This window comes from Streptomyces sp. NPDC003036 (assembly GCF_040611175.1).
Classification (GTDB): domain Bacteria; phylum Actinomycetota; class Actinomycetes; order Streptomycetales; family Streptomycetaceae; genus Streptomyces.
In genome coordinates, this window is record NZ_JBEXNO010000006.1 from 55,727 (window position 1) to 166,688 (window position 110,962).

108 protein-coding genes and 1 riboswitch (1 of these 109 only partly in view) are annotated in these 110,962 nt (G+C 71.4%); of the genes, 58 read left to right on the top strand and 50 right to left on the bottom strand.

The window, feature by feature from the left end:
• The 4 genes from ABZX67_RS06335 to ABZX67_RS06350 form a co-directional block, all read left to right on the top strand.
• Positions 1–287: the 3' end of a cytochrome P450 gene (locus ABZX67_RS06335; RefSeq protein WP_355355415.1), read on the top strand. Its footprint begins 958 nt before the window's first position; the window shows 287 of its 1,245 coding nt (coding positions 959–1,245); the start codon falls outside the window, past its left edge; its stop codon occupies positions 285–287.
• Positions 284–1,513, top strand: a complete 1,230-nt coding sequence (locus ABZX67_RS06340) for a cytochrome P450 (RefSeq protein ID WP_355355417.1) — start codon at positions 284–286, stop codon at positions 1,511–1,513. Before ABZX67_RS06335 ends, ABZX67_RS06340 begins: the two co-directional genes overlap by 4 nt.
• Positions 1,514–1,603: 90 nt before the next feature.
• Positions 1,604–2,722: a phosphoserine transaminase gene (serC, locus tag ABZX67_RS06345; protein WP_355355419.1), complete on the top strand. Its 1,119-nt coding sequence runs from the start codon at positions 1,604–1,606 to the stop codon at positions 2,720–2,722.
• Between the two features lie 191 nt (positions 2,723–2,913).
• Entirely contained in the window at positions 2,914–3,582 is a 669-nt protein-coding gene (locus tag ABZX67_RS06350) for a DUF4360 domain-containing protein (RefSeq protein ID WP_355355421.1), read from the top strand.
• Between the two features lie 50 nt (positions 3,583–3,632).
• Here the strand turns inward: ABZX67_RS06350 and ABZX67_RS06355 are convergent, their stop codons facing one another.
• Together ABZX67_RS06355 and ABZX67_RS06360 are read right to left on the bottom strand one after the other, a co-directional pair.
• Positions 3,633–4,463, bottom strand: a complete 831-nt coding sequence (locus ABZX67_RS06355; protein ID WP_355355423.1) for an ABC transporter permease — start codon at positions 4,461–4,463, stop codon at positions 3,633–3,635.
• A gap of 8 nt (positions 4,464–4,471) precedes the next feature.
• Positions 4,472–5,419: an ATP-binding cassette domain-containing protein gene (locus ABZX67_RS06360; protein ID WP_355355425.1), complete on the bottom strand. Its 948-nt coding sequence runs from the start codon at positions 5,417–5,419 to the stop codon at positions 4,472–4,474.
• A gap of 115 nt (positions 5,420–5,534) precedes the next feature.
• Between ABZX67_RS06360 and ABZX67_RS06365 the strand changes: the two genes are divergently transcribed.
• A complete protein-coding gene (locus ABZX67_RS06365; protein WP_355355427.1) occupies positions 5,535–6,332 on the top strand; it encodes a TetR/AcrR family transcriptional regulator in 798 nt (265 codons plus the stop codon).
• Positions 6,333–6,397: 65 nt separating this feature from the next.
• Positions 6,398–7,159 (top strand): hypothetical protein, encoded by a 762-nt coding sequence (locus tag ABZX67_RS06370; RefSeq protein ID WP_355355429.1) that lies wholly within the window; start codon positions 6,398–6,400, stop codon positions 7,157–7,159.
• A gap of 15 nt (positions 7,160–7,174) precedes the next feature.
• Here ABZX67_RS06370 and ABZX67_RS06375 read toward each other — a convergent pair whose 3' ends face one another.
• Positions 7,175–7,852, bottom strand: coding sequence for a macro domain-containing protein (locus ABZX67_RS06375; protein WP_355355431.1), 678 nt, complete (start codon positions 7,850–7,852; stop codon positions 7,175–7,177).
• A gap of 174 nt (positions 7,853–8,026) precedes the next feature.
• Between ABZX67_RS06375 and ABZX67_RS06380 the strand changes: the two genes are divergently transcribed.
• The gene (locus ABZX67_RS06380) at positions 8,027–9,661 is read left to right on the top strand and encodes an ADP-ribosyltransferase domain-containing protein (protein ID WP_355355433.1); all 1,635 of its coding nucleotides are present in this window, start codon (positions 8,027–8,029) and stop codon (positions 9,659–9,661) included.
• Between the two features lie 24 nt (positions 9,662–9,685).
• On the opposite strand, the gene ABZX67_RS06385 is transcribed toward ABZX67_RS06380, so the two are convergent.
• Positions 9,686–10,702, bottom strand: a complete 1,017-nt coding sequence (locus tag ABZX67_RS06385) for a WD40 repeat domain-containing protein (RefSeq protein WP_355355667.1) — start codon at positions 10,700–10,702, stop codon at positions 9,686–9,688.
• 80 nt (positions 10,703–10,782) lie between these two features.
• On the opposite strand from ABZX67_RS06385, the gene ABZX67_RS06390 reads away from it, so the two are divergent.
• The 4 genes from ABZX67_RS06390 (at position 10,783) to ABZX67_RS06405 (ending at position 15,320) form a co-directional block, all read left to right on the top strand.
• Entirely contained in the window at positions 10,783–11,472 is a 690-nt protein-coding gene (locus tag ABZX67_RS06390; RefSeq protein WP_355355435.1) for a GDSL-type esterase/lipase family protein, read from the top strand.
• A gap of 101 nt (positions 11,473–11,573) precedes the next feature.
• The gene (locus tag ABZX67_RS06395) at positions 11,574–12,533 is read left to right on the top strand and encodes a hypothetical protein (RefSeq protein WP_355355437.1); all 960 of its coding nucleotides are present in this window, start codon (positions 11,574–11,576) and stop codon (positions 12,531–12,533) included.
• A gap of 13 nt (positions 12,534–12,546) precedes the next feature.
• Positions 12,547–14,340, top strand: a complete 1,794-nt coding sequence (locus ABZX67_RS06400; protein WP_355355439.1) for an insulinase family protein — start codon at positions 12,547–12,549, stop codon at positions 14,338–14,340.
• Positions 14,341–14,426: 86 nt separating this feature from the next.
• On the top strand, positions 14,427–15,320 hold the full coding sequence (locus ABZX67_RS06405) for a TIGR04222 domain-containing membrane protein (RefSeq protein WP_355355441.1): 894 nt from the start codon (positions 14,427–14,429) through the stop codon (positions 15,318–15,320).
• On the opposite strand, the gene ABZX67_RS06410 is transcribed toward ABZX67_RS06405, so the two are convergent.
• The 4 genes from ABZX67_RS06410 to ABZX67_RS06425 all read right to left on the bottom strand — a co-directional run bounded on the left by ABZX67_RS06410 (position 15,258) and on the right by ABZX67_RS06425 (position 19,427).
• Positions 15,258–16,490 (bottom strand): FAD-dependent oxidoreductase, encoded by a 1,233-nt coding sequence (locus tag ABZX67_RS06410; RefSeq protein WP_355355443.1) that lies wholly within the window; start codon positions 16,488–16,490, stop codon positions 15,258–15,260. The genes ABZX67_RS06405 and ABZX67_RS06410 overlap by 63 nt on opposite strands.
• A 122-nt stretch (positions 16,491–16,612) precedes the next feature.
• Positions 16,613–17,557, bottom strand: a complete 945-nt coding sequence (sigJ, locus tag ABZX67_RS06415; RefSeq protein ID WP_355355444.1) for an RNA polymerase sigma factor SigJ — start codon at positions 17,555–17,557, stop codon at positions 16,613–16,615.
• Positions 17,558–17,624: 67 nt separating this feature from the next.
• Positions 17,625–18,878: a PQQ-binding-like beta-propeller repeat protein gene (locus tag ABZX67_RS06420; protein ID WP_355355446.1), complete on the bottom strand. Its 1,254-nt coding sequence runs from the start codon at positions 18,876–18,878 to the stop codon at positions 17,625–17,627.
• Between the two features lie 75 nt (positions 18,879–18,953).
• On the bottom strand, positions 18,954–19,427 hold the full coding sequence (locus tag ABZX67_RS06425) for a carboxymuconolactone decarboxylase family protein (RefSeq protein ID WP_355355448.1): 474 nt from the start codon (positions 19,425–19,427) through the stop codon (positions 18,954–18,956).
• 178 nt (positions 19,428–19,605) lie between these two features.
• Between ABZX67_RS06425 and ABZX67_RS06430 the strand changes: the two genes are divergently transcribed.
• Positions 19,606–20,181 carry a dihydrofolate reductase family protein gene (locus ABZX67_RS06430; protein ID WP_355355450.1) on the top strand — a complete coding sequence of 192 codons (576 nt, stop codon included), beginning with the start codon at positions 19,606–19,608 and terminating at the stop codon, positions 20,179–20,181.
• A gap of 12 nt (positions 20,182–20,193) precedes the next feature.
• On the opposite strand, the gene ABZX67_RS06435 is transcribed toward ABZX67_RS06430, so the two are convergent.
• From ABZX67_RS06435 to ABZX67_RS06450, 4 genes are all read right to left on the bottom strand, one after another.
• Positions 20,194–20,859, bottom strand: coding sequence for a DUF5701 family protein (locus tag ABZX67_RS06435; RefSeq protein WP_355355452.1), 666 nt, complete (start codon positions 20,857–20,859; stop codon positions 20,194–20,196).
• 40 nt (positions 20,860–20,899) lie between these two features.
• Complete coding sequence (locus ABZX67_RS06440) at positions 20,900–22,174, bottom strand: DUF6596 domain-containing protein (RefSeq protein WP_355355454.1); 1,275 nt, start codon at positions 22,172–22,174, stop codon at positions 20,900–20,902.
• Positions 22,171–22,542, bottom strand: coding sequence for a YciI family protein (locus ABZX67_RS06445; protein WP_355355456.1), 372 nt, complete (start codon positions 22,540–22,542; stop codon positions 22,171–22,173). The genes ABZX67_RS06440 and ABZX67_RS06445 overlap by 4 nt, the downstream gene beginning before the upstream one ends.
• 134 nt (positions 22,543–22,676) lie before the next feature.
• Complete coding sequence (locus tag ABZX67_RS06450; protein ID WP_355355458.1) at positions 22,677–23,219, bottom strand: GNAT family protein; 543 nt, start codon at positions 23,217–23,219, stop codon at positions 22,677–22,679.
• Positions 23,220–23,342: 123 nt separating this feature from the next.
• Between ABZX67_RS06450 and ABZX67_RS06455 the strand changes: the two genes are divergently transcribed.
• Complete coding sequence (locus ABZX67_RS06455) at positions 23,343–23,870, top strand: hypothetical protein (protein WP_355355460.1); 528 nt, start codon at positions 23,343–23,345, stop codon at positions 23,868–23,870.
• A 54-nt stretch (positions 23,871–23,924) separates the two neighbouring features.
• The gene (locus tag ABZX67_RS06460) at positions 23,925–24,524 is read left to right on the top strand and encodes a hypothetical protein (RefSeq protein WP_355355462.1); all 600 of its coding nucleotides are present in this window, start codon (positions 23,925–23,927) and stop codon (positions 24,522–24,524) included.
• On the opposite strand, the gene ABZX67_RS06465 is transcribed toward ABZX67_RS06460, so the two are convergent.
• Entirely contained in the window at positions 24,521–24,943 is a 423-nt protein-coding gene (locus ABZX67_RS06465; RefSeq protein ID WP_355355464.1) for a hypothetical protein, read from the bottom strand. The two genes, ABZX67_RS06460 and ABZX67_RS06465, sit on opposite strands and share 4 nt — an antisense overlap.
• 82 nt (positions 24,944–25,025) lie before the next feature.
• Between ABZX67_RS06465 and ABZX67_RS06470 the strand changes: the two genes are divergently transcribed.
• The 4 genes from ABZX67_RS06470 (at position 25,026) to ABZX67_RS06485 (ending at position 27,281) form a co-directional block, all read left to right on the top strand.
• Positions 25,026–25,844 carry a helix-turn-helix transcriptional regulator gene (locus ABZX67_RS06470; protein ID WP_355355466.1) on the top strand — a complete coding sequence of 273 codons (819 nt, stop codon included), beginning with the start codon at positions 25,026–25,028 and terminating at the stop codon, positions 25,842–25,844.
• Positions 25,841–26,083, top strand: coding sequence for a DUF397 domain-containing protein (locus ABZX67_RS06475; protein WP_355355468.1), 243 nt, complete (start codon positions 25,841–25,843; stop codon positions 26,081–26,083). Before ABZX67_RS06470 ends, ABZX67_RS06475 begins: the two co-directional genes overlap by 4 nt.
• A 163-nt stretch (positions 26,084–26,246) precedes the next feature.
• Complete coding sequence (locus ABZX67_RS06480) at positions 26,247–26,747, top strand: hypothetical protein (RefSeq protein WP_355355470.1); 501 nt, start codon at positions 26,247–26,249, stop codon at positions 26,745–26,747.
• A 75-nt stretch (positions 26,748–26,822) separates the two neighbouring features.
• Positions 26,823–27,281, top strand: a complete 459-nt coding sequence (locus ABZX67_RS06485) for a MarR family winged helix-turn-helix transcriptional regulator (protein WP_355355472.1) — start codon at positions 26,823–26,825, stop codon at positions 27,279–27,281.
• A gap of 93 nt (positions 27,282–27,374) precedes the next feature.
• Here ABZX67_RS06485 and ABZX67_RS06490 read toward each other — a convergent pair whose 3' ends face one another.
• Positions 27,375–27,923, bottom strand: coding sequence for a hypothetical protein (locus tag ABZX67_RS06490; protein ID WP_355355474.1), 549 nt, complete (start codon positions 27,921–27,923; stop codon positions 27,375–27,377).
• A gap of 2 nt (positions 27,924–27,925) precedes the next feature.
• Positions 27,926–34,180, bottom strand: coding sequence for an RHS repeat-associated core domain-containing protein (locus ABZX67_RS06495; RefSeq protein ID WP_355355476.1), 6,255 nt, complete (start codon positions 34,178–34,180; stop codon positions 27,926–27,928).
• A gap of 327 nt (positions 34,181–34,507) precedes the next feature.
• Between ABZX67_RS06495 and ABZX67_RS06500 the strand changes: the two genes are divergently transcribed.
• A complete protein-coding gene (locus ABZX67_RS06500; RefSeq protein ID WP_355355478.1) occupies positions 34,508–38,836 on the top strand; it encodes an FG-GAP-like repeat-containing protein in 4,329 nt (1,442 codons plus the stop codon).
• A gap of 74 nt (positions 38,837–38,910) precedes the next feature.
• Here ABZX67_RS06500 and ABZX67_RS06505 read toward each other — a convergent pair whose 3' ends face one another.
• Positions 38,911–40,428: a N,N-dimethylformamidase beta subunit family domain-containing protein gene (locus tag ABZX67_RS06505; protein WP_355355480.1), complete on the bottom strand. Its 1,518-nt coding sequence runs from the start codon at positions 40,426–40,428 to the stop codon at positions 38,911–38,913.
• Positions 40,429–40,695: 267 nt separating this feature from the next.
• Between ABZX67_RS06505 and ABZX67_RS06510 the strand changes: the two genes are divergently transcribed.
• On the top strand, positions 40,696–41,688 hold the full coding sequence (locus ABZX67_RS06510) for an aldo/keto reductase (protein ID WP_355355482.1): 993 nt from the start codon (positions 40,696–40,698) through the stop codon (positions 41,686–41,688).
• Positions 41,689–41,846: 158 nt separating this feature from the next.
• Here ABZX67_RS06510 and thpR read toward each other — a convergent pair whose 3' ends face one another.
• The gene (gene thpR, locus ABZX67_RS06515; protein ID WP_355355484.1) at positions 41,847–42,413 is read right to left on the bottom strand and encodes an RNA 2',3'-cyclic phosphodiesterase; all 567 of its coding nucleotides are present in this window, start codon (positions 42,411–42,413) and stop codon (positions 41,847–41,849) included.
• A 47-nt stretch (positions 42,414–42,460) separates the two neighbouring features.
• Here thpR and ABZX67_RS06520 point away from each other — a divergent pair, with 47 nt between their 5' ends.
• Entirely contained in the window at positions 42,461–42,967 is a 507-nt protein-coding gene (locus ABZX67_RS06520; protein ID WP_355355669.1) for a GNAT family N-acetyltransferase, read from the top strand.
• A gap of 54 nt (positions 42,968–43,021) precedes the next feature.
• On the opposite strand, the gene ABZX67_RS06525 is transcribed toward ABZX67_RS06520, so the two are convergent.
• On the bottom strand, positions 43,022–44,353 hold the full coding sequence (locus tag ABZX67_RS06525; RefSeq protein ID WP_355355486.1) for an MFS transporter: 1,332 nt from the start codon (positions 44,351–44,353) through the stop codon (positions 43,022–43,024).
• A gap of 26 nt (positions 44,354–44,379) precedes the next feature.
• Complete coding sequence (locus ABZX67_RS06530; protein ID WP_355355488.1) at positions 44,380–44,823, bottom strand: MarR family transcriptional regulator; 444 nt, start codon at positions 44,821–44,823, stop codon at positions 44,380–44,382.
• Between the two features lie 112 nt (positions 44,824–44,935).
• On the opposite strand from ABZX67_RS06530, the gene ABZX67_RS06535 reads away from it, so the two are divergent.
• Positions 44,936–45,118 carry a ribbon-helix-helix protein, CopG family gene (locus tag ABZX67_RS06535; RefSeq protein WP_355355490.1) on the top strand — a complete coding sequence of 61 codons (183 nt, stop codon included), beginning with the start codon at positions 44,936–44,938 and terminating at the stop codon, positions 45,116–45,118.
• A 10-nt stretch (positions 45,119–45,128) separates the two neighbouring features.
• Here ABZX67_RS06535 and ABZX67_RS06540 read toward each other — a convergent pair whose 3' ends face one another.
• Entirely contained in the window at positions 45,129–46,583 is a 1,455-nt protein-coding gene (locus ABZX67_RS06540; protein ID WP_355355491.1) for an NCS2 family permease, read from the bottom strand.
• A 202-nt stretch (positions 46,584–46,785) separates the two neighbouring features.
• Here ABZX67_RS06540 and ABZX67_RS06545 point away from each other — a divergent pair, with 202 nt between their 5' ends.
• A complete protein-coding gene (locus tag ABZX67_RS06545) occupies positions 46,786–47,064 on the top strand; it encodes a DUF2530 domain-containing protein (protein WP_355355493.1) in 279 nt (92 codons plus the stop codon).
• 47 nt (positions 47,065–47,111) lie between these two features.
• Positions 47,112–49,574, top strand: coding sequence for an HAD-IC family P-type ATPase (locus ABZX67_RS06550; protein WP_355355495.1), 2,463 nt, complete (start codon positions 47,112–47,114; stop codon positions 49,572–49,574).
• Positions 49,575–49,596: 22 nt separating this feature from the next.
• On the opposite strand, the gene ABZX67_RS06555 is transcribed toward ABZX67_RS06550, so the two are convergent.
• Together ABZX67_RS06555 and ABZX67_RS06560 are read right to left on the bottom strand one after the other, a co-directional pair.
• Entirely contained in the window at positions 49,597–52,701 is a 3,105-nt protein-coding gene (locus ABZX67_RS06555) for a molecular chaperone Hsp90 (RefSeq protein WP_355355497.1), read from the bottom strand.
• A 99-nt stretch (positions 52,702–52,800) separates the two neighbouring features.
• Complete coding sequence (locus tag ABZX67_RS06560) at positions 52,801–53,724, bottom strand: DUF3027 domain-containing protein (protein ID WP_355355499.1); 924 nt, start codon at positions 53,722–53,724, stop codon at positions 52,801–52,803.
• A gap of 264 nt (positions 53,725–53,988) precedes the next feature.
• On the opposite strand from ABZX67_RS06560, the gene ABZX67_RS06565 reads away from it, so the two are divergent.
• From ABZX67_RS06565 to ABZX67_RS06580, 4 genes are read left to right on the top strand one after another with little or no spacing between them, the layout of a single operon-like run.
• Positions 53,989–55,377 (top strand): MFS transporter, encoded by a 1,389-nt coding sequence (locus ABZX67_RS06565; protein ID WP_355355501.1) that lies wholly within the window; start codon positions 53,989–53,991, stop codon positions 55,375–55,377.
• 27 nt (positions 55,378–55,404) lie between these two features.
• Positions 55,405–55,890, top strand: a complete 486-nt coding sequence (locus ABZX67_RS06570; RefSeq protein ID WP_355355503.1) for a DUF2771 domain-containing protein — start codon at positions 55,405–55,407, stop codon at positions 55,888–55,890.
• A gap of 2 nt (positions 55,891–55,892) precedes the next feature.
• Positions 55,893–56,666, top strand: a complete 774-nt coding sequence (locus ABZX67_RS06575) for a futalosine hydrolase (protein WP_355355505.1) — start codon at positions 55,893–55,895, stop codon at positions 56,664–56,666.
• Positions 56,667–56,668: 2 nt separating this feature from the next.
• Positions 56,669–57,496, top strand: coding sequence for a 1,4-dihydroxy-6-naphthoate synthase (locus ABZX67_RS06580; protein WP_355355671.1), 828 nt, complete (start codon positions 56,669–56,671; stop codon positions 57,494–57,496).
• A 78-nt stretch (positions 57,497–57,574) separates the two neighbouring features.
• On the opposite strand, the gene ABZX67_RS06585 is transcribed toward ABZX67_RS06580, so the two are convergent.
• Complete coding sequence (locus tag ABZX67_RS06585) at positions 57,575–57,958, bottom strand: cold-shock protein (RefSeq protein WP_355355507.1); 384 nt, start codon at positions 57,956–57,958, stop codon at positions 57,575–57,577.
• A gap of 160 nt (positions 57,959–58,118) precedes the next feature.
• Here ABZX67_RS06585 and ABZX67_RS06590 point away from each other — a divergent pair, with 160 nt between their 5' ends.
• Positions 58,119–58,391 (top strand): hypothetical protein, encoded by a 273-nt coding sequence (locus ABZX67_RS06590; protein WP_355355509.1) that lies wholly within the window; start codon positions 58,119–58,121, stop codon positions 58,389–58,391.
• Here the strand turns inward: ABZX67_RS06590 and ABZX67_RS06595 are convergent.
• Positions 58,346–59,011 carry a haloacid dehalogenase-like hydrolase gene (locus ABZX67_RS06595; protein ID WP_355355511.1) on the bottom strand — a complete coding sequence of 222 codons (666 nt, stop codon included), beginning with the start codon at positions 59,009–59,011 and terminating at the stop codon, positions 58,346–58,348. The genes ABZX67_RS06590 and ABZX67_RS06595 overlap by 46 nt on opposite strands.
• Positions 59,012–59,055: 44 nt before the next feature.
• On the bottom strand, positions 59,056–59,961 hold the full coding sequence (locus ABZX67_RS06600; protein ID WP_355355513.1) for a hypothetical protein: 906 nt from the start codon (positions 59,959–59,961) through the stop codon (positions 59,056–59,058).
• A gap of 41 nt (positions 59,962–60,002) precedes the next feature.
• Here ABZX67_RS06600 and ABZX67_RS06605 point away from each other — a divergent pair, with 41 nt between their 5' ends.
• The gene (locus tag ABZX67_RS06605; RefSeq protein WP_355355515.1) at positions 60,003–62,525 is read left to right on the top strand and encodes a helicase C-terminal domain-containing protein; all 2,523 of its coding nucleotides are present in this window, start codon (positions 60,003–60,005) and stop codon (positions 62,523–62,525) included.
• Positions 62,526–62,928: 403 nt separating this feature from the next.
• On the top strand, positions 62,929–63,075 hold the full coding sequence (locus ABZX67_RS06610) for a hypothetical protein (protein WP_355355517.1): 147 nt from the start codon (positions 62,929–62,931) through the stop codon (positions 63,073–63,075).
• A 48-nt stretch (positions 63,076–63,123) separates the two neighbouring features.
• Here ABZX67_RS06610 and ABZX67_RS06615 read toward each other — a convergent pair whose 3' ends face one another.
• Positions 63,124–63,357, bottom strand: coding sequence for a hypothetical protein (locus tag ABZX67_RS06615; protein ID WP_355355519.1), 234 nt, complete (start codon positions 63,355–63,357; stop codon positions 63,124–63,126).
• Between the two features lie 165 nt (positions 63,358–63,522).
• Between ABZX67_RS06615 and ABZX67_RS06620 the strand changes: the two genes are divergently transcribed.
• Positions 63,523–65,193: a DNA repair helicase XPB gene (locus ABZX67_RS06620; protein WP_355355521.1), complete on the top strand. Its 1,671-nt coding sequence runs from the start codon at positions 63,523–63,525 to the stop codon at positions 65,191–65,193.
• Here the strand turns inward: ABZX67_RS06620 and ABZX67_RS06625 are convergent.
• On the bottom strand, positions 65,180–65,329 hold the full coding sequence (locus tag ABZX67_RS06625; protein ID WP_355355523.1) for a hypothetical protein: 150 nt from the start codon (positions 65,327–65,329) through the stop codon (positions 65,180–65,182). The genes ABZX67_RS06620 and ABZX67_RS06625 overlap by 14 nt on opposite strands.
• 260 nt (positions 65,330–65,589) lie before the next feature.
• Between ABZX67_RS06625 and ABZX67_RS06630 the strand changes: the two genes are divergently transcribed.
• On the top strand, positions 65,590–67,608 hold the full coding sequence (locus ABZX67_RS06630) for a UvrD-helicase domain-containing protein (protein ID WP_355355525.1): 2,019 nt from the start codon (positions 65,590–65,592) through the stop codon (positions 67,606–67,608).
• A 60-nt stretch (positions 67,609–67,668) separates the two neighbouring features.
• Here ABZX67_RS06630 and ABZX67_RS06635 read toward each other — a convergent pair whose 3' ends face one another.
• Positions 67,669–68,370 (bottom strand): copper homeostasis protein CutC, encoded by a 702-nt coding sequence (locus ABZX67_RS06635; protein ID WP_355355527.1) that lies wholly within the window; start codon positions 68,368–68,370, stop codon positions 67,669–67,671.
• A 58-nt stretch (positions 68,371–68,428) separates the two neighbouring features.
• Positions 68,429–69,295: a hypothetical protein gene (locus ABZX67_RS06640; RefSeq protein ID WP_355355529.1), complete on the bottom strand. Its 867-nt coding sequence runs from the start codon at positions 69,293–69,295 to the stop codon at positions 68,429–68,431.
• A 191-nt stretch (positions 69,296–69,486) separates the two neighbouring features.
• On the opposite strand from ABZX67_RS06640, the gene ABZX67_RS06645 reads away from it, so the two are divergent.
• On the top strand, positions 69,487–71,793 hold the full coding sequence (locus ABZX67_RS06645; protein WP_355355531.1) for a heavy metal translocating P-type ATPase: 2,307 nt from the start codon (positions 69,487–69,489) through the stop codon (positions 71,791–71,793).
• 141 nt (positions 71,794–71,934) lie between these two features.
• Positions 71,935–73,194 carry a hypothetical protein gene (locus ABZX67_RS06650; protein WP_355355533.1) on the top strand — a complete coding sequence of 420 codons (1,260 nt, stop codon included), beginning with the start codon at positions 71,935–71,937 and terminating at the stop codon, positions 73,192–73,194.
• Positions 73,195–73,203: 9 nt separating this feature from the next.
• Here the strand turns inward: ABZX67_RS06650 and ABZX67_RS06655 are convergent, their stop codons facing one another.
• On the bottom strand, positions 73,204–73,863 hold the full coding sequence (locus tag ABZX67_RS06655; protein WP_355355535.1) for a maleylpyruvate isomerase family mycothiol-dependent enzyme: 660 nt from the start codon (positions 73,861–73,863) through the stop codon (positions 73,204–73,206).
• Positions 73,864–73,929: 66 nt separating this feature from the next.
• Between ABZX67_RS06655 and ABZX67_RS06660 the strand changes: the two genes are divergently transcribed.
• The 4 genes from ABZX67_RS06660 to ABZX67_RS06675 all read left to right on the top strand — a co-directional run bounded on the left by ABZX67_RS06660 (position 73,930) and on the right by ABZX67_RS06675 (position 76,694).
• Positions 73,930–74,607, top strand: coding sequence for a hypothetical protein (locus ABZX67_RS06660; protein WP_355355537.1), 678 nt, complete (start codon positions 73,930–73,932; stop codon positions 74,605–74,607).
• Positions 74,608–74,682: 75 nt separating this feature from the next.
• Positions 74,683–75,894, top strand: a complete 1,212-nt coding sequence (locus tag ABZX67_RS06665) for a Cmx/CmrA family chloramphenicol efflux MFS transporter (protein ID WP_355355673.1) — start codon at positions 74,683–74,685, stop codon at positions 75,892–75,894.
• Between the two features lie 201 nt (positions 75,895–76,095).
• Positions 76,096–76,392: a hypothetical protein gene (locus ABZX67_RS06670; protein WP_355355539.1), complete on the top strand. Its 297-nt coding sequence runs from the start codon at positions 76,096–76,098 to the stop codon at positions 76,390–76,392.
• The gene (locus ABZX67_RS06675; RefSeq protein WP_355355541.1) at positions 76,389–76,694 is read left to right on the top strand and encodes a hypothetical protein; all 306 of its coding nucleotides are present in this window, start codon (positions 76,389–76,391) and stop codon (positions 76,692–76,694) included. Before ABZX67_RS06670 ends, ABZX67_RS06675 begins: the two co-directional genes overlap by 4 nt.
• Before the next feature lie 35 nt (positions 76,695–76,729).
• On the opposite strand, the gene ABZX67_RS06680 is transcribed toward ABZX67_RS06675, so the two are convergent.
• Together ABZX67_RS06680 and ABZX67_RS06685 are read right to left on the bottom strand one after the other, a co-directional pair.
• Positions 76,730–77,002, bottom strand: coding sequence for a DUF4031 domain-containing protein (locus ABZX67_RS06680; RefSeq protein WP_355355543.1), 273 nt, complete (start codon positions 77,000–77,002; stop codon positions 76,730–76,732).
• On the bottom strand, positions 76,999–77,355 hold the full coding sequence (locus ABZX67_RS06685) for a hypothetical protein (protein ID WP_355355545.1): 357 nt from the start codon (positions 77,353–77,355) through the stop codon (positions 76,999–77,001). The genes ABZX67_RS06680 and ABZX67_RS06685 overlap by 4 nt, the downstream gene beginning before the upstream one ends.
• Positions 77,356–77,453: 98 nt before the next feature.
• Here ABZX67_RS06685 and ABZX67_RS06690 point away from each other — a divergent pair, with 98 nt between their 5' ends.
• From ABZX67_RS06690 to ABZX67_RS06700, 3 genes are all read left to right on the top strand, one after another.
• The gene (locus ABZX67_RS06690) at positions 77,454–78,389 is read left to right on the top strand and encodes a MurR/RpiR family transcriptional regulator (protein WP_355355675.1); all 936 of its coding nucleotides are present in this window, start codon (positions 77,454–77,456) and stop codon (positions 78,387–78,389) included.
• 19 nt (positions 78,390–78,408) lie between these two features.
• Positions 78,409–79,317, top strand: a complete 909-nt coding sequence (gene murQ / locus ABZX67_RS06695; protein ID WP_355355547.1) for an N-acetylmuramic acid 6-phosphate etherase — start codon at positions 78,409–78,411, stop codon at positions 79,315–79,317.
• 78 nt (positions 79,318–79,395) lie between these two features.
• Positions 79,396–80,796 carry a PTS transporter subunit EIIC gene (locus ABZX67_RS06700; RefSeq protein WP_355355549.1) on the top strand — a complete coding sequence of 467 codons (1,401 nt, stop codon included), beginning with the start codon at positions 79,396–79,398 and terminating at the stop codon, positions 80,794–80,796.
• On the opposite strand, the gene ABZX67_RS06705 is transcribed toward ABZX67_RS06700, so the two are convergent.
• Together ABZX67_RS06705 and ABZX67_RS06710 are read right to left on the bottom strand one after the other, a co-directional pair.
• Entirely contained in the window at positions 80,771–81,460 is a 690-nt protein-coding gene (locus ABZX67_RS06705; RefSeq protein WP_355355551.1) for an ABC transporter ATP-binding protein, read from the bottom strand. The genes ABZX67_RS06700 and ABZX67_RS06705 overlap by 26 nt on opposite strands.
• Before the next feature lie 37 nt (positions 81,461–81,497).
• Positions 81,498–82,925: an ABC transporter permease gene (locus ABZX67_RS06710; protein WP_355355553.1), complete on the bottom strand. Its 1,428-nt coding sequence runs from the start codon at positions 82,923–82,925 to the stop codon at positions 81,498–81,500.
• Positions 82,926–83,097: 172 nt separating this feature from the next.
• Between ABZX67_RS06710 and ABZX67_RS06715 the strand changes: the two genes are divergently transcribed.
• Positions 83,098–83,361 (top strand): WhiB family transcriptional regulator, encoded by a 264-nt coding sequence (locus ABZX67_RS06715; protein WP_355355555.1) that lies wholly within the window; start codon positions 83,098–83,100, stop codon positions 83,359–83,361.
• Positions 83,362–83,567: 206 nt separating this feature from the next.
• Here ABZX67_RS06715 and ABZX67_RS06720 read toward each other — a convergent pair whose 3' ends face one another.
• Positions 83,568–83,783 (bottom strand): hypothetical protein, encoded by a 216-nt coding sequence (locus tag ABZX67_RS06720; protein ID WP_355355557.1) that lies wholly within the window; start codon positions 83,781–83,783, stop codon positions 83,568–83,570.
• A gap of 115 nt (positions 83,784–83,898) precedes the next feature.
• Between ABZX67_RS06720 and ABZX67_RS06725 the strand changes: the two genes are divergently transcribed.
• Entirely contained in the window at positions 83,899–84,741 is an 843-nt protein-coding gene (locus tag ABZX67_RS06725) for a helix-turn-helix transcriptional regulator (protein WP_355355559.1), read from the top strand.
• Positions 84,722–84,964, top strand: a complete 243-nt coding sequence (locus tag ABZX67_RS06730; RefSeq protein ID WP_355355561.1) for a DUF397 domain-containing protein — start codon at positions 84,722–84,724, stop codon at positions 84,962–84,964. The genes ABZX67_RS06725 and ABZX67_RS06730 overlap by 20 nt, the downstream gene beginning before the upstream one ends.
• Positions 84,965–84,987: 23 nt before the next feature.
• On the opposite strand, the gene ABZX67_RS06735 is transcribed toward ABZX67_RS06730, so the two are convergent.
• Positions 84,988–85,440 carry an SRPBCC family protein gene (locus ABZX67_RS06735; RefSeq protein ID WP_355355563.1) on the bottom strand — a complete coding sequence of 151 codons (453 nt, stop codon included), beginning with the start codon at positions 85,438–85,440 and terminating at the stop codon, positions 84,988–84,990.
• A 230-nt stretch (positions 85,441–85,670) separates the two neighbouring features.
• Here ABZX67_RS06735 and ABZX67_RS06740 point away from each other — a divergent pair, with 230 nt between their 5' ends.
• Positions 85,671–86,516, top strand: a complete 846-nt coding sequence (locus ABZX67_RS06740; protein WP_355355565.1) for a hypothetical protein — start codon at positions 85,671–85,673, stop codon at positions 86,514–86,516.
• 401 nt (positions 86,517–86,917) lie between these two features.
• Here ABZX67_RS06740 and ABZX67_RS06745 read toward each other — a convergent pair whose 3' ends face one another.
• Positions 86,918–87,454, bottom strand: coding sequence for a hypothetical protein (locus ABZX67_RS06745; protein WP_355355567.1), 537 nt, complete (start codon positions 87,452–87,454; stop codon positions 86,918–86,920).
• An 89-nt stretch (positions 87,455–87,543) separates the two neighbouring features.
• Entirely contained in the window at positions 87,544–87,921 is a 378-nt protein-coding gene (locus ABZX67_RS06750) for a helix-turn-helix domain-containing protein (protein WP_355355569.1), read from the bottom strand.
• 102 nt (positions 87,922–88,023) lie between these two features.
• Between ABZX67_RS06750 and ABZX67_RS06755 the strand changes: the two genes are divergently transcribed.
• From ABZX67_RS06755 to ABZX67_RS06765, 3 genes are all read left to right on the top strand, one after another.
• Positions 88,024–88,671, top strand: a complete 648-nt coding sequence (locus ABZX67_RS06755; protein ID WP_355355571.1) for an NAD(P)H-binding protein — start codon at positions 88,024–88,026, stop codon at positions 88,669–88,671.
• Complete coding sequence (locus ABZX67_RS06760) at positions 88,671–89,102, top strand: nitroreductase family deazaflavin-dependent oxidoreductase (RefSeq protein WP_355355573.1); 432 nt, start codon at positions 88,671–88,673, stop codon at positions 89,100–89,102. The genes ABZX67_RS06755 and ABZX67_RS06760 overlap by 1 nt, the downstream gene beginning before the upstream one ends.
• A 143-nt stretch (positions 89,103–89,245) precedes the next feature.
• A complete protein-coding gene (locus tag ABZX67_RS06765) occupies positions 89,246–90,505 on the top strand; it encodes a PQQ-binding-like beta-propeller repeat protein (protein WP_355355575.1) in 1,260 nt (419 codons plus the stop codon).
• Positions 90,506–90,693: 188 nt separating this feature from the next.
• Here the strand turns inward: ABZX67_RS06765 and ABZX67_RS06770 are convergent, their stop codons facing one another.
• The 6 genes from ABZX67_RS06770 to thrC all read right to left on the bottom strand — a co-directional run bounded on the left by ABZX67_RS06770 (position 90,694) and on the right by thrC (position 95,717).
• Positions 90,694–91,113, bottom strand: a complete 420-nt coding sequence (locus ABZX67_RS06770) for a PIN domain nuclease (RefSeq protein WP_355355577.1) — start codon at positions 91,111–91,113, stop codon at positions 90,694–90,696.
• Complete coding sequence (locus tag ABZX67_RS06775; RefSeq protein WP_355355579.1) at positions 91,104–91,310, bottom strand: type II toxin-antitoxin system VapB family antitoxin; 207 nt, start codon at positions 91,308–91,310, stop codon at positions 91,104–91,106. The genes ABZX67_RS06770 and ABZX67_RS06775 overlap by 10 nt, the downstream gene beginning before the upstream one ends.
• Before the next feature lie 132 nt (positions 91,311–91,442).
• Positions 91,443–93,065, bottom strand: a complete 1,623-nt coding sequence (groL, locus tag ABZX67_RS06780) for a chaperonin GroEL (protein WP_355355581.1) — start codon at positions 93,063–93,065, stop codon at positions 91,443–91,445.
• Between the two features lie 382 nt (positions 93,066–93,447).
• A complete protein-coding gene (locus tag ABZX67_RS06785; protein WP_031073244.1) occupies positions 93,448–93,651 on the bottom strand; it encodes a cold-shock protein in 204 nt (67 codons plus the stop codon).
• Positions 93,652–94,063: 412 nt separating this feature from the next.
• The gene (locus ABZX67_RS06790; protein WP_355355584.1) at positions 94,064–94,342 is read right to left on the bottom strand and encodes a ubiquitin-like small modifier protein 1; all 279 of its coding nucleotides are present in this window, start codon (positions 94,340–94,342) and stop codon (positions 94,064–94,066) included.
• Between the two features lie 34 nt (positions 94,343–94,376).
• Positions 94,377–95,717 (bottom strand): threonine synthase, encoded by a 1,341-nt coding sequence (thrC, locus tag ABZX67_RS06795; protein WP_355355677.1) that lies wholly within the window; start codon positions 95,715–95,717, stop codon positions 94,377–94,379.
• Positions 95,711–95,858, bottom strand: a riboswitch (SAM riboswitch). (Overlaps the previous gene by 7 nt.)
• Positions 95,859–95,974: 116 nt before the next feature.
• On the opposite strand from thrC, the gene ABZX67_RS06800 reads away from it, so the two are divergent.
• Together ABZX67_RS06800 and ABZX67_RS06805 are read left to right on the top strand one after the other, a co-directional pair.
• Positions 95,975–96,934, top strand: coding sequence for a glucosyl-3-phosphoglycerate synthase (locus ABZX67_RS06800; protein WP_355355586.1), 960 nt, complete (start codon positions 95,975–95,977; stop codon positions 96,932–96,934).
• A gap of 45 nt (positions 96,935–96,979) precedes the next feature.
• On the top strand, positions 96,980–98,428 hold the full coding sequence (locus ABZX67_RS06805) for a trehalose-6-phosphate synthase (protein WP_355355588.1): 1,449 nt from the start codon (positions 96,980–96,982) through the stop codon (positions 98,426–98,428).
• Between the two features lie 32 nt (positions 98,429–98,460).
• On the opposite strand, the gene otsB is transcribed toward ABZX67_RS06805, so the two are convergent.
• The 3 genes from otsB to ABZX67_RS06820 are packed head-to-tail and all read right to left on the bottom strand — an operon-like array spanning position 98,461 to position 100,822.
• Positions 98,461–99,315 carry a trehalose-phosphatase gene (gene otsB, locus ABZX67_RS06810; protein WP_355355590.1) on the bottom strand — a complete coding sequence of 285 codons (855 nt, stop codon included), beginning with the start codon at positions 99,313–99,315 and terminating at the stop codon, positions 98,461–98,463.
• A gap of 36 nt (positions 99,316–99,351) precedes the next feature.
• Complete coding sequence (locus ABZX67_RS06815; RefSeq protein WP_355355592.1) at positions 99,352–99,582, bottom strand: DUF3263 domain-containing protein; 231 nt, start codon at positions 99,580–99,582, stop codon at positions 99,352–99,354.
• Positions 99,583–99,604: 22 nt separating this feature from the next.
• Positions 99,605–100,822 carry an extracellular solute-binding protein gene (locus ABZX67_RS06820; RefSeq protein WP_355355679.1) on the bottom strand — a complete coding sequence of 406 codons (1,218 nt, stop codon included), beginning with the start codon at positions 100,820–100,822 and terminating at the stop codon, positions 99,605–99,607.
• A 178-nt stretch (positions 100,823–101,000) separates the two neighbouring features.
• On the opposite strand from ABZX67_RS06820, the gene ABZX67_RS06825 reads away from it, so the two are divergent.
• The 5 genes from ABZX67_RS06825 (at position 101,001) to ABZX67_RS06845 (ending at position 106,015) form a co-directional block, all read left to right on the top strand.
• Entirely contained in the window at positions 101,001–101,915 is a 915-nt protein-coding gene (locus tag ABZX67_RS06825; protein ID WP_355355595.1) for an SIS domain-containing protein, read from the top strand.
• A 75-nt stretch (positions 101,916–101,990) separates the two neighbouring features.
• The gene (locus tag ABZX67_RS06830) at positions 101,991–102,953 is read left to right on the top strand and encodes an ROK family protein (protein ID WP_355355681.1); all 963 of its coding nucleotides are present in this window, start codon (positions 101,991–101,993) and stop codon (positions 102,951–102,953) included.
• Positions 102,953–104,104 (top strand): N-acetylglucosamine-6-phosphate deacetylase, encoded by a 1,152-nt coding sequence (nagA, locus tag ABZX67_RS06835; RefSeq protein ID WP_355355597.1) that lies wholly within the window; start codon positions 102,953–102,955, stop codon positions 104,102–104,104. Before ABZX67_RS06830 ends, nagA begins: the two co-directional genes overlap by 1 nt.
• 113 nt (positions 104,105–104,217) lie before the next feature.
• Positions 104,218–105,147 (top strand): 1-phosphofructokinase family hexose kinase, encoded by a 930-nt coding sequence (locus ABZX67_RS06840; RefSeq protein ID WP_355355683.1) that lies wholly within the window; start codon positions 104,218–104,220, stop codon positions 105,145–105,147.
• Between the two features lie 16 nt (positions 105,148–105,163).
• Positions 105,164–106,015: a class II fructose-bisphosphate aldolase gene (locus tag ABZX67_RS06845; RefSeq protein WP_355355599.1), complete on the top strand. Its 852-nt coding sequence runs from the start codon at positions 105,164–105,166 to the stop codon at positions 106,013–106,015.
• Here ABZX67_RS06845 and ABZX67_RS06850 read toward each other — a convergent pair.
• Both ABZX67_RS06850 and cdgB read right to left on the bottom strand, forming a co-directional pair.
• Complete coding sequence (locus ABZX67_RS06850; protein ID WP_355355601.1) at positions 106,005–106,958, bottom strand: carbohydrate-binding protein; 954 nt, start codon at positions 106,956–106,958, stop codon at positions 106,005–106,007. The genes ABZX67_RS06845 and ABZX67_RS06850 overlap by 11 nt on opposite strands.
• Before the next feature lie 185 nt (positions 106,959–107,143).
• On the bottom strand, positions 107,144–108,862 hold the full coding sequence (cdgB, locus tag ABZX67_RS06855; protein WP_355355603.1) for a diguanylate cyclase CdgB: 1,719 nt from the start codon (positions 108,860–108,862) through the stop codon (positions 107,144–107,146).
• 294 nt (positions 108,863–109,156) lie between these two features.
• Between cdgB and ABZX67_RS06860 the strand changes: the two genes are divergently transcribed.
• Positions 109,157–109,699 (top strand): flavin reductase family protein, encoded by a 543-nt coding sequence (locus tag ABZX67_RS06860; protein WP_355355605.1) that lies wholly within the window; start codon positions 109,157–109,159, stop codon positions 109,697–109,699.
• A 25-nt stretch (positions 109,700–109,724) separates the two neighbouring features.
• Here ABZX67_RS06860 and arfB read toward each other — a convergent pair whose 3' ends face one another.
• Complete coding sequence (arfB, locus tag ABZX67_RS06865; RefSeq protein WP_355355607.1) at positions 109,725–110,162, bottom strand: alternative ribosome rescue aminoacyl-tRNA hydrolase ArfB; 438 nt, start codon at positions 110,160–110,162, stop codon at positions 109,725–109,727.
• A 118-nt stretch (positions 110,163–110,280) separates the two neighbouring features.
• Between arfB and ABZX67_RS06870 the strand changes: the two genes are divergently transcribed.
• Positions 110,281–110,856 (top strand): TerD family protein, encoded by a 576-nt coding sequence (locus ABZX67_RS06870; protein WP_355355609.1) that lies wholly within the window; start codon positions 110,281–110,283, stop codon positions 110,854–110,856.
• Positions 110,857–110,962: the final 106 nt, after the last annotated feature.

The window sequence follows — 110,962 nt, forward strand, 5'->3', positions numbered from 1 at the left end:
ACCCGCAGGTGCACATCGACAACTCCGCCCTCACCGGCGGCAACGGCGCGCACTTCTCCTTCGGGCACGGCGAGCACCGCTGCCCCTTCCCGGCGCAGGAGATCGCCGAGGTCATCGCCCGTACCGCGATCGAGGTGCTGCTGGACCGGCTGCCCGACCTCGACCTCGCCGTACCGGCCGAGTCGCTCACCCGCCGGCCCTCGCCCTGGCTGCGCGGCCTGACCGAGCTGCCCGTGACCTTCACCCCGACCCCCGCCCTCGTCCCCGCCCCCGGAGGCACTCCGTGACCGCTGGCCCCCTCCACTTGGACCCCTTCGTCACCGACCTCGACGGCGAGAGCGCCCTGCTGCGCGCCGCCGGTCCGCTGGCCCGGGTCGTCCTGCCGGGCGGCGTGCCCGTGTGGGCGGTCACGCACCACGCGGAGGCGCGCGAGCTCCTCACCGACAAGCGGCTCGTCAAGGACATCAACGTCTGGGGCGCCTGGCAGCGCGGCGAGATACCGCCGGACTGGCCGCTGATCGGTCTGGCCAACCCCGGCCGCTCGATGCTCACCGTCGACGGCGAGGACCACCGGCGGCTGCGCGCCCTGGTCGCGCAGGCGCTCACCCCGCGCCGGGTGGAGCGGATGCGGGAGCGCATCACCGAGCTGACGAACGGCCTGCTGGACGAGCTCGCGGCCCACGGGAAGCCGGGCGAGACGGTGGACCTCAAGGCGGCGTTCGCGTACCCGCTGCCCATGTACGTCATCAGCGACCTGATGGGCATCGACCCGGCGGACCATCCGCGGCTGAAGGTCCTCTTCGAGAAGTTCTTCTCGACGCAGACGCCGCCGGAGGAGGTCGTGGCGACCCTCGGCGAGCTGGCCGGGATGATGGCGAAGGTGGTGGCCGCGCGCCGCGCCGAGCCGGGCGACGACCTCACGAGCGCGCTGATCGCCGCCTCCGAGGACGGCGACCACCTCACCGACGAGGAGATCGTCTCCACACTCCAGCTGATGGTGGCGGCCGGTCACGAGACGACGATCTCGCTCATCGTCAACGCCGTGGTGAACCTCTCCACCCACCCGGAGCAGCTCGAACTCGTCCGTTCCGGTCAGGTCGGCTGGGACGCCGTCATCGAGGAGACCCTGCGCTTCTCCACCCCCACCTCGCACGTCCTGATCCGGTTCGCGACGGAGGACGTCGAGGTCGGCACCGGGGCCGACGTGCGGACCCTGCCCGCCGGTGAGGCGCTGATCGTGTCGTACGGGGCCATCGGCCGCGACGAGAAGCAGCACGGCCCCACGGCGGGCGTCTTCGACGTCACCCGCTCCCCCATCCGGCACATCTCCTTCGGGCACGGCCCGCACGTCTGCCCCGGCGCCGCCCTGTCGCGCCTGGAGGCGGGGGTGGCGCTGCCCGCGCTGTACGCGCGCTTCCCGGGGCTGACGCTCGCCGTGCCGGCGTCCGACCTGCGCAACAAGCCGGTGGTCACGCAGAACGATCTCTTCGAGCTGCCGGTGCGGCTCGCCTGAGGCACCGCCTCCCGTCCAGGCGTCTCATTTTTGTGTCTCATCGGACGGACACGGCGTTCCGCCGTGTCCGTCAGCGGTTAGGCTCCGGCCGTGGCTGAGATCCAGATTCCCACCGACATCAAGCCCGCCGACGGCCGTTTCGGCGCGGGCCCCTCCAAGGTGCGTACGGAGGCGCTGGACGCCCTGGCCGCCACCGGCACGTCCCTCCTCGGTACGTCGCACCGCCAGGCCCCGGTCAAGAACCTGGTCGGCGAGGTCCGCGAGGGCGTACGCGCGCTCTTCTCGCTGCCCGACGGTTACGAGGTGATCCTCGGCAACGGCGGCTCCACCGCCTTCTGGGACATCGCGACCCACGGGCTCATCGAGTCGAAGTCGCAGCACCTCTCCTTCGGCGAGTTCTCCTCCAAGTTCGCGAAGGCGGCCAAGCTGGCGCCGTGGCTGGAGGAGCCGACCGTGATCTCCTCCGACCCGGGCACGCACCCCGAGCCGCGGGCCGAGGCGGGCGTCGACGTGTACGCGTTCACGCACAACGAGACCTCCACCGGTGTCGCCGCCCCCATCAAGCGGGTCCAGGGCGCCGACGAGGGCGCGCTGGTCCTCGTCGACGCGACCTCCGGCGCGGGCGGCCTGCCGGTCGACATCACCGAGTCGGACGTCTACTACTTCGCGCCGCAGAAGTCCTTCGCCTCCGACGGCGGCCTGTGGATCGGCGTGTTCTCCCCGGCCGCGCTGGAGCGCGCGCAGCGGGTGCACGCGTCGGGCCGCCACGTGCCGGAGTTCTTCTCGCTGCCGACGGCGATCGACAACTCGCTGAAGAACCAGACGTACAACACCCCCGCCCTCGCCACCCTCTTCCTGCTCAACGAGCAGCTGAAGTGGATCAACGGCCAGGGCGGCCTGGAGTGGTCGACGGGCCGCACCGCCGCCTCCGCGCGCACGCTCTACGGCTGGGCGGAGGAGTCCAAGTACGCGGCTCCGTTCGTCTCCGACCCGGCGAAGCGCTCGCAGGTCATCGGCACCATCGACTTCTCCGACGAGGTCGACGCGGCGGCGGTCGCCAAGGCGCTGCGCGCCAACGGCATCGTCGACACCGAGCCGTACCGGAAGCTGGGGCGCAACCAGCTGCGCATCGCGATGTTCCCGGCCGTCGAGCCGTCGGACGTCGAGGCGCTGACGAAGTGCGTCGACTACGTCATCGAGAAGCTCTGATCCTCCGGTAGGACGTACGACGAGAGGGCCCGGCGCGGGAACGCGCCGGGCCCTTCCGCGTGTGCTGCCGCGTGGGCACGCGGCCGATAACCGCTCTATCGGCCCCAGGGGCCCATCCCTACCATCCGAACCGCGTACACCATCCACGGTTGGACCCCCCACTTCGACCGAAGGCAACCGATCGGAGAACCATGTCCAGAGCAGCACGGGCGACCGCCGTCGGCGGCACGACCGCGGCCTTACTGGCCGCGACAGCCCTCTCCCCCGGCGCCTCCGCCGCCACGACGCGGGCCATCGTCGCCCCGCCCGACAAGATCGTGATCGAGGTCGCGACCGTCAACGGCTCCGGCTGCCCGCTGGGCACCGCCGCCGTCGCCGTCGCGCCCGACAACACCGCCTTCACCGTCACGTACAGCGACTACCTCGCCCAGGTGGGCGTGGGCGCCGAGCCGACCGACTTCCGCAAGAACTGCCAGCTCAACCTGGTCGTGCACGTCCCGCAGGGCTTCACCTACGCCGTCGCCAGCGCGGACTACCGCGGCTACGCCAGCCTCGCGGCGGGCGCCTCGGCGGTCCAGAAGGCGTCGTACTACTTCCAGGGCTCGCCCAGCACCGTCGCCAGGTCCCACCCGTACAAGGGCCCGTACGCCGACAACTGGCAGGCGACCGACTCCACCGACTGGGCGCAACTGGTCTGGGCGCCCTGCGGCGAGAAGCGCAACTTCAACATCAACACCGAGCTGCGGGTGAGCGCGGGCACCTCGGACCCGACGAAGACCAACAGCTTCATCGCGATGGACTCGACGGACGGCGACATCAAGACGGTCTACCACCTGGCCTGGAAGGAGTGCCCGAGGTAGACCGCCCACCGGCCGGGCGGGTCCGCGCCCCCTCCGCGGGCCCGCCCTCGTCACTTCGAGAGCCGTTGGAACCGCCGTACCGCCAGCGGCAGGAAGACCGCCGTGATCACCAGCGGCCACACCACCGCCATGAGTGCCGCGTTCTCCTGGATCCAACTCCCGTCGCCGCCCACCGGGTTGCCGAACAGCTCCCGCGTGGCCGCCGCCGTCGAGGAGAGCGGGTTCCACGCGGCGAGCGTGCCCAGCCAGTCGGGCATGGTCCCGGGCTGGACGAACACACTGGAGATCATGGTCAGCGGGAACGCCACCGCGAACAGCCCGCCGGCCGCCTCCGGGTTGGGCACCAGCAGCCCCAGCCAGATGCCGACCCACGTCAGGCAGTAGCGCAGGAGCAGCAGCAGCGCGAAGCCGCCCACCGTCCCGAGGAACCCGCCGTCCGAGCGCCAGCCCATCGCGAACGCCGTCGCCGCCAGGATGGCCAACTCGGCGCACGCCACGATCAGATCGGTCACGGCGCGCCCGGTGACCACCGCCGACGGGGCCATGGGCATGGAGCGGAACCGGTCGATGACGCCCTTGTTGGCGTCGGTGACCACGGCCGTCGCGGTGTTGATGAAGCCGAAGGCCATCGTCATCACGAACATGCCCGGCATCAGGAAGTCCCGGTAGTCCGCGGCCCCGCCGCCGCCCGGCGGCTTCATCGCGCCGCCGAAGACGTACCCGTACAGCAGGACGGACAGGATCGGGAAACCGAGCTGCCAGGCGATGTAGACGGGTTTGCGCTGATAGTGGGTCAGCTGGCGGCGTACGACGTTCCAGCAGTCGGCGACCGCCCAGAAGGCGCGCCCGCGCCCGGCGATCGGCTCCAGTGTGCTGCTCATGTCGGTGCTCATGCGGCCACCGCCTCTCCGGTCAGGCGCAGGAACACGTCGTCCAGGCTCGGCCTGCGCAGCCCGATGTCCTCGACCGCGACCGCCTCGTCCTGCAGCGTCCTCGCCACCTCGGTGAGCGCCGCGACCCCGTCGGCGACGGGCGCGTGGACGCGCCGCTCCAGGTCGTCGACGCGGGGCTCGCCCGCGCAGACCCGGGCGACCGTCTTGGCGACCCGCGGCAGGTCGGCCACGTCCACGGCCACCACCTCGATGCGGTCGCCGCCGACCTGGCGCTTGAGCGCCTCGGGGGTGTCGTCGGCGATGGCGCGGCCCCGGTCGATGACGGTGATCCGCGAGGCGAGCTTGTCGGCCTCCTCCAGGTACTGCGTGGTCAGCAGGACGGTCGTGCCGCCCGCGACCAGGTCGCGTACCGCCTCCCACACCTCGCCGCGCCCGCGCGGGTCGAGCCCGGTCGTCGGCTCGTCCAGGAACAGCACGCGCGGCGCCAGGATCATCGAGGCCGCCAGGTCCAGGCGCCTGCGCATGCCGCCGCTGTAGCCCTCGACGCCCTTGTCGGCGGCCTCGGTCAGGCCGAACCGCTCCAGCAGCTCCGCGGCGCGCTGCCGGGCCCGCCGCCCGCCCAGGTGGAACAGGCGCCCGAACATCTCCAGGTTCTGCCGTCCCGTGAGGACCTCGTCCACGGCGGCGTACTGGCCGGTGAGCCCGATCAGGCTGCGTACGCGCCGGGGGTCGCGGCCCACGTCGACCCCGGCGACCTCGGCGCGCCCGCCGTCGAAGCGGCGCAGCGTGGCCAGCACCCGTACCGCCGTGGTCTTGCCCGCGCCGTTCGGTCCCAGGAGGCCGTGCACGGTGCCGGGGCGGACGGCGAGGTCGAAGCCGTCCAGTGCCCTCTTCTCCCCGTACCGCTTCTCCAGGCCCTCGGCCCGTACCGCCCAGTCGTCCATGAAACCCTCCCCGTCCGAGAAACTGAGTACACCGTACCCAACTTGCGCGTACAGCGTACCCAGTTTTTGTCGAGCGGGAAGAACAGGGGTATCGGGGGGGAATTACGCTGACCCCATGAGCAGCGACAAGACCACCGGCGGCGGCGCCACGGCGACGACCGGCAGCGGCGACATCACCCGCAGCCTGGAGCTGCTCTGGGGCACCGGCGAGCCGCCCGTGCGGGGCGCGCGGGGGCCGAAGCGGGGCCTGACCCTCGACCGGATCGTCACCGCCGCGGTCGAGGTCGCCGACGCGGAGGGCCTCGACGCCGTCTCGATGCGCCGCCTCTCCACGGAGCTCGGCGTGGGCACGATGTCGCTGTACCGGTACGTCCCCGGCAAGGCGGAGCTGCTCGACCTGATGCTCGACCACGTCCAGGGCGCCCTGCTCGACCCCTCCGCGCCGCCGCCGCGCGACTGGCGCGCCGCCGTGGAGGCCCTGGCCCGGGCCCAGACCGACCTCTACCGCCGCCACCCGTGGCTGCTGAAGGTCAACCAGGCCCGGACGGTCCTCGGCCCGAGTGCGCTCCGGGGCTTCGAACTGGCGCTGAGGGGGCTGAACGGCATGGGGCTGAGCGACCCCGAGATCCTCTCGGTGATCATCACCGTGCAGAGCTTCGCCTCCGGTATCGCGCGCATGGAGGCCCAGGCCGTCGAGGCCGCCAAGGAAACCGGCGTCAGTGACGAGGAATTCTGGACGCGCCAGGGCCCCTTCCTGGAGCGCGCCATGGAGAGCGGTGACTACCCGCTGATCGCCGGCCTCGCCGAGGGCACCTTCTCGCCCGACGTCGACCACTTCGGCTTCGGGCTGCGCGCCCTGCTGGCGGGCTTCGAGGCCCTGGTGACCGCTCGCACCAGCCGGCAGGGCAGTTGAGGCCCAGGAACGGGTGAGTACGCGTACTCATGCCCTGAGACGACCGGCATCCCCATGATGCCTGCATGCGATCGATATCCCTCCCGAAGTCCGTGCTGGTGGCCGCGCTGGGCTGCCTCGTCCTGTCCGCCTGCGGCACCCAGAAGGCCGCCCCCGACCACGCAGCCCCCGCGGGCAGCGCCGTGTCGGCGGCGGCCACCCCGCCTGCCCCGCCGAGCGCGGAGGACCAGGAGATGCGGTTCATCGAGCTGGTGGGCCAGGCGATCGGCGCCTGCTCCCCGGACGCCCCCAGCGGCAAGGGGGACAAGAGCGGCGAAGGGGCGCCCGTGCCCGATGGTCTGGTGCTCGAGGAGGAGCCCACCCGGATATACGGGCCGGGTGAGACCCCGCCGGCCGTTCCGGGTGACGAGACGGAGGCGCCCGTTCCCCTCCCCTCGGACGCTCCCGAGCCGCCGAGCACCGCCCCTGGCTCCGCCAAGCCCAAGCAGCCGGTCGAAGTCCCGCTCCCCGGCACCGAGAAGTGCTTCGCCGACTGGCACGCGGACCGCGTCACCAAGGGCTTCAAGAACACGAAGGCGACCGACTACGCGGCGATGCGCACGAAGCTGACGGCCCTCGATTACCCGGCCGCACGGGTCCACCGGATGCCGGACCACGGGGGCGCGCCCCGGGCGCGAGTCGACCTGCGCTTCATGGGTGGCCACGCGGCGCTGGAGGTCACCGGCACCTCCAGCGGGGTGATCGTCGAGGTGTTCGGGGCTCCGGAGACGGAGGACGTGAAGCTGACCGACGTGAAGCGGAAGCCACGGCTGGACTCCACCATGTAGGAGGAGGGTTGGCGGTCAGCGACGGGACGCCGAGCGCTGGGGCGGCGCGATGCGCACCCGCTTGTCGACGGGCGCCTTCTCTATGTCGTCGAGCTGCGCGGTGATCGTGGCGCGCAGGTCGTCGTCGTCCTCGAACCGGTAGTCGTTGAAGAGCGTGTAGCCCGTCCACATCAGGTTGGCGCACACCCGCGCCGGCACCCCGCCGGTCCGGGCGCCCATGCCGACCAGCGCCACGGACCCGATGCTGCCCGGCGCCTCCGCGTTCTGCCGGTGGATCGCCTGGAACGCGGCGGCGCACGCGAGCGCCACGTTCAGGGTCTCGCTCACGTTCTGCGCGGACCTCTCCATCGTGGGCGTCGAGATCAGGAACTTCGGGTTCACCGCCCCGGACGGAACGCACACCGCGCTGCCCACCGGCAGCCGGCCGGCGAACCGGTCGCGGATCGCCCGCTGCACCCGCAGCTGGATGCCCGCTCCGAGGTACCGCTTGATGACGGCGTCCACGCCGCCGTCCATCCGCCCCCGGGAGTTGGTCGGGCTCACCCACGCGTCGACCTGCTCGTCGAGGATCGAGCCCCTGCGGATCTCGACCTCGGGGGTGTCGGCGAACGCCGCCCTCCACGCCTCCACCACATCGGCGTTGACGTCGGTCAGCACGACCCTGAGCGGCGCCTGCACTCGGTTCACGGTCATTTCCACTCCCCCATCGAGCAACGGTTCTTCCAGTGCTCACGACGCTAACGCCCGCCACTGACAACGGGTCCGTATGCGCACCCTGATGACGGTTCGTCACGAACGTCCCACTGTCACTGGCCGCTGCTAGCGTCCCGCTCCAGTTCCGCGATCCGACGATGGGAGCCCTTCGCCATGGCCGATGCCCACACCCCCGACCCGAACGACCCGCTGGCCCTCACCGAGCTGTTCAAGGGCGGCGGTGAGCCATGGCTCCCGCTGCTGAAGCCCGTCATCGAGGCACAGCAGGACGCGTCCGCCTTCATCGGCCCCGACCGCAGCCCCGAGGTCGTTCCCGTACGCGAACTGACCTTCCAGGCGCTCAAGCCCCACCCGCCGCACAAGTGGAAGGTCGTCGTCTTCGGCCAGAACCCGTACCCGCGGCCGGAGAGCGCGACCGGCATCGCCATGTTCGACAACACCTTCCACGACTGGGCGGACAGTCAGTTCGGCAGGGTCGTCAGCATCCGCTGCATCATCAAGGCGGCCGCGATGTGGAAGTACGGCATCCCCAAGAAGACGCCGATCGCCGACGTCCGCGCGCTGCTGAAGAAGCAGGACACCGTCCAGCCGCCGGAGTGGTTCCAGGCCATGCTCACGCAGGGCGTCCTGCTGCTGAACGCCGCGCTCACCGCCAGCGGCGACCGGTCGACGGGGCCCGACCGGCACACGGCGTTCTGGCGGCCGGTCGCGGAGCGGATCGTCGAGGAGATCCTCAAGGCCAAGCAGGACGCCGACGAAGAGGACCGCGGTGTCGTCTTCGCCTGGTGGGGCGCTCACGCGCGCAACCTGAAGAAGATCGTCCTCCGCCTCCAGGAGAAGTACCCCGACGTCGACGTCCGCCACATCGACCACGCCAACCCGGCGGCGCAGGGCGACCTCTTCTGCGAAGGCGACCACTTCGCGACCGTGAATGACGCCCTGGCCTCACTCGGCGCCGACACAATCGACTGGCTGCCGAGCACGGGCTGGAACAAGCCCGCGGCGGGGGAGGCCGGCGGGACGGCCGACGGGGACGACGGCGACTCCACCGACGACGTCTCCGCGCGCATGGGCGCGTTCATCGCCTCCACCATGGAGCTGCACCAGCTCTATCTGGACCGCCTCACCAGCGTGAAGGACGAGGGTCTCGTCCTCCCCGCCATCACCGGCGTGTTCGACACCCCGCTCATGGACTTCCGCGACGCCGTCGCCCCGGTCGCCCGGCTGCTGTCCGGCCTGGACCGGCACGTCCGGCTGTCCCACGAATTCGGCAAGCGGCGGGCGGACGAAGCGGACGGGGGCCTCTCCGCCGACGCCATCGCCGCCCTCTACCTCTACACCTGCGAGTCGGCGTTCTACCGCGAGATCAACGCCATCCTGCGCACCCCCGACCGGTCCAAGCTCGTCCCGTACCTCCCGTACCTGCGTCTGCTGTTCTCGGCGGTGTCGGGGCTTCCGACCCGCACCGAGCCGCTGTGGCGCGGCGTGGCCCTGGATCTGCGGGCGCAGTACCCGCTCGGGCGGACCGTGACCTGGTGGGGCGTGTCCTCGTGCACGTCCGAGCTGGGCGTGGCCCGGTCGTTCCTCGGCAACCGCGGCAAGCGGACGCTCTTCGAGGTGCGGCCCGTCCGGGCCGTGGGCATCCGCAGCTTCTCGGCCTTCACCGGGGAGGAGGAGTACATCCTCGCGCCCGGCACCCAGCTCAAGGTCACCGACGTGAAGACCGAGCGCGGGGGCCTGTGCACCGTGAAGCTGACCGAGCTGGAGGAGCAGCCTCTCGTGTCCTGACCGGGCCGCGGCGGGCGGGCGGCCCTACCCGCGCGGACGCCGCCCGCGAGCGCGCCTCAGCCAGAAGGCGCCCACCGCGACCGCGCCCAGCACGAGCGCGCCCAAGGTGGCGTTCCCGCCCTCTCCGGACGCGCCGCCGCCCGAGCCGCCGTCCGCCGAGCTCCCGCCGTCCGAAGGGGAGCCGGGAGCCGGCGTCCGCGTCTGTCCGGAACCGGCACCTGCCCCCCGTTCCACCGGCACCCGGACGACCTCGCTCCCCTTCCCCTCCGAGCCGATCATCAGCGCCGTGCCGTCCAGCGTGTACGTCACCGACTCCGACTGCCGCTGCAGCGGCGCGGACACCCGCCTCTCCTCCCCCAGCCGGCCCCCGCCCTCCCACGCGTACGCCCGCGCGCTGAAGTAGCTCCGCAGCACCAGCTCCGTCCCGTCCGGCGAGAAGGCGCCGTCCGTCACCCACGGCACCTCGCCGACGCGCCGGAAGACGTTGGCGCCGTCCGCGGAGAGCCGCGCGGGCCCTTCGTACAGGCCGCCGCCGTCCTCGTTCTTCGACGCGATGTACACGCGGCCCGTCTTCGGGTGCACCATCAGCGCCTCGGCGTCGCGCGGCCCGTCGGCGTACCGGACGGTGTACTGAGTGGCGTCGACCGTCCGGTCGCCGAGCTCCTTCGGCTCGGGGAAGCGGTAGATCCACACGTGGTCCCAGGTGCCGTTGAGGTTGTCCCCGATGTCCCCGACGTACACGGCTCCGTCCGGGCCGACCGAGACGGCCTCCATGTCGCGCGGGGTGCCGATCCCGCGCAGCGTGACCGTGGCGACCGTCCGGCCGGTGCGCCCGTCGACGGCGAAGACGCGCGGCCCGTCCTGGTCGTTGTGCGTCCAGTAGACGCCCGGGTGGGCGCGGCTGGCCGCGAGTCCGCTGGACTCGGTGATCCGCGGGTCCTCGAGGGTGAACCCGCCGTCGTCCGCCACCGCCGGACCGGCGGCGGCCCCCAGGGCACCCGCCAGCAGGAAACCCGCCACTGCCGTACGCAACAAAGCCATCGCAGCCATACGCCCCAGTGTCCACGGTCACATCGCCCCCGCGCTCCCCGGCCGGGGGCCCGGTCGGGGATGATGGCCGTATGCGTTTCATGTTCGTCGGCGACAGCCAAACCATCGGACGCGCCGGCGACTACACCTGGCGCTACCGCATGTGGCAGCACCTCAACGCCACCTTCGGCGGCCCTTACGCCATCGTCGGCCCGCGCACCGAGCTGTACGACACCTCCGCCGACGCGCCCGTCTCGCACGCGTACGCCGACCCCGACTTCCCCGCCAGGGCCCGGCGGCACCTGGCCGGCTGGGGCGAGGGCTGGCTCCACATGGCGCCCCTCATCCGCCAGGCCGTCGCCTCCACCAAGGCGGACGTCCTGCTCGTCGCCCTCGGCCTGATCGACCTCGGCTTCTACACCAACAGCGACCAGACCGCCGAGAACACCCGCGTCTTCCTCCAGGAGGCCCGCGCCGCGAACCCCCGCGTCCGCGCCGTGCTCCTCCCCGTCATACCGAACGTCCGCGCCCGCGACGAACCCGACTTCGCCGCCGAGTGCGCCCGCTTCAACGAGCTGCTCGCGAAGGCGGTCGCCGACCTCGACCAGCCGGGCTCGCCCCTGCTCCTGGCGACGCCCCCGGAGGCGTACGACCTCCACTACGACACGTACGACGGCACCCACCCCGGCCCCTCCGGCGAGCACAAGCTGGCGGCGGCCTTCGCGACGGCGATGTACCAGGCGTGGGACATCGGCGGCCCGTACGCGTCCAAGGGCAGGTAGCGGCAGCACCGGGTAGGGCCACCGCAGAAGCGGACTGCTACCCTCCGGGACCACTGTGCGCACCACCCCGTGTGCGCGTTCCTTGGGGGGAACAGATCTCCGTGCTCAACTCCGCGTCATCGGTCTTCTCGGCGCGCCCATGCTTCGACGCCCACGTCACCATGCCCGTCCTCGTCACCCTCCGCACCGCCGTGGCGGAGCGCGACTGGCCGGCCGTCGCCCGCTTCTTCGCCGGCCTCACCCACGAGGACGAGCGCGCCTACGCCTGCTCGTACGTCGGCGGCCTCGACGGCTGTGAGGCGTTCCTGGAGCAGGCCGTCGCCGACCACCCCGGCGACCCGCTCGCCCGCTGCCTCCTCGCCGACCGCCGCATCCGCGTCGGCTGGGGCATCCGCTCCAGCGCCCGCGCCCAGCACGTCTCGCGCGAGCAGTTCGACCAGTTCCACGCCTGGCTGCGCCGCGCCGAGGGGCTGCTCATCGAGGTCTGCGCCGAGTACCCCGACTACGCCCTCGGCTGGTACCTGCGCCTGATCACCGCCCGGGGCCTGGAACTCGGCCACAGCGAGACCCGCCGCCGCTACGACCGGCTCGCCGAGCACCACCCCCACCACTACCCGGCGCAGACGCAGCTGCTCCAGCTGCTGTGCCCGAAGTGGGGCGGCTCCTGGGAGGCCGCCTTCGGCTTCGCCGAGGAGTGCGCGGCCGCCGTCCCGCCGGGCGGGCACAGCGCCACCCTGGTCGCCGAGGCGCACCTGGAGAAGTGGCTCGACCTCTCGCCCCGCGAGGGCGGGCGCTGGATGGCCCAGCCCGCGGTCCGCGACGAGCTGACGGCCGCGGCCGCCCACTCCGTACTGCACCCGCACTACCGCCCGGGCTTCCACTGGATCTCCGCCCACGGCTTCTTCGCCGCCGCCCTCTCCCTGGGCGGCCACTACGCGGAGGCCGCCCCGCACTTCCGCGCCCTCGGCGACGCCGCGACCCGGCACCCGTGGGACTACCTCGACGACGACCCGGCGGCCGCGTTCCTCCGGCACCGCAAGCACGCACTGGCAAAGGGCTGATCCGATGAATCCGATGAGCCCGATGGGTCCGACGAGCCAGGGCAGCCAGGGCACCGGCAGCCCCGTCGCCGGCATACGCGAGACCGTGATCGACGGCGTACGCACCGTCTTCGCGCACCGCCCCGGCCCGGCCTCCGCCGGTCTGCTCTTCCGCGTCGGCAGCGCCGACGAGACGCTCGCCACGCGCGGCATCACGCACCTCGTCGAGCACCTGGCCCTGCACCGCCACGGCATCGACGGCGCCGGCCCGCACCACTACAACGGCACCACCGACGCCACCCACACCCACTTCCACGTCACCGGCGACCGCTCCGAGATCGTCGCGTACCTCAACGACGTCTGCGCGGCCCTGCGCGACCTGCCCGTGGAGCGGATGGAGACGGAGAAGGAGATCCTCCGCACCGAGGCCGCCGGGCGCGGCACCGGCCCGCACTCCGACCTCCCCCTGTGGCGTTACGGCGCCCAGGGCCATGGCCTCACCTCGTACCGGGAACTGGGCCTGCCCCGGCTCGACGCCTCCGCGATACGCCACTGGGCGGCCACCCGCTTCACCCGCGAGAACGCCGTCCTCTGGATCGCGTGCGACAACCCGTCCGGGGACCTGCCCGAGGGCCTGGACGTGGAGCTGGACCTGCGCCTGCCGTCCGGCCCCCGCCACCCCATGCCGACCGTGACGTCCGCCCTCCCCCACACCCCCGCCTACTTCCACGGCGACGACGGTGTCGTCGTCCTCGACGCCGTGGTCCGCCGCTCGACCGCCGCCGCCGTCTTCTCGGACGTACTCGGCAAGGCGCTCTTCCGCGAGCTGCGCCAGAAGGGCGGCCTGTCGTACACCGCCGACAGCGACTACACGCACCGGGACGCCGACTTCGCGACGATCACGGCGCTCGCGGACGCGCTCCCGCAGAAGCAGGACGCGGTCATCGGCGGCTTCATCGACGTCCTCGCCGCCCTGCGCGCCGGGCGCGTCGACGAGACCGACTTCGCCGCCGTACGCGCCGCCCGCCGCAAGATGTACGAGGTCCCCGACCTCGCCGCCGCGCAGCTGCCCGCGTACGCCCTCGGGCTGCTGACCGGCCACCCGCTGCCCGGCGACGACGCGTACCTCGCCGAGCTGGACGCCCTCACCCCCGCCGACCTGCACGCCGTCGCCCAGGAGGTGTGGGCGAACGCCCTGCTGAAGGTGCCCGGCGACCGGGGCGCCGACTGGGCCGGGTTCCACGAGGCGCCATCGCAGTCGGCCGAGGTGCTCCCGGGCCGCCGCCACGCCTACCGCACCGACTCCCGCGCGGCGCTGATCGTCGGCGCCGAGGGCGTCAGCCTGGTCTCGCCCGGAAACCGGGCCAGCGTGCGCTACGACCAGTGCGCGGCCATGCTCGTCTACGCCGACGGCGGCCGGAGCCTCATCGGCCTCGACGGCATGAGCGTTCCCGTCGAGCCGACGCTGTACGAGCTGACGCCCGACGCGCTCGCCCCGATCGACGCGGCGGTCCCGCAGCACGTGGTCGTCCCGATGCCGGCGCGCTCCCCCGACCGCATCCCGCAGCCCCAGCCGCGCCGCCCGGAACCGGCCGCCGCCGGTGAGCGGGGCTCGACGTCCAAGCTGTGGCTGTTCGGCGTGCTGTCGGTGCTGTGGGGGCTGGTCACGCTGACGGGTACGGCCGACGAGTTCGCCTCGTCGCAAACGGCGGACCCGGACTGGGGCTTCCTCTTCACGCTGTGGCTGATCCAGGCGGCGATCGCCGTCCCGCTGGCTGCCACCGCCCGCCGCCGCTGGCAGTTCCGCAGGGCGGCCCGCAGCCGCTGAGCCCGCAGCTGCTGAGCCCGCCGTCGCTGAGCTTGCCGATCTCCCGTCCCGGGGACAACTCCCGTACGGGGAACGGGGGAACGGCGATGTTCTATGTGCTGGCACTGATCGTCGTGGGCACGGCGGTCGGCTACCGCCTTGCCGTCGCGGCGAGGATCGCGAGGGCGATGGACGGCGGCGGGCGGGTCCGCGAGGACCTGTCCGCCGAGGAGCTCGCCTTCCTGGCGGGCGGGCCGCGCCGGGTGGTGACGACGCTGCTGTTCCGCATGAAGCGGGAGGGCCGGCTGTCCGTCTCCGACGACGGCACGGTCACCGTCCACGACGACGTGTACGCGGCTGATTCCCTCGAAAAGGCCCTGGTGCAGGCGGCGGGAGTGGCCCGCACCGAGCGCCTCGGCAAGCTGGTGGCCCGCGCGTCCACGAGCCGTGCGGTGCAGTCCATCGGCGACCGCCTGGAAGCGGAGGGCCTGGTACTGGGTCCCGCCCTGCACCGGTCCCAGCGCCGGTCGCGCGGCCTGCTGTGGTGGTCGGCACCCCTGGCGGGCGCCCTGTCCGCCGTCGACGTCGCCACCGGCCCGTCCGCCTTCTGGTGGGCGGGCTTCGCGCTGTCCGCCGCGGCCGTCGTCACCTTCCGGCTGCTCAAGCCGGTGGCGGCGCGGGTGCCGTACCGCGTCCAGTGGACACTCAACACCCTGCGCGCCACGTGCGACCGCCCGTCCACCGTCGCCGTCGCCCTCGACGGCCTCGCCGCCTCCCAGGAGCCCGAACTGCTGGCCCTGGTCACGCCCGAGACCTGGAAGGCCCGCCAGAGCCCCTACGGCAGCGGCTCCGGCGCCGCCGTCAGCGGCACCCTCGCCCCCTGGTGCGGCGCCGCCGCCGACTGGGGCTCGCCGGGCGACGGCGCCGCGGGGGCGGCCTCAAGCTGCGGTGGTGGGGGCGGCGGCAGTGGCTGCGGAAGCGGGTGCGGCAGCAGCGGCTGAACCGGGAGTCCGCACGACCCGGCGGCGCCGGGACGGCATGCCCAGCGTCGGGTGGGCGACACCCCAGGCGGCTCCCTTGCAGATCAGCTCCTTGTAGAGCGCGGCCAGGCGGCCCGTCAGGGCGCCGTCCTTCGCCTGGTCGTCGGCGGTGACGAACTGGATCAGGCCCTCCGTGCGGCCGAGCGAGACGCACTGCTGGAAGTAGCGGATGGGGACGCGGGGCACCTTGACCCCGGCCAGCCGGGCGGCGATGGCGTCGGCGGCCTGCCAGGCCATGGGAACGCCCGAGGCGCACGACATGCGCAGCGGCTTGTCGTTGGGCCCGATGGCCATCGCCGCGTCGCCCACGGCGTACACGTCCGGGTGGGAGACCGAGCGCATCGTGGCGTCGACGACGATCTGGCCCCGGTCGGCGAGCTCCAGGGCGGTGGCCTGGGCGATCGGGTGGACGGCGAAACCGGTGGTCCAGACGGTGACCTCGGCGGGGATGGTCCGGCCGTCGGCCGTCGTCACCCGGTCCGCCTCCACGGCGTCGACCGCCGCGTACTCGTGGACCGTGATGCCGAGCTGGTCCGCCACCTTCCGCAGGTGGGCGCGGCCCTTCTCGGAGAGCCAGTCGCCGAGGGCGCCGTGGGTGGCCAGCGCCACGTCGAGGTCCGGGCGGGCCTCGGCGATCTCGGTCGCGGCCTCCAGGCCGGTCAGTCCGCCGCCGACCACGACCACGGGCCGTCCGGCGCCCAGGGCGGCCAGGCGGTCGCGCAGGCGCAGGGCGCCGGGGCGGCTGGAGACCTCGTACGCGTGGGTGACGGCGCCGGGCACGCCGCCGTCGTTCCAGCCGCTGCCGAGGGCGTAGACCAGCGTGTCGTACGCCAGGTCCTCGCGCTCGGGGCCGTTCGCGCCGGTGACCGTCACCGTCCTGCGGTCGACGTCCACGGCGGTGACCTTCGCGAGCTTCAGCTCCACACCCGTACCCGCGAACATCTCGCTCAGCGGGCGGGGCTTGAGGTCCTGCCCGACGGCGAGCTGGTGCAGCCGGACGCGCTCGACGAAGTCGGGCTCGGGGTTGACGAGGGTGATGGTGACGTCCGCGCGGTGCAGTCGCCGGGCGAGGCGGCCGGCGGCGACGGCTCCGGTGTAGCCGGCTCCGAGGACGACAATGCGGTGCTGCATGGGCCTGCTCCTGTCTGCGAGGTTCCGCCGCTGTCTGGCGCGGTTTCGCCCCTTGAACCGGACAGCCCGGAGTTTCCTGACAGGTTCAGGATGTGAAGCACGTCACATCCGGCTGGAGGTGGTCAGAGCGTGTAGAGCGGGGGCTCTCCCTGATGCGCGGCGGCCCACCGCTCGGTCGCGCGCACGAGCTTGTCGGGGTTGGCCTGGCTGAGGATCGCGACGATGCCCTCCGCCGTGACCTCCAGGCAGGTGACCGCGACGACCCGGCCGTCCACGACCGCCACGATGGCGGGCTCGCCGTTGGCGGTCGTGGCGTAGATGTCGGGCGCGCCGCCGACGTAGGCGCGCTTGGCGGCGCTGGGCTTGAACAGGCCGCGCATGAACTTCGCGACCGCGAGGGCGCCCTCGAACGCCTTCGCGCGCGCCGGGACCTTCCCGCCGCCGTCACCGGCCGCGATCGCGTCCTGGGTGAGCAGGCGTACGAGGGGTTCGGTACGGCCGCTGGTCGCCGCGGCCAGGAACTCCTCGATGATCCTGCGGGCGGCGGCCTCGTCGATCTCGGTACGCGCCCTGCCGTCCGCGACGTGCTTCTTGGCCCGGTGGTAGGTCTGCTGGCTGGCCGCCTCGGTGATGTCGAGGATCGCGGCGATCTCCCGGTGCGGGTAGTCGAAGGCCTCCCGCAGCACGTACACCGCCCGCTCGCCCGGCGACAGGCGCTCCAGCAGGACGAGGACGGCGTACGACACCGACTCGCGCTGCTCGGCGGTGTCGGCCGGGCCGAGCATCGGGTCCCCGGCGAGCAGCGGCTCGGGAAGCCACTGCCCCACGTACGTCTCGCGCCGGGCGCGCGCCGAACTGAGCAGGTTGAGGCAGAGGTTGGTGAGGACCTTCGTCAGCCAGGCCTCCGGCACCTCGATCCGCTCGACGTCGGCCGCCTGCCAGCGCAGGAACGTTTCCTGCACGGCGTCCTCCGCCTCGCTCGCCGACCCGAGCAGCCGGTAGGCGATGGCCTCCAGCCGGGGCCTGGCAGCCTCGAACCGCTCGACGTCACTCGTGATCAGGGCCATGCGCGCGATCCTAGTCAGCCGCGGGGCGGAGCGGCCCGAGGTTGACGGTTTCGGCTGATCGGACCCGTCACCAGGTCGCGTACCCCGAGAAGGGCCGTACGTCCTTACCCCGGCGGACGGCGATCAACAGGTCCTTGTGCCTCAGGAGGCCCGCCAGCTCCGCGTTCCCGTCGTCCGCGTCGCGGTTGAAGGTGCGGTGGTCCTTCCGCTCGCCGGTGGCTGCGTCGTGGACGTACAACTGGTCGAGGCCCTTCCTTTCGCGGGTCAGGACCGTCACCCGGCCGCCGCCCGCGTGCAGTGCCGTGATCCCGCCGGACACGGACTCCCGCCACACCGCGTCCCCGCTCGCCAGGTCGTAGGCGACCACCTTCCCACCGACGTCGGCGAAGAGCTTCCCGCCGTCGACGGCCACACGTCCCTGGAGGCCCACCGGGATGCCGGCGTTGTCGCCGACGGACTCGATCAGCGCCCGGCGGCGGCCGTCCGGCCCGAACGAGACGAAGGAGTTGGTCCCGGTCCCGTACGACTCCGGCATCCTGACGCCGAGCACCGCCGGTTCGGCGGCCAGGAAGCCCACCGTCGCGTCCGTACCGATGGGGCGCCGGTCGCCGAGGGGGACCGTCCACCGTGCCTTCCCGTCGGCCGGGTCGTACGCGGCGAGCTTCATCTCGTCGCAGACGAGGATCGCGAGGACCTGCTCCGCCGAGGCGTCGACCCCGCCCGGAGCGCAGCCCTTCGGTACGGCGGCCTTCCATCGCGGGGCGCCGGTACGCAGGTCGTAGGCGCTCACGGTCCGGTCCCCGGGGAGGCCCACGGCGAGGCCGCCGCCGACCGCGAGGAGGTCCTCCCCACCGCCCAGCCGACCGTCGGCCGGCCCGCGGGCGGTCCGCCACAGCTCGCGGCCGTTCCCCAGGTCGATCGCGGCGACGGTGGCACAGCCCTTGTCATCGTCACCGAGCCCGATCAGTGCGACGGAGCCCGCCGCGGCGCGACTGGTCGCGCAGATGTCCGCCGTCCTGGGCGGGTTGTACTCCCAGCGCCGCTTCCCCGAGCCGGCGTCGAAGGCGGTGACGGCGTCGTAGCGGCTGCGGACGACGGTGTCCCCGACGAGCCAGGCGGCGTTGCCGTGCGTGTCGGCCGGGCGGTCGTACGGGGTGTTCCAGACGCGTTCCATGGAGTCGCCGGGCATGTAGCCCAGCGAGGAGGCGATCCAGGAGGCGAGACCCCCCAGGAGCCCGAGCGGCACGGCGATCACCGCCACGAGCGCGATCACCCGCGCCCACCCCCCTGGTACCGAGTCCTCGGTCGTGCGCGTCGCCATACGGATCCCCACCCCTGGTCCAGCAGTTCGAAGGCCTCAGGGTAGGGGAGGACGGCCCGCCAGGAGCCGGGCCGACTACCCGAACTGCCCGGGCTGGTAGTCACCGGCGGGGTTCCGGACGATGACGTTCAGGCGGTTGAAGGCGTTGATGAGGGCGATGGTCGACACCAGCGCGGCGAGCTGCTCCTCGTCGTAGTGCTTCGCGGCGTTCACCCATGCCTCGTCCGTGACGCCACCGGCCGCGTCCGCGATGCGCGTGCCCTGCTCGACGAGCTCCAGCGCGGCGCGCTCGGCGTCGGTGAAGACCGTGGCCTCCCGCCAGGCCGCGACCAGGTTGAGGCGCAGCGGGTCCTCCCCGGCGTGGACGGCGTCCTTGGTGTGCATGTCGACGCAGAAGCCGCAGCCGTTGATCTGGCTCGCACGGAGGGTTACCAGCTGCTGGGTCGCGACGGGCACGGTCGAGTCCTCCAGGACCTTGCCCGCCGTGGCGAGGTGCTTGACGAACGTGGCGGCGACCGGGCTCGAGAAGAGTGTCAGGCGGGCTTCCATGGTGCGCTCCTTGGCCGTTGCTGGCGGATACCCCTCTGTGACGAGACGGACGGGGCAGGTTGTGACATGAAGGAATGTGACGCGCGTCTCCCCGCGCCGGGGCCCCACCACCGATGACTTCCGCCGTGAGCGACGGTCGAATAGCCGAGACCAACACGGAACACCGGAGGATCCCGCCATGCCCCGCACCCTGATCAGCACCGCCTTCATCTCCCTCGACGGCGTCGTGGAAGCTCCGGGCGGCGAGCCCGGATACCGGAACTCCGGATGGACCTTCAAGCACGTCGAGTTCCTCCCCGAGGCCTTCGAGATCAAGGGCCGGGAGCAGAAGGAGGCCTCCGCGATGCTGATGGGCCGGACCAGCTACGAGGCGTTCAGCGCGGTGTGGCCCGACATGGAGGACTTCGCCGACTACAAGTCGATGCCGAAGTACGTCGTCTCCACCACCCTCACCGAGGACGCCCTGGTCTCCCACTGGTGCGAGACGACGATCCTGCGCTCCGTCGACGACGTCGCCGCCCTCAAGCAGACCGAGGGCGGCCCGATCATCGTCCACGGCAGCGCGACCCTGAACCACGCCCTGTCGGACGCGGGCCTGATCGACCGCTACCACCTGCTCGTCTTCCCGCTCCTCCTCGGCGCGGGCAAGCGCCTCTTCAGCGCCACGGACAAGGACGTCCAGAAGCTGAAGCTGGTCGAGCACGCGGCGTACGCCAACGGCCTGCAGAAGCAGGTCTTCGACGTCGTCCGCTGACCGTCCCTAGGCCTAGGACGCGCGGCGCCCGGTGGCCGAGCCGAAGCCCAGCCAGGTGTGGCGGTTGCCCCACCAGCACCAGCCCACCTTCGGGGCGTCGCGCCGCTCGCGCCCGTCGCGGCCGGTGCCGTTGCTGATCCAGATGGCCGGGGTGCGGGCGTCGAAGGTGCCGTTGGCCTTGCGCAGCCGCGAACCGATGGTCATGAAGCAGTGGTTGCGCTCCAGGGCCTCGGGCTGCTGGAGCACCCAGTGGATGCCCTCGGTGAGGACCAGCGGGGTGCGGTCCTTCGCGGTGAGGGCGGGGAGCGCCTCCTCCGGAGTCCAGTTGGCCATGTCGTCGCCGCGGTCGAGGCCGGTGACGACGTAGAGAGGGGTGTCGGGCAGCTCCATGGGGCCGACGGGGGCGAAGTCGTCGACGTCGTGCATGTCGGCGACGACGAAACCGGGCTTGCCCGCGCGGCGGAGCAGTGATGCGAGGGCCGAGGCGGGGACACGGTCCGGGTGGACGGCGAGCAGGACGTCACCGTCGACGCCCACACGGTGGGCGCCTTCGGCGTAGGCGCGCACCTCCTCGGCGGACAGCCCCGCGAGCTCGTGCACCCCGAGCTCGATGAGGCGCTCCGCCTGGGCGCTGAGCGTCGGAAGGGTGGTCACAGCGGTGGACACGGATTCGGGCACAGCACTCCCCCGGTTGGCTGTTCGAAGCGGTGGCCCCGGGTCAACGAGGCGGCCCGCCGGAATGTTCCCGCTCGGCCCGCTGCGCCCGGCCCGTGAGGTGCCGCCGCTCCTGGCCGCTCGTCGTACGGCGCGCGGCCTCGCGGTACGCGGCCGCCGCGGACTCCTGGTCGCCGAGCAGCTCCAGCAGGTGCGCCCGCGTCGCGTACAGCCGGTGGTGGCGGGCCAGGCGGCCGTCGGCCTCCAACTCCGCGAGCAGGTCGAGCCCGGCGGCCGGGCCGTGCACCATGGCGACGGCGACCGCGCGATTCAGCGTCACCACCGGGTTGGGCCCGAACCGCTCCAGCAGCTCGTACAGCGCGAGGATCTGCGGCCAGTCGGTCGCGTCGGTGTCCCGCGCCTCGTCGTGCACCGCCGCGATGGCGGCTTGTAGTTGGTACGGGCCCACCCGCCCGCGCGGCAGGGTCCGGCTGATCAGGTCGACGCCCTCCTCGATGAGCCGACCGTCCCACCGGTCCCGGTCCTGTTCCCCCAGCGGCACCAGCTCCCCGGACGGCCCGGTACGGGCGGGGCGCCGCGCGTCCGTCAGCAGCATCAGCGCCAGCAGCCCGGCCGTCTCGGCGTCCTCGGGCACCAGCCGGTGCAGCAGCCGGGTGAGCCGGATCGCCTCCGTGGACAGCTCGGGCGCCGTCAGGTCGGCGCCGCCGGTGGCGGTGTAGCCCTCGTTGAAGACGAGGTACAGCACGTGCCGCACCTCGCCCAGCCGAGCGGCGAACTCGGCCCCCTCCGGCATCACGAGCGAGGCGGCCCCGGCCGCCTTGACGGCCTGCTTGGCGCGGCTGACGCGCTGCGCCATCGTCGCCTCGGGAACCAGGAACGCCGCCGCGATCTGCGCCGTGGTCAGCCCGCCGACCGCGCGCAGCGTCAGCGCGATGCGGCTGGCCGACGACAGCGCCGGATGGCAGCACAGGAACAGCAGCGCCAGCGAATCGTCCCGGTCCCCGGCCGGTACGTCGTCGGCGGTACGGCTCAGCAGCTCCGCCTGCGGCGTGGCCAGCGCGAGGGTCTCCTCGCGGCGCCGCCGGGCGCTCTCGCTGCGTACCTGGTCGACCAGCTTCCGCGAGGCGACGGTCACCAGCCAGCCGCGCGGACTGTCCGGCACCCCCGCCTCCGGCCACTGCACCGCCGCGGCCAGCAGCGCCTCCTGCACGGCGTCCTCGCACGCGTCGAAGACGCCGTACCGCCGTACGAGCACGCCGAAGACCTGCGGCGCCAGCTCGCGCAGCAGGTCCTCGACCCCGTGGTGCGTGGTGCTCACACGTCCGCCGAAACCGTGGACTCGTGCAGCACCGGCCACAGCTCCACCGGCTCCACGTCCGCGAACGGCATGTCCGCCGCGATCTCCTGCGCCCGCTCCAGGCTGTCGCAGTCCAGCATGTAGAAGCTGGCGAGGTACTCCTTCGTCTCCAGGTACGGCCCGTCCGTGACCGCCGGAACCCCGCCCTCACCACGCCGCACCAGCTGCGCGTTGGCCGCGTCCGCCAGCCCGTACGCCCCCAGCAGCTCCCCGCTCGCGCGGTACTTCGCGTTGAACGCCTCCTGCTTGGCGATCGCCTCGGGCCACGCCTCGGCGGGGAAGGAGTCCCACTTGGCCTGGTTGCCGTAGATCATCGCGACGTACTTCATCTCGGGTGTCCTCCCCGTCCCGCGCGCCCCGTCGGCGCGCTGTCACCCCTTGGTCGGAGCGGGGAACGGGTCCTCGACATCCGACGACGAACTTTTCCCAAGATCTTTTACACGGGTGACCGGGCGAGCGGAACCTAGCCCTTCGCGTCCGGCTTCCACTCCTCGGCGAGGAGTCCGAGCACCACCTCGTCCAGGAACTCGCCCATCGCCCAGTGCGAGGAGCGCAGCACACCCTCGCGGACGAAGCCGTTGCGCTCGGCGGAGCGCAGCATCGCGGCGTTGTCCGCCAGCGTCTCGATCTGCAGCCGCCGCAGGCCGCGCACGACGAACCCGTAGTGGCACAGCACCGCGACCACGTCGGTGCCGTATCCCTTGCCGCGGCAGGACGGCAGCATCCCCAGCCCGATGTGCGCAGACCGGTGGTGGTTGTCGATGCCCCACAGCGTCGCGGTGCCGACCAGCGTGCCGCCGTCCAGCTCCACCACGGAGAACGGGACGCTTCCCTGCTGTTTGTCGTCCACCACGAGCCGCGGATCGCTCGAACCGGGCGTGATCGGCCGCCACGGCACGCCTTCGGCGCGCGAGGCGCCGACCACGTCGTCGTAGAGCTCTGTCCGCAGGACCGGGATGTCTTCCTCGTACCGGGCCCTGAGCCCGACTTTGCTGCCTCGAAGCATGCGAGGTTCCTATCCGGCCGGGCCGGACGGCGGCAAACAAATAATCGGTCACCGCGCAAGCAGCGTGCCACACTTCGCCGTCGACGAAGGGGGGTGCAGAGGTTCAGCAGGGCGGGAAGTGTCATGGCGGCGGCGACCGTACTGATGGTCGCGGGCTGTGGGGTCGGCGACACCGACAAGGCCGCGCCACCGGCCCCGAAGCCGAAGCAGTCGGCCTCCGCCACCGCGCCGCCCCAGGCAGAGGAGAAGACCAGGGACGACGTGGTGGAGGACTTCAGGTACGCCACCAAGGATCTCGCACAGGACTTCCGGGACGGGCCGGTAGAGCCGCAGAACCGTCACTGTGTCACCAACCTCGCCGTCCTGACCCGTACCGCTCCGGAGCGGTCGGACCTCGTGAAGGTCGTCCACAGTCTCGAAGAGCGCGGGTGGAAACTGTTGATGCCCGAGAGCGAGATCCGCCCCGGGGACGGTAGCGGGATCCACCTCTCGTCGGGCCCCTGGCGGATCACCATCGGTGGAGGGCCCGTACCGCCGGAGCTCAAGGGTCAGGCGGCCGACAACCTCGGCGGGATCGCCCTGACGGGCAACCGTAGGTGCCAGCCCCCTAGCCCGCTCCTTCAACCTCCAACCAAACCAAGCCACATGTAGGCATGTCATGGGAAGGTTCGGCTCGGCGCGGTTCGGTCTACAGGGGTGAAATGCATGGGGCTCGACTACAGCTACGAGATCATCACTCCCGCCCGGAACGTCGCCCGCGCACTCTCCCAGCTCGCCGACTTGGCACCGCGCACCCGCCGCGTGCCGCCGCTCACGGTCACTCTGCCCGGCGGTGAGCAGGTCAACGTCCCGTTCACCTCCCGCTTCAGAAGCGACCCGGTCGACTGCTCCACAAGCCGCACGCTGTCACTCGACACCTCGATCATGGTCGACGTCGACGACTCGGTGCGCGGGTTCTCCGAGGTCCGGGACTCGGAACTCGACGAGCTCGGGAGAATCGCGATCGGGTACGTCTACCTCACGGTCGAGTTCGCGCCCCCGCTCCACCCTCACTACGCGTCACTGCAGTTCACTGCGGCCACGTCGGGGATGAGCCGGATGTTCGAGCGTTCCTCAAGCGTCAGAGCGGTGTTCACCGACCTTACTGCCGCCAGCGGCGGAGTGTGCTGCGCGCTCGACACCGAGAGCGACACCTTGCACATCTGCTGGCTGAACGGCCAGCCGATCCAGGAGACGGTGCCCGGCCCCCGCTTCGCGGGCTACCGCGACCTCGTGGCCACTTGGACCGGTCAAGACCGGCTTTAGGCGACCGTGCCCGTCACCACCCGGACCACCGTCTCGTGCAACAGGTCCGGCTCCACGAACGGAGCCTCCGCCGTGGGCCGCGACCGCCAGTCCAGCGGCCACGTCAGCCCGTCGAGCGCGGGCACCCCGACGAACGCCGCCCCGCGCCCGTCCCGGCTCAGCGCCCTCACCCCCGCCGGCCAGGCGTACGCGCGTGCCGTCTGCGGCGGCAGGAGGAAGTAGAGGTTCTGCTCCCCGGCCAGCTCCCGGACGATGGGGCCCGCCGCGAAGCCGGTGAACTGCATGAGCTCGTACGCGACCTCCTCGCCGAGCATCCCGCCGATGCGTACGGCGTCGAAGTGGATGCCCGCGTGCCGCAGGGCGTGCCCGGAGGCAGGTACCCAAGAAGGCGCCCTGTCAAGCGAATTGCGCTGATTCATGCGGCCAGCTTGGCCCTCCGGTTCTACTGTGACCAGCGCCACAGGCGGTCTGTGAGCGGCTGTGTGATCAGGGAGGACGTGCGTGAAAGTCGGGAACAACGGCACCCCGGGCGCCGCGAAGGCGTTCGGCAGGCTGCTCCGCTTCTACCGGGAGCGGGCGAAGGTCTCCCAGGAGGCGTTGGGCCGCCACACCGGTTACTCCAAGTCCCAGGTGGCCATGATCGAGCGCGGGGAGCGGCGCCCGAGGGGCAACTTCGTGGAGCTGGCGGACGAGTTTCTCGGTGCACAAGGTGCACTGATCGAGGTGGCGAAGGAGCTGAAGGCGAGCGGTGTGGCGGCGTGGTTCGAGGACTACTTGGAGGAGGAGGCGAAGGCGGCGGGCGTCCACAAGTACGAGAACCAGGTGATCCCGGGGCTGCTTCAGACCGAGCCCTACGCTCGCGCGGTCTTCGGCTGCGCGTGCCCACCGCTGGACGACGAAGAGATCGAGGCGGGCGTCGCAGCGCGGTTGGCGCGTCAGGCGCTGTTCCACCGCAAGCCCACGCCGCTCATCAGCTTCGTCCTGGAGAAAGCGGCACTGACCAAACCACTCGGCGGATCGGCCGTCCTGAGAGACAACCTGCTGCACATCCTGAAAGTCGGCCAGCTACGGAATGTGCAGATCCAAGTGATGCCGGAAAACCGGCAGACCCATGCCGGCCTCAATGGCCCCTTCACGTTGCTGGATACAGCCGAGCGGCGCGGACAACTGGTCTATGTCGAAGGACAGGGCGGACGATACTTTCTCAGCGAACAGCCGGACCTGGGGGACGTGTTCGCTCGGTACAGCTCCCTGCGGGCACAAGCCCTCAACCCGGAAGACTCGGCAGAACTCATCGAACAGGCGGCACGAACGCTATGAACAGCGACCTCAACTGGGTCAAGAGCAGCTACAGCGGCCCGCACGGCGGCGACTGCGTCGAGGTCGCCGTCGCCTGGGTTAAGTCCTCGTACAGCGGCGACCAGGGCGGCGACTGCGTCGAGGTCGCCGCCTGCCCCCACACCGTCCACGTCCGCGACTCCAAGGACACCACCCTCACCGCCCTCAGCCTCTCCCCCACCGCCTGGTCCGCGTTCCTCGTCGCCGCCCAGAACGGCTGAGCCGAAGGCGCTCCTGACAGGGGCCGGGGCACCCACATGATGCGGGCATGACCGACATCGGAGAAGCGCTCTGGAACGCCACCGTCCGTCCCGCCGCGTACGCCCCCGGATACGAGCCCGGGGGCGATCAGTACCGGGCCGCCGTCCTGGAGCAGTACAAGCTGTGCGTGGAGATGGCCGACCGCACCAGCTCTCGCCGGTCACCGCCGCGCCCCGGCTGCGCCGTCTGCACCTCAACCGCTCCACCACCGGTGACCTAACGCCCCTACGGGACCTGCCCGTCGAGTCCCTGCACGTCACGCTGGCGCAGGGCGATCTGGCGCCGCTCGCCGGGCACGCCCACCTGACGTCGCTCGACCTGACCACCACCGCCCCGACGGACCTCACCCCGCTGCATTCCGTGCCCCACCTGCGCGGCCTCGACCTTTCCGGGGCCGACGCCCCCGACCTGACCGTCCTGGCCGACCTGCCGGAGCTGCGCTACCTCGCGCTCACCGGCCGCCAGCGGACTGCCTTGCTGGCCGGGGACGCGGTGCCTCGCCACCTCGCCGCCGCCCGCCTCGCCGACGAGGACGCCACGCTCGATGACGCTCTCGCCTGGGCGGCCCGCCTGGGGCTGGACACCGCGAACACACTCCGCACCACCGGCATGATCACGCCTTGACCTCAAGTCAACTTGAGTTTCTACGGTGTTTCCCACCGAACGCGAACCACCCGCGCACGACCGGAGGGACCAGCCATGGAGTACACCCACAGCGACGCCGAACTGATCAAGCAGCCCATCGGCTATTGGAGTTGGGCCGCCTATAAGGCCGTCGTCACCCGCACCCGCGCCGCCCTCGACGAGATCGGCACCACGCAGCCCCAGTGGTGGGTCCTCGCCCAGGTCGCCCGCGCCGAGACCCCCAAGACCCGCGCCGAGGTCTCCCGCCTCCTCCGGGACTACCTCGACACGGGCGAGGTGACCATGGAGGCGGAGATCGACACGACCATCACCCAGGGCTGGATCACCGAGGACCCCGAGGGCCGCCTCGCCCTCACCCCGGAAGGCAGCGCCTTCTACGCCAAGGCGGTGGCCCTCCAGGACGAGCTGTGGGCCGAACGGCACGCGGACATCTCGGACCAGGAGTACCTGACCACGATGAAGGTGCTCCAGCGCTTCATCCACAACACGGGCGGACGCTTCTGGCACCACTAGCGGCACAAGCGCTGAAGGGTGGTCGACGGAGGTACACGCGACGATGCCCCGGCGTGGCCCGCCGGGGCATCGGTCTTTCTTCACGGGGCTCCGTCAGAGGGACTGGACAGGCTCCCCCAGCACATGGAGACCGACTTGTTCGGCAAGCCACTGCGCTCGTTCGCGGTCACTCTTGCCCACGCAGACGTACAGCATGTGCTGCCCGGCCCCCATCGGTGGCGGCTCGAAGGACAGCTCCCGGGAGTTGAGAGCGAGCTGCACTCCGCTGTACTCGGTGTCCCGGTAGCCGAAGGGCCCGGCCGGCCAGGCACCGACATCCCATCGGAGCCAAGCCGCCACCCCCTGGGCCGCTTGGACGAACTCTTCCTCAAAGGTGCCCGCACGCGTCTCCTCGGGCACCTCCAGCGTGAGAGGCGGCTCCTCTGACAAGTAGCAAGAGCTGTCCGGCACAGCCGCGGCGAGCCGCTCGACCTCATCCTTGGTCGTGGCACGAGCCCGCCCCTCCACGACGGTGTAGTGCCGGTCCTCCGATAGCGCCAGCAGACGCTGGGCCGTTCGGAACACCTCGCCAACGTCAGAGGTCTCCAGGATGGGATAAGCGTAGGACGATCCCATTATTTTCTCACAACTTTCAGCCTGCATGCCTACTTGAGATTTACTTCTTGGATGTAATTTTCACCAAGGAAGATCACGGTCGTGAGCCGGACCTCTCGCGTCCTGGTGTTCTGCACCCAACCGTTTAGTTTGTTCATGGCGTCCCGCTGATCCACTCCCTCTACCGCAATGTAGACGGCATCAGCCCCCTGCCGGTTCGCGGAGGTCAGATGGCCCTGTATCCGGTCAGGATTGTCCGTCCTCTTGAACTCGGATCTAATACCATTCACCCAACTATCGAACTGCTTGTTCCCCGCCGCTCCGGGGGCAGGCTCGTTCTCCCGTCGGGCGACAATGGACTGCACGTCCTCCATTTCCATGGCTATCCGCATGGCGACATGGAAGTCGTCATCCTCCCAGGCAAACTCGTGATGTGGATGCTTGGCCGACTCGTCGATCTTTTCAAGCGCAGATTCGAGTTTATCCTCCAGCACGTCCATATCATACTTTTTTGCATTACGGCAGGCGAACTTAGTGTCCCAGCATAGGTTCGTCCCCGCATCAAGCAGCTTCACGACGTCACCGTAATAGCCTTCACGCTTGTAGTAGATCTGCACGAATCTCTTCCTGCGAATCTCCGCGGCGCGATCCTTATTCGTCCTGCCGACGATGTAGCCAGTATCCTCCTGCTGATATTCGATCGTGTAGTAGTTGGACTGATTTTGCTTCTTTCCTCCAGTATCCTGGTTCGCCTTTTCGTGATCATAACGACCATGAGAGCAGCTGTTCGGATTCTGCAGGCAAAAGTCCATCATGTCCGGGTCGTATTCACCCGACGGGTCGCTGCGCGTGACTGGGTTATTGCTGCTGTACGTGTAGCCGTGCAACTGCTGCGGATCAGTGAGATCCCTGACCGGGTCAACCGAGATGAACCTGCCGAGCGTCGGGTCGTACTCCCGCGCGCCAAGATGGGTAAGACCTGTATCGACGTCCTTGGTGCCTCCCACGAAGCCCTTGTCGCCCACCCAGCTCGAGGGTTGCGGGCCCCGCGCCTCACCGAAGGGGGTCGTCTTGCGGCGCGTGACCGCCTGCACTGCGTCAGCAGTGATTTGAGTAGTGCCCGTTCCATGGTGGTCGCTCAACAGGAAGGTGAGCTTCCCCCCGACCCGCATGGCGACCGCCTTGCCGGCTACCGAGTAATAGCGCGTACCGGTTACGACGCCCGCCTTATCGAGCTTGAGCTCGTTGCCACCCGGAAGATAAAGGGTCGCACCGGAGGAATCCTTCCGAATCAGCCGCTGACCCTCGGTATCGTACAGGTACGACGTGACCAGCGTGCCCTGAGTGACGGACTTGAGGTGACCCTCTTCGTCCCAGCCGAGAACCTGCTCAGCGGCACTGCCAATCTTGCGGCTAGTGGTATTTCCCGCAACGTCGTAGCCAAAGACTTCTTCGTGCGGGTTACTACCCACCTGGGTGACCATGGGCAGCATATGCCGTCCCGCAGACGGAGCGGCATAGGTGCGAACAGTGTCGGTGATAGGACCCGATGCGGTCTTGTGCCTGGTCTCGGTTTTGCGATTACCCACCGCGTCATAGGTATACGTTGTCCAGTATGCATCCCCACCACCGACGACTGCTGCAGAAGGCGTGGGCGCACACGTTTCACCCATGTTGGTCCACGCCTCGGTGATACGGCGCAGATCATCCAGTTTGAAGCACTGCGTGTCGGTGGACCGGCTGGCGTCCTGGCCGTAGGCGGTCGCGATGGATGTGATATTGCCAGCCGTGTCGTAACCGTACTTGGTGTCGCTAATGCGCTGGGGGGCTACCTCACGGTCATGATATGAGCGACTCAGTGCACCCGTGTGCTCGTCGAACTCGTTGCTGACCCAGAGATGCTGGCCGAAAGCTCCGAACTCTTGACGGATGTTCCGTCCGTAGTGGTCATATGTGTTCGCTGAGATGATCGGATCAGCACCTGCCCCCACGGTGTTGAGCAAGCCTTGCACCGGGGTGTAGGTATTGGAAACCTTTTCCTGCGGCAGCCCACCCGCAGCCGGATGCTGCACCCAGGAGACCTGGCCGGTGTTGAGATTGTAGGAGTTGATCCACTTGTACGTGCCCGCCAGCGCGCCTTCAGCAGCCGGGATGGTGACCTGCTGTCCAACGGGCTGGTAAAGGCTGTTGTACGACGTGATAGCCGTTTCGTAGGCATGTCCACCTACAAAACGCGTCGACTTGGCAACATGCCCCTTGGCCACGGTGTCGTACACCCATGTCGCCAGCGTAAGAGTGCCTTGCTTCAGTGCGGTGCGGCGCCCGAGTGCGTCATAGTCGTAATGCAGCGTCTGTTGACGAGCGTCCATGACATCCGTGACCCGGTCACCCTGGTCATAGAAGGACTTCGAGAGGCCCTTGTCCGGGTCATTCACCTCGATCTGGCGGCCTCGCACGTCGTACGCGTAGGTCCACTTCGCGTTGGAGGGGTCAGTCACCTGGGCGAGACGGCCGAGCTTGTCGAAGACATACTTGGTTGACAGGGCCGTGGTGCGCGCTGCGTCGGTGTACTGCTTGCTCTCAGTGACACGCCCCAGAGCGTCCACCACAGAGGCGGTAGCGGTTCCCCCCGCCGGCGGGATCACCGTCGTGGTATCGCCCGTATAGACGGTGGTTGTGCGCCTCGTCTCCTCTCCGAAGCGCTTCGAAACCACGGCAGTCGTGCGGCCAGCGCCGTCGTACTCCGTGTCGATCGACGCCGGATAATTCAGCTCCTGACCCGTGACCAACACCGGCTCCGGGGCTCCGGCAGCGAAGTATGTACCCGAGTTGCGCCATGCGTGGCCGCGCGTGTCGTAAAACGTCTCGGTAACCAGGCGGCCGGCCCGGTCGGGCGAAGCTTCCTGGGTCTGGCGAGGGCGCAGCATGCCGTCTGCGATCGCATACGCCGTCTTGTACTTCGAGTCATGCGTCAACGTGCTGGTGGTAGTGACGATGGGACCGTCATTGCGCACCAGGTAGTCAAAGACGTAGTTCGGTGAATCGGGGTAAGTCGAAGCTGATCGGGTTGCCAGCCACACCTTGGTCACCCGCCCCAAGGCGTCATACACGCTGGTCACCACCTTGCCGTTGGCATCGGTCACCTGGGTCGGCTGGCCACGCAAGGGGTCTATTACAGTTGTGACCACATGTCCGAGCGCGTTGGTGACGAGCGTCTTCACCGCAACCTCGCCTGTGGCAGGCGTGTACGCAGTGGTGGTCACGTTGCCGAACGCGTCGGCTGCGGCCAACGCGCGTCCATGCAAGTCAGCACAGAGCTGCCGGCCATCGGCGCCACATGTGCTGGGCACCATGGCAGTGACCTCATAGGCATCGCCCTTGCCGTTGATCCGTTCCGTCTTCGTGATCAGGCCCCGTCCGGGCACAGACCCCAAAGCCCCGTTGTCGTAGTACGTCCGCGTGCTGTCCATGACGTCTGCCGGACGGTTCACAACGCTGCCGCACGGCACGGCGACCGTCTCGCTCTGCGACAGCTTGTTGAGCGACCACACGCCGAGGTTGCGTGCGTAGCTCATCGTTACGCACTTTTCATCACCCGTCTTGGCGGTGTCACCGGTGTACGACTCAGCCGTCACCATGCCGTAGCCGTCGAAGCTTCGGGAAATTTGGGTGGACCGGATGCCCCCGGTGACAGCGGTGCGAGTCACCTCCTTCTCGGATCCCGTCATGTATGCCTCAAGGGCCGGGAGGCCGGCGCGTTGGCGGGAGGCGGTCACAGTCGAGCGCCACGGCGTGTAGGAGGTGGCGGAGACGAGCTTCGCCGTGTCGTCCCCGTTGTACGTCACGGTTTCCCGTTTCATGCCCACGAATTGTTCACGGTCCGTGACTGCTTCCCCCGCTGAGTCAAGAACCGCTTTGCCGTCAAGGCCCCGGAAATAACGCGTTTCGGTCAACGTTCGGGGATCGGATCCGGCACCCGTGCGAGCCTGAACCCGCTCGTAGCCTCGCGCAAGTGAGTGAGTTCGCTCGTCGGCCTTGATGAACTCATCGGTGCTTTCGGCCCAGGCGGCACCGCCGAGATACGAATACGACGTGACCTTGTCCGGGGACTCCGCCAAGTTGTCGCCCTCCACCACCTGCATCACAACGTAGGTGTTGAACCAGTCGAGCTTGGCTGTGTCTCCCTCGTAGGCCCACTTCACCGGGTAGCAACGAGTGTGGTTCGTAGCGTCGGGCGCCGGAAGGGTGGTGACGGTGCAATCCGGCGTGGAGTAGATGACCCCGATAGTGGCACCGGTCTCGGTCGTGACCTGGTATAGGCGAAGCCTAACGAAGGGGGCCAGGCCATCACCGGTCTTGTCGACTCGGTTGGCCCTCTGTTCACCCGCGAAAGACACAGGAGGGAGTGAGACAGAGCCACCAGCCTTACCCGTGCGGGTAATGGTCTTCAGCCACATCGGGGTGGAGACGCCATCACCGGCAGGGGGGAAGTCCTGTGCCAGCGCCCACGAATCCACATCCTTGTATACGCCGCCCGTCAGCAACTTCGTGGTGATCGACGTCAGACGCTTACGGGACCAGAACGTGGGAGAGAACTGGTCCTTGCACTCGGTTGCTCCGTCCTTGCAGTACTGGTCGAAGGGCACGTCAGGCCAGTTCTTGGCGTTTACCTCATCGAACGTACCGCAGCTCGTCAAGCAACGCTCTGCTACACCGAAGTGGACCTGGCCCATCGCCTTGCCGGTATACACCGCATCACTGCGCAGTCCGTAGTCAATGTGGTCGAGGTGCCCGCCTCGAACGTACGGGGTGACGGTGCCCTTCCCGGTGACCAAGGAGACATTACGGGCATAGTTGTTTGCCTCGGTCTGCCAGTAGTACGCCATGGCGTCACCGCCCGGCGCCACCACGTAGTCGAGTTGCCAGCGCCAGGCCTGTTGGCACCATGCACTCGCGAAGGAGGCGCTGTAGCACGGCTCACCTACCTGGTTGCCGTACACCGGCACTGTCCAGGCAGAGTTGGTCACGGGATCATCGGCTGCGGTCCCGTTGTCCTTCCAGCCGGGAAGGCGGTTGAGGCCGAAGAAGTACTGAACACCGTCGGCAGCGGTGACCTTCCAGTACTCCCCTTCGCCGTCGAGCGCCGCAGTACCCTTGTCACCATTGATGGCGCCGGTGAGTTTCTCGACCTTCTCGGCACCGTCCTTGGCAGGGTGCCAGCCCTTGCCCTTCTCGTACACGAGCTCGGTGTTCTTGCCGCCGAGGTTCAGGATGGCGTTGTCGTTGTACCAGCAGAGGTCCCCGACCTTGGCAGTGTTGGTACCCCCCGTCTGGTCGTCATTGCAGGGCTTGTAGCGACGCTCGATGAAACCCGGTTCCCAGTCCCAGCCATCGCCAATCCATGAGGCCTGGTTATTGGACGCCGCGGTTCGACCGTCCACGGTCTGGGAGTTGTAGTGCAGTGCGATCTCAGGCTGGGCTCCTCCCGGGACGCCTGGCACGTCGATCGGCTGGGACCACGTGAATGCACCGGTCGAGCCACCCGCGCTCCATGAACCGGACGACTGCAGGGACGTCGCCTTGTAGTCGCCTGTTGGACCGGACGCGTCGGCCGTCGCAGCGAGTACGGTCACGCTGCGACTGGCAGGCGCCTCCGCCGTCACCTGGCCGCCGCGGGTGTCGTTCGTCGTCCTCAGCGGCTTCTGGACCCGGCACTTCGCCACCTGGGGGGTGGTCAGCGCGCATGCGGGCAGCTGTACCAGGCGCAGCCGCGCCGCCCAGTCACCACCGTACGCCCCTCGGAATGACGAGTAGTCCACCGTAACGCGAGCCGGAACGACGGCGGCCCTCTTCGCCGTGTCGCTGCGGTGCACCGACAGCAACAGACCCTCGATTCCAGCCTTTTGCGCGGCGTCCCGCCCGGCGAGTGTCACCTTCACCTTGGGCGGGGCGGTGTCCCTCGCTGCTGCGGCCGCTTTCTTCGCGCCCTTCGCGGTAGGAACCGCGCTGACCGAAACGGGTAGTGCGCCCGCGCGCCCGCCCTTGTCGAGTGACACCTCCGACGCGCCTGCGGCGGGCCAGGTCACTTTCGGCGCATTTTTGCGCCAGGAGTTCGCGGCAGCCGCATCGGGCCGCTTCACACTCCCCACGGCTACCTTCTGCACCGGAACGGCCTTCGGTTGCTTCATCTTCGGAAGCTCCACCGAATCGTCCGGCCCCGCCGCGAGCGCGACACCCGGCAACACCCCGGTCAGAACCGCAGCGGCCAAGAGTGTCGGCAAGCCGCGCATGCCGAAACGTCTCACGCTGTACCCCCCTCAAAAAATACGCAATCCCAAAAATAGCCTGCGCAGAGTAACAGCACCCCACCCTCCACCAGATGCCGTTTCCAAATGCCGACGAGGGAGGGAAGCTGCAGTGCGGCACGAAGTAAATTCAAACGCCACCATGACGGATCAATCGGATTTTAACCTCAAGATCGCCGCAAAACGGCTGGTCAGCCGTGCTACCAGCACATGGTTGTCGATAGAGTCACGCAACTTATCCGGCCCTGAGAGGTATGCGTGACACAGGAAAAACCGACTCGACGGAGACCCAGAGAGCGCCTCATTACGCGCGGCATTTCGTTTGCCTTGGCGAGTGCAATTTCAGCATCCGGTCTCGTCCTACTGCCCGTTACGGCCGCTGCAGCCGCCGCCACCATCACCACGACACTTGACCCCGTCGCCGAAGGCTCCAAGAGCGAAGAAGAATTCGCGCTCGAACAGGCAAAGGCAACCGGCCGGCCCTACGAGCTGACCTCGGCCCGCACCGAGTCCACCGATACCTGGGCCCTGCCCGACGGCAAGTGGTCGGTCAAGCGGTACGGCACGGCCGTGCGGGTGTTGCGGGACGGTGCCTGGGTCCCGACGGACCCGACCCTGGGGTTCACGGCTACCGGCACGGTGGCACCCAAGGCTTCGACGGTCGACGTGACGTTCTCCGGCGGTGGCACCGGCCCGCTGCTCACGGGCGTCAAGGACGGGCGCACGCTGTCGATGACGTGGCCGAACCCGCTGCCGAAGCCCACCCTCGCCGAGAACGTGGCCACCTATGCCGAGGTGCTGCCCGGTGTGGACCTCCAGCTGAAGGCGGAGGTCGAGGCCTTCTCCCAGCTGCTGGTCGTCAAGACCGCCGAGGCAGCGAAGAATCCGGCGCTCGCGTCGCTCAAGTACAAGCTGGACACTGTCGGCCTCGACGTGTCGACCGACGCGGAGACGGGCAGTGTCAGCGCGGTCAACCCGGCCGGGCAGACGGTCTTCACCAGTCCGTCGCCGCTGATGTGGGACTCCACCAGCAACAACGCCGGTCCCGCCCCCGTGGCCACGTTCAGCACGACCACCACATCGGACGAGAACCCCGCCGACGCGTTCGAGCCGCCGCCCGGCTCGCAGGACGCGCAAATGCCGACCACGGTGTCCGGCGACACGCTGGAGATCAAGCCGGACCAAGCACTGCTGACCGGCGCGGAAACGCAGTACCCCGTCTTCATCGACCCGTCCATGGCCTGGGGCGAGAAGCAGAACTGGACTCGGGTGTACCGGCACTACCCGAACATGTCCTTCTGGAACACCAAAGACCCCATCCGCGTGGGCTACGAGGCAGAGACCGGCGGCTCTACCCGCATATCCCGCTCCTTCGTCCAGCTCGACACGAGCGACGTCACGGACGCACAAGTCATCAGCTCTGTCTTCCGGATCCACAACATGTGGTCGTGGTCCTGCGAGCACAGGCCCGTCGAGCTGTGGCACGTGGGTCCCATCAGCAAGAAGACCACCTGGAACAACCAGCCGGCCAAGAAGGCACAGCTCGCCACCGTGAACGACGCGAAGGGCTGGAGCGACGCCCCGGGCTGCGAGGCCGGCAACCTTGAGTTCGACACCACCGCCAAGATCCGCGAGGCGGCGCGCAAGGGCTGGGCGAAGATCACCCTCGGGCTGTACGCCTCGGACGAAACCGACACCTTCGGTTGGAAGAAGTTCGACGCCAAGAGTGCGACCCTGGAGACGCTCTACAACAACCCGCCCAAGACACCGGAGCGCCTGGGCACCAACCCGCGGACGCAGTGCACCGCCGGTGGCCTCATCGGAAACACGCGGGTCAGCCTCTACGCCACGTTCGACGACAAGGACGCCGGCAACCTGACCGCCGAGTTCCAGCTGTTCAAGGCCGGCACCACCACGCCTGCGGTGACGCAGAGCCTGCCGGCCAACAAGGGCAAGGTCACTACCTGGGTCGTGCCGGACGCGAGCCTGCCATCCGGCGACTGGACCTGGAAGGCGCGCGCCAAAGACCAGGACAACGCGTACTCCCCCTGGTCCACCACATGCAAGTTCACCATCGACCGCACCCGGCCGAGCAAGCCGCCGGTGATCGCGTCCGAGGGCAACAAGTTCCCGTCCGGTGAGAACGGCTGGCCGGCGGTGACCGGCAAGGCCCGGGAGACCGGCAGGTTCACGTTCTCGCCCAACGGCGTGACCGACGTGGACCACTACGTCTGGTGGACCGACTATGACCCGGACACCAACGACGCGCTGCCGGGCGTACCGGCCTCGGTGACACCGCCCGGCTATGGCCCGCACTTCGTTTACGCGTACAGCGTGGACAAGGTCGGCAACCGGTCGGACACGACGTCCTACCTGTACTACGCGGGCCGGTCCCAGACACGCGACGGGCCGACGGACCTCAACGGCGACGGCAACAGCGACATCTGGAGCACGGACTCCAACGGCACGCTGCTCACCTACGCCGGACAGGGCAACGGCGACTTCGCCGCGGCCACCAACGGCGGCAAGTACTTCCCCTCCACCAGCGTGGACTCGCGCGGTGACTGGGGCCAGGACGGCTACAACGATCTCGTCGCGCTGCAGTACGACAACGTCGAGAAGAAGAAGCGACTCTGGACCTACCCCAACAACGGCAGCGGCGTCATCAGCGACAGCTACACCGAGCTCACGGTGGCCTGCCCGGTCGTCAACGAGGAGCTGGGCTGCATCGGCGACGAGAAGTGGACTGGTGACGACCACTGGCACAACGCCGAGCAGATCGTGGCGGCCGGCGACCTCAACGGTGACTCCCAGCCCGACCTGCTGGTCAAGCAGGGCACCTTCCTGTGGGCCTACTACGGCAACCGCGCCGCGTACAGCCTCGACGTGCGCGAGCCCGTGCTCGTCGGCGGCGGCGACTGGAACAAGTTCACCGTGATCGCCCCCGGCGACCTCAACGGGGACGCCATCGCCGACCTGTGGCTGCGCGACAACACCACCGGTGACCTCTGGCGTTCGTACGGTAAGAAGGGCAGCAACGGCTACCTCGACCCCACCACCTGGGGCAATGTGGCCGGCCGGGTGAAGATCGGCACCGGCTTCACGGCGGCCTCCTACCCGGGCGTCGGCTCGGTCGGCGACATCACCGGAGACGGCCTCGCGGATCTGTGGGCCCGCAAGGCCGACAACACCATGGTGGGCTACCCCGGGAAGGTGCCGGCCACGGGCAGCACCATCGCCCTCGGCAGCCCCTTCGTCATCGACGGCATTGTCGGTGGCTCCCGCATCCCGTCCGGTACCACGCTGACCGGTGGGCAGTCGCTCACTTCCCGCTCCGCCAAGCTGACGATGCAGAACGACGGCAACCTCGTCGTCACCTCGAACGCCGGCAAGGTGCTGTGGTCCTCCAAGACCGCGGGCAACATCGGAGCCAAGGCCGTCATGCGCAGCGACGGCAACCTGGTGGTCTACAAGGCGGACGGCACCACCGTCGCCTGGGAGTCCAAGACCAGCGCGCCCGAGGGCTACGCCATGCTGCAGGACCGCGGCGACCTGGTCGTCTTCAACGTCAGAAGCCAGTCCCAGTGGTCCAGTGGCAGCTCGATCCGCCATGACTACAACGCCGACGGCCGCAGTGACATGGCCGACTGGTACGACTACGGCGACGGGCGCGACTCGCTCCACAACTTCACCGCCGCCTCCGACGGCACGTTCCTGGCCCCGAACACCGCCTGGACCACCCCGGCCGGCAACATGACGGCCTCGGCGATGAAGCGGGTGACCGGCGATTACAACGGGGACGGCATAGGCGACGTCGCGAGTTTCTACGGTTACTCGGACGGCGCGGTCGCGCTGTTCACCTGGACCGGTAAGGGCGACGGCACCTTCAACACGCCCTTCAAGTCCTGGAACGTCAAGGCCGGATCGTGGACCTTCGCCCGCATGACGCCGTACAGCGGCGACTTCAACGGGGACGGGCGCGACGACGTGGCCGTCTGGTACGACTACGCCGACAAGCACGACACGATCTGGACGTTCACCAGCGCGGTGAAGGGCGGCTTCAACAACCCGGTCAGCTACTGGACGGCGGTCAACAGCTGGGATCAGTCCCGCGCCAAGACCGTCACCGGTGACTTCAACGGCGACGGCCGCGACGACCTGGCGTCGTTCTTCGGTTACGGGGACGGCAGCGAGAAGATCTGGACGTTCAGCGCCACCGCCGACGGCAAGTTCGTCGCGACGTACTCCTGGTCGGCCACGAGCTGGGGAGACTGGAGCCGCACCTCGCTGCACGCGGGCGACTTCAACGGCGACGGCCGCGACGACCTCGCGGCCTGGTACGACTACGTGGACGGCCACGACGCCGTGCACATCTTCCCCAGCACGGCGACCGGCGCCTTCACCTCGGTCTACGAAGCATGGACCACTCCGGCCGGAAACTGGTGGCGGGAGAGCGTCAAGCTGGTCACCGGTGACTACAACGGCGACGGCCGCGACGACCTCGGTGCCATGTACGGCTACGACGACGGCGCGGTCCGCATGTGGACCTGGACGGCCAGGACCGACGGCAATCTGAACGGTGCCGTCGGAAGCTGGTCGGCTCCTACCGGCAACTGGACCTTCAGCAGGGTCGCCTTCCTGGAGCAGCAGAACTGACGCTCACCGAGTGGTGACCGAATGAACGACTGTGGCCCGTCCTGACGTGAGGACGGGCCACGGTTGTCTTCGGATCAGGCCCGGGACTGCAGCATCCGGTCGAAGAGATTGCTCGTCGCCGTGCGAATGCGCTGATCGACCCGGCCCTCTGCACTCAGGGCGATGGGCCAGTTGAAGGTTCCCGCGGCGAACACCATGGTGCCGCGCCGGTCCACACACAGGCTGGTGTTCTGGATCTTCGTTCCCCTGCCCATGCTGTCGGGGTACGGGGAGTGGGACAGCAGGGTCTGCTCGACATCCCGAGGCTTGGGCATCTTGCGGTCGAACCCGTCGGCCTCGATCGCCACCAGGTCGGGTATCTCATCACCGTCACGCACACCCGTGCCCGCCCAGAGCCAGTGGCCGCTCTCCTTCACGACGAGAGGCACCGGGTCCTTCAGCATGCCGTTGTACTGGACGCCCAGCAGCCCCTGCTCGGCGCGGCGGTGGTCCTTGTCCAGGTGCCGCCATCGGATGGTGGGGCCTCCGGCGCCCGGGTTCGGGTCGGCCTCCTCCTTGTAGCAGGCGACCACGCGGCTCGCCTTGTCCCGGGCGGAGGGCTCCAGCCGGATATTGAAGTAGATGTTGTTCGCTCCCAGGAACGCCAGATGCGTCCCCGCCTTCACGGCCGCTTCCGCGTGGTCGCGCATCTCCTTGGACCAGTACTCGTCATGTCCGGGGAACACGATCGCTCGGTGCCGGGACGGGTCTATGCGCCCTTCGTGCAGATCGATGCTGGTCGCGTAGGTGACGTCGTATCCCGCCTCCTCGGCCCAGCGGGTGAAGGACATGTCCATATCGAAAACCATGGGCAGTCCGTCATGGGAGTACGGCCGGTCGAAGGAGACCTCGTAGGAGCGCTCGGGGTTGGCACCGAGCCCACCCGTGGGCAGATGCCCTCGGTAGAGGTTCCTGCCCGTGCGGCCGTCCCTGGGCCACAGGTTGTAGGCCTGGTACGTCGTGAAGGGGGCCACCATCAGGATGTCCGAGGTGCGCTGCACGTCCCGCACGACGAACGGCGCGTAGCTGCGGTGGCCGTCGGCGGTGGTGAAGACGGCGAGGAAGAGCCCCGACACCCAGTCCTTCGGTATCTCGAAACTCCACGACACCGGCCAGTCGCAGGCGATGACCCGTGCGTGTCCCTTCGCCTCCGGCGTGGGCCGTGGCTTGCCCTCGAGCCGCGGGCTGACCGCCACACGACGGGCACCCGCACCGGCGTAATGGCCTATGCGGTAGAGAGCGACGTTGAAGGTGCCGGCGGGGCGGACCGACACATGGAAGTCGATGGTCTCGCCAGGGCTCACGGAGGTGGCGGAGGTGTATCCGTGTATCTGACCGTTCAGGTCGTCCACGGCCCGGATGCCGTCGATGCCGACCTTCCAGTCGGCCTTCCCGGCCAGCTTGTTCTCCCGGACCACGGGGTTGTCGCCGGTGCGCACGGCTCGCCGCACCGGGGGCGGCCCGGCGGCCTCGCTCTGCGCCTGGCAGCCGGTCAGCGCCGCGGCGCCGAGGCCGATCACTCCCAGGGCAGCACGACGGGACACAGCGGACATGGGCAACCTCCGTTGAAGCCGACGGGCGGTCGCCCAGCGCGCTACAGGATGGGACTGAACGGCACGCGAGAGCTATGAAGCATCTTCGGAAATGCCGGAACGACTGTACTTGTAGTGAACACATCTTCGACGTGATGGGAAGAAAATGTGGGAGAAGGCACTCACCCCCATCGCGTCAGCGGCGACCTGCCCGGCGGCCCTCGGAGTTCCCCCGCGACTGACAACTCCCTTGCTTCGAGCGCGCTCCAAGGCGTTGGCTGTACGACCATGAAGTACACGCAGCTCGGACGCACCGGACTCAAGGTCAGTCGCATCGTCCTCGGCACCATGAACTTCGGGCCGCAGACCGACGAGGCCGGCAGTCACGCCATCATGGACGCCGCGCTCGGCGCGGGGATCAACTTCTTCGACACCGCCAACGTCTACGGCGGGCCCGACAACCGGGGCCGCACCGAGGAGATCGTCGGCTCCTGGTTCGCCAAGGGGTCCGACCGCCGGGACAAGGTCGTCCTTGCCACCAAGGTGTACGGGCCCATGGGCGGCACCGGGGACGTGTGGCCCAACCACGACCGGCTCTCCGCCGTCAACATCCGGCGGGCCGTCGAGGCCAGCCTGAAGCGCCTCAACACCGACTACATCGACCTCTACCAGTTCCACCACATCGACCGGCACACGCCGTTCGAGGAGATCTGGCAGGCCATCGACGTACTGATCCAGCAGGGCAAGATCCTCTACGCCGGGTCGAGCAACTTCCCCGGCTACAAGATCGCCCAGGCCAACGAGAGCGCCGCCCGCCGCGGCATGGTCGGACTCGTCAGCGAGCAGTGCCTCTACAACCTCGCCGAGCGCCGCGCCGAGATGGAGGTCATCCCCGCCGCGCAGGACTACGGCCTCGGCGTCATCCCGTGGTCCCCGCTGCACGGCGGACTGCTCGGCGGCGTGATCAAGAAGGAGGCGGAGGGTACGGCGCGCCGCACCCAGGGCCGTTCCGCCGACGCGCTCGCCAACAGCGCCGTACGCGAGCAGGTCCAGGCGTACGAGAACCTCCTCGACAAGCACGGCCTCGCGCCCGGCGAGGTCGCGCTCGCCTGGCTGCTGACCCGGCCCGGGGTGACCGGACCGATCGTCGGGCCGCGCACGGCCGAGCAGTTGGAGTCCGCGCTGCGGGCGGTCGAGCTGGACCTCTCGGACGAGGTGCTCCAGGGGCTGGACGCGATCTTCCCGGGGACCGGGCCGTCGCCGGAAGCCTTCGCCTGGTAGGCGTAGGCGTAGACGGACGCGGCGGCGGGGGTCACACGACCGACGCCGCCGCGATGATCAGGAACATCAGTACGAGCACACCGGCCATGATCCGGTTTCGGGTTTTGGGGTCCACGCTTCGAGCGTAACCGCCCGCCGGGGCAGGACCGCCCGCAGGGCTACGTGCCCAGCGGCCAGGCGCCCACCGTCTCGTAGCGCGGCGGGCCGCCGGGCTCGCCCTTCGCGGCGAGGTTGCTGCGGACCAGGACGAGCTCGCCGGCCTGCCACCGCGCGCCCTCGAAGTGCTGGAGCTCGTCGACGTACGGGCGCAGGTCGACGGTCTGCGTACGGCCCCGGGCCAGCGTCAGGTGGGCGTGGTAGGCGCGATGCTCGTCCATCACGATGCCGGTACGGCGGGCTGCCGCGTCCGTGCGCTCGGCCAGCAACCGGATGTCGTCGAGCGCTCCCGCCGCGCCCGCCCACAGGGTGCGGCGCCCGAACCGGCCGCCGCCGTGGAGGCGCAGGGGGAAGGGCGCGGTGCGGTGGGCGGCGCGGGCGAGGCGGCCGCGCAGCTCGGGCAGGAGCCGCTCGTCCACCTCGCCCATGAACGCGAGGGTGAAGTGCCACCCCTCCCGGCCGGTCCAGCGCAGGTCGTCCGCGCCGGGGAGGGTCTTCAGGCGTCGGACCTCGGTGGCGAGTTCGTCGACGGCCGCGGGAGGCGGCAACACGGCAGCGAAAAGCCTCATGACGCGAGTCTGGCATGATCGCGCGCCTCTATTCTCGGGCCATGGACATGCCCATAACCATCAGGAAGGCCGACGCGGACGACATCCCCGCGATGCTCGCCATCCTGGACAGTGCCGTCGTCTGGCTGAACGCGCGCGGCATCACGGCGCAGTGGGGGACCGAGCCGTATTCGACCCGGCCGAAGGCTGTGGAGGTGGTTGGCGCGTACGTCACCGAGTGCTCGCCCTGGATCGCCGAGATCGACGGCGTGCCGGCCGGGACCATGACTCTCGCGCCGGTCCCGGGTGCGCACGTCCCGCCCGCCGACGAGCCGGAGGTGTTCGTCCGCAGCCTCGCCACCGAGGGGCGGCACCACGGGCGGGGCGTGGGCAGCGCGCTGCTGGCGCACGCCGTGGAGGAGGCCCGTCGGCAGGGGGTCTCGCTGCTGCGGGTGGACTGCTTCGCGGGCAGCGAGGGCCGACTGGTGCGGTACTACGAGCGCCAGGGCTTCACGCCGACGGAGACGTTCACGGTGGGCGACTGGCCGGGCCAGGTGCTGGCGCGACGGGTGTGACGGGTGTGACGCCCGGGGCCTACGAGGTGCGCCCCGGAGCCCTACCCGCAGACGCTACGCCGCCGTCGCCAGCTGCTCGCGCGGCACGAACCGCACGTGCGGGTGCCCCCGCCGCATGTCCAGCTGCAGCCGCAGCCCGACCGCCCGGACCAGCACCAGCCCGATGACCGCCGCCGCGGCCAGGGAGACCGCGCCGCCGGTGGCGAAGCCCACGCGGGCGCCGTAGGTGTCGGTGATCCAGCCCACGAGGGGCGCGCCCACCGGCGTACCGCCGACGAACACCATCATGTAGAGGCTCATCACGCGGCCCCGCATGACGGGGTCCGTCGCCATCTGGACCGACGAGTTCGCGGTGACGTTCACCGTGAGGCCCAGCATGCCGATGGGGACCATCAGCAGGGCGAACAGCCAGAAGGCCGGGGCGAGCGCCGCGGCGATCTCCAGGGCGCCGAAGGCGATGGCCGCGCCGACCAGCAGCCGCAGCCGCGAGGTGCCGCGCCGGGCGGACAGCAGGGCGCCGACCAGCGAGCCGACCGCGATCAGGGTGTTGAGCAGGCCGTACGTCCCCGGTCCGACGTGGAAGACGCCGTCCGCGAAGGCGGTGAGCCAGATCGGGAAGTTGAAGCCGAACGTGCCGACGAAGCCGACGAGCGCGATGGGCCAGATCAGCTCCGGGCGCCCGGCTACGTACCGCAGGCCCTCCCGCAGCTGGCCCTTGCCGCGCGGGGCGCGCGCGGACTTGTACAGCTCGCCGGTGCGCATCATCAGCAGCGCGGTGAGCGGGGCGAGGAAGGACAGGGCGTTGACGAGGAACGCCCAGCCGCTGCCGATGGAGGCGATCAGCGCGCCCGCGACGGCGGGGCCGACGAGCCGCGCCGACTGGAAGTTCGCGGAGTTCAGGCTGACGGCGTTGCGCAGCTGGTCCGGGCCGACCAGCTCGGAGACGAAGGACTGGCGGGCCGGGGTGTCGACGACCGAGACCATGCCGAGCAGGAACGCGATCAGGTACACGTGCCAGACCTGGACGTGCCCGGAGAGGGTCAGGACCGCGAGGGCCAGACCGCACAGGCCGAGCGCCACCTGGCAGGCCAGCAGCAGGTGCCGCTTGGGGTAGCGGTCGGCGATGACGCCGCCGTACAGGCCGAAGAGCAGCATCGGCAGGAACTGCAGCGCCGTGGTGATGCCGACGGCGGCGGCCGAGCCGGTGAGGCTGAGCACCAGCCAGTCCTGGGTGATGCGGGCCATCCAGGTGCCGGTGTTGGAGACGATGGCCCCGGTGAAGAAGAGCCGGTAGTTGCGGACCTTCAGGGAGGCGAAGGTCGACTTCTCATGCGTAGGGGTGGATATGCGTGCGGGTGCGGAGTCTGCTCCGTTTCCCGTACTCAAAGGTTCGCCTCCTCGATGCGGTGTGCTTACAGGTGCGCGAGCTTCTCCAGCACGGGCGCCGCCGCGCGCAGCTTCGCCCACTCGTCCTCGTCGAGCCCCTCGGCGAGCGAGGCCAGCCAGGCGTTCCGCTTGCGGCGGGACTCCTCGAGCATGGCCTCGGCCGTCTCGGTCGAGCTGACGACCTTCTGTCGGCGGTCGTCGGGGTGCGGCTCCAGCCGGACCAGTCCCTTGGCTTCGAGCAGCGCCACGATGCGCGTCATGGACGGCGGCTGGACGTGCTCCTTGCGGGCCAGCTCACCGGGGGTGGCCGAGCCGCAGCGGGCGAGGGTGCCGAGCACCGACATCTCGGTGGGGCTCAGCGATTCGTCGACGCGCTGGTGCTTCAGGCGTCGGCCCAGCCGCATGACGGCCGAGCGAAGCGAGTTCACGGCGGCTGTGTCAGCGGGCTCGCCGTGGGAGAGGTCAGGCATGTTCCTTAGCATAACTCATTACTCTGACTAAAGACCAGCGCTTCACCCGAACGGGTGAGAGATTTCCGGAAAGCGACGCGAGCGGGCGCGCAGGGCGGTCACCCTGACCGGCATGGCTTCGACGGTGCTCAGTCTGCGCATAGATGGGGAGCTGCTCGACCGGGTCAGGCAGCACGCGGCGAGAAGCGGAATGAGCGTCCAGGACTATGTGGTCCGGACGCTCATTCGCGAGGATTTCGACGAACGCTTTCAGGCGGCGGTCGACGAGACGGAGAGGTTCTACGGCCTCACCTGACGTACGTGACTCACGTGAGGCCCAGCGACGGCATGGCGTAGTAGAAGACGAAGACCGCCGACACGACGTACATCGCCACCGGGACCTCCCGGCCGCGCCCGGCCGCCAGCCGCAGCACGCTGAAGGCGATGAAGCCGATGCCGATGCCGTTGGTGATCGAGTACGTGAACGGCATCATCACCATCGCCAGGAAGGCGGGCACGGCGATGGTGAAGTCGCTCCAGTCGATGTCCCTCACCGACCCGGCCAGGATCAGGAAGCCGACCGCCAGCAGGGCCGGGGTGGCCGCCTGGGACGGGACCATCGTGGCGAGCGGCGTGAGGAACAGCGCCACCGAGAACAGCGCGCCCGTGACGACCGAGGCGAGGCCGGTACGGGCCCCCTCGCCGACGCCCGCCGTGGACTCCACGAAGCAGGTGGTGGCGGAGGAGGAGGTGGCGCCGCCGGAGGCGACGGCGAGGCCGTCGACGAGCAGCACCTTGTTGATGCCGGGGAAGTTGCCGTCCTTGTCGATCAGCTTGGCCTCGTCGCCGACGCCGAGGATCGTACCCATGGCGTCGAAGAAGCAGGAGAGGAGGACGGTGAAGACGAACAGGCAGCCGGTGAGCAGGCCGACCTTCTCGAAGCCGCCGAACAGGCTGACCTCGCCGACCAGCCCGAAGTCGGGCGTGGCGACCGGGTTGCCCGGCCACGTCGGGGTGGTCAGGCCCCAGGACGGGATGGTGGCGACGGCGTTGACCACCATCGCGACGATCGTCATGACGACGATCGAGATGAGGATGGCGCCGGGCACCTTGCGGATGATCAGCGCGAGGGTGAGCAGGGCGCCGAGCACGAAGACGAGGACCGGCCAGCCGGTGAGGTGACCGCTCGACCCGAGCTGGAGCGGGACGGTGGTGTGGGCGGCGTCCGGGATGCGGGAGACGAAGCCCGAGTCCACCAGGCCGATCAGCATGATGAACAGGCCGATGCCGATGGCGATGCCCTTGCGCAGGCCGACCGGCACGGCGTTCATCACGCGCTCGCGCAGACCCGTCGCGACCAGCAGCATCACGACGATGCCGGCCAGGACCACCATGCCCATCGCGTCCGGCCAGGACATGCGGGGCGCGAGCTGGAGGGCGACGACGGTGTTGACGCCGAGACCGGCGGCGAGGGCGATGGGGACGTTGCCGATGACGCCCATGAGGAGCGTCGAGAGCGCGGCGGTCAGGACGGTGGCGGTGACGAGCTGGCCGCTGTCGAGCTGGTGACCGTACATGTCCTTGGCGCTGCCGAGGATGATCGGGTTCAGCACGATGATGTACGCCATCGCGAAGAAGGTCGCGAATCCGCCGCGTACCTCCCGGGCGACCGTGGAGCCGCGCTCGGTGATCTTGAAGAAGCGGTCCAGGCCGCTGATCGGCTGCTGCGGGGACGGTGGCGTGGCGCCGGTGTCCACCGGAGCGGTGACCGAGGAGGGCATGCGAAACCTCAGGGTGCGGGGGGCGGGAAGGGGGGTTGACCGGTCGTATTCGTTCATTCACACGAAAGAAACCAGTCAGGCATAAGACGTTTCAGTATGAATGCATCATGCGAAGATCGGTATCTCCGCGCGTAGATGTGTCCGCTGGGTGGGACGCCGCTGCCCCTCGGGAGTCCAGCGGGACTCCGCATAGACTCGCCGCATGGCGAAGTGGACCCCCAAGCACGAGGCACCGGAGCCCCTGGAGGGGCCCGTCGTCGGCACGATCACCGGTGGCACGATCCTCTGGTTCGCCCTCTTCCTCGTCCAGGTCCCCTTCTACGGCTGGTTCGCCGACCGCGACCTCACCTGGTGGGTGTGGACCTGCCTCGCGGGTGGCGGCCTCGGGCTGATCGGCATCTGGTACGTCCGCAAGCGCGACGCCGCGATCAAGCGCGCGCGGGCCCAGCGGGACGCGGCACCGGGGCCGTCCGGCTCTTGACCGCGTTCGGCGGGTGAACGCCCGCCTCCCGCCGTACCGTCGAAGACATGACGCAGCGGGCGAAGATCGACACCGACGGCCCCGAGCCGGGGGCACCCGTCATCGACGCCGGGGCGGAGCTCGACCCCGTCCACCCGGTGGCGCCTCCCGTGCGGCACCGGCCCGAGGGGCTGACCGCCGCCGAAGTGGCCGAGCGGGTCGCGCGGGGCGAGGTCAACGACGTACCCGTACGCTCCTCGCGCTCCGCCGCCGACATCGTCCGCGCCAATGTCTTCACCCGCTTCAACGCCATCATCGGCGTGCTGTGGGTGATCATGCTGGTCGTCGCGCCGATCCAGGACAGCCTCTTCGGCTTCGTCATCCTCGCCAACACCGGCATCGGCATCGTCCAGGAGCTGCGCGCCAAGAAGACCCTCGACGGGCTCGCCGTCATCGGCGAGGCCAAGCCCACCGTCCGGCGCGACGGGGTCGCGGCGCGGCTGTCCACCTCGGAGATCGTGCTCGGCGACTGCGTCGAGCTGGGTCCCGGCGACAAGGTCGTCGTCGACGGCGTGGTCGCCGAGGCCGACAACCTGGAGATCGACGAGTCTCTGCTGACCGGCGAGGCCGACCCCGTCGTGAAGAAGCCCGGCGACCAGGTCATGTCCGGCAGCTTCGTCGTCGCGGGCGGCGGGGCGTTCACCGCCACCAAGGTGGGGCGCGAGGCGTACGCGGCGCAGCTGGCCGAGGAGGCGTCCCGCTTCACGCTCGTCCACTCCGAGCTGCGCAGCGGCATCTCCACGATCCTGAAGTACGTGACGTGGATGATGGTCCCGACCGCGATCGGGCTCGTCATCAGCCAGCTCGTCGTCAAGGACACCGACCTCAAGGAGTCCGTGGCCCGGACGGTCGGCGGCATCGTGCCGATGGTGCCGGAGGGGCTGGTGCTGCTGACGTCCGTGGCCTTCGCCATCGGCGTCATCCGGCTCGGGCGCAAGCAGTGCCTCGTCCAGGAGCTGCCCGCCATCGAGGGGCTCGCGCGCGTCGACGTCGTCTGCCTGGACAAGACCGGCACCCTCACCGAGGGCGGCATGGACGTCACCGAGCTGCGGATGCTCAACGGCTACGACGAGACGTACGTCCGCGAGGTGCTCGGCGCCCTCGGCGCGTCCGACCCGCGCCCGAACGCCTCCCTCCAGGCGATCATCGACGCCTACCCGGCGGAGGCGGACGGCGGGTGGACCTGCGTCCAGGCGCTGCCCTTCTCCTCCGCCCGCAAGTACAGCGGCGCCGCCTTCCAGGAGCCGGACGGCACCAGCAGCTGGCTGCTCGGCGCGCCCGACGTGCTGCTCCCCGACGGCGACCCCGTCCTGGACGCGATCGAGGACCTCAACGCCCAGGGCCTGCGGGTCCTGCTCCTCGCCCGCGTCACCGCCGCCCTGGACGACCCCGAGGTCGCCTCCACCGCCCGCGCCGCCGCCCTCGTCGTCCTGGAGCAGCGGCTGCGGCCCGACGCGGCCGACACCCTCGCCTACTTCGCCGACCAGAAGGTCGCCGCCAAGGTCATCTCCGGCGACAACGCCGTCTCCGTCGGCGCCGTCGCCGCCAAGCTCGGCATGGACGGCGCCGACCGCGCCGTCGACGCGCGCCGGCTGCCCGCCGAGCGGGCGGAGATGGCCACGGCCCTGGACGAGGGGGCCGTCTTCGGGCGGGTCACGCCGCGGCAGAAGCGGGACATGGTCGGCGCGCTCCAGGCCCACGGGCACACGGTCGCGATGACGGGCGACGGCGTCAACGACGTCCTCGCCCTCAAGGACGCCGACATCGGCGTCTCCATGGGCTCCGGCTCCGAGGCGACGAAAGCCGTCGCGCAGATCGTGCTGCTGAACAACAGCTTCGCCACCCTGCCGTCCGTCGTCGCGGAGGGGCGGCGGGTCATCGGCAACATCACGCGCGTCGCCACGCTCTTCCTGACGAAGACGGTCTACTCGGTGCTGTTGGCGATCCTGGTGGTGTGCTCGCAGGTGGAGTACCCCTTCCTGCCCCGCCACCTGACGCTGCTGTCCACCCTCACCATCGGCGTCCCGGCTTTCTTCCTCGCCCTCGCGCCCAACAAGGAGCGGGCCCAGCCGCACTTCGTACGCCGGGTCATGCGGTACGCGATCCCCGCCGGCCTCGTCGCCGCCACCACCACCTTCGCCACCTACCTGCTGGCCCGCACCCACTACAGCGGGGAGGGGGCGCTCGCCGCCGAGACCAGCGCGGCGACCCTCACCCTCTTCCTGGTGTCCCTGTGGGTGCTGGCGATCATCGCCCGCCCCTACACCTGGTGGCGCGTGGGCCTCGTGGCGACGATGGGCCTCGGTTTCCTCGTCGTCCTCGTCGTGCCCTGGCTCCAGGACTTCTTCGCCCTGAAGCTCGTGGGCACGACGATGCCGTGGGCCGCCGTCGCCATCGCCGCCCTCGGCGCGGCGGTGCTGGAGCTGGCGTGGCGGTGGGTGTCGCGGAAGATCCCGGCGACGGCCGATTAGGCCCGGCCGCCGGGCAGGGTACTCAGTCGAACCAGCGGTCCCGCGCCAGCTCCTCCGTGCGCGACGGGTCCTCCAGCAGCGCCGCCACCTCGAAGCGGCGCGGCCACTGGCCCGCCGCCCAGGCCAGGCCCGCCGCCACGCCCTCCAGCGTGGACGCGTGGACCGTGCCGTCCGGGGCCCGGAGCCAGTCCAGCTCCACTCCCCCGGCACGCAGCTCCTCGTGCTCGACGTACGTCTCCGGGGTGCCCGGCCCGAGCAGGGCGTGCACCGACTCCGGTACGTCGTGGACCTCGCCCTCCGAGGTCACCTCGGCGTCCACGGCCTCGCTCAGCCGCCGCACCTGGAACAGCTCCGCCAGCTCCGCCGCCCGCGACGGGGCCACCGGCAGCAGCGCCCGGCCCCCGGCGAGGGGCAGCAGGTCGGGCGCGTCCGCGACCAGCGCCTCGGCCGCGTCCACCACCCGCACCTCGCCGTCGACCACGGCGCGCAGCTCGTCCGGGAGCAGCGACACCTGCTCCGGGTCGAGGTCCGCGAGCGCGGTGTACAGGCCGTGCAGCTGCGCCGCGCCCACCTCGCGGTCCGGGTCCGCGAGGCGCGCCAGCAGCTCCGCCGCGCCGCCCGGCTCCTCCAGCAGCGCCGCGACCGAGGTCCGTACGCCGAGGGCGCGCAGCACCTGCGCGTCCTGGAAGCCCGTCGTGTCGACCGCGTCGTACAGGCCCTCCAGCAGCGGGTCGGCCCCGGCGGCCCGGAGCCCGGCCGGGCGGCGCCCGTCGAGCACGGGGTGGCCGCGCAGCCACCACGCCGTGTAGGAGCGGACGGTCTCGGTCGTGCCGTCCGGCAGCAGGATCCGCACCCGCTGCGTGAGCGCGTCCCGCAGCGGCGGCTGCGCGAGCAGCGCGAGCGCCTGCGGCCAGGCGTCGTCGTCGACCAGGTCCAGGTCCCGTACGGCCACGATCTCGGTCGCCACCGGCGGCACGGGCGTGTCCGGCAGCCGGTCCAGGACGTCCTCGCACCACACGTCGACGGCGTCGAGCAGGCCGACGTCGTCCGGCTCGGGGAAGTCGCCCTCGCGGGGCTCCACTTCGTCCGGGTCGAGCACGACGTCCGTGGCCCGTACGAGCGCGAAGTTCGCCAGCACCCCGCAGGCGGCGAGCGGCTGTTCGCCCCAGCGCTCCGCCAGCTCCGCGTCCACCAGGGCCAGTTCGTCCTCGCGCATGACCGAGGCGAAGGGGCTGCCCGGCAGGACCAGTTCGCTCGCGGGCGCGAGCTCCCCGTCCTCGTCCGGCAGCGCCAGGGCGCCCAGCCACGGCTCGTCGCCGGGCTCCAGGCCCGCTTCCCGTACGAGCGCGAGGACGGCGTCCGCGAGCTCGTCCGCGTCCAGGCCTGCTTCCTCGTCCCAGACGTCCTCGGCATCCAGCGAGGCGGCCACCGCCGCCCGCACCTGGGGCGTGGTCAGCACCGCGCGGGGCGTCGCCGCCACCGCGCCGAGCTTCTCCAGGACGGGGTGCGCGGCGTCGGGGTGCGCCACCTTCAGGCCCAGGCGCGTCAGGTCGACCGGGGTGTCCGGCAGCGGCAGCAGCACCTGGCGCGGCCCGATCGCCGTACGCCCGCCGACCAGCGGCACCGGCAGACCCGTCAGCCGGTCCGGGTCCACGCCCGCGAGGGACTCGTACAGCCAGTGCCACCACTCCGGCGCCCGCTCCACGCCCGCCAGCCGGTCGATCGCCTCGCCCAGCGGCAGCCGCGCCACGCCCAGCGCGCGCAGCTCGGTCCGGCGCTCCAGGCCGGCCGGCAGCAGCGTCGGCAGGACCTCCGCCAGGACGCGTACGGTGTCGGCGCCCGCGCCCTCCACGACCTCCGCCTCGAAGGGGCGCAGGGCGTGGAGCTCCTCCGACGGGGCCGCCGGGGCGAGGAACGCGACGCGCGGCAGCAGCTCCAGCACCGCGCCCCGGATCGCGCCGTCCAGGACGCCCTTGCCGAGCGGGCCCGGCACGAGGTCGATCGTCCCCGTCGACACGGGCCGCCAGTCGGCGAGCAGTTCGGCGTACGCCTCGGCAGCCCGCCGCACCAGGAAGTCGGTCAGCGGCCCCGGCGCCGGGTGGCGGCGCGTGGTGTCCAGCGGGAAGGAGGCGATGAGCAGCGCGGGGATGCCCAGCGGCTCGTCGGTCGGCGTCGGCGCGTGGACGACGGGCGCGGTACGGGGCCGGACGGGCGCGCCCTCCTCGTCCACGGGCACGGCCCAGGTGAGGGACCAGTGGGGCCGCAGCCGCTCCTCGACCGGTCGGTCCTTCAGCAGGTCGGGCGCGATGGCCCCCTGCCGGCTGACGGTCCGCCAGCGGTGCGTTCCGCCGGCGCTGTCCTCGATGTGCGTGTAGCCGTCCCGCCGCGTACGGGTCAGGACGCGGCTGCCGCCCGGCGTCTCCACGACCACCTCGGTGAGGCCCGGGAGCGTCAGCAGCAGCGCGTCGTCGACGCCCGCGAGCAGCCGCTCGACCAGGTCCACGGCGGCCGCGTCCCGCAGCGGCAGGATCACCACGGTGTCGTAGCCCCCGGGCGCGGTGCCCTCGGCGGGCAGCGGCAGGCGCAGCAGCGGCACGTGGCCGTCGCGGCGGCGCAGCTCGTCCCCGAGGCCCGGGCTCGCCTTGGCGGCGTCGGCCGCCATCTCGCGCGCCTCGCGCAGCGACCAGCGCACACCGCCGTGGCGGCCCACCACCGCGGGCTCGTCGCTCACCGCGAGCACGGCGGCGAAGCCCACGCCGAAGCGGCCGACCGCGCTCTCGTGGCCCTCGCGCTTGGCGGACGCGCGCAGGGTGGACAGCGACTCGACGCCCGTCGCGTCGAGGGGCGCGCCGGTGTTGGCGGCGACCAGCACCGCGCGGCCGTCGCCGGCCGGGTCCGCCGGGTGCAGCGTCAGCCGGAGCCGTCCCGCCACGCCCGCGCGGGCGGCGGCGTCGGCGGCGTTCTGCGCGAGCTCCACCACCAGGCGGTCCCGGTAGCCCCCGAGCGCCAGGTCCTCCTCGGCGTTCGCGTCCTCCCGGAACCGCGCGGGCGCGGCGCCCCAGGCGTCGAGCACCCCGCGCCGCAACCGGGCGGTCCCGAACGGGTCGGCCGCGCCTTCGGTCGCCATGGCCCTCACGCTCACGTCGTGCTCCGCTCTCGTGGACTGTGCCTGTACGGGGCCCGAAGGTACCGCGTGAGAGCGACCGGGATCTTGTTGGGCCGGGCCCTAGCTGTGGCCCAGGTCCTCCGAGGCGGCGTCCGGCGAGGTCGCCGGGACGGAGCCCTGGTCGTGGGCCGGGCGCAGCGGGAAGGCGTCGGCGCCCATCGAGTCGAGAACCGGCGGCGCGGGGCGCGGCGGCTTCGGCATGACGGCGGCCTCGGAGTGGCCGCCGCAGCCGTACCCGAGGGACACCACGCGCCCGTCGGCCGGGGAGAACTCGTTGGCGCAGACGCCGAACGCCAGCCGCAGCGAACCGCCCAGCGGCACCAGGAAGCCGCAGCTCGCGCAGGAGGCGGGAGCGGCCTGGGCCATCGGGGTCTTCGCGCCGAAGGACTCCTCCCAGCGGTCGGCCGCGACGTGGAGCCCGTACCGCGACAGCACGCGCGCCCGGCGCATGCCGAGTTCCTCGGCGACGGCCGCGATGGCGCCCCGGGAGGGCGTACGGGAGACGAAATCAGCGTCCTCGGCGGCGGCCAGCTCCGCGACCTCCTCGGAGACCGGGGAGTTCGGCGGCGGCTCGTCCTCGCCGGTGTAGCCGGGCTCCAGGCGCAGGTCGTCCTGCTCCGTGGGCAGCAGGTCGCCGGGCCCGAGGTCCCCGGGCCGCAGGCGCTCGCTCCACGGCACCCACTCGGGGGCGAGGAGGGCGTCGGAGCCCGGCAGCAGCACCACCTCGTCGAGGGTGACGTTCTTGGCGCGGGAGGCGCGGGCGACCGTGACGGCCCACCGCCAGCCGCGGTAGCCGGGTTCGTGGCTCGCGAAGAAGTGCGTGACGACCCGGTCACCTTCCGCGACCACGCCGGCGTGCTCCCCGACGACGCCCGGGGCGGCGACCTCCTCGGCCGCCTCCCTGGCGAGGTCTACCGCCTCCGCGCACAGCCGGTCCGGGGCGGGGGTACGCGCAGTACGGCTTCGCGTCGTCGCAGCACTCACAGGTCTCGCTTCTCTCCTACGCCGTCTCACAGATGCGCCGGCCGAGTCGCGATGTTGGGCGGCGGGCGGAGCGGACCGGAGGACCGCATCGACGTCCGCGCCCGACGTTTCCGTTTCCCGGGCACACCTATCGTCATCCATTCTGCGGGATGCCGAAGAGGCGCGCGGCCGAGAACAGCCGCCGGTGGCGCGCTACGCACGCTACCCCCTCCGCCGCCCGCCGCCCACCTGCCCGCCCCAAGTAGCCGTCATACCGGTTCATCGATGTGGCACGTGGGGCACTATGACGGGGTGGCAGCCGCGAGGTCGTCCTCCGACGCGTCCGACGGTGCCGGGCCGCTCCGCAGGGCGGCCGGGCGGATCGGCCGTGCCATGCACCTGCCCTTCACGGGCACCGCGCGCGGCATCCGCCGGGCCACGCACGCGCAGGGCGCGGGCGAATCCGGCCTCGGCAAACTGATCGAGCTGCACGCCCTCAACGGCGCCGGTGATGTCATGATCACCGTCGCGCTCGCTTCCACCGTCTTCTTCTCCGTGCCGACCGACGAGGCCCGCGGCCGCGTCGCGCTGTACCTCGCCATCACGATGGCGCCCTTCACGCTCCTCGCCCCCGTCATCGGCCCGCTCCTCGACCGCGTCCCGCACGGCCGCCGCGCCGCCATGGCGGGCGCGATGCTCACCCGCGCCGTACTCGCCCTCACCATGTCCGGCGCCGTCGCCACCGGCGGCCTGGAGCTCTACCCGGCCGCGCTCGGCGTGCTCGTCGCGTCGAAGGCGTACGGAGTCGTCCGCAGCGCCGTCGTGCCGCGCCTGCTCCCACCCCGCTTCTCGCTCGTGAAGGCGAACTCGCGCGTGACGCTGGCCGGGCTGCTCGCCACAGGGGTCGCCGCGCCCGTCGGCGCCGGGCTCCAGTTCATCGGTCCGCAGTGGCCGCTGTACGGGGCGTGCGTGCTCTTCGTCGGAGGAACGTTCCTGGCGATGTCGATGCCGCACAAGGTGGACTCGGCGCGCGGCGAGCGCAAGGCGCACATTCTGACCCACGGCGAGCGCAAGCCCAGCCTGCGCACGGTCGGGCCGTCCGTCCTGCACGGCCTCCAGGCGAACGCCGCGCACCGCGCCCTCTCCGGCTTCCTGATCTTCTTCCTCGCCTTCCTGCTGCGCGAGCACCCGCTGTCCGGGCAGAGCGCGGCCGTCTCGCTCGGCATCGTCGGCGTCGCGGCGGGCGTCGGCAACGCCTGCGGCACCGCGGTCGGCGCGTGGCTGCGGGCCCGCGCGCCCGAGGTGATCGTCGCCACCATGCTGACGCTCGCGCTCACGGCGGCGGTCGTCGCCGCGGTCTTCTTCGGCGGCGTCGCGGTGGCGGTCCTCGGGGCGATCGCCGGCCTGTCGCAGGCCCTGTCGAAGCTGTCGCTCGACGCGATGATCCAGCGGGACGTGCCCGAGGTGGTGCGTACCTCGGCGTTCGCCCGCTCCGAGACGCTGCTGCAGATGGCGTGGGTGGTGGGCGGGGCCATCGGCATCGCCCTGCCGCTGAACGGCTCCCTGGGCATGTCCGTCGCCGCGGCGATCCTCGCGGCCGGGGCGCTGATCACGGTACGGGGCCTGCTGTCGGCCGCCCGGCACGGCGGCACGCCGCACCCCCGCGTGGCGTGATGCGGGGTGGCGTATAGCCTTCGAGCCATGACCGTTGCGTTCATTTCCGGTAGGGCCCGCCGGGCCGGCGTCGCTCTCGGTGCCGTCTCCGCGGGACTCCTCGTCCTCTCCGCCTGCGGCGAAAAGCCGACCCCGCTCGCGACCGTGACGGTCGGGTCCGACTCCGTGCACGCCGAGGCGACCTGCTACAACGACGGGAAGCCGATCAAGGAGTCGGAGATCCAGAAGTGCCTGGACAAGAAGTCCGGCAAGACCATCGAGGTCGCTCTGGACGACCGGATCCGCTTCGGCGTGGACCCGGAGATCGCCGAGAACGGCTGGACGCTCTTCATCGGCGGCCAGCAGGCCGAGCAGGAGCCCTTCAAGAAGACGTACCGGACGATTCCGGCGAACGCCTTCCTGTCGAGCCAGACCGGCGAGATGTCCAACACCGCGCAGATCAGCATCGTCGAGACGACCGGCAAGAAGCTGACGGGCATCTGGCACTTCGAGCTGAAGAAGGCCACGTCCTGACGTTGCGCGTCCTCGTCGTGACGGCGGTCCCGGCCGAGGCCGAGGCCGTCACCCGCGGCCTGGCGGGCTTCGCCCCGTCGGGCCCGCCGCGCCGCCTGCCGTCGGGCCACACGGTGTCCCCCTGGCGGCGGGACGGCCTGTACGGCGTCCCGGCCCCCGGAGGCTCACCCGCGGCCTCCCCCGGCGCCGTCGTGGACGTCGTGGCGGCCGGGGTCGGGCCCGCGGCCGCCGCCGTGGGGGCCACCAGCGCCCTGGCCTCGGCCCCGTACGCGTACGACCTCGTCGTCTCCGCCGGAATCGGCGGCGGCTTCGCGCCGCACGCGCCGCTCGGGGCCGTCGTCGTCTCGGACGCGATCGTCGCCGCCGACCTGGGGGCCGACACGCCCGACGGCTACCTCACCCTCGACGAGCTCGGCTTCGGCCGCTCCACCCACCTGCCGCCCGCCGGGCTGACCGCGCGCATCGCCGCCGCCCTGCGCGCGGGCGGGCAGCGGCACGTCGTCGCACCGGTCCTCACCGTGTCGACGGTGACCGGCACCGCCGAGCGCACCGCCGAGCTGGTCGCCCGCCACCCGGGGGCCGGCGCGGAGGCCATGGAGGGCTTCGGCGTCGCCGAGGCGGCCGCCGCGCACGGCGTGCCCGTCGTCGAGCTCCGCGCCGTCTCCAACACCGTCGGCCCGCGCGACCGCGCCGCCTGGCAGATCGGCCGGGCGATGGACTCCCTGCGGTACGCGTTCGAGCTGCTCGGCACCACCGTCTTCCTGGAGGACCTGTGAGGATCGCGTATTCGCCCTGCCCGAACGACACCTTCGTCTTCCACGCCTGGGCCCACGGCCTCGTCCCGGGCGCGCCCCCGCTGGACGTGACCTTCGCCGACATCGACGTCACCAACGGCATGGCCGAGCGCGGCGAGCTCGACGTCCTGAAGGTGTCGTACGCGGTGCTGCCGTGGGTGCTGGAGGAGTACGCCCTGCTGCCGTGCGGCGGCGCGCTGGGCCGGGGCTGCGGCCCGCTGGTGCTCACGCGCGAGCCGGGGACGGAGCTCGCGGGCAGGACGGTCGCGGTGCCGAGCGAGCGCTCGACGGCGTACCTGCTGTTCCGTCTCTGGGCGGCGGACGTCGTCCCGGGCGGGGTCGGCGAGGTCGTGGTGATGCCGTTCCACGAGATCATGCCGGCCGTGCGGGACGGCAAGGTCGACGCGGGGCTCGTCATCCACGAGGCCCGCTTCACGTACCAGAACTACGGCCTCCACCGCCTCGCCGACATGGGCGAGCACTGGGAGTCCACGACGGGCCTGCCCATCCCGCTGGGCGCGATCATCGCCAAGCGCTCCCTGGGCGCGGAGACCCTGAAGCTGCTCGCCGAGTCGGCGCGGACCTCGGTCCGGATGGCCTGGGACGACCCCGAGGCGTCGCGTGCGTACGTACTCGAGCACGCCCAGGAGATGGACCCGGCGGTGGCCGATCAGCACATCGGGCTGTACGTCAACGAGTTCACGGCCGGCCTCGGCGAGGACGGCTACGCGGCGGTGCGGGGCCTGCTCACCCGCGCGGCGGCCGAGGGGCTGGTGCCGCCCCTCGGCCCGGACGCGCTCACGTTCGTCTGACCTTCGCCCCACGTCGACGGCCGGAGGCCGGCGCGGCGGCCCGAAGCCCGCGAAGCGGTGCGAGGGCCGCAGAAAAGCTCAGACGTCGAGTTGGTCGGCGACCGCCCGCAGCAGGCCCGCGATCTTCTTGCCGTGGACCTTGTCGGGGTAGCGGCCCCGCTCCAGCATCGGGGTGATGTTCTCCAGGAGCGTCGTCAGGTCCTGGACGATGGACGCCAGCTCGTCCGGCTTGCGGCGCTGCGCGGCCGCGACCGACGGGGTCGGGTCCAGGACGATCACGGAAAGCGCCTGGTCACCGCGCTGACCTGCGACGACGCCGAATTCCACGCGCTGGCCGGGCTTGAGGGCGTCCACCCCGGCAGGGAGCACCGACGAGTGCACGAAGACGTCGCCGCCGTCGTCGCGGGAGAGAAAGCCGAAGCCCTTCTCGCTGTTGAACCACTTGACCTTGCCGGTAGGCACGTCTGTCCTCGTCCTCGTACTCGATGTCTGACGCCACGAAATGGCTCTGGATAGCACTACAGCGGGTCGTTCGACCCGCCGAGACCAAGGCTAATGGTCTTGGGCAGGGTGACAAGACGTCTCTGATTTGTTCCTCCGGCCGGGGAACTACCCTGGCCGAATGCGTAGTGAAACCCCTGCGAGCAGCGCCGCCCCCGGTGACGGCCTCGTCCGCACCGGCGGAATCGTCTTCATCGTCGGCGCCATCGCCACCCTGGTCACGGTGGCGCCCCTCTTCCTGGGCACGGACCCGTTCCCGCCCGTGGCGTACGCCGTGTGCATGCTGATGGGCGTCGGGTTCGCCCTCGCCGCGGCCGGGGTGCTGCGCTCGATCGCGGCGCAGCGCCGTCAGGCGAGGTCGGCGGCGGACTCGGCGGCCAAGCCCGCCCTGTAAGCCTCCCACCAGGCCGGAAAGGCCGTCAGGTCCTCCAGGACGACATCCGCGCCGGCCGCCCGCAGCTCCTCGGCGTCGCAGGGACCGGTGGGTACGGAGACGGCGAGCGCACCCGCCGTGCGCGCGCCGCGCACGTCGCCGGTGTGGTCGCCGACGTACACGCTCGCGCCGTGTTCGCGCAGCGCCTCCGCCTTGGCCTCCGCCCACAGCCAGCCGACGACCGCGTCGGGCTCGATGCCGAGGTGGGAGAGGTGGAGCTTGGCGTTCGGCTCGTGCTTGGCGGTCACGACGACGGCCCGGCCGCCCGCCGCGCGAACGGCTTGAATCGCATCCCTCGCGCCCGGCATCGCCCGCGTCGGCTCGATCGCGTACGCGGGGTAGAGCGCGCGGTAGCGGTCCCCCATCTCCTGAACCCGGTCGGCCGGGAACCAGTGCGCCAGCTCCTGTTCGAGCGGCGGCCCGAGGCGGGTGACGGCCAGGTCGGCGTCTATCCACACACCGGTCTCGGCGGAGAGCGCCCGGTAGGCGGCGTGGATGCCGGGACGGGAGTCGATCAGCGTCATGTCGAGGTCGAAGCCGACGGTGAGCGGCGCGTGCGGGGCTGAGTGCATGGGGGCCATTGTGCCGGGCGGCGGCTTCCGGCCACCCGGCCCGCGGGGCGGGATCAGGCGCGGCGGGAGCGCCAGATCAGGAAGAGGGCCGACGCGAGGGCCGCGCCCCGCACCACCCAGGGCCACGTCTCCGACACCGCCTCGCCCATCGCCCCCTGCGCGATCGGATCGCCCCAGCGCCCCTCCGTCCGCCCCCACAGCCACACCACCGCGCCCGCCGCGACCACGCCCGGCAGCCCCATGACCGCCCACTTCGCCTCCGTACGGCTCAGGCGGCGCGAGCCGTACGCGAGGAGCCAGCCGCCCGCGAGCGGGTACCAGGAGCCGAGGGCCGCGCCCGCGAGGAGGAGCACGGCGGCGAGCAGCAGGAACGGGTTGCGCAGCCGGGCCGGCGCGGGCGCGGGCGCCGGTACGGCCTCGGGGGCGGGTGCCGCTGCCGGGGGCGTACGGCGGCGCAGGCGCGGGAAGCGGCGGCCCTTGTCCGGCGGGGCTGCGGCTTCGGGAGCAGCCGGCGCCTCGGAAGCACCGGGGACCTCAGGGGCCTCGGCGGGCGGGGGCTTCAGCATCTCCGGGATCTCGACCCCGCCGTGGAAGCCCGCCGGCACGTCCTCCACGCGCCACCAGTCCGGCTGGACGTCGCCGGACCCGACCTCGTCCATGCCCGCCAGATGCGGACTCCCGGCCCCGGACCCGGCCGCCTCCGGCTTCGCCGTCCGCTGCGGCGGTACCGACAGCTGCCCCGAGGACGCCGCCGCCACCACCTCGTCCGGCGTGCCGAGGCGGGTCAGAATCCGCCGCACCGCCTCCGGGCTGTCGCTCTTCGCCCGCCGCTGCTCGATCTCGCCGCGCAGCGACGCCACGAGCCTCATCCTCGCCTGGGAGGGCAGCTGTTGCCGCTGGGCCAGGTCACCGACCCGGCTCAGGTAGTCGAAGACCAGTTGGTCGCTCTCGATCCCCACGTCCCGACGTTAGCGTGCGCGCAGGGGCTAACGTGGTGCGGATGGGGACCGATGGCAACGAAGGCAAGGGCGTCACGGCGGCTCCGCGCACCCTCGCGGAGGCGCTCCGCGCGCGCGGTGACGAGGGTCTGGCCGTGCTGCTGCGCGCTCGGCCGGATCTGCTCGTACCCGTACCGAACGACCTGACCCAGCTCGCCACGCGCGCCGGTACGCGCGCCTCGGTCGTCCGCGCGCTGGAGCGGCTGGACCGGTTCGCGTTGCAGACGGCCGAGGCGCTGGCGGTGGCGCCGGACCCGGCGCCGTACTCCGTCCTGCTCGCCCTCATGGCGGGCGACGAGGGCGACCCCGCCGTCGAGGCGGCGCTGCCGGGCGCGGTCGGAGTGCTGCGCGACCAGGCGCTGGTGTGGGGCGACGACGAGCGGCTGCGACTGGTGCGCACGGCACGGGAGTTGCTCGCGCCGTCGTCGCAGCACGCGTCGCCCACCGGGCTCGGCCCGACGGTCGCGGAGGCGACGGCGGGGATGTCCCCCGGGCGGCTCCAGGAGATCCTCGCGGCGGCCGGCCTGCCGACGACACACGATCCGGTGTCCGCGGTGGCGGCGTTGACGGCGCTGTTCACCGACCGGGACCGGATGGGCGCGCTGCTGGACACGGCTCCGATGGAGGCGCTGGCGGTGCTGGACCGCCTGGTGTGGGGGCCGCCGTACGGCGAGGTCACGCCGCACCCGGCGCCGCCGGTGCGATGGCTGCGGGAGCGCGGGCTGCTGCTGCCGGCGACCGCGCGCACGGTGGTGCTGCCGCGCGAGGCGGCGCTGCACCTGCGCGGGGGGCGGGCGCACCGGACGCCGGAGCCGGTGCCGCCGGTGATCGCGCCGGCCGTCGAACACCGTCCACAGGTTGTGGACAACACGGCGGCGGGCCAGGCGTACACGGCGCTGGCGACCGTCGAGGAGTTGCTGAAGGAGTGGAACGAAGGCGGTCCGGCCGTGCTGCGGGCGGGCGGCCTCTCGGTACGGGACCTGAAGCGGACGGCCGTCGCGCTGGACGTGTCGGAGCCGGTGGCCGCCTTCTGGGTGGAGCTCGCGTACGCGGCCGGGCTCATCGCCCCCGACGGCGAGGCGGACGAGCGGTACGCGCCGACGCCCGCGTTCGACGAGTGGCTCGAGCTGCCGTCCCCGGAGCGGTGGGGGCGGCTGCTGGCGGCGTGGCTGCCCGCGACCCGCACGCCGGGCCTGGTCGGCGGCCAGGACGCCAAGGGCCGTGCGCTCTCGGCGCTCGGCCCCGACCTGGACCGGGGCGCGGCCCCTGAGGTACGCCGCCGGGTCCTGGCCCTGCTGGCGGAGCTCCCCGCCGGGGCGTCCCCGGACGCGGACACCCTGCTGGCCCGCCTGCGCTGGGAACGCCCGCTGCGCGGCGCCGCCACGTCCGGGACGGACCTGCGCGCCCGCCTGGCGCGGTGGGCCCTGACGGAGGCGGAGATGCTGGGCGTGACGGGCCGGGGCGCACTGTCCACGCACGGCCGCGCGCTGCTGCCCGAGGCCCCGTCTCCCGAGTCGCGAGGTACGGCGGAGGGCGGGATCTCCGTCGCGGAGGCCGCCGCCGGGGCCGTGCGGGCCGCCGCGCTGCTCGCGCCGCTGCTGCCCGAGCCCGTCGACCACGTGCTGCTCCAGGCGGACCTGACCGCCGTCGCCCCCGGTCCTCTCCAGCGGCCCCTCGCCGAGATGCTCGCCGTGGTCGCGGACGTCGAGTCCAAGGGCGGCGCCACCGTGTACCGCTTCACGCCCGCCTCCGTGCGCCGCGCGCTCGACTCCGGGCAGGCGGCGGCCGACCTGCACGCCTTCCTCGCCGCGCACTCCCGCACGCCGGTGCCGCAGCCGCTCGCGTACCTCATCGACGACGTCGCCCGCCGCCACGGCCACCTGCGCGTCGGCGCCGCCTCCGCGTACGTGCGCTGCGACGACGACGCCGTCCTCGGCGAGATCCTCGCCGACAAGCGGTCGGCGTCCCTGCGGCTGCGGCGCCTCGCGCCCACCGTGCTGGCCGCGCAGGCCGATCCGGCGGCGCTGCTGGAGGGCCTGCGGTCCATGGGCTTCGCGCCGGCCGCCGAGTCGGCCGAGGGAGACGTGCTGGTCACCCGCGCCCACGCCCGCCGCACCCCGCCCCGGACACCTCCGGCCCCCGTCCCGGACGGCCCGCCGGTGCCGGACGCCACCCTGCTCGGCGCGGCCGTACGGGCCATCCGGGCCGGGGACCAGGCGTCGTCGGTGGTGCGCAAGGACACCAGGGACCAGGGCGAGGACCAGGACCGGGAGCGGCGCGGCGGTGAGCTGCCCCGCACCTCGGCCGCCGAGACCCTCGCCACCGTCCAGGCCGCCGCCCTCACCGGCTCCGCCGTCTGGATCGGTTACGTCAACGCCGACGGCGCCGCCAGCCAGCGCGTCATCGCCCCGGTGCGGGTGGAGGGCGGCTTCGTCACGGCGTACGACCACACGGCGGACGAAGTCCGCACGTACCCGCTGCACCGCATCACGGGTGTGGCGGAAGTGGCGGACGACCAGCTCTGACCGTTTGAGCGGCCCGGCGGCGATCATGCGCCGCGCTGGTCGGATTACCACTCCGGGGTGAGCGGATCCGCACCCCCGGGGGACTTTCCGCATCCTCTCGGCGTGGCACGGGCAGCCAGGGGGCGTTCCCGGTCACATGCCCCAGCCACGACGGGAATCAGGCACCAAGGAAAGAGGTAGTCCCATGCGTCGCGTCACCACGGTCCTGCTCACCACCGCCGCCTTCCTCTCCGCCCTCACCGCGCCCGCCGCCGCGATCACCATCGACTTCGCGAGCGCGCTCGGCGTCGTCTGACCACCCCGACCCATGCGGCCGGGCCCCACCGACTCCATCGCGGTGCGGGCCCGTCCGCTGTCCCCGCCGTTCCCCGTGTCCCCCGTGTCCCCGGTGAAAGGACCCGCCGTGATCCGCCGCCTCACCCTCACTCTGACGGCCGTGACCGTCTTCCTCACCCTCACCGTCGCCGCCGGCACGGTCCTCCCGCCGATCAGCGGCCCGCTGAGCGACCTCCAGATCGAAGGCCCCCTGATCCAGAGCATCATGCTCTGACCGCTCACGCCGTCACGTTGCCGGTGAGCAGCATGACGAAGAAGACGATCAGCGCATCCCCAGCGGCACCAGGTAGCCGACGGCGAAGGGGTTCCACTCCCCGCCCTCCCGCAGCGGGGCCGAGCACACGACCAGCAGCACCACGGCGAGCACCGTGAAGGCCAGCGGCGGCACCCACCAGTGCCGGTCGTACGGAGCGCGCGGCGGCGGAGGGACCGGCACGACGGGGAGCGGGTGCGGCGGGAAGGGGTTCGGGGCGGGCTGGGGCCGGCTTCGTCGCATGACTCCATCCCACCGCCCCGGCCCCGTACGCCCCACCCGCGCCCGTACTCATCCGTGGCCGCGCGACTACTCACCCCGCTTGCTCCGCCGATGCGTAACACTGGATGTTTGGCCGTTCCCCCAGACGGCGGCCAGAACCGCCAGGACGCCAGGAAAGGGTGAGGCGTGAACGGACCACTGATCGTCCAGAGCGACAAGACACTCCTGCTCGAAGTCGACCACGAGCAGGCCGACGCCTGCCGCCGTGCCATCGCGCCGTTCGCGGAGCTGGAGCGGGCCCCCGAGCACATCCACACCTACCGCGTCACGCCGCTCGGCCTGTGGAACGCCCGGGCCGCCGGGCACGACGCCGAGCAGGTCGTGGACGCGCTCGTCGAGTTCTCCCGCTACCCCGTGCCGCACGCGCTGCTCGTGGACGTCGCCGAGACGATGGCCCGCTACGGGCGGCTGACGCTGGTCAAGCACCCCACGCACGGGCTCGTGCTGACCACCACCGACCGGCCGGTCCTGGAGGAGATCCTCCGGTCCAAGAAGGTCCAGCCGCTGGTCGGGGACCGCATCGACCCCGACACGGTCGCCGTGCACCCCTCCGAGCGCGGGCAGATCAAGCAGACGCTGCTGAAGCTGGGGTGGCCCGCCGAGGACCACGCCGGTTACGTCGACGGCGAGGCGCACCGCATCGACCTGGACGAGAACGGCTGGGCGCTGCGCCCGTACCAGAAGCAGGCCGTCGAGGGCTTCTGGCACGGCGGCTCGGGTGTCGTCGTGCTGCCGTGCGGCGCGGGCAAGACGCTCGTCGGGGCGGGGGCCATGGCGCAGGCCAAGGCGACGACCCTGATCCTGGTCACCAACACGGTCTCGGCGCGCCAGTGGAAGCACGAGCTGGTGAAGCGCACCTCCCTTACCGAGGACGAGATCGGCGAGTACAGCGGGACCCGCAAGGAGATCCGTCCGGTCACCATCGCCACGTACCAGGTGCTGACGACGAAGCGGAAGGGCATCTACCCCCACCTGGAGCTCTTCGACTCCCGCGACTGGGGCCTGATCGTCTACGACGAGGTGCACCTGCTGCCCGCGCCCGTGTTCAAGTTCACCGCCGACCTCCAGGCGCGCCGCCGCCTCGGTCTGACGGCGACCCTCGTACGCGAGGACGGGCGCGAGTCGGACGTCTTCTCGCTGATCGGGCCCAAGCGGTTCGACGCGCCGTGGAAGGAGATCGAGGCGCAGGGCTACATCGCGCCCGCCGACTGCGTCGAGGTGCGCGTCAACCTCACCGACGCGGAGCGGCTGGCGTACGCGACCGCCGAGACGGAGGAGAAGTACCGCTTCTGCGCGACGACGGCGACGAAGCGGAAGGTGACGGAGGCGCTGGTCGAGAAGCACCGGGGCCAGCAGACGCTGGTCATCGGCCAGTACATCGACCAGCTGGACGAGCTGGGCGAGCACCTGGACGCGCCGGTCATCAAGGGCGAGACGTCGAACGCGCAGCGCGAGAAGCTCTTCGACGCGTTCCGGAACGGCGAGCTGAGCGTGCTGGTGGTGTCGAAGGTCGCGAACTTCTCCATCGACCTGCCGGAGGCGACGGTCGCCATCCAGGTGTCCGGCACCTTCGGCTCCCGCCAGGAGGAGGCACAGCGCCTGGGCCGGGTGCTGCGGCCGAAGGCCGACGGGCACAAGGCCACCTTCTACTCGGTGGTCGCCCGGGACACCATCGACCAGGACTTCGCGGCGCACCGGCAGCGGTTCCTCGCGGAGCAGGGGTACGCGTACCGGATCGTCGACTCCGACGAGCTGCTGCGGGACCGCGACGCGGACCCCGACCTCAGCGACGCCTGACGCCCGCTGCTTCCGCCTCCTCGGCGTACTCGCCGAGGAGGACGACCTCGAGCGCCGCCGCCGCGAAGACCTTGATCGCGCGCAGGGCGTTGCCGACAGGCCCCGAGCGGCCGTGGATGTACGTGACTGTGGTCATGTCTCCAGGATCCTTTCCGTACGCGCGCGGCACATCGGTCCGCAGGGCGAACCGGGCCGCCGCCCGCGTACGACTCCAGGCATAGGGCATCGCCCGGCATCCCCTACGGGTCGTAGGGCGGCTCGTAATTCGGTGGAGGGGCCGCCCCGCGGTGGTTAGACTCCTCCGCCTTGCCCGCCTCCCCTTCGTGGAGCGCCTCCGTCCGGTCGGCAACCGGACGGCCCCGCCGACCCACCCGTACGACCTGCGGAGGCTCCGCCATGCCCACCGACCCGCTCGCCCGCGAACGGGCCCACCTCGCCGCCTCCCGCGCCGCCCTGCGCGCCATGCGCGAGGACGTCGAGGCGCTCGACATCACCGACGTGACCGCGAACTGGGTCAACGCCGCCGTCCTGGAGGCGCAGATCGAGCAGCGCATCAAGGCGCTGGCGGACCTCTCGCACACCCCGCTGTTCTTCGGGCGGCTGGACTACCTGCCCGGCACCCAGGAGGGCCAGCGCTTCTACATCGGGCGGCGGCACGTCCACGACGGGGACGGCGACCCGATGGTCGTCGACTGGCGTGCGCCGGTGTCGCAGCCGTTCTACCGGGCGTCGAAGAAGGACCCGCAGGACGTGGCGCTGCGGCGCCGCTTCGGTTACACGGGCGGCGAGCTCACCGCGTACGAGGACGAGCACCTCTCCGACCCCGACGAGGCCGAGCGCACGTCGAAGCTGCTCCAGGCGGAGATCGAGCGCCCGCGCGTCGGCCCGATGCGGGACATCGTGGCGACGATCCAGCCGGAGCAGGACGAGATCGTGCGGTCCGGGCTCGGCGGCACGGTGTGCGTGCAGGGCGGCCCGGGGACGGGCAAGACGGCGGTCGGTCTGCACCGGGTGGCGTACCTGCTGTACGCGCACCGGGAGCGTCTCGCCCGTACGGGCACGCTCGTCATCGGCCCGAACCGCTCCTTCCTCCACTACATCGAGCAGGTGCTGCCCGCGCTCGGCGAGCTGGAGGTGCGGCAGACGACCGTCGACGACCTGGTCGGCACGCGCGTGGAGGTGCGGGGCGCCGACGACGCCGCGGCCGCCGTGGTGAAGGGCGACGCCCGGATGGCGGAGGTGCTGCGGCGGGCGCTGTACGCGCACGTCACGTTGCCGACGGAGCCGCTGATGGTCGTACGGGGTTCCCGGCGCTGGCGCGTCCCCGCGTACGAACTCGAGGAGATGGTGCGGGAGTTGCTGGACCGCGACATCCGCTACGGCGCGGCGCGCGAGGCCCTCCCGCAGCGGATCGCGCACGCGGTGCTGGTCCGGATGGAACAGGCGGGCGAGGCCCCCGACGACCGCGTGCAGGACGCGGTGGCGCGCAACGCCGCCGTCAAGGCCGTGGTCAAGGAGGTGTGGCCGGTCGTCGAGCCGGCGAAGCTGGTGCACCGGCTGCTGTCCGACGCCGACTTCCTCGCCGCGCACGCGGACGGACTGCTGTCCGCCGAGGAGCAGAAGGCCGTCCTGTGGCCGAAGCCGCCGCGTTCGGTGAAGTCCGCGCAGTGGTCGGCGGCGGACGCGGTCCTCGTCGACGAGGCCGCCGACCTCGTGGAGCGCACGCACTCCCTGGGCCACGTGGTGCTCGACGAGGCCCAGGACCTGTCGCCCATGCAGTACCGCGCGGTCGGGCGCCGCTGCTCGACGGGCTCCGCGACGGTCCTCGGCGACCTCGCGCAGGGCACGACCCCGTGGGCGACGGCGAGCTGGGCGGACGCCCTGCGGCACCTCGGGAAACCCGAGGCCGCCGTGGAGGAGCTGACGGCCGGCTTCCGCGTGCCCCGCGAGGTGATCGCGTACGCGTCACGGCTCCTGCCGCACATCGCGCCGGGCCTCGCGGAGGTCCGGTCGGTCCGCGAGGCGCCGGGCTCCCTGGAGATCCGGCACATGCCGGACGCGACGCCGGCGGTCGTGTCGGCGTGCTTCTCCGCCCTGGAGCACGAGGGCTCGGTCGGCCTCATCGCGGCGGACGCCCGCCTCGAACCGCTGGCCCGCGCCCTCGCCGAGGCGGGCCTGTCCTGCCTCGCCCCCGGCGAGGAAACCACCCCCGACTCCCGCCTCACCCTGGTCCCGGCCTCGCTGGCGAAGGGCCTCGAGTACGACTACGTCGTCCTCGACGAGCCCTCGGCCATCGTCGACGCCGAACCCGACGAGCGCACGGGCCTGCGCCGCCTGTACGTCTCCCTGACCCGCGCGGTCTCGGGCCTGACGGTGGTGCACGCGGCGGAGCTGCCGGAGCAGCTGGCGGACTGAGCGGGCCACCCGGCCGTCCGGGGGCCCAGCCCCCGGACGAGCCCCGGAGGCAGAAGCCCCCTACGCCCCCGCGTCCAGCGCCGCGCGCCACTCCCGTACCGCCGCCGGCGACACCGGGCCCGACCACCCCGCCGGTCGCGCCGCCCCGCCGATGTGAAAGCCCGTCACCCCGCCCGCCAGCAGCTCCGGTACGTGCTCCAGCCGCAGGCCCCCGCCCACCAGGAGGGTCGGCGCGTACCCGGGCTCGTCGCGCCGGGCCGCCGCCGCTTCGGCGAGCAGCGTCGGCAGGCCCTCGTCGACACCCGCCGCCGAGCCGGCGGTCAGGTACGTGTCGAGGCCCGGCAGGTCCGCGAGCTGCTTGCGCGCGGTGTCGCGGTCGGCGGCCCGGTCGAGCGCGCGGTGGAAGGTCCACCGGCACCCCTCCAGCTCCGCGACCAGCCGTTCGACGGTGACGAGGTCCACGTGTCCGGCGGCGTCCAGGAAGCCCAGGACGAACTCGTCCGCGCCCTCCGCGCGCATCTCGCGCGCCACCCGCACCAGCGCGTCGACGTCGCCCGCCGCGAAGCCGTCCGCGAGGCGCAGCATCACGCGCAGCGGGATGTCCACGGCGGCGCGGATGCGGCCGTAGGTCTCGCGGGACGGGGTGAGCCCGTCCGCGGCCATGTCGGTGACCAGTTCGAGGCGGTCCGCCCCGCCCGCCTGGGCGGCGATCGCGTCGTCCGCGTCGAGCGCGATCACCTCCAGGAGTGCACGGTTGCTCACGCTCACTGGGACTCCATTCCTCGATGCTCCGGCAGACAGGTCTAGTCCATTGACCAGCCTAATGCGCGTGCACCGTGAAAGCAGCCGTACGGACTTTCCCCTCGTGCCGGAAGTCGAGGAAGAGGCGGTACGCGCCCGAACTCGGCGCCGTCGCCGTGAACGACACCTCCGGCCCGGCCGGCCCCTCGTGCGGGTGGACGTGGAGGTACGCGAGGTCCCCGGCGCGCAGCGCGACCAGGTGCCCGTACGCGCCCAGGTAGGGCTGGAGGTCCGTCACCGGCGTGCCGCCGCGGGTGACGCGCAGCGTCAGCTCGCCCGGGCGCCCCGGTGCGGGAGTTCCGCTCAGCTCGACGCGGTAGCCGTCGACCTCGGCGACCCGGCTCGGCGCGGGGAGCGCCGCCGGGCGGTACGCCCCCGCGACCGCGAGGTCGGCCCCGAGGGTCAGGCTCTTGCCCCGACCCTTGCCCCCGACGGGCGGCGCGGGCGTGAAGTCGGCGAAGGCGCGGTAGTCGCCGGCCTTCGGCAGCTCGACCGGCGCCGACCAGGTGCCGTCGGCCCCGCGCACCGGGTGGAGGTGCCGGTACACGGTGAGGTCGCGCGAGGCGAGGATGAGGTGGAGCTCCTTGCCGTGTTCGCGCTCGTACGCGGTGACCTTGCGGCCGTGCGCGTCCGTGATCGCGAAGCGCAGCTCGCCGGGCGCGCCCGCGGTGAGCGCCGACGGCTCCAGGGCGAGGGTGTACCCGGCTTCGGAGACCTGGAGCCCGCCGGGCACGGACGCCGCCGCTCCGGCGTCGGGGGCCGCCGCGTGTCCGCCATGGGCGGCGGGCGCGACGACCGGGTCGACGCCCTTGCCGACGCCGTACGCCGTGCCGAACGTCGCGGCGAGTGCCGCCGCGAAGGCGGTGATCTTCACTCCGGTGTGCATGACCGACTCCTTGGTACGGGTCCCAGACCTGCCAGACACCATCCACTAGATACCCCACGGGGGTATAAAGTCAAGACGCGACGACACTTGCGGACCTATACCCACCCCCGGTATACATGGAGTCGCATCAAAGGTACCCCCTAGGGGTATACATCCCTCTAGGGAAGCCCACGACAAGGAGCGGCAGCGGCATGAGCACCTCCACCACGACGACGGCCACGACGACGGACGCGACGACGGCCCACATCGAGCTCGCCATCGGCGGCATGACCTGCGCCTCCTGCGCCGCCCGCATCGAGAAGAAGCTCAACCGCATGGACGGCGTCGAGGCGACCGTCAACTACGCCACCGAGAAGGCCAAGGTCACCTACCGGGGCGAGGACGTCTCCGTCCAGGACCTCATCGCCACCGTCGAGGCCACCGGCTACACCGCCCACGAGCCGGCGCCGCCCCCGAGTACGCGCACCGCCGCGGGCGAGCCGCGCCGCGAACAGGACGAACAGCACGAGCAGGACGAGGACGACGAGCTGCGCCCGCTGCGCCGGCGCCTGCTCACGGCCGTCGCCCTCTCCGTCCCCGTCATCGCGATGGCGATGGTCCCGGCCCTCCAGATCCCGTACTGGCAGTGGCTCTCCCTCACCCTCGCCGCGCCCGTCGTCACGTACGCCGCCTGGCCCTTCCACCGCGCCGCCTGGAAGAACGCGCGGCACGGCGCGGCCACGATGGACACGCTGATCTCGGTCGGCACGTCGGCGGCGTTCCTGTGGTCGCTGTGGGCGCTGTTCTTCGGCACGGCCGGGACGCCCGGCATGACCCACGCCTTCGAGCTCACCATCGCCCGTAGCGACGGCGCCGGGAACATCTACCTGGAGGCCGCCGCCGGGGTCACCGCCTTCATCCTCGCCGGGCGCTACTTCGAGGCCCGCTCCAAGCGCAGGGCGGGCGCGGCGCTGAAGGCCCTGCTGGAGCTGGGCGCGAAGGAGGTCACGGTCCTGCGCGACGGCCGCGAGACGCTCATCCCGACCGCCGAACTCCAGGTCGGCGACCGCTTCCTGGTCCGGCCCGGCGAGAAGATCGCCACGGACGGCACGGTCGTGGAGGGCTCCTCCGCCGTCGACGCGTCGATGCTGACCGGCGAGTCCGTCCCGGTCGAGGTCGGCGTCGGCGACACCGTCACGGGCGCGACGATCAACGCCGGCGGCCGGCTCGTCGTCGAGGCCACGCGCGTCGGCGCCGACACCCAGCTGGCGCGGATGGCCCGGCTCGTGGAGGACGCGCAGAACGGCAAGGCCGCCGCGCAGCGCCTCGCCGACCGCGTCTCGGCGGTCTTCGTCCCCGTCGTCATCGGTCTCGCGCTCGCCACGCTCGGCTTCTGGCTCGGCAACGGCGCCGGCCTCACGGCCGCCTTCACCGCCGCCGTGGCCGTACTGATCATCGCCTGCCCGTGCGCCCTGGGCCTCGCGACCCCGACGGCCCTGCTGGTCGGTACGGGCCGGGGCGCCCAGCTCGGCATCCTCATCAAGGGCCCGGAGGTCCTGGAGACGACCCGCACGGTGGACACCATCGTCCTGGACAAGACCGGCACCGTGACCACCGGAAAGATGACCCTGCTGGCGGCGCACACCGCCGAGGGCACCGACGAGCGGGACGTCCTGCGGCTGGCGGGCGCGCTGGAGCACGCCTCCGAGCACCCGATCGCCCAGGCCGTCGCCGCCGGAGCCGCCGCCAAGGTGGGCGCCCTCCCGGCGCCCGAGGACTTCGCGAACGTCCCCGGTCTCGGCGTCCAGGGCATCGTCGAGGGCCACGCGGTCCTGGTCGGGCGCGAGCAGCTGCTCGCCGAGTGGTCCCTCGCCCTCCCCGCCGGGCTGAAGCGGGCGAAGGAGGCGGCGGAGGCGGCCGGCCGCACGGCCATCGCCGTGGCGTGGGACGGCGAGGCGCGCGCGGTCCTGGAGGTCGCGGACGCGGTCAAGGAGACCAGCCCGGAGGCGATCCGCCGCCTGCGCGCGCTGGGCCTGACCCCGATCCTGCTCACCGGCGACAACCGCGCGGTCGCGGAGGCCGTCGCCGCCGAGGTCGGCATCGACGAGGTGATCGCCGAGGTCATGCCGGAGGACAAGGTCGAGGTGATCAAGCGCCTCCAGGCCGAGGGCCGTTCGGTGGCCATGGTCGGCGACGGCGTCAACGACGCGGCCGCCCTCGCCCAGGCCGACCTCGGGCTCGCCATGGGCACGGGCACGGACGCCGCCATCGAGGCGGGCGACCTCACCCTCGTACGCGGCGACCTGCGGGCGGCGGCGGACGCGATCCGCCTCTCCCGCAAGACCCTCGGCACGATCCGCTCGAACCTCTTCTGGGCCTTCGCCTACAACGTCGCGGCCCTGCCCCTCGCCGCCGCGGGCCTGCTCAACCCGATGATCGCCGGAGCGGCCATGGCCTTCTCCTCGGTCTTCGTCGTCGGCAACAGCCTGCGGCTGCGCGGCTTCAAGGCCGCGTCGTAACGGAACTCGTAACAGGAGTCGTAACGGGCCTCGGACCTGGCTCTACTTGGCCAGGTCCGAGGCCCGTACGCACCGAAGTTGACCTTCAATGCTCACCAGGGGGACGGACGACGTCCCCACCCACTCTGGGAGCGAATCTCGATGAGACGGAACTTACGGTACGCGGCGACGACAGCCCTGGCTGTCCTCGCCTTCGCCACGGCCACGGCACCTCCCGCCGCCGCCGACTGGCCCACGGGCCGCACCGAGCGCGTGACCCTCACCAGCACCGGCGCGCAGGCCGCGAAGGGCTCGCTCGGAGGCTCGCTGAGCGCCGACGGGCGGTACGTCACGCTCGTCTCCGGCTCGACCGACCTCGTGCCGGGCGACACGAACGGCGTCGTCGACGTCTTCGTCCGCGACCGCCAGACCGGCACGGTCGAGCGCCTCAACCTGACGCCGTCCGGCGGCCAGTCGAAGACCCCCGCGTACGACCCGGAGATCAGCCCCGACGGCCGGTACGTCGCGTTCAAGTCCGCCGCCGCCGACCTGGTGGCGGGCGACACGAACGGCAAGGACGACTTCTTCGTCCGCGACCGCCAGACGCGCACCACCCGGAAGATCACGGGCACCGTGCCCGACTTCTCCCTCTTCTCCGTGTCGTTCAGCCCCGACAGCCGTTACGCCGGGTACGCCGCCGGCGGCATCCACCTGTACGACCTCCAGTCCGGCACCCTCACCCGGGTGGGCCCCTGGCGGGACGACGTCTACGGCGTCACCCTCGGCACCGGCGCCCGCCACATCGCCTTCGAGTCGCACCGCACCGACATCGTGGCGGACGACACCAACGGCGCCGGGAACGACGTCTTCGTCCACGACCGGCAGACCGGCACCACCGAGATCGTGAGCCGGGGCAACGACGGCCGGCAGGCGAACGGGTCGACCGACACGGCGATCAGCGCCGACGGGCGGTACGTGTACTTCAGCTCCGGCACGCAGGGGCTCGTGCCCGGCGACGCCGACGGCTACAACGACGTCTTCGTCCGCGACCGCCAGGCGCAGACCACGACCCGCGTGAGCGTGGCGAGCGACGGCCGCTCCGGGCAGCCGCCCGCCGAGATCTGGTCCCCGGGCTCCCGCTTCCCCGTGATCAGTCCGGACGGCCGCTACGCCGTCTTCTCGTCCACCATGAAGGGACTGGATCCGCTGGACACGGGCGCGGAGTTCGACGCCTTCGTCCACGACCTCCAGACGGGGACCACGCACCTCGTCAGCCGCGCCGACGGTACGGGCACCGCGCACAAGGGCGACGCGGTCGACGTCAGCGCGGACGGCCGGACGGTCTCCTTCACGTCGTACGCCACGGACCTCGTACCGGGCGACACCAACGCCGAGACGGACGTCTTCGTCCGCGTCCGCTGACCCTCGGCTCTAGCCGAACAGCGCCAACTCCGCTTCCCGCACCCCCGCCAGGTCGTAGCGCGTACCCGTCAGGGGCCGCGCCGCGTACAGCCGGATCAGCGTGGACGCGGGCCCGATGTACCGCGCCGGCGGGTGCTCACCCGTCGCCGCGCCCAGCAGCACCGGCTCGTCCAGGTCGTCGAGGTCCGCGTGGAGTGGCGGCGTGGCGCGGGCGCGGGTCACCGCGGCGAGCAGGTCCAGCGCCGGGGCGAGACCCGCGCCCGCGTACGCCCCCGGCTCACCGAGGGCCTCGCGTACGTCACCGGCGTGCACCCACTCCCCGAAGGCGATCCCGTCGAGCCGCCCGTCGGCCGCCTTCGCGATGACCGGCCCCGCGTCGGTCATGCCGCGCTCCAGCTCGTCGACGACCGCGGCGTTCGCCAGCCCGGCGCGCTCCTCGATGTCCCGGTCGTTGGCCTCGGGGCTGAAGACACCCTCCTCGAACCGGTCCTCCACGACCCGCGTGAGTGCCGCCGCGCAGTGCGCGAGCACATGCCGCACCGTCCAGCCGGGACAGCAGGTGCGGACGGCGAACGCCTCGTCAGGAAGCTTGCGGAGGAAGGGGATCAGGGCGTCGCGCTCGGTACGCAGCAACAGCCCGGGCAGCTCTGGATCACGTACGTCGGTCATGGCCCCAGCAAACCGCCCATGGCCCTCCACGGCAACCGCCCGGCGGTGCCCCGGCACAATGAGCTCATGGCCGCACCCTCCAAGCCCCGCCACCCGGCCCACGACGACCTGCTCATGCGCTGGACGCTGGCCGTCCACGTCGCCCGCGACACCGACGCCTGCATGACGTCGCCCGACCGCTACGCGGCGGACCTCCTCGCCCGCTGGGCCGAGCCGCACCGCCGCTACCACACCACCGACCACCTGATCGCGGTGCTCGACCGGATCGACGAGCTGGCGGCGTACGCCGACGACCCCGACCTCGTCCGCCTCGCCGCCTGGTTCCACGACGCCGTCTACCTCCCGGAGCGCTCCACCAACGAGGAGCGCAGCGCCCGCCTCGCCGAGCGCGCCCTGCCGGAGCTCGACATCGACGAGGCCCGTACGCGCGAGGTCGCCCGGCTCGTCCGCCTGACGATCACCCACGACCCGGCCGAGGGCGACCGCAACGGCGAGGTCCTCTGCGACGCCGACCTCGCGATCCTCGCCGCCGACCCGGAGCAGTACGCGGCGTACGCGGCGGCGGTACGCGAGGAGTACGGCTTCGTCCCCGACGACGCCTTCCGCGAGGGCCGCGCGGCGGTGCTGCGGCAGCTGCTCGGCCTGCCGCACCTCTTCCGCACGCCGCACGGCCGCCGGGAGTGGGAGGAGCGGGCGCGCCAGAACCTGACGACGGAGCTCTCGCTGCTGGAGACAGGAATGTAAGCCACGTGACCGGTGTTGGTCCCTGTCATGCCGCCTCATACCGACGACCGCACCGCCGGCACCGACCGCACCCGCATGCCCCTGGCCGTCTACATCCTCGGCCTGTCCGTCTTCGCGCTCGGTACGAGCGAGTTCATGCTGTCGGGGCTGCTGCCGCCGATCGCCGCCGACATGGACGTGTCCATTCCGCGCGCCGGCCTGCTGATCTCGGCGTTCGCGATCGGCATGGTGATCGGCGCGCCGCTGCTGGCGGTGGCCACGCTGCGGCTGCCGCGCAAGACGACGCTGATCACGCTGATCACGGTGTTCGGCCTGGGCCAGGTCGCCGGCGCGCTGGCGCCCTCGTACGGCGTGCTCTTCGCGTCCCGCGTGATCAGCGCGCTCGCCTGCGCCGGGTTCTGGGCGGTGGGCGCGGCGGTCGCGATCGCGACGGTGCCGTTCGGGGCGCGCGCCCGGGCGATGGCCGTGATGATCGGCGGGCTGTCGATCGCGAACGTCCTGGGCGTCCCGGCGGGCGCCTTCCTCGGCGAGCACCTGGGCTGGCGGTCGGCGTTCTGGGCGGTCGCCCTGGCGTCCGCGATCGCGCTGGTCGGCGTGGTGACCCTCATCCCGCGCATCCCGCGCCCCGAGGTGCGGCCCCGGCTGCGCCGGGAGCTGGCCATCTACCGCGACCGCCACGTCTGGCTGGCGGTGGCGATCACCGCGCTCGCCGCGGGCGGCGTCTTCTGCGCCTTCTCCTACCTCGCCCCGCTGCTGACGGACGTCGCCGGGCTCGACGCGGGCTGGGTCCCGACGGTGCTGGCGCTCTTCGGCATCGGCGCGCTGGTGGGGACGACGATCGGGGGCCGCGTCGCCGACGCGCACCTCTTCGGCGTGCTGCTGAGCGGCATCGCGGCATCCACGGTCTTCCTGGTGGCGCTCGCGCTCTTCGCCTCCAGCCCCGTCGCCGTGATCACGCTCTCCTTCCTCCTGGGCGTCTCGGCCTTCTACACGGCCCCGGCGCTGAACGCCCGCATGTTCAACGTCGCGGGCGCGGCCCCCACCCTGGCGGGCGCCACGACCACGGCGGCCTTCAACCTCGGCAACACCGGCGGCCCCTGGCTCGGCGGCACGGTCATCGACGCGGGCCTGGGCTTCGCCTCCCCGGCCTGGGCAGGCGCGGCGATGACCCTCCTGGCCCTGGCCACGGTCGCCGTGGCCCTGCGCCTCCACGGCCGTACGTCCTCGTCCCGCCTGGTCACGGGCGCGAAGGGGCAGGTGGAGGGCGCGGACGTTTCCGTCCGCTGAGCCTTGCCACCAGGGCGCCAACGGGCGTCCGGGTCTCCCTCCCCACCCTCGCCCTCGTTGCCATGACCGTCGCCAAGCCCCTTCGCGAGGTGGCCCTGGCAGCCTCCGAGCTCGGCATCCGCACGAAGCGGAGGGCTGGTTCGCCTGAACCGGGTACCGTCGTGGACAGGGTGAAGACGGACGAGGGAAGGAATCGGCGTCGTGAGCGAGAACCCCATCCAGCCGGTGGCACCGGCGGAGCCGCCCCCCATGCGGACCCTCGGCGAGGTGCGGGCCGCGCTCGCCGCCGGGCTCGGCTTTCCCGGCGACCTGGCGCGCATGGAGGCGGAGCTCGCCGCGACCCTGGACCGCGTCGACTACACCGACCTGCGTGAGGTCTCCGCGATCATCGCCGCGTACCGGGGGCACGTGCTGACCCGCTGCGACCCCGGATTCGAGGACGCTCTCGCCGAGGGCGTGGACCTGGCTCTCGCGCTGAAGCGGGAAGGCGACCGTTGAGCGACAGCAGCGAAGCGGTCATCGTCGAGGTGACGCACGCGGCCCGGAAGCGCGTCGAGCAGCTCGGCCCTGGGGCGGAGGCCGCCGTCGAGGAACTCCGTGCCGAACTGGAGCGGACGCCCACGCTCGGCCGTCGCGTGCGCGTTCTCGGCGATCACGCGGAGGTCTGGGTGACGCGTATCGAGGCGCGCGCCGACGTCCCGGCGCTCTCCGTGACCTACGTTCACCTGCCGCATCCCGCACCGCCGACTGCCGCGATCGTCTCGGTCGTACCGGACGACGGGAACACCGAGGAGCCGTAGCCCACCCCGGCTGCCGCCCTCGGCGGACCGCGCCGTCAGCCCGTCCCCGAGTGGCGCTTCGGACGTCGCAGGCCCGACTGCCTGAGGAGGCGTACGACCTCCCGGGAGCCGATCTCGACCGCGCCGGCCGTGACCGCGTCCGCGTACCGCGACGACGGGACGTCGTAGTGGTCGCGGTCGAAGGCGCGGCGCGGGGCGCCGATCTTCTCGGCGAAGGCGTGCAGCTCGTCGTAGGAGACGTCGCTGATCATGTGGGACCACATGCGGCCATGGCCCGGCCAGTTCGGCGGGTCGATGTAGACCGTCACGTGAGGCCGCCCACGGGCGCCACCACGACACCCGCCTTGGCGCAGACCCAGTGCGGGTCGGGGCCCAGCTCCGGCTCGACGTCCAGCGCGTGCGGGTCGCCCGCGTCGCAGACCGGGCACAGCGGCCAGCGGCCGTACCGCTCCAGCAGCGCGTCCTGGACGTCCTGGGCGACGAGCCCGGCGAGGTAGCCGACGCCCTCGGGCCACTGCTCGACCCACCAGCGGCGGTGCGTCACCGAGTCCTCGACGAGCGAGACGACCTCGGCCTGGGCGACCTCCCGCGCGACAAGGTCGGCGAGGACCCGCGCGCGGGCGGCGTGCAGGGCCTGCTCAAGGGGGTCTAGCGCGTTCATGGAGCCATTGTCGCCCCTGAAGCCCCACAGGCCACCGGGTGGGCGAAGGGTTGACGGCCCCAGGTGGTGAAAATACCTTTCATAAGGTGACCAGCCACGTGAAGGAAACTTTCACCGCCGCCGTCCCCACGGCCCCCACCAGCCCCGCGGCAGCCGCCCCCGCTCCCGCCGCCCTCGCCGCCAAAGTCCGCACCCTCGCCCCCTCCATGACGCGCTCCATGCAGCGCGTCGCCGAAGCCGTCGCCTCCGACCCCGCCGGCTGCGCCGCCCTCACGGTCACCGGCCTCGCCGAGCTCACCGGCACCAGCGAGGCCACCGTCGTCCGCACCGCCCGCCTGCTCGGCTACCCCGGCTACCGCGACCTGCGCCTCGCGCTCGCCGGCCTCGCCGCCCAGCAGCAGTCCGGCCGGGGCCCCTCCGTCACCGCCGACATCGCGGTCGACGACCCGCTCGCGGACGTCGTCGCAAAGCTCGCGTACGACGAGCAGCAGACCCTCGCCGACACCGCCGCCGGCCTCGACACCGTCCAGCTCGGCGCCGCCGTCACCGCGCTGGCCGCCGCCCGCCGCACCGACATCTACGGCGTCGGCGCCTCCGGCCTCGTCGCCCAGGACCTGGCACAGAAGCTGCTGCGCATCGGGCTCGTCGCGCACGCGCACAGCGATCCGCACCTCGCCGTCACCAACGCCGTCCAGCTCCGTTCCGGTGACGTCGCCATCGCCATCACCCACTCGGGCTCCACCGGCGACGTCATAGAACCGCTCCGCGTCGCCTTCGACCACGGCGCGACGACCGTCGCCATCACCGGCCGCCCGGACGGCCCGGTCTCGCAGTACGCCGACCACATACTCACCACCTCGACGGCCCGCGAGAGCGAGCTGCGCCCCGCCGCCATGTCGTCGCGCACGAGCCAACTGCTCGTCGTGGACTGCCTCTTCACGGGCGTCACACAGCGCACGTACGAGACGGCCGCACCCGCTCTCGCCGCGTCGTACGAGGCGCTCGCCCACCGCCACACCCCCCGCACCCGCTGAAAGAGCAGAGCACGATCAGATGAACCCCTCCGAGCTCGCCACCCTCACCACGGAAGCCTTCCGCCCCGACCTCGCGGACGTCGACCGGCTCCCCACCGCCGAGATCGCCCGCCTGATGAACGCCGAGGACCAGTCCGTCCCGACCGCCGTCGCCACGCAGCTCCCCCGGATCGCCGCCGCCATCGACGCCACGGCCGCCCGCATGGCCCGCGGCGGCCGCCTGATCTACGCGGGCGCGGGCACGGCCGGGCGCCTCGGCGTGCTGGACGCCAGCGAGTGCCCGCCCACCTTCAACACCTCCCCCGGCCAGGTCGTCGGCCTCATCGCGGGCGGCCGTACGGCGATGACGGAGGCGGTCGAGGGCGCCGAGGACTCCAAGGACCTGGCCGCCGAGGACCTCACGGCCCTGGAGCTGCGCGCCGACGACACGGTGGTCGGCGTCTCCGCCTCCGGCCGTACGCCGTACGCCGTCGGCGCGGTCGAACACGCCCGTACGGCGGGGGCCCTGACGATCGGCCTCTCGTGCAACCCGGGCAGCGCGCTCGCGGCGGCCGCCGACCACGCCATCGAGGTCGTCGTGGGCCCGGAGTTCGTGACGGGCTCGACCCGCCTGAAGGCGGGCACGGCACAGAAGCTCGTCCTCAACATGATCTCGACGATCACGATGATCCGCCTGGGCAAGACGTACGGAAACCTCATGGTCGACGTCCGCGCCTCCAACGCCAAGCTCCGCGCCCGCTCCCACCGCATCGTCGCCCTCGCGACCGGCGCCCCGGCCCCCGCCATCGACGCGGCCCTCGCCGCCACGGACGGCGAGGTGAAGCCCGCGATCCTGACCCTCCTCGCGGACGTCGACGCGGAGACGGCGGTCCGCCTGCTGAAGGAGACGGACGGCCACCTCCGCGCCGCGCTCGACGCCCACCCCTAGGGGCGGAACGGGTGGGCGCAACCCACCACCGGCGTGCAGCCGCCGTGCGAACGCCGACCGAGTTGGCACCATCCGCGCATGACCGCACCCGCCAGCCCCCGCACCACGGCCGAGGCTCTGCTCCCCCTCCTCGGCGGCGCCGACAACATCACCTCCGTCGCCCACTGCATGACCCGCCTCCGTCTCACCCTCCGCGACCGCGCCCCCGTCCAGGACGCGGAGATCAGAAAGCACCCCGCCGTCCTCGGCGTCGTCGAGGACGGCGACAGCTACCAGATCGTGCTCGGCCCCGGCACCGTCGCCCGCGTCACCCCCGAGTTCGAGGCCCTCCTCCTCCAGGCCCGGGGCACCGCGATCAAGGAGGCGCAGAAGGCGAAGAACGCCACGCCCCTCAAGCTGCTCCTCCGCCGCGTCGCCGCCATCTTCGTCCCCCTCATCCCCGCCCTCATCGGCTGCGGCATCATCGCCGGCCTCAACGGCCTCCTCGTCAACCTCCGCCTGCTCCCCGCCCTCACCCCCGCCCTCGCCGCCATCGCCTCGGGCTTCATGGCGCTGATCGCCGTCTTCGTCGGCATCAACACCGCCAAGGAGTTCGGCGGCACCCCGGTCCTCGGCGGCGCGGTCGCGGCGATCATCGTGTACGCGGGCGTCGCGAACGTCCACGTCCTCGGCCACGCCCTCGCCCCGGGCCAGGGCGGCGTCCTCGGCGCCCTCGCCGCCGCGCTGCTGGCCACCCGCGTCGAGAAGTGGTGCCGCCGCCGCGTGCCCGAGGCCCTCGACGTCCTCATCACCCCTACCCTCACCGTCCTCGTCGCCGGCCTCGTCACCCTCTTCGGCCTGATGCTGCTCGCGGGCGCGGTCTCCCACGCCATCGGCACCTTCGCGGACTGGCTCCTCACCCACGCGGGCGCCGCCGCCGGATTCATCCTCGGCGGCCTCTTCCTCCCGCTCGTCATGCTCGGCCTGCACCAGGCCCTCATCCCCATCCACACCACCCTCATCGAGCAGCAGGGCTACACCGTCCTGCTCCCCATCCTCGCCATGGCGGGCGCGGGCCAGGTCGGCGCGGCAGCGGCCGTGTACGTACGGCTGCGCCACCGCACCGACCTCCGACGCACCATCAAGTCCGCGATGCCCGCGGGCCTCCTCGGCGTCGGCGAACCGCTCATCTACGGCGTCTCCCTCCCCCTCGGCCGCCCCTTCATCACCGCCTGCGTCGGCGGCGCCTTCGGCGGCGGAGTCGTCGGCCTGTGCGGCATGCTCGGCGCCAAGGTCGGCTCGACGGCCATCGGCCCCTCCGGCTGGGCGCTGTTCCCGCTGCTCAACGGCGACCAGGGCCCGGCCGCGCTCACGACGGTCGCCATCTACGCGGCCGGTCTCCTCACCGGTTACGTCACCGGCTTCCTCGCCACCTACTTCTTCGGCCTCGACAAGGCCACCCTCACCCCCGACGTCACCTCCCCACCACCTGCTCCCTGATCGCCACGCGCCCCTTCCTGATCGTCGCGACCCTCGGCGCCCGCCGCGCCAGCGCCGTGTCATGGGTGACCATCACGAAGGTCAGGCCGTTCTCCTCCCACAGCCCTTCCAGGACGTCCATGATCTCGTCGCGCGTCGATTCGTCGAGATTGCCGGTCGGCTCGTCCGCGAGCAGCACCGCGGGCCGCTTCACCAGCGCCCGCGCTATGGCCACGCGCTGCTGCTGCCCGCCCGACAGCTCCCCCGGCAGGTGGCCGCGCCGCTCCCCGAGCCCCACCGACGCCAGCGCCTCCGCCGCCCGCTCGCGCCGCTCGCGGGTCCGCAGGCCGGGCAGCGGGACGAGCGCGGTCTCCACGTTCTCCTGCGCCGTGAGCGTCGGCACGAGGTTGAAGCTCTGGAACACGAACCCGATCTTCTCCGCCCGTACGCGCGTCAGCCGCGCCTCCGGCAGTGTGGCCAGGTCGATGCCGTCCAGCACCACACTGCCCTCCGTCGGCCGGTCCAGGCCGCCGAGCATCTGCAGCAGCGTGGACTTGCCGCCGCCCGTCGGCCCCTGGATGACCAGCCGCCCGCCGTCCTCGATGACCAGGTCCACGCCGTCCAGCGCCTGGACGGTCTCCTTGCCGCGCCGGTACCGCTTGGTGACGCCCCTGAGCTCGTACATCTACTCTCAACTCCAGTCGAACGTAAGGAAGGTGCGGTTACGCGACGCGGCGCAAGGCGTCCGCGGGCCGCAGGCGGGCCGCGCGCCACCCGCCGAACGCGCCCGCGACGAGCCCGCCCGCGACGGCGAGGCCGACGGCGAGCGCCACGGTCGCGGCCGACACGGGCGCCGTGAGCGCGATGTCGAGCGCCCGCGTGCCCGCCTCACCGCGCAGGGGCCCGGGCCCGCGCCCCGCGCCCACCGCGCCGAGCTCCGCCGTGAGCGTCGGCCCGAACGCCGTGATCGCCCACGCCCCGGCCAGGCCCACGCCGATGCCGAGCACGCCGCCTATCAGCCCGTGCACCAGCGCCTCGCCGACGACCTGCCGCGTCACCCGGCCGCTCCGCCACCCCAGCGCCTTCAGCGTGCCGAACTCCCGCACCCGCCTGCTTACCGCCGACGACGTCAGCAGCCCCGCCACCAGGAACGCCGCCGCCAGCACGACCACCGAGAGCCACTTGCCCACGCCCGAGGCCAGGTCGGAGGCGGTGGACAGCGACCCGGAGACCGTGTCCGCGAGGTCGGCGGAGGTCGTCACCGTCGTCCCCGGGATGTTCTGCTGGATCGCGCCCTTGACCTCCTCGATCCGCTGCGAGTCGGCCGCCCGGACGTACACGGTCGTCACCTTGTCCTCGGCGTCCGCGAGGCTTTGCGCCTGCGCGAGCGGCAAGTAGACGTTGGCGGCGGCGTCGCCGCTGTCGGCGGTCGCTATCCCGATGACGCTGTACGCCGTCCCGGAGACGGTGAGCTTCCCGCCCACGCCGAGCTTCTGCTCCTTGGCGTACGCCGCGTCGACGACGGCGACCTTGGAGTTCGCCTCGCTCGCCGTGAACGTCCGCCCGGAGGTTATCTTCGAGGACGTCAGCGGCCCGAGCCCCAAGTGCGCCACGTCGGTGCCGTACACGCTGTACGAGTCGACGCCGAACGCCGCCCCGCCGCCCTGCACCTTGCCGCCCCCGGCACCGCCACCGCCGCCCGCGCCTCCAGGCGGCCCCTCGGGCCGTATCTCACCCCGCTTGAACTCCCCGTCCACCTTCATCACACGCAGGCTCAACCCGCCGACGGCCTCCGCGACCCCGTCCTGCTTCCCGACCTGCGCGACCGCCGAAGACGCCAGGGTCTCGAACCCCTGCACCATGACGACGTCCCGGCTCTGCTGCTCGTCCCCGGCGTCGAACTCGAACCGCGGTTTCCGTACCGTCCCGTCGTCCCCGCCCTCCCCCGGCGGAGCGGCGGACTTGGTGACGGTCATGTCGGTCCCGAGCCCGTACAGGGACTGAAGGACCTTGCCCTGGGCCTGGTTCATCCCGGCGGCGACCGCGCTCACGACGATCACCAGCGCGATCCCGAGCGCCAGTCCGGAGGCGACGACGAGCGCCGCCTTCCTTCGGCGGCGCAGCTCGCGCCGGAGGTAAGTGAAGAACATGCCAACGAACGTAAGGAGCGCGGGTGATGAAGGCTTAAGCCCGCGATGAGAGTCCGATGAGAAGAAAAGAAGTGGAGAAGAGGAATCGGGTCTGCCGTTTCAGCGGCAGGAGGGCGGTCACCCGAAGAGAAACCCCCGACGAACTCTCGACGACACTCTCAGGGAGACCCTGATGGACAACTGGCGTACCGCCGCGGCCTGCCGGCACGAAGACCCCGACCTGTTCTTCCCGATCGGGACCAGCGGGCCGGCCATGCTCCAGACCCAAGCCGCCAAGTCCGTCTGCCACGGATGCCCGGTACGCGAACCGTGCTTGCAGTGGGCGATGGACAACGGCCAGGAGAGCGGCGTATGGGGCGGCCTGAGCGAGGACGAACGTCGAGCGCTCAAGCGCCGCTCCCGCAACCGCAGCCGCGCGGCGAGCGCCCGCCGCTGAGGCCTAAGGCGCCAGTCTCCACTGCCGGTTGAGCTGCCGTACCCGCTCCCTCAGCACCTCTCTCGGCGGTGCCGGGCTCAGCACCTCGGGCGGACAGTCCCACTCCCGGCCCCCTCCCGGCGGACGCAGCTGTACGTAACCGCCGACGTGGCCCATCACCTGACCGACGCGCCCGCTCCGGCCGTCGATCACGTACTCCCCCGCCTTCACCGGCGCACCTCGTGGAGAACGGCGACCAGCCTCATCGCCGTATCGAGGTTGCAGCGCCCCAGATCCACCAGCGGGTACGGCGCCTCACTCGACGCGGTGACCGGGTCCACCGTCAGGGACGGCAGCACGACCCCCAGCTCCCGCAGCTCGCTCCGCAGCTGGTCCACCACTTCCTCGGCCGCCCGCAGCCGCTCCGCCGATCGCAACTCCATGACCTGCCACCTCCACGCTGAGTATTCGGCTTCTGTACACAGAGTGGTCGACTTGGGGCTAGCCTGAACATATATGGGGCCCAACAACCCCATCTGTGCTAACGGGAGTTGACACATGCCCCGTCCTAAGGATCTGGATCCGTTCTCCTCGCCCCGCGCACTCATCGGCAAGGAGCTGCGCCACCTGCGCGAAGCCGCAGGTCACAGCCAGGACTCGCTGGGCGAGTTGCTCTTCGTGAGCGGATCGTTCATCGGCCAGCTGGAGCTGGGCATCCGCCGGATCCAGCCGGAGATGGCGGTCCGCCTCGACGAGATCCTGGGCACGAACGGCTTCTTCGTCCGCAACTGCGGGGCACCGAGCAAGTCGAAGTACCCGGACCACTTCGCGGAGGCGGCGGAGGCGGAAGCGATCGCTGTGGCGATCAAGGAGTACGCGCCGCAGCTGATTCCGGGGTTGTTGCAGACAGAGGCGTACGCGAGGGCGGTGTTCCGTGGCGGACGCCCCACCGCCACCGAAGACGCCATCGACCACCTGACCCAAGTCCGACTCGAACGCGCTCAGGTGCTCGATGATCCAACAAGGCCGGTGTTCTGGACGGTCCTGGACGAGGCAGTGCTTCGCTGCCAGGTCGGCGGCCCGGCGGTGATGGCTGAAGCCCTGCGCCACGTCGCGCAGTTCGCGCGGCGCCACCGGATCATCGTGCAGGTGGTTCCCTTCTCGACAGGCGCGCACATGGCGAGCGAAGGCGCCCTCAAGTTGATGGCCTTCGACGACGCTCCCCCGCTCGCGTACCTCCAGGCGCTGGGCACCGGACGACTGGAGGATGACCCGGCCACGGTCAAACACTACGAACTGTCCTACGATCTGCTGGGGGCCAGCGCACTGTCACCCAAAGAATCCCTGGCCCTGATCGAATCAGTGGCGGAGGATTACGCCCATGAAGATCGAAATTCTTGAGTGGCGCAAGTCCAGCTACAGCGACGGCAGCGGCGGCGACTGCCTCGAAGTCGCCGCCTGGCGGAAGTCGACGTTCAGCGGGGCCAGCGGCGGCGACTGCCTCGAAGTCGCCGACGGCAACCCCGACCTCGTCCCCGTCCGCGACTCCAAGAACCCGCACGGCCCGAAGCTCGTGTTCCGGGCGGCGGCCTGGTCGGCCTTCGTGGCGGACCTCAAGCAGTAAGCGGAGGGCCCCGAGGCCGATCGTCAGGCGTCGGGGTCCATCCGCCACTCCAAGAGCGCCTTCAGGTTCCGCAGGTCCTTGCGGTTCGCGTACCGCACCGCGGGCTCGGCGAAGCGGTGGCCCGGGCCGCCGCGGTTGCGGAGGGTCATGCGGGTGCGGGTGCCCTCGGAGCCGTACGGCTCCCAGGTGTAGGTGGTCTCCATGTCGTACGGGCCCTCGGTGGCCCGCATGACGAGGCGCTGCTCGGGCTCGTACGCGACGATCTCGTACGTGTAGACCCAGCGCCGTCCGAGGAAGCGCGCGATGAAGGTGACGCGGGAGCCGACCTCGACGGCCGCAGAGGGCGGCGGCGTCTGCCACTCAACAGAGACGATGTTGGCGTACCACTCGGGCGCGTTCGAGGGATCGGCGGCGTACGCGGCGACCACGTCGCACGGCGCGTCGATCACGATCTCCGTCAGGACGTCGACGGCCATATCTCCAGCGTAGGCCCGAGGCTTGAGCCGCGAGGGTCGAGCCCTCTTCACAGGATTGGGTCTATGGGTCTGGCTTTGAACCCGCCCACCCACCCGGCGCGTTGACCCTCCGCATGCGATTTGCCACACAGCGTGGCGACGCTCTAGCGTGCCCGCATAACGAACAACCCCCGCAAGGTGCTAGCAACACCTGCGGGGGTCTAGCCATCGAGATCGAATCGAGCGATCCCATGGATGACGAAGAGCTTAGTGTTGCCGCGCACCCCCTCGCGAGCCCCGGCTACGGCAAGCGTTCCGCGCCTGGCCAGAAACCGCCGACGAGCAGTGACTTCGCGCACCTGCCGCCGCGCGAGGCGTCCATCGCCGGGTACATCGACAGGTTGACGGACGGCGCGGACATCTCCGTGAAGACGCTGGCGAAGGTGCTCCCGGCGTACGGACAGTGCGCGCTGCGGACGGCGCTGAACAACCTGGTCCGCGCGGGCCACCTGCGCCGGGGGCGTGAGCACACGCTCGGCGATGGCCCCCAGCAGTGGGTGACGCGGACGTGGTGGTCCCGGACGGCGCGGGACGACGAGTGGTGGGCGGCGTTCCAGCGGGGGGACGTACCGGAGGACAAGCCGCCGCGGCAGAAGCTGTCGCGCGCGTACGTCCTGCTGGCGGCCCTGGGGCGCGAGGCGCCGATGATGTCGCTGTCCGCCGTGGAGTGCTCGGTGCTGGCGCCGCTGGTGAACGAGTGGTTCGAACGCGGGGCGACCGAGCAGCAGGTCCGGATCGCCCTGACGGCCGGGCTCCCGGAGGTCGTCCACCGCCCGCTCGCCCTGGCCCGGACCCGCCTGACGACGAAGATCCCGCCTCCCCGTACGGAGCCGTACCGCCCACCGCTCCGCATCCTGGAGTGCGCCCGCTGCGGCGACCCGGCCCGCCCGGAGGCCCTCCGCGACGGCGAATGCGGCCCCTGCCGAGGCGAGGCGGTACCGCGCCCCCGCACGACCCTGCCCCCGGCCGAGGTCCACGCCCGCGCGGCGGCGGCGAAGGCGGCGGCCGGTCTGCGACCCGAAAGGAGCCATGCATGAGCCCTGGCACCGCAGGACGTCCCCAGATGTCCATCGACGAGTTTCGAAGAGCTCGCCCGCCGAGCACCGGAAACCGTCACACTCGAATTCATCAACGGACAGCTCAAGGTCAAGCCACCGGCTGACGGCAACCACAGCGAAATCCTCATGTGGCTGCTCCACCAGTGCATGCACCACCGCCCCGACCTGGACCTCTACCCCGGGAGGCGGCTCATGACCGAAGGGCACCGACGGGGACGGGCCAAGCCTGACGGCGCCCTCGCGCCTGTGGGCCATTTCGCCGGACATGGCGAATGGTCGCGACACCGTCGAACTGCCCGACCCCGTCACCGTCACGCTCGCAACCGAGAAGCTCAAGGACTACGCGGGCTGAGCTCCTGTTCCTCGCTCGTCCGTCGGCATCAAGAGGGAGCGCTGCCGACGACTTCCGCCAGCTCGTCAGCCGACTCAGGGGTCAGACGGTAGAACCCCTGAAGACTGACCGAGCGCTCGAGACGGCCATCCACCACGTACTTCAGACCGCGGGTCTGGCCTCGGCGGTTACGCCAGGTGAGCCTCGCAAGCAGTTCACCGGGGATCGGCACGTCGAAGCGTACGGGCGTGGCGTCCACGTGCACCGCCATGGCGCCGCAGCCACCGGCGCCGAGCATCGACCAATCGCCGTGCCCGGGAAAGGCGGGGTCCTCCCACGTTGCCGGGGGCGTCCCGCAGCAGTCTCGCCGTTTTATGTCGATCATCCGCATCCGGCTCACCACGAAGACCTCGCACCGGTTGACGTGGAGCGCGTACACCTCGTCCCCGGCACGAGCACCCGTCCACGCGGGCAGGGAGGAATGAACACCGCTGAATGCGACCGGCGGCCGCTGGCCGACGCGGCCCGCCTTGCGCAGGGCACGGCATGTGTCATGGGTCCACAGGACGGTGAAGGCATCAGACATGCGGTGATCCTATGAACGGGGTCTGACAGCCTCCCGCGCCGGACACTGCTGGTCGCCGCCCTGACATGACCCCCGGCCCACACAACGCGCTAGCCGGTATGGCCAAGCGGCGAGGCCGCTTCGCGTGCGTCGATGAGCTGGTCCCAGTGCTCCGCCGCCCAGGTGCAGGCTGCGGCCATGGGGACAAGGAGGCTGCGGCCGAGCGGGGTCAGGTCGTATTCGACCCGGCGCACCGGCTCGGCGTGGACCGTGCGTGTGACGAGGCCATCACGCTCCAGCGCACGGAGCGACTGCGTCAGCACTTTGGCCGTGATGCCGTGCAGCGGGATCCGCAGCTCCGAGAACCGCCGGGGTCCCTGTTCGAGGCAGCGGATGATCATCCCTGACCATTTGTCGCCGAAGCGGATCGGTGGGAGATCGGACGGGCAGACCGGGTCGAACATGTCGGGATCCAGTGGCTCAGGCACCGCCACACAGTAGCCGGTATCTCCTTGGTAACCAGGGCCTTTTCTATCGTCCGGGGAAGCGGTCGGCGTTCAGGCCCGGCCCGTAGATGTTCGAGGGAAGCCATGAGCCAGATCATCATCTTCGGCGCCGGCGGCAGGGCCGGTCGGGCCGCCGTCGCAGAGGCCCGCAGCCGTGGCCACCAGGTCACCGCGGTCGTGCGTGACCCGGCCAAGTACCCCGATCTGCGGGCTGTGGACGGCGTACGGACCGTCGCGGGCGATGTCACCGATGCCCCCAGCGTCGCCCGGCTGTCCGTCGGACACGATGCCGCGATCAGCGCGGTCTACGATGCCGCCGCGCAGCCCGAAGCCTTCTTCGCCCACGCATCGCGTGCCCTCCTCGACGGCCTGGCGGAAGCCGACGTGAACCGACTGGTCGGGGTTGGCCTCGCCTCGGTGCTGGAGACCGCCTCCGGAGCCCTCCTCATGGACACGCCTGGCTATCCCCAGGACTACCGTGCCTTTTTCCTGGGACACGCGGCAGGCACGGACGTGCTGCGCACCGTGGCCTCTGGAACCTCTGGATTGGACTGGCTGGTCCTCAGCCCGGCGGGCGACTTCGACCACGGCGGTGCCCGCACCGGCAGGTACCGGACGGCGCCGGCCGAGGTCAGCAGCCGTATCTCCTACGCCGACTTCGCGATCGCGTTGCTCGACGAGATCGACGATCCGCGGCATCACCGCACGCACGTCGGCGTCGAGGCCGGCTGATGGGCAGGCAGGAGGAAATCACCGACAGCCCGAACGAGTGGGTGGCACAGCACATCCGCCACTACCTCGAGACGAACGGCCAAGCCAGACCAGGCATGAACGACCTGCTCCTGACGACCCGCGGCCGCAAGTCCGGAAAGCTGCGCCGCACGGCCCTGGTCCACGTGCGGGATGGCGAGGACCGCTACATCGTCGCCGCTTCCAACGCCGGAGCCGATCAGCACCCGGCCTGGTACCTCAACCTGACCGCCAACCCGAACGTCACCGTCCAGATCGGCGCGGAAACCTTCCCCGTGGCCGCAAGGACCGCCACGCCCGAGGAGAAACCGCGGCTGTGGGCGCTCATGGTGGCGGCCGTTCCGGCTTACCAGGGCTACCAGGAGGCGACCAGCCGCGATATCCCGGTAGTGATCCTCGACCGCACGTACTGATCGTCTGTGGTCCGGTGGTCCGCTGAGACCTAGACTGCCGGTCTCCGACAGACGCATGGGGTGGGGGAGTTCGCGTGTCGAGGCAGGGGAACGACGAGGACCGGACTGGCGACAGAGCTACCCCGAACTTGTGGCGGGCGCTGTTGGGCGTACTGATCGTGGGGGGTGTCCTGCTCGGCATCGTGATCGGTCTCGCCTTCATGTTCATGGGGAACAGCGGCTACATGCCGTGGTTCTCCTTGAAGCCGGTCTGGGAGGCCCCGCCCGAGCGCGAGGACTCCGGCCGCGGCAACGGCTCTTTCCCGATGGGCGAGACCCTGATCCGCAGCCGCGTCGACGGCGTCGCCGCCTTCGATCTCGGGACGGGCGCGAAGCGCTGGGAGTACCTGGTGCCGCGCCGCTCCGACGTCTGCGATGTCACCGAGCCCGACGGCTCCGTCGCCCTGGTCTCCTTCGGCGTGGAGGGCAGCACGGAGTACGGCGACCTGGAGCCGGGCAAGGGCTGCACCGGTGTCATCGCGCTCGATCTCACCAACGGCCGTGAACTGTGGCGCACCACCCGCGTTCCGGCGTCCAACGGCCTGGACGACGCCTACGGCCTCACCGCCGTCGGCGGCGGACTCGGCGTGGTCCTCGACGGCGACGACCGCCCGCTCATGGGCATCGCCGTTCCCGGCTCGCACGCCCTGCGCGCGTACGACCTGCGCACCGGCACCGCGCGCTGGCAGGCCGCGATGCCCAAGGGGTGTGTCCCGGGCCAGGTGACCGTCGCGCCGAAGCAGGTCCTCGCCGCCGTCCACTGTGACGGCGAGGTGAAACTCGCCGCGTTCGACCCCGCCGACGGCACGGCGCGGTGGACGGTGCCCCTCGACGCCCGGCGGGGCGTGGAGGCGGCGGCCGTGGGCTTCATGTCCGCCGACCCGCTGGTGGTGTCGGTTCAGGACGAGGACGACAGCGGGGTACGGGCCATGCTCGCCTTCGGACCGGACGGGCGCCTTCAGTCGCGGATCGACGACGTCGGCGACCACGGCAACATCGCGCGGGCGATCGTCTCCGACGGACGGCTCATCACGCTCGCCTTGTACCGGGGCAAGCAGTCCACGCTGGAGCGGCTCGTCGCCTTCGACCTGGCGACCGGCCGGGAGCTGTGGCGGGAGGACCTGGGCGGCGGCCTCGAGGTCGACGACCTGGAGGTGAAGGGCGACCGCGTGATGGTCGTGGCCACCTCCCGGAAGTCCGACGACCGCTTCTTCGTCTTCGACGCCGCCACGGGCGACGAAGAGGAGGACCGCGGCATCCGCGGCGGCTGGGGCAGCGCGACCCTGTACGCCTACAAGGACCGGTTCATCGCCGTCCGCTGGGGCGCGGGCGAGCCGCCCGTCATGGCGTACGAACGCTGGTGACGTGCGGAAGTCGCTGGTCACGCGCCTTGGCGCATCTCCTGGAGCATGGCTGGCGCCGGCGTCTGCTGATGGCGCAGGCCGTCACGGAAGCGCGGGCCCATACTTGCCGGCCCCGGTCGAACAGCAGTGGGGCCCCGAACAGAGGGTGACAGTCCGGTGCTGTGCCAGGTGTACGCGTCCGGGCATGCCTACGGCACGGAACCGCGCTCGGCCACCCACTCCACCGGCTGCCCGGTGATGGCAGCGATGTGGTCGAAGTCCCCGTCGTAGTGCAGCACCGTGACCCCGTGGCGCTCGGCCGTGGCAGCGATGAGCAGATCCGGGATGGACGCCTCCCGGTGCATTCCCTTCTCCGCGAGGAGACCCTGTACCTCGATGGCCCGCGCACCGATCTCGTCCGTGATCGGGAGCCACTCGAACCCCTTCCGGACCGACCGTCCAGCCGCGTGCTCCATGGCGTTGCGGGCGCTGAAAAGGATCTCCAGGTCGATCACACAACAGGTGGCGACCAAGCCCCGCTGGACCAGCGGCTGAAGCACGGACTTGACCGAAGGGTGCCTCGCGCGCGCCCAGGCGCTCTTGTCGACCAGGTACCGCGCTACTGCCACGCCTTAGCCATCACTTCCGGGTCCCCGAGGTCGGCGAAGGCACCGTCCTCCAGCATGTCCATGAAACGCTGCCGCTTGGCCGCCGCCACGAACTCCGCCAAGGCTCCGTTCACGGTGGCGCGCTTGGTCGTGGTGCCCAGTATCTCGGCAGCCTCCGCCACCAGTGCATCATCCAGCTCGATCATGGTGCGGGACATCGGCGCCTCCAGGCATATGGTTCAGGCGGATCCTTATGCATAAGGGTAAGCGCGAACGCCCGAGGGCGGCACCCCCACTGCTGGGAGTGCCGCCCTCGGTTCCGTAACCGGGCTTACCGATCCGCGAAGGGATCAGAAGTCCATGTCACCGCCCGGCATGCCGCCACCGGCCGGGGCGGACGCCTTCTCCGGCTTGTCGGCGACGACGGCCTCGGTGGTGAGGAACAGCGCCGCGATGGAGGCCGCGTTCTGCAGGGCAGAGCGGGTCACCTTGGCGGGGTCGATGATGCCCTCGGCGATCATGTCGACGTACTCACCGGTCGCGGCGTTCAGGCCGTGGCCGACGGGCAGGTTGCGCACCTTCTCGACGATGACGCCACCCTCGAGACCACCGTTGACGGCGATCTGCTTCAGCGGGGCCTCCAGGGCCAGGCGCACGATGTTGGCACCGGTGGCCTCGTCGCCCTCGAGCTCCAGCTTCTCGAAGACGGAGGAGGCCTGGATCAGGGCCACGCCACCGCCGGCGACGATGCCCTCCTCGACGGCCGCCTTCGCGTTGCGAACGGCGTCCTCGATGCGGTGCTTGCGCTCCTTGAGCTCGACCTCGGTCGCGGCACCGGCCTTGATGACGGCCACGCCGCCGGCCAGCTTCGCCAGGCGCTCCTGGAGCTTCTCGCGGTCGTAGTCCGAGTCGGAGTTCTCGATCTCGGCGCGGATCTGGTTGACGCGGCCCTGGACCTGCTCGCTGTCACCGGCACCGTCGACGATCGTGGTCTCGTCCTTGGTGATGACCACCTTGCGGGCGCGGCCCAGCAGGTCGAGACCGGCGTTCTCCAGCTTGAGGCCGACCTCCTCGGAGATGACCGTGCCGCCGGTGAGGATGGCGATGTCGTTCAGCATGGCCTTGCGGCGGTCGCCGAAGCCCGGGGCCTTGACGGCGACGGACTTGAAGGTGCCGCGGATCTTGTTGACGACCAGCGTCGACAGGGCCTCGCCCTCGACGTCCTCGGCGATGATCAGCAGCGGCTTGCCCGACTGCATGACCTTCTCCAGCAGCGGGAGGAGGTCCTTCACGGAGGAGATCTTGGAGTTGACGATCAGGATGTACGGGTCCTCCAGAGAGGCCTCCATACGCTCCATGTCGGTGGCGAAGTACGCCGAGATGTAGCCCTTGTCGAAGCGCATACCCTCGGTGAGCTCCAGCTCCAGACCGAAGGTCTGGGACTCCTCGACGGTGATGACGCCTTCCTTGCCGACCTTGTCCATGGCCTCGGCGATGAGCTCGCCGATCTGGGTGTCGGCGGCGGAGATGGAGGCGGTGGAGGCGATCTGCTCCTTCGTCTCGACCTCCTTCGCCTGGTCGAGCAGCGCACCGGAGACGGCCTCGACGGCCTTCTCGATGCCGCGCTTCAGCGCCATCGGGTTGGCGCCGGCGGCGACGTTGCGCAGACCCTCGCGGACGAGCGCCTGAGCGAGGACGGTCGCGGTGGTCGTACCGTCACCGGCGACGTCGTCCGTCTTCTTGGCGACTTCCTTGACCAGCTCGGCGCCGATCTTCTCGTACGGGTCCTCGAGCTCGATCTCCTTGGCGATGGAGACACCATCGTTGGTGATCGTGGGGGCGCCCCACTTCTTCTCGAGGACGACGTTGCGACCCTTGGGGCCCAGGGTCACCTTGACGGCGTCGGCGAGCTGGTTCATGCCGCGCTCGAGGCCGCGCCGTGCCTCCTCGTCGAACGCGATGATCTTGGCCATGTGAAGTGGTCCTCCCGGACTGGGGTGGATGCTCCGGACCGCGCTGGCGCCCGCGACGGACGGCCTGCATGCCCCTGTGGTTCCTTGCCCCACCGGCCTGCGGACCTCACCGACTCGGTCCTTCGTTGTCACTCTCACCTTCAGAGTGCTAACGCCAATGATTAGCACTCGACCCCGTCGAGTGCAAGGGCCGCCCCGGAGGGGCGTCGATGAGGGGTGGCGGTCGGGCGACGGGCGGGGGCAAGCTCCTCCCGTGGATCGGGGGCCTTCGATCCACTACGCGTGCACGCGGGCGCGCACGCGCGAGGGGCCCGCATCCTGTGCGGATGCGGGCCCCTCGGCACCACTGTGAAAGTCGCTGGCCGAATCGCGCCTGCTCGTACTAGCCGGCGAGCTTGACCATGTCCGCCTGCGGACCCTTCTGGCCCTGCGAGATCTCGAACTCGACTCGCTGACCTTCTTCCAGGGTGCGGTAGCCGTCCATCTGGATCGCGCTGTAGTGGACGAATACATCCGCACCACCGTCGACCGCGATGAAGCCGTACCCCTTCTCCGCGTTGAACCACTTGACGGTGCCCTGAGCCATGCCTAACTCCCCTATTACTGGCCCTTGCACAGGACCGCACTTCGCGGACCCGGGTCAGACCTCACCCGCTGACAGGAACGGGCGTGCGCCGGAACGCGTCGACCGCCGCTGAATGTATCTGTCCAACTGCCGTCTGCAACAGGTCAATCGGACGAGAATTCCGAGCACGCGTGAACGGAAAATTAGGCGGAATTCACCAGAACCCCGGGCAAGTCGGGCCCGGCAAAGCGCACATTCGGCGCATCAGGCACGGGTACTTTGACTGCATCTTGTCGCGCCGGGGCGTGAATTCATATGCACGTGACATGACCGGCGGCGGGGGCTTCCCCAACTCTACCGCGCTCAACCATGCGGAAATGCCCCCTGCGCACAGCGTGCGGAGGGGGCAATTCCGGAAAGCGCTATCAGCGGACTAGCAGCCGCCGGCCACGGCGGGAATGATCGACACGCCCGCGCCGTCCGGCGTGGCGGTCTCCAGGCCCTGCTCGAAGCGGACGTCGTCGTCGTTGACGTACACGTTGACGAAGCGGCGCAGCTTGCCCTGGTCGTCCAGGACGCGGGCGGCGATGCCCGGGTGGTTCTTCTCCAGCGACTCGATGACCTCGGCGAGGGTCGCGCCCTCCGCCGGGACCTCGGCCTGGCCGCCCGTGTACGTGCGGAGGATGGTGGGGATGCGCACGTTGACGCTCATGTCGTGATGCCTTTCGGTACGAGCTTGGTACGGGTCAGGCCAGGCCCGCGTCGCGGAACGCGTCCAGGCTCGGGCGGATGACGGCGGTCGCCTGCGAGGTGTCGGCCACGGCGTCGAGGGTCTTCAGGCCGTCGCCCGTGTTGAGCACGACCGTGGTCAGGGACGGGTCGAGCAGGCCCGCCTCGATCAGCTTCTGAGTCACGCCCACGGTCACACCACCCGCCGTCTCGGCGAAGATGCCCTCCGTACGGGCCAGCAGCTTGATCGCGTCGACCACCTGCTCGTCGTTGACGTCCTCGACCGCGCCGCCCGTGCGGCGGGCGATGTCCAGGACGTACGGGCCGTCGGCGGGGTTGCCGATGGCGAGCGACTTGGCGATGGTGTTCGGCTTCTGGGGCCGTACGACGTCGTGACCGGCCTTGAACGCCGCCGACACCGGGGAGCAGCCCTCCGCCTGGGCGCCGAAGATCTTGTACGGCTTGTCCTCGACCAGGCCCAGCTTGATGAGCTCCTGCAGACCCTTGTCGATCTTCGTCAGCTGCGAGCCGGACGCGATGGGGATGACAATCTGGTCCGGCAGCTTCCAGCCCAGCTGCTCGCAGATCTCGTACGCGAGCGTCTTCGAGCCCTCCGCGTAGTACGGGCGGAGGTTGACGTTCACGAAGCCCCAGCCCTCGCCGAGCGGGTCGCCGATGAGCTCGGAGCAGAAGCGGTTGACGTCGTCGTAGTTGCCCTCGATGCCGACGAGCTCGCCGCCGTACACGGCGGCCATGACGACCTTGCCCTGCTCCAGGTCGTGCGGGATGAACACGCAGGAGCGGAAGCCGGCCCGGGCGGCGGCGGCGCCGACCGCGCCCGCCAGGTTGCCCGTGGAGGAGCAGGACAGGGTGGTGAAGCCGAAGGCGCGGGCGGCCTCCAGGGCCTGGGCGACGACGCGGTCCTTGAAGGAGTGCGTCGGGTTGCCGGAGTCGTCCTTGACGAAGAGCTTGCCCGGCTCGACACCCAGCTCGCGGGCGAGGTTGTCGGCCTGGACGAGCTTGGTCCAGCCCGGGTTCAGGTTCGGCTTGTCCGCGACGTCGGCGGGGACGGGCAGCAGCGGTGCGTACCGCCAGATGTTGGCGGGCCCGGCCTCGATGCGCTTGCGCAGGGCCTCGGGGTCGCCGCTCGGCAGGTCGTACGCGATCTCGAGCGGCCCGAAACAGTGCTCGCAGGCGAAGATGGGGCCGAGGGGGAAGCGCTCGCCGCATTCGCGACAGGAGAGGGCGGAAGCGGGCCCGAGGTCGACCTTGCCGGTGGTGTCGGCGGCAGTGCCGGGAGCGGCGTCCGAGGTGGAGACAGTCTGTACAGCCATGGAGGCGAGGCCCTTTCTCCTCATCTTCCTCATGGCGCGCTTCGCCATGAGACGGATTTGGCACCTTCCCTAGCCGGGGCCTCGCGTTGCGCAGATGTGCGAGTGCCGACTGGAGGGTTGCCGGGGCTTCAACGGGCCGTATCCCTCTGCCCCTCTGGATGAGCGGTATTCGATTGTGTGCACGGGGGACCCGCCATGTGACGGTCATCCGCGTTGTTCAAGACTGTAACCGAACCCCTGGACGCTTGAGATGGTCGTCCGATACGCGAGATGGAGATCACGTGCTGGAAGAGGTGGAGCGCTGGCTGGACCGGCGGTCCTGGTCCGTTTCGGAGCGACCGCTCGACCAGCTGCTCGCGGCGAAAGGCGGGACGACCGTGAGCGTGGTGCTGCCGGCGCTCAACGAGGAGGCGACGGTCGGCGAGATCGTCACCGCGATCCGCCGCGAGCTGATGTCGAGGGCCGTGCCGCTGGTGGACGAGCTGGTGGTGATCGACTCGGGCTCGACCGACCGTACGGCGGAGGTGGCGCGCGCGGCCGGGGCGCGGGTGGAGCACCGGGACGCGATACTCCCCCGGATACCGGCGCTGCCCGGCAAGGGCGAGGTGCTGTGGCGGTCGCTGTTCGTGACGAGCGGCGACATCGTGTGCTTCGTCGACGCCGACCTGATCGACTTCTCGGCGGACTTCGTGTCGGGGATCGTCGGGCCGCTGCTGACCGACCCGTCCGTGCACTTCGTCAAGGCGATGTACGACCGGCCGCTGGGCGACACCGCCGGCCAGGGCGCCCCGGGCCAGGGCGGGCGGGTGACGGAGCTGGTGGCGCGGCCGCTGCTGAACCTGCACTGGCCGCAGCTGGCCGGGTTCGTCCAGCCGCTGGGCGGCGAGTACGCGGCGCGGCGCTCGCTGCTGGAGCGGCTGCCGTTCCCGGTGGGGTACGGGGTGGAGCTGGGCCTGCTGGTGGACGCGCTGCACACGGTGGGGCTCGACGCCCTCGCCCAGGTGGACGTGGGGGTGCGCAAGCACCGGCACCAGGACGACCGGGCGCTGGGGCGGATGGCGGCGGCGATCTACCGGACGGCGCAGCTGCGGCTGTCGCGGGGGCACCTGGTGCGGCCGCGGCTGACGCAGTTCGACCGGGGCGAGGCGGGGTTCGTGCCGCGGACGCACGCGGTGGACACGGAGGAGCGGCCTCCGATGGCGAGTGTGGCGGAGTACACACGGCGGCGGCGCGTGGCGTGACGGGCGTACGTTTGAGCGTTTCGGCTACGGGCTAGGTTCGTCTCCATGGCGCCCCAGATTCTCGTTGCTTCGAACAGAGGTCCGGTCAGCTACGTGCCGCGTGCGGACGGCACGCTCGACGCCCGGCGCGGCGGGGGCGGGCTCGTGTCGGGCCTGTCCGCGATCGGTCCGGACGCGGGGGCGCTGTGGGTGTGCGCAGCGCTGAGCGACGGCGACCGCGAGGCGGTGCGGCGCGGGATCGCCGAGCCCGGCGTGCGGATGCTCGACATCGACGCGGCGACGCACGCGGCGGCGTACAACGGCATCGCGAACGCGGTGCTGTGGTTCGTGCACCACATGCTGTACCAGACGCCGCTGGAGCCCGTGTACGACGCGGAGTTCCGGCGCCAGTGGGACGCGTACCGGCTCTACAACCGGGCCTTCGCGGCGGCGCTGGCGGCGGAGGCGGACCGGGGCGCGACGGTGATCATCCAGGACTACCACCTGGCGCTCGCCCCCGGCATGCTGCGCGAGCTCCGTCCCGACCTGCGGATCGGGCACTTCTCGCACACGCCGTGGGCGCCGCCGGAGTACTTCCGGATGCTGCCCGACGACATCGCCGAGGAGCTGCTGCTCGGCATGCTCGGCGCGGACCGCCTCGGCTTCCTCACCTCGCGGTGGCGGCGCGCCTTCCAGGACTGCTGCCAGGCGGTGCTCGGCCACTACGACGGGATGGCGTACTGGCCCCGGGACCAGGAGCCGAGCTTCGAGTACCGCATCCCGGGCCACCAGAGGCGGCGGACGTACCTCGGGGTGCACGGGCTGGGCGCGGACGCGGACTTCCTGCGGGAGCGGTCGCGGCGGGCGGACGTGGACGAGCGGATGGCGGCGCTGCGGGAGCAGATCGGTCCCGACCGCAAGACGATCGTCCGCGTGGACCGCACGGAGCTGTCCAAGAACATCGTGCGCGGACTGCTGGCGTACCGCACGCTCCTGGAGCAGCACCCCGAGTGGCGCGAACGGGTGGTCCACCTCGCCTTCGCCTACCCCTCGCGGCAGGACCTGCCCGTGTACCGCGAGTACACGGCGCGGGTGTCGCAGCTCGCCGACGAGATCAACGCGGAGTACGGCCGCGACGGCTGGACCCCGGTGATCCTCCACGTCGAGGACGACTTCGCCCGCTCGCTGGCCGCGTACCGCCTCGCGGACGTGGCCCTGGTCAACCCCATCCGCGACGGCATGAACCTCGTCGCCAAGGAGGTCCCCGTCGTCTCCGACCGGGGCTGCGCGCTGGTGCTGTCGCGGGAGGCGGGCGCGTACGAGGAGCTGCGCGACGAGGCGGTCACGGTGAACCCCTACGACGTGACCGGCACCGCCGAGGCCCTCCACGAGGCCCTGACGATGCCGACGGCGGAACGCGACGAACGCACCAAGCGCCTGGCCGCGGCGGCGACGGCGCTCCCGCCGCAGCAGTGGTTCCTGGACCAGCTGCACGCGCTGCGGGAGCTGGGGTAGTTCCCGGGGGCTGACGCCCCCGGTTGGGGGGCCTACCCCACCCGCCGGGCCAGCGACCCCAGGAAGTCGACCACCGCCGACGGGCCCGGGACGGCCAGGTCCGCGCGGGTGGCGAGGTCCGGGACCTCGGCGCTGGCGCTGCAGACCAGGAGGCCCGGGGTGCCGTCGGAGCGGAGTTTCTCGACGGCGGCGAAGGCGGGGAGGTCGCCGAGGTCGTCGCCCGCGTACACGACCGTGCCCGCGCCGGTGGCGCGGACGTGGTCGGTGAGGGCGACGCCCTTGTCCATGCCCGGGGGCCGCAGCTCCAGGACCAGGCGGCCGGGCTCCAGCACGAGGCCGTGGCGGGTGGCGAGCTCGGCGAGGGGCTCGCGCAGGGCGTCGAACGCGGCCTGCGGGTCCTCCGCGCGGCGGGTGTGGACCGCGACCGCGCGGCCCTTCTCCTCCGTCCAGGTGCCGCGCCACGCGCCCGCCCGGTCCAGGACGCCGGGCAGTTCCGCGCGGACGGCCGCGACGCCGGGGTGCTCCGGGGCCGCGCGGACCGTGCCGGTCACGGCGTCCCAGCGTTCGGCGCCGTAGTGGCCGAGGACCACGAGGTGTTCCAGGCCCGGTACGCCGGCGAAGCCGCCGTACCGCACCGCCACACCGGCCGGGCGGCCGGTGATCACCGCGATGGACGCGACGTGCGGCGCCAGCGCCGCGAGGGCGGCGACCGCGCCGGGGTGGGCGCGCGCCTGCTCGGGGTCGTCGACGATCTCGGCGAGGGTGCCGTCGAAGTCGAGGCCGACGACCGCCCGCTCGGGATGGGCCAGGAAGGAGTCGAGGCCCTCACGGCCGGCGGCGGTGGTGGGGCTGGGGAGGAAGTCCTGTGAGTCCTGTGGGGTACCCATGGGCGGAAACCTATCCAGCTCCGCCGGTGCACACACCTACCGGCGCGCCTCCCGCGCCGCCCGCACCCGCCGCAGCCGGTTGACCGTCACCGGGTCGTGCTCCAGGGCGCGGGGGTCGTCGAGGAGGGCGTTGAGCAGCTGGTAGTAGCGCGTCGGCGACAGGCCCAGCTGCTCCCGGATCGCCCGCTCCTTCGCGCCGGGGCCCGGCCAGGAGCGGCGCTCCATGGCGAGGACGGCCCGGTCGCGAGCACTGAGGTCGGCGGTCATATGAAGAACATAGCTACTTCGGCTACTCGGCCGCTTCCGCGTCCTTCGCCGTCTTCGCTATCCCCTGGAGCACCGCCTCCGGGTCCCCGTCCGGCGCGACCGCCCCGCCGATGTTCCGCTTGACGCTCTCGCTGACCTTCGCCCACGACGTCTCGCCCACCGGGTACAGCTCCGACGTGGGCAGGGCGTCCAGGAACGCCTTCAGGTCCGCGTGTTCCGGATCGGCGGACATCGCGCTGTTCGCGGTGACGGTGACCGGGAGGATGTCGTACCGGTCGGAGAACTCCAGCACGTTCTTGTCCTGGTAGACGAAGTCCAGGAACGCGCCGGCCTCCCGCCGGTGGCCGTTCTGCTTGAACGCCATCATCCAGTCGGCGACGCCCATCGCCGCCTTGGCCTTGCCGTCGACGCCCGGCAGCGGCACCTTGCCGACCTTCACGCCCGCCTTCTCGGCCGTCTGCATCAGCGTCGGGTGGCCGTTGAGCATGCCGACCTCGCCGCGCGTGAAGGCGTCGAACGCCTGCTGCCGGTCCAGCTTGCCGGGCGCGACGGGCCCGGTCAGGCCGGGGCCGACGAGCTCCTCCTTGAGCCACGTGAAGGTCTTGACGTTGTCGACGGAGTCGATCTCGTACGAACCGCCGCTGTCGTCGCGGTAGCCGCCGCCCCCGCTGAGCATCCACTGCATGGTCTCGGCCTGGGCCTCCTCGGAGCCCAGCGGCAGCGCGAAGGGGTACTTCACGCCCTCGTCCTTCAGCTTGCGCGCGGCCGCCGCGATGTCGGCCCGGTTCTTCGGCGGCTCGACGCCCGCCTTGGCGAAGAGGTCCTCGTTGAAGAAGAGCAGCCGCGTGCTGGCGGCGAACGGCATGCCGTACTGCACCCGGTCGACCTCGCCGGCCCGGGCGAGCAGCGGCAGGAAGTCGGCCTGGGTGGGGACGGAGAGCAGCTCCTCGGCCTTGTAGAGCTTGCCTTGCTTGGCGTAGTCGGCGTACGCGCCGATCTGCGCGAGGTCGGGGGCCTCGCCGCGGTTCACCATCTCGGCGACCTCGCGGTCGACGTCCTTCCAGGAGAGCACCTTCACATCGATCTTGATGTGCGGGTGGGTCTTCTCGAACTCCCTGGCAACGTTGTCCCAGTACGCCTTCGAGCTGTTGGAGGCGTTGCTTCCGTAGTCGGCGGCGACCAGCTTCAGGGTGACGTCCTCGGAGTCACCCGCCCCACAGGCCGACAGGCTCGCCGCCATGCCGAGTGCGGCCACCGCCGCGGTCAGTCCCAGAGAGCGGCGTCGCTGCACAGCCTTGTCCCACCTTCATTCACCTACCGAGGGGATGAGGTCTACACCACTGGGTATCGCTTCCACAACTCCGGTCTGCTAGACCGGCAGGGACCTGTACGCGTACGACGCCGTAGGAGTCCCTCGCATGTCCCGTACCGCAGCAGAGATTGCCACCCAGCCGGCCTGCTGGCGCCGCGCCGCCGAGGCCGCCGTGTCCTTCGGGGAGGGGCTGCCGCGCCCCGGCGAGCGGGTCGCCGTGACGGGGTGCGGCACGTCGTGGTTCATGGCGATCGCGTACGCGGCGCTGCGGGAGGCGGCGGGGCAGGGCGAGACGGACGCCTTCGCGGCCTCGGAGTTCCCGTCCTCGCGCGCGTACGACCGGGTCGTGGCGATCACCCGCTCCGGGACGACGACCGAGGTGCTCCGGCTGCTGGGCGAGGTGCGCGGGCGCGGGGTGCCGACGCTGGCACTGACCGCCGACCCGAAGACACCGGTCATGGAGGCGGCGGACGCGGTCGCGGTGCTGGACTGGGCGGACGAGGAGTCGGTCGTCCAGACGCGGTTCGCGACGACGGCGCTGGCGTTCCTGCGGGCGGGCCTCGGCGATGCCGTACGCGGCGTGCCCGGTGTGAAGCCGGTCGCCGAGGCGGCGGTGGACGCGGAGCTGGCGGTGACGGAGCCGTTGCCGGAGGCGGTGCTCGCGGCGGAGCAGTGGACGTTCCTGGGGCGGGGCTGGGCGTACGGGCTGGCGCTGGAGGCGGGGCTGAAGATGCGCGAGGCGGCGGGCGCGTGGACGGAGGCGTACCCGGCGATGGAGTACCGCCACGGGCCCATCGCGATCACCGGGCCGGGGCGGGTCGCGTGGGTCTTCGGCGCGCTGCCGGAGGGCTTGGCGGCCGAGGTGGCGCGGGTGGGCGGCACGCTGCACGCGCACGCGACGGCCGACCCGATGGCGGACCTGATCCGGGCGCAGCGGCTGGCGGTGGCGCTGGCGGAGGCGAAGGGGTACGACCCGGACCGGCCGCGCAACCTCACGCGGAGCGTGATCCTCAGCCAGTAGGGCCTTAGCCCATTTGTATGCGCTGACAACAATCCTCGGAAGTGGACTAGACCTTTCACGGGTTCACGAGCCACACTGTTCTCCGTGAGACGACACGTCATCGCCCTCGATGTGGGCGGCACCGGGATGAAGGCCGCCCTGGTCGGAGCCGACGGGGAGCTGCTGTACGAGGAGCGCCGCGCGACCGGCCGGGACCGCGGCCCCGACGCCGTCGTGGAGTCCATCCTCGGCTTCGCCGCCGACCTCCACGCCCACGGCCGCGAGCGGTACGGCACCGGCGCCCTCGCCGCCGGTGTCGCCGTGCCCGGCATCGTCGACCGCGACCGCGGCATCGCCGTCTACGCCGCCAACCTGGGCTGGCGCGACGTCCCGCTCCGCGCCCTGCTGGCGGAGCGGCTCGGCGGCCTGCCGGTCGCGCTCGACCACGACGTACGCACCGGCGGGCTCGCCGAGGGCCGCGTCGGGGCGGGACACGGAACCGACCGGTTCCTCTTCGTACCGCTCGGCACCGGCATCGCGGGCGCCATCGGCATCGGCGGCACCATCGAGGCCGGCGCCCACGGGCACGCCGGCGAGCTCGGCCACATCGTCGTCCGCCCCGGCGGCCCCGCGTGCGGCTGCGGCCAGCGCGGCTGCCTGGAGACCCTCGCCTCGGCCGCCGCCGTGAGCCGGGCCTGGGCGGCGGCCTGCGGCGACCCGGCCGCCGACGCGGCGGACTGCGCCAAGGCCGTCGCCTCAGGCGACGAGCGGGCCGCACGCGTGTGGCGCGAGGCGATCGACGCGCTCGCCGACGGGCTGGTCACGGTGCTCACCCTGCTGGACCCCCGCACGCTCATCATCGGTGGCGGTCTCGCCGAGGCCGGGGAAACGTTGTTCACACCCCTTCGGGCGGCCGTCGAGGAGCGGGTCACGTTCCAGAAGCTGCCCGCCATCGTGCCGGCGGCCCTCGGGGACACCGCCGGATGCCTGGGCGCGGGCCTCCTCGCCTGGGATCTGCTCTCCAAGGACCCTGCCCCTGACTCGGAGGTATCCGCCTGATGGCCGATCGCACTGTTCTCGCCGGCGCCCGCGTGGTGCTGCCGACCGGGATCGTCGACAGCGGGCGGGTGATCGTCGAGAACGGCCGGATCGCCGACCCGGCATCCGCCCCCGATGGTGTCCCGTCGGCCGACCTCGCCGGGCACTGGGTCGTCCCCGGCTTCGTCGACCTGCACAACCACGGCGGCGGCGGGGCCTCCTTCACCTCCGGCACCGTCGAGGAGGTCCTCAAGGGTGTCCACACGCACCGGCTGCACGGCACCACCACCGTCGTCGCCTCCACCGTCACCGGCGACATGGACTTCCTCGCGCACCGCGCCGGCGAGCTGTCCGAACTGGCGGAGCAGGGCGACATCGCCGGCATCCACTTCGAGGGCCCCTTCATCTCCCCCTGCCGCAAGGGCGCCCACAGCGAGGGCCTGCTGCGCGACCCGGACCCGGCGGAGGTGCGCAAGCTCGTCGACGCGGGGCGCGGCCACGCCAAGATGGTCACCCTCGCCACCGAACTGCCCGGCGGCATCGACTCCGTACGTCTGCTCGCCGAGCACGGCGTGATCGCCGCCATCGGCCACACGGACGCCACGTACGAGCAGACCGTCGAGGCCATCGAGGCGGGCGCCACCGTCGCCACGCACCTCTTCAACGCCATGCCGCCGCTCGGCCACCGCGCCCCCGGTCCCATCGCGGCGCTCCTGGAGGACGAGCGGGTCACCGTCGAGCTCATCAACGACGGCACGCACCTGCACCCGGCGGCGCTGGAGCTGGCGTTCCGTCACGCGGGCGCCGGACGGGTCGCGTTCATCACCGACGCGATGGACGCGGCGGGCTTCGGCGACGGCGTCTACCACCTCGGGCCGCTGGAGGTCGAGGTGCGCGAGGGCGTGGCCCGGCTGGTGGAGGGCGGCTCGATCGCGGGCTCCACGCTGACGCTCGACACCGCCTTCAGGCGGGCCGCGACGGTCGACAAGCTGCCCGTCGAGGCGATCGTTCAGGCCATCTCCGCCAACCCGGCGAAGCTGCTCGGCGTGTACGACAAGGTCGGCTCGCTGGAGCCGGGCAAGGACGCGGACCTGGTCGTCCTCGACGCCGACTTCACGCTCAAGGGCGTGATGCGCAAGGGCGCATGGGTGATTGCGCCGCAGCTGGGCTGAATTCGGCCCGCGTCGGCGCGGGGCGGCCGGCCGGGGTCTGGGCCAACCGCCCCGCGTTTGGCATGATCAGGCCCGGAAGACGCCGAAACGACTGGGCTGGGGGTGTGCGCCACGTGATCCTGACGGTCACGCTCAACACCGCCCTCGACCTCACCTACACGGTCGGCGCCCTGGTGCCGAGGTCGTCCCACCGCGTCACCGACGTCACCGAACGCCCCGGCGGCAAGGGCCTCAACGTCGCCCGCGTGCTCGCCGCGCTCGGCCACGAGACGGTGGTCACCGGCTTCGCCGGAGGCGCCACCGGCGAGGTCGTCCGCGGCCTGCTCGCCCCGCTGCCCGGCGTGCGCGACGCGCTCGTACCGATCGCGGGCGCCACGCGCCGCACGGTCGCCGTCGTCGACGCCTCCACCGGCGACACCACGCAGCTCAACGAACCGGGCCCGGTCGTCGCCCCCGCCGAGTGGTCGGCGTTCCTCTCCACGTACGACACCCTCGTCGGCGAGGCCCGCGCCGTCGCGCTGTGCGGCAGCCTGCCGCCCGGGGTGCGCGTCGGCGCGTACGCGGAGCTGATCCGCCGCGCCCGCGCGGCGGGCGTGCCCGTGCTGCTCGACACCAGCGGCGAGCCGCTGCGCCGGGGCATCGCCGCCCGCCCCGACATCGTCAAGCCCAACGCCGACGAGCTCGCCTACCTCACCGGCGCCCGCGAGCCGCTGCCCGCCACCCGCGACGCCCGCCGCCGGGGCGCCCACGCCGTGGCCGCCTCCCTCGGCCCGGACGGGCTGCTCGCGGTGACCCCCGACGGCACCTGGCGGGCGGCGCCGCCCGCGCCGGTGAAGGGCAACCCGACGGGCGCGGGCGACTCGGCGGTCGCCGGGCTGCTGTCGGCGCTGGTGGAAGGGGAGTCCTGGCCGGAGCGCCTGCGCCGCGCGGTGGCGCTGGCGACGGCGACCGTGCGGGCCCCGGCGGCCGGCGAGTACGACCCTCGCGCGTACCAGGAGCTCCTGGACCGGGTGACGGTGACGGAGCTGGTCGCAGCCGCATAGACGAAAGGTCCCCGAGATGCCCCTCGTCCCCACCGGCGAGCTGATCGCCCAGGCCAGGGCGGCGCGACGCGCGGTCGCCGCGTTCAACGTGATCACGCTGGAGCACGCGGAGGCCATCGCGGCCGGGGCCGAGCGGGCGGGGGTGCCCGCCGTCCTCCAGATCTCCGAGAACGCCGTGCGGTTCCACGGCGGCGACCTCTCCGCCATCGCCGCCGCCGCGTCCGCCGTCGCCCGCGCCTCCACCGCCCCGCTCGGGCTCCACCTCGACCACGTGGTCTCCCGCGAGCTGCTGCACACGGCGTACGCCGAGGGCTTCGGCTCGGTGATGTTCGACGCGTCGAAACTGGCGTACGGCGACAACGTCAAGGCCACGGCGGAGGCGGTGCGCTGGGGCCACGAGCGCGGCATGTGGGTCGAGGCGGAGCTGGGTCGCGTGGGCGGCAAGGACGGCGAACCGCCGCTGGACGCCCACGCCCCGGGCGTCCGTACGGACCCGGCCGCGGCCGCCGCCTACGTCGCCGACACCGGCGTCGACGCCCTGGCCGTCGCGGTCGGCTCCACCCACGCCATGACCGAGCGCACGGCGACCCTCGACCACGCCCTGATCGCCGCCCTGCGCGACAGCGTTCCGGTCCCGCTGGTGCTCCACGGCTCCTCGGGCGTCCCGGACGCCGAGCTGCGCAGGGCGGTCGCCGCCGGCATGACGAAGATCAACATCGGTACGGCCCTGAACACGGCCTTCACCGGCGCGGTGCGCGCCTTCCTCGACGCCGACGCCCGGGCCGTCGACCCCCGGAAATACCTCGTCCCCGCTCGCGAGGCGATGACGGGGACGGTGGTGCGGTATCTGGCGGCGGTCAGCCCTTGACCTGGCCCTGCTTCAGCCAGACCTGGTCGAGGTACGCCTCGCACTGGTCGCCCGGCTCGCAGGACATCTTCATGGTGTTCACGCCCTTCTTGAGCGTGGCGTAGGAGTAGGTGTAGGTCCAGCCCTTCTCCCAGTCGCCCTCCGGCGCGTGGGCGAAGTTCTTCATCCGGATCTCGCGGGGCGCCTCGCCGTTGACCGAGAGTGAGGCGTCCGCGTCCTTGCCCGGCACGGAGTACGTCAGGAACAGGGTGTACTCGCCGTCCTCCGGAACGTCCACCGTCCAGCTGGCGGAGCCGCCGACGCCGTTGAACATCACGTACGCGCCGTTGATGCCCTTGGCACCCTTGACGTCCGTGCCCAGCCGGGCCGGGCCGCCCAGCTGGAGCGTCGCCGCGTCCTGCTTCGGCAGCTCCTTCGGCTTGTCGCCCTCGCCGCCCTTGGAGGGCTGGGAGCTCGGGGACTCCTGGACCTGGGAGGCGGGGGCCGAGGGGCCGGCCTGGCCGTCCTTGTCCTTGTCGCCGGTGTTGCTCAGGACCGCGACCGTGATGCCGATCACCACGACCAGCACGACCGCGATCGCGCCGATCAGCAGCCCCTTGGTGTTGGGTCCGCCGCCGCGGCCGCCGCGCTGCGGTGCCTGCGGGGGCATCGCCTGGGGCGGCGCGCAGTACGTCTCGGGCGCGGCGTACTGCGGGGTCGGTCGCTGCGGCGGGACCTGGCCTTGGCCATGGCCGCCGCCGTACTGGCGCTCGCCGACCGCGCGGACCTGGTTGTACGACGTTCTCGGCACGCCGGGCTGCGCAGCCGCCGCGGGACCGGGATAGCCGTAGCCGCCCTGGCGCGGGGCCTGAGCGCCCGCTGCCTGCCCGTCCGCGTACAGGTAGCCGAACGGATCGTCGTCCTCGGGCGTGCCCGCGCCGTTGCCGTTGTTACCGGCAGCCATCCCTGGTCACTCCTCATCCCTGCTCGCCAGCGGTCACCGACCCGGGCGAGCCTACCCCGAATGGCGCAGGGGGTCCCTCGTGGATCTTGCCGGGCTCGCGGGCCCTGGCACGCGCTCCCCCTCGGCTTCGCCTGGGGGCACCCCCAGACCCCGCTCCTGATCCGGCGTGATCTACGAGGGGCCCCCTAGCCCGCCCGTCGGTGAACCTTGGAGCGGGAGCGCTTCTCTATGTACATGCGCTGGTCAGCGGAGTTCAGGACCTCTTCGACGGACATTCCGCACTCGGCCCAGCCGATGCCGAAACTCGCCCCCACCCGGACCGCGCGACCGTCGACCCGGATGGGCGGGATGATCGCGTTCCGCAGCCGGACGGCGAGGTCGGCGGCGTCGGCCGCGCCGAGGCCGTCGGCGAGGACGACGAACTCGTCGCCGCCGAGCCGGGCGACGGTGTCGCCGTCGCGGACGCCGGCGGTGAGGCGGCGGGCCACCTCGACGAGGACGGCGTCACCGGTGTGGTGGCCGAACCGGTCGTTGATCGACTTGAAGCCGTCGAGGTCGCAGAAGAGGACCGCGAGCCCCTTCGTACCGTCGTCGACTTCGTTGTCGGCCGGCGGGGCGACCGTGTGGACGTGGTGGTCGTACGCCCCGGCGGCGTCGGGACCGAAGTCGAATCCGTGGCCATGGCCATGACCGTGGCCGTGGTTCTGCTGGGGGGGCTGGTGCTGCGGCTGGGGCTGGTGCTCGTACTCGTAGTCGAATTCGTACGCGCCGCCCTCGGGGGCGTACGCGTCCGGCGTCGACGCCGCCGACCGGACCGCCTGCGGGCGCGCGCACAGCCGGGAGCTGAGGCGGGCGCGGAGCTCGGCGCTGTTGGGCAGGCCGGTCAGCGCGTCGTGCGAGGCGCGGTGGGCGAGCTGGAGCTCGTGGCGCTTGCGCTCCTCGATGTCCTCGACGTGGGTGAGCAGGAAGCGCGGCCCGTCGGCGGTGTCGGCGACCACCGAGTTGCGCAGGGACACCCACACGTACGTGCCGTCGCGGCGGCCGAGGCGCAGCTCGGCGCGGCCGCCCTCGGCGGAGGTGCGCAGCAGGGTGCCGATGTCCTCGGGGTGGACGAGGTCGGCGAAGGAGTAGCGCCGCATGACGGAGGCGGGGCGGTTCAGCAGCCGGCACAGCGCGTCGTTGGCGCGCAGCAGCCGGCCGTGCTGGTCGCCGCCCATCTCGGCGATGGCCATGCCGGAGGGCGCGTACTCGAAGGCCTGGCGGAACGACTCTTCACTGGCCCGCAGGGCCTGCTGCTCGCGCTCCAGGCGGACCAGCGCCCGCTGCATGTTTGCTCTCAGCCGGGCGTTGCTGATCGCAATCGCGGCCTGCGAGGCGTACATCTGGAGCGCCTCCTGCCCCCAGGGGCCGGGGCGGCGGCCGTTGCGGGGCCGGTCGACGGAGATGACGCCGAGGAGCTCACGGCCGCTGCCCGAGGCGTACATCGGGGCGTACAACCGGTCGCGGGGGTGCCACTCGTCCTCGAAGCGGGGCTCGGGGCCCTCGGTGTGCCACTGGGGGACGTCGTCCTCTATCAGGACCCAGCCCTCGGTGTGCGGGATGAAACGCAGGTCCCCCCAGGCCTCGCCCATGGACAGGCGGCGCTCCCAGGACGCGCGCGAGCCGACCCGGCCGGTGATCAGGGCTTCGGCGGCGGCACTGCCGGCGAAGGCGGCGACGACCAGGTCACCGTCGGGGCGCACGAGATTGACGCAGGCCAGTTCGTAGCCGAGGCCTTGGATGACGCCGTCGGCGACGGTTTGCAGCGTGTCGGCCAGGCTGCGGGCCGTGTTGAGGTTGGCGACGACCTGATGCAGCTGCCGCAGGGTCGCAAGACGGACGTACGGCTCCGACTCGGTCTCCATTGCTCGCTCTCCCCGAGACCTCGACAGCAACTCCAGGGTTCTCATCGGCGCTCGTGTTGCACTGTCATCGGCCACTGAATCACAGCGAGCTGCGCACCCGGTACACAGGGTCAACAATTCCCCGGCTCTGTGACTCAAGTCACAAGGGGTGGGGTCGGGGCGCGTGGGAGGCACTGCGGCGCGGCGTTCCTTTGCTTCCGGTAACTCCCGGCACCTTCCGGTCAAGGGTCCTAGGACCTACCTGGTCCCTTGGGCCGATGCGGCCGGTTGGCGGGCAAGGTTAGCGTTCCGGGTGTGTTCCCGACGACCCAGCCCTCAGCCCCTGCCGTCCCTCATCCTGAGGGGGTGAGCAACGACGAGTTCCGTGCCGCCATGTCGCGGCTGGCCGCGGGTGTGGTGCTGGTGACGGCCGTCGAGCCGCCGCTGGGCGAGGACGTCGGCATGACGGCGACGGCCTTCATGTCGGTGTCGCTGGACCCCCCGCTGGTGATGGTCAGCCTGCGCAACGGCTCCCGCATGGACGACCTGCTGGACGAGCAGCCGCTGTGGGGCGTCTCGGTGCTCGCCGAGAGCCAGCGGCACATCGCGGGGCGCTTCGCGATGAAGGGCCGCATCAGCGACCGGCTGCTGTTCGCGGACATCCCGTACACGCGCGGCGAGACGAGCGGCGCGCCCCTGGTGGGCGGAGCCCTGGCCACCCTGGAGTGCCGCACGGAACAGCGCGTGGTGGCCGGCGACCACACCCTGGTGATCGGCCGCGTCCTCGGCGCCGACTTCCCGAGCCCGCAGGGCGAGCCCCTGCTGTACTTCCGCGGCAAGTACCGCCACCTGAGCTGAGGCGCCGGGTCGGGGCCGTAAAGACCTACGACCAGTCGCGGGGCGAGCGGCCGCGCTTCGTCTCGGCGCGGTGCTTCTTCTCCCGCAGGCGGCGCTCGTTGATCCCGCGGGGAATCTTCGTCGCGCGGCGCGGCTTCGGCGGCGGAGCCGTCGCCTCCGCCAGCAGGGACGCCAGCCGCACCGCCGCCGTCTCGCGGTTGCGCCACTGCGAGCGGTGCTCCGACGCGCGGACGCTGATCACGCCGTCCACCAGGCGCCCGCCGAGCCGCTGGAGCGCCCGCTCCTTCCAGACCGGCGGCAGCGCCTCCGTACGCGCGAGGTCGAAGCGCAGCTCCACCTGCGAGTCGCTGGTGTTCACATGCTGTCCGCCCGGCCCGGAGGATCTGGAGAAACGCCACATGAGCTCGGACTCCGGCAGGGAGACCGAGCCGCGGATGACATAGGGACCGGACATGCCCTCCATGTTCCCGGTCCCGACGCGGTCACGTCACCCCGTTTTCCGACCGTGGGTCATGGAACCCTGGGGCTGCGCACCGCGTTATGTGCAGTGACGCCAGTCAATGAACTACGAAGGGGACTCCATGGCTGTAAGCCTGTCCAAGGGCGGCAATGTCTCGCTGACCAAGGAGGCGCCGGGCCTGACCGCCGTCACTGTGGGCCTCGGCTGGGACGTCCGCACGACCACCGGCACCGACTTCGACCTCGACGCCTCCGCCATCGGCGTCGACGCCTCCGGCAAGGTCGTCTCCGACGGCCACTTCGTCTTCTTCAACAACAAGTCGACGCCGGACCAGACCATCGTCCACACCGGTGACAACCGCACCGGCGAGGGCGGCGGCGACGACGAGCAGATCAACGTCAACCTCGCGGGCCTGCCCGCCACCGTCGACAAGATCGTCTTCCCGGTCTCCATCTACGACGCGGTCAACCGCTCGCAGAACTTCGGCCAGGTGCGCAACGCCTACATCCGCATCGTCAACCAGGCCGGCGGCGCCGAGATCGCCCGCTACGACCTGAGCGAGGACGCCGCCACCGAGACCGCCATGGTCTTCGGCGAGCTGTACCGCAACGGCACCGAGTGGAAGTTCCGCGCGGTCGGCCAGGGGTACGCCTCGGGCCTGGAGGGCATCGCCCGCGACTTCGGCGTCAACATCTGACCCGTCCGACACGCCCACACACCACAGACCACAGGGCCCCGGCGGCGAAGCCGCGCCGGGGCCCTGTGGCGTGTCCGGCCGACCCCGGGGGTCGGAGCGGGTGGCA

Bases quoted from the DNA above. Each gene is read 5' to 3' on its own strand.
- ABZX67_RS06665 (WP_355355673.1), top strand. From the start codon at position 74,683: ATGCCCCTGGCCGTCTACATCCTCGGCCTGTCCGTCTTCGCGCTCGGT.
- ABZX67_RS06370 (WP_355355429.1), top strand. From the start codon at position 6,398: ATGCGATCGATATCCCTCCCGAAGTCCGTGCTGGTGGCCGCGCTGGGC.
- ABZX67_RS06565 (WP_355355501.1), top strand. From the start codon at position 53,989: ATGTGGCACGTGGGGCACTATGACGGGGTGGCAGCCGCGAGGTCGTCC.
- ABZX67_RS06550 (WP_355355495.1), top strand. From the start codon at position 47,112: ATGACGCAGCGGGCGAAGATCGACACCGACGGCCCCGAGCCGGGGGCA.
- groL (WP_355355581.1), bottom strand. From the start codon at position 93,065: ATGGCCAAGATCATCGCGTTCGACGAGGAGGCACGGCGCGGCCTCGAG.
- ABZX67_RS06405 (WP_355355441.1), top strand. From the start codon at position 14,427: ATGTTCTATGTGCTGGCACTGATCGTCGTGGGCACGGCGGTCGGCTAC.
- ABZX67_RS06740 (WP_355355565.1), top strand. From the start codon at position 85,671: ATGGATGACGAAGAGCTTAGTGTTGCCGCGCACCCCCTCGCGAGCCCC.
- ABZX67_RS06590 (WP_355355509.1), top strand. From the start codon at position 58,119: ATGCGTAGTGAAACCCCTGCGAGCAGCGCCGCCCCCGGTGACGGCCTC.
- ABZX67_RS06645 (WP_355355531.1), top strand. From the start codon at position 69,487: ATGAGCACCTCCACCACGACGACGGCCACGACGACGGACGCGACGACG.
- ABZX67_RS06505 (WP_355355480.1), bottom strand. From the start codon at position 40,428: ATGTCCGCTGTGTCCCGTCGTGCTGCCCTGGGAGTGATCGGCCTCGGC.
- ABZX67_RS06660 (WP_355355537.1), top strand. From the start codon at position 73,930: ATGGCCGCACCCTCCAAGCCCCGCCACCCGGCCCACGACGACCTGCTC.
- ABZX67_RS06540 (WP_355355491.1), bottom strand. From the start codon at position 46,583: ATGCCCTCCTCGGTCACCGCTCCGGTGGACACCGGCGCCACGCCACCG.
- ABZX67_RS06570 (WP_355355503.1), top strand. From the start codon at position 55,405: ATGACCGTTGCGTTCATTTCCGGTAGGGCCCGCCGGGCCGGCGTCGCT.
- ABZX67_RS06760 (WP_355355573.1), top strand. From the start codon at position 88,671: ATGGGCAGGCAGGAGGAAATCACCGACAGCCCGAACGAGTGGGTGGCA.
- ABZX67_RS06685 (WP_355355545.1), bottom strand. From the start codon at position 77,355: ATGAACGCGCTAGACCCCCTTGAGCAGGCCCTGCACGCCGCCCGCGCG.
- thrC (WP_355355677.1), bottom strand. From the start codon at position 95,717: ATGAGGAGAAAGGGCCTCGCCTCCATGGCTGTACAGACTGTCTCCACC.
- ABZX67_RS06625 (WP_355355523.1), bottom strand. From the start codon at position 65,329: ATGACCACAGTCACGTACATCCACGGCCGCTCGGGGCCTGTCGGCAAC.
- ABZX67_RS06715 (WP_355355555.1), top strand. From the start codon at position 83,098: ATGGACAACTGGCGTACCGCCGCGGCCTGCCGGCACGAAGACCCCGAC.
- ABZX67_RS06360 (WP_355355425.1), bottom strand. From the start codon at position 5,419: ATGGACGACTGGGCGGTACGGGCCGAGGGCCTGGAGAAGCGGTACGGG.
- ABZX67_RS06820 (WP_355355679.1), bottom strand. From the start codon at position 100,822: ATGGCGGCGAGCCTGTCGGCCTGTGGGGCGGGTGACTCCGAGGACGTC.
- ABZX67_RS06545 (WP_355355493.1), top strand. From the start codon at position 46,786: ATGGCGAAGTGGACCCCCAAGCACGAGGCACCGGAGCCCCTGGAGGGG.
- ABZX67_RS06630 (WP_355355525.1), top strand. From the start codon at position 65,590: ATGCCCACCGACCCGCTCGCCCGCGAACGGGCCCACCTCGCCGCCTCC.
- ABZX67_RS06410 (WP_355355443.1), bottom strand. From the start codon at position 16,490: ATGCAGCACCGCATTGTCGTCCTCGGAGCCGGCTACACCGGAGCCGTC.
- ABZX67_RS06390 (WP_355355435.1), top strand. From the start codon at position 10,783: ATGCGTTTCATGTTCGTCGGCGACAGCCAAACCATCGGACGCGCCGGC.
- ABZX67_RS06385 (WP_355355667.1), bottom strand. From the start codon at position 10,702: ATGGCTTTGTTGCGTACGGCAGTGGCGGGTTTCCTGCTGGCGGGTGCC.
- ABZX67_RS06475 (WP_355355468.1), top strand. From the start codon at position 25,841: ATGAACAGCGACCTCAACTGGGTCAAGAGCAGCTACAGCGGCCCGCAC.
- ABZX67_RS06400 (WP_355355439.1), top strand. From the start codon at position 12,547: ATGAGCCCGATGGGTCCGACGAGCCAGGGCAGCCAGGGCACCGGCAGC.
- ABZX67_RS06730 (WP_355355561.1), top strand. From the start codon at position 84,722: ATGAAGATCGAAATTCTTGAGTGGCGCAAGTCCAGCTACAGCGACGGC.
- arfB (WP_355355607.1), bottom strand. From the start codon at position 110,162: ATGGAGGGCATGTCCGGTCCCTATGTCATCCGCGGCTCGGTCTCCCTG.
- ABZX67_RS06605 (WP_355355515.1), top strand. From the start codon at position 60,003: ATGGGGACCGATGGCAACGAAGGCAAGGGCGTCACGGCGGCTCCGCGC.
- nagA (WP_355355597.1), top strand. From the start codon at position 102,953: ATGGCCGATCGCACTGTTCTCGCCGGCGCCCGCGTGGTGCTGCCGACC.
- ABZX67_RS06510 (WP_355355482.1), top strand. From the start codon at position 40,696: ATGAAGTACACGCAGCTCGGACGCACCGGACTCAAGGTCAGTCGCATC.
- ABZX67_RS06355 (WP_355355423.1), bottom strand. From the start codon at position 4,463: ATGAGCAGCACACTGGAGCCGATCGCCGGGCGCGGGCGCGCCTTCTGG.
- ABZX67_RS06450 (WP_355355458.1), bottom strand. From the start codon at position 23,219: ATGCTTCGAGGCAGCAAAGTCGGGCTCAGGGCCCGGTACGAGGAAGAC.
- ABZX67_RS06425 (WP_355355448.1), bottom strand. From the start codon at position 19,427: ATGGAAGCCCGCCTGACACTCTTCTCGAGCCCGGTCGCCGCCACGTTC.
- ABZX67_RS06755 (WP_355355571.1), top strand. From the start codon at position 88,024: ATGAGCCAGATCATCATCTTCGGCGCCGGCGGCAGGGCCGGTCGGGCC.
- ABZX67_RS06640 (WP_355355529.1), bottom strand. From the start codon at position 69,295: ATGCACACCGGAGTGAAGATCACCGCCTTCGCGGCGGCACTCGCCGCG.
- ABZX67_RS06490 (WP_355355474.1), bottom strand. From the start codon at position 27,923: ATGCAGGCTGAAAGTTGTGAGAAAATAATGGGATCGTCCTACGCTTAT.
- ABZX67_RS06650 (WP_355355533.1), top strand. From the start codon at position 71,935: ATGAGACGGAACTTACGGTACGCGGCGACGACAGCCCTGGCTGTCCTC.
- ABZX67_RS06720 (WP_355355557.1), bottom strand. From the start codon at position 83,783: ATGGAGTTGCGATCGGCGGAGCGGCTGCGGGCGGCCGAGGAAGTGGTG.
- ABZX67_RS06815 (WP_355355592.1), bottom strand. From the start codon at position 99,582: ATGACCGCCGACCTCAGTGCTCGCGACCGGGCCGTCCTCGCCATGGAG.
- ABZX67_RS06430 (WP_355355450.1), top strand. From the start codon at position 19,606: ATGCCCCGCACCCTGATCAGCACCGCCTTCATCTCCCTCGACGGCGTC.
- ABZX67_RS06595 (WP_355355511.1), bottom strand. From the start codon at position 59,011: ATGGCCCCCATGCACTCAGCCCCGCACGCGCCGCTCACCGTCGGCTTC.
- ABZX67_RS06555 (WP_355355497.1), bottom strand. From the start codon at position 52,701: ATGGCGACCGAAGGCGCGGCCGACCCGTTCGGGACCGCCCGGTTGCGG.
- ABZX67_RS06365 (WP_355355427.1), top strand. From the start codon at position 5,535: ATGAGCAGCGACAAGACCACCGGCGGCGGCGCCACGGCGACGACCGGC.
- ABZX67_RS06845 (WP_355355599.1), top strand. From the start codon at position 105,164: ATGCCCCTCGTCCCCACCGGCGAGCTGATCGCCCAGGCCAGGGCGGCG.
- otsB (WP_355355590.1), bottom strand. From the start codon at position 99,315: ATGGGTACCCCACAGGACTCACAGGACTTCCTCCCCAGCCCCACCACC.
- ABZX67_RS06465 (WP_355355464.1), bottom strand. From the start codon at position 24,943: ATGAATCAGCGCAATTCGCTTGACAGGGCGCCTTCTTGGGTACCTGCC.
- ABZX67_RS06530 (WP_355355488.1), bottom strand. From the start codon at position 44,823: ATGCCTGACCTCTCCCACGGCGAGCCCGCTGACACAGCCGCCGTGAAC.
- ABZX67_RS06700 (WP_355355549.1), top strand. From the start codon at position 79,396: ATGACCGCACCCGCCAGCCCCCGCACCACGGCCGAGGCTCTGCTCCCC.
- ABZX67_RS06535 (WP_355355490.1), top strand. From the start codon at position 44,936: ATGGCTTCGACGGTGCTCAGTCTGCGCATAGATGGGGAGCTGCTCGAC.
- ABZX67_RS06775 (WP_355355579.1), bottom strand. From the start codon at position 91,310: ATGTCCCGCACCATGATCGAGCTGGATGATGCACTGGTGGCGGAGGCT.
- ABZX67_RS06745 (WP_355355567.1), bottom strand. From the start codon at position 87,454: ATGTCTGATGCCTTCACCGTCCTGTGGACCCATGACACATGCCGTGCC.
- ABZX67_RS06380 (WP_355355433.1), top strand. From the start codon at position 8,027: ATGGCCGATGCCCACACCCCCGACCCGAACGACCCGCTGGCCCTCACC.
- ABZX67_RS06785 (WP_031073244.1), bottom strand. From the start codon at position 93,651: ATGGCTCAGGGCACCGTCAAGTGGTTCAACGCGGAGAAGGGGTACGGC.
- ABZX67_RS06520 (WP_355355669.1), top strand. From the start codon at position 42,461: ATGCCCATAACCATCAGGAAGGCCGACGCGGACGACATCCCCGCGATG.
- sigJ (WP_355355444.1), bottom strand. From the start codon at position 17,557: ATGGCCCTGATCACGAGTGACGTCGAGCGGTTCGAGGCTGCCAGGCCC.
- ABZX67_RS06710 (WP_355355553.1), bottom strand. From the start codon at position 82,925: ATGTTCTTCACTTACCTCCGGCGCGAGCTGCGCCGCCGAAGGAAGGCG.
- ABZX67_RS06455 (WP_355355460.1), top strand. From the start codon at position 23,343: ATGGCGGCGGCGACCGTACTGATGGTCGCGGGCTGTGGGGTCGGCGAC.
- ABZX67_RS06805 (WP_355355588.1), top strand. From the start codon at position 96,980: ATGGCGCCCCAGATTCTCGTTGCTTCGAACAGAGGTCCGGTCAGCTAC.
- ABZX67_RS06485 (WP_355355472.1), top strand. From the start codon at position 26,823: ATGGAGTACACCCACAGCGACGCCGAACTGATCAAGCAGCCCATCGGC.
- ABZX67_RS06735 (WP_355355563.1), bottom strand. From the start codon at position 85,440: ATGGCCGTCGACGTCCTGACGGAGATCGTGATCGACGCGCCGTGCGAC.
- ABZX67_RS06460 (WP_355355462.1), top strand. From the start codon at position 23,925: ATGGGGCTCGACTACAGCTACGAGATCATCACTCCCGCCCGGAACGTC.
- ABZX67_RS06825 (WP_355355595.1), top strand. From the start codon at position 101,001: ATGTCCCGTACCGCAGCAGAGATTGCCACCCAGCCGGCCTGCTGGCGC.
- murQ (WP_355355547.1), top strand. From the start codon at position 78,409: ATGAACCCCTCCGAGCTCGCCACCCTCACCACGGAAGCCTTCCGCCCC.
- ABZX67_RS06870 (WP_355355609.1), top strand. From the start codon at position 110,281: ATGGCTGTAAGCCTGTCCAAGGGCGGCAATGTCTCGCTGACCAAGGAG.
- ABZX67_RS06725 (WP_355355559.1), top strand. From the start codon at position 83,899: ATGCCCCGTCCTAAGGATCTGGATCCGTTCTCCTCGCCCCGCGCACTC.
- ABZX67_RS06445 (WP_355355456.1), bottom strand. From the start codon at position 22,542: ATGAAGTACGTCGCGATGATCTACGGCAACCAGGCCAAGTGGGACTCC.
- ABZX67_RS06615 (WP_355355519.1), bottom strand. From the start codon at position 63,357: ATGCGACGAAGCCGGCCCCAGCCCGCCCCGAACCCCTTCCCGCCGCAC.
- cdgB (WP_355355603.1), bottom strand. From the start codon at position 108,862: ATGGAGACCGAGTCGGAGCCGTACGTCCGTCTTGCGACCCTGCGGCAG.
- ABZX67_RS06850 (WP_355355601.1), bottom strand. From the start codon at position 106,958: ATGGCTGCCGGTAACAACGGCAACGGCGCGGGCACGCCCGAGGACGAC.
- ABZX67_RS06705 (WP_355355551.1), bottom strand. From the start codon at position 81,460: ATGTACGAGCTCAGGGGCGTCACCAAGCGGTACCGGCGCGGCAAGGAG.
- ABZX67_RS06350 (WP_355355421.1), top strand. From the start codon at position 2,914: ATGTCCAGAGCAGCACGGGCGACCGCCGTCGGCGGCACGACCGCGGCC.
- ABZX67_RS06790 (WP_355355584.1), bottom strand. From the start codon at position 94,342: ATGAGCGTCAACGTGCGCATCCCCACCATCCTCCGCACGTACACGGGC.
- thpR (WP_355355484.1), bottom strand. From the start codon at position 42,413: ATGAGGCTTTTCGCTGCCGTGTTGCCGCCTCCCGCGGCCGTCGACGAA.
- ABZX67_RS06420 (WP_355355446.1), bottom strand. From the start codon at position 18,878: ATGGCGACGCGCACGACCGAGGACTCGGTACCAGGGGGGTGGGCGCGG.
- ABZX67_RS06375 (WP_355355431.1), bottom strand. From the start codon at position 7,852: ATGACCGTGAACCGAGTGCAGGCGCCGCTCAGGGTCGTGCTGACCGAC.
- ABZX67_RS06655 (WP_355355535.1), bottom strand. From the start codon at position 73,863: ATGACCGACGTACGTGATCCAGAGCTGCCCGGGCTGTTGCTGCGTACC.